The 113,115-nt window shown below is 71.0% G+C and carries 103 protein-coding genes and 1 pseudogene (1 of these 104 only partly in view); 62 read left to right on the top strand and 42 right to left on the bottom strand.

All coding sequences use genetic code 11. From position 1 onward, the window contains the following. Together lpdA and sucB are read left to right on the top strand one after the other, a co-directional pair. A protein-coding gene (gene lpdA / locus ACWC0C_RS20495) for a dihydrolipoyl dehydrogenase (protein ID WP_449198283.1) crosses the window boundary here: on the top strand, positions 1–430 show its 3' end. Its footprint begins 959 nt before the window's first position; 430 of the gene's 1,389 nt are visible here — the last part of the coding sequence; the start codon falls outside the window, past its left edge; it ends in the stop codon at positions 428–430. A gap of 60 nt (positions 431–490) precedes the next feature. After that, positions 491–2,296, top strand: coding sequence for a 2-oxoglutarate dehydrogenase, E2 component, dihydrolipoamide succinyltransferase (sucB, locus tag ACWC0C_RS20490; RefSeq protein ID WP_450865172.1), 1,806 nt, complete (start codon positions 491–493; stop codon positions 2,294–2,296). Between the two features lie 85 nt (positions 2,297–2,381). Here the strand turns inward: sucB and ACWC0C_RS20485 are convergent, their stop codons facing one another. From ACWC0C_RS20485 to ACWC0C_RS20460, 6 genes are all read right to left on the bottom strand, one after another. Then, positions 2,382–3,032 (bottom strand): contact-dependent growth inhibition system immunity protein, encoded by a 651-nt coding sequence (locus ACWC0C_RS20485; protein WP_450865171.1) that lies wholly within the window; start codon positions 3,030–3,032, stop codon positions 2,382–2,384. A 16-nt stretch (positions 3,033–3,048) separates the two neighbouring features. Further along, positions 3,049–3,348 (bottom strand): RNase A-like domain-containing protein, encoded by a 300-nt coding sequence (locus tag ACWC0C_RS20480; protein WP_449198280.1) that lies wholly within the window; start codon positions 3,346–3,348, stop codon positions 3,049–3,051. A 59-nt stretch (positions 3,349–3,407) separates the two neighbouring features. After that, complete coding sequence (locus tag ACWC0C_RS20475) at positions 3,408–3,974, bottom strand: hypothetical protein (RefSeq protein WP_450865170.1); 567 nt, start codon at positions 3,972–3,974, stop codon at positions 3,408–3,410. Positions 3,975–3,991: 17 nt separating this feature from the next. Next, positions 3,992–5,737: an RNase A-like domain-containing protein gene (locus tag ACWC0C_RS20470; protein WP_450865169.1), complete on the bottom strand. Its 1,746-nt coding sequence runs from the start codon at positions 5,735–5,737 to the stop codon at positions 3,992–3,994. Beyond that, the gene (locus tag ACWC0C_RS20465; protein ID WP_449198277.1) at positions 5,737–6,051 is read right to left on the bottom strand and encodes a WXG100 family type VII secretion target; all 315 of its coding nucleotides are present in this window, start codon (positions 6,049–6,051) and stop codon (positions 5,737–5,739) included. Before ACWC0C_RS20465 ends, ACWC0C_RS20470 begins: the two co-directional genes overlap by 1 nt. 76 nt (positions 6,052–6,127) lie before the next feature. After that, positions 6,128–6,517, bottom strand: a complete 390-nt coding sequence (locus tag ACWC0C_RS20460; RefSeq protein WP_450865168.1) for a WXG100 family type VII secretion target — start codon at positions 6,515–6,517, stop codon at positions 6,128–6,130. 277 nt (positions 6,518–6,794) lie between these two features. On the opposite strand from ACWC0C_RS20460, the gene ACWC0C_RS20455 reads away from it, so the two are divergent. The 4 genes from ACWC0C_RS20455 (at position 6,795) to ACWC0C_RS20440 (ending at position 12,070) form a co-directional block, all read left to right on the top strand. Further along, entirely contained in the window at positions 6,795–7,418 is a 624-nt protein-coding gene (locus ACWC0C_RS20455) for a GntR family transcriptional regulator (RefSeq protein WP_449198275.1), read from the top strand. Positions 7,419–7,710: 292 nt separating this feature from the next. After that, the gene (gene aceE / locus ACWC0C_RS20450) at positions 7,711–10,413 is read left to right on the top strand and encodes a pyruvate dehydrogenase (acetyl-transferring), homodimeric type (RefSeq protein ID WP_450865167.1); all 2,703 of its coding nucleotides are present in this window, start codon (positions 7,711–7,713) and stop codon (positions 10,411–10,413) included. A gap of 75 nt (positions 10,414–10,488) precedes the next feature. Continuing rightward, a complete protein-coding gene (locus ACWC0C_RS20445) occupies positions 10,489–11,478 on the top strand; it encodes a helix-turn-helix transcriptional regulator (protein WP_450865166.1) in 990 nt (329 codons plus the stop codon). 73 nt (positions 11,479–11,551) lie between these two features. Continuing rightward, a complete protein-coding gene (locus ACWC0C_RS20440; RefSeq protein WP_449198354.1) occupies positions 11,552–12,070 on the top strand; it encodes a DUF4240 domain-containing protein in 519 nt (172 codons plus the stop codon). A 353-nt stretch (positions 12,071–12,423) separates the two neighbouring features. On the opposite strand, the gene ACWC0C_RS20435 is transcribed toward ACWC0C_RS20440, so the two are convergent. Further along, a complete protein-coding gene (locus ACWC0C_RS20435) occupies positions 12,424–13,230 on the bottom strand; it encodes a peptidoglycan recognition protein family protein (protein ID WP_449198272.1) in 807 nt (268 codons plus the stop codon). 616 nt (positions 13,231–13,846) lie between these two features. On the opposite strand from ACWC0C_RS20435, the gene ACWC0C_RS20430 reads away from it, so the two are divergent. Continuing rightward, entirely contained in the window at positions 13,847–15,031 is a 1,185-nt protein-coding gene (locus ACWC0C_RS20430; RefSeq protein ID WP_449198271.1) for a MarP family serine protease, read from the top strand. A gap of 3 nt (positions 15,032–15,034) precedes the next feature. On the opposite strand, the gene ACWC0C_RS20425 is transcribed toward ACWC0C_RS20430, so the two are convergent. Further along, complete coding sequence (locus tag ACWC0C_RS20425; protein ID WP_449198270.1) at positions 15,035–15,514, bottom strand: N-acetyltransferase family protein; 480 nt, start codon at positions 15,512–15,514, stop codon at positions 15,035–15,037. A gap of 65 nt (positions 15,515–15,579) precedes the next feature. Between ACWC0C_RS20425 and ACWC0C_RS20420 the strand changes: the two genes are divergently transcribed. Continuing rightward, complete coding sequence (locus ACWC0C_RS20420; protein ID WP_449198269.1) at positions 15,580–16,473, top strand: TIGR01777 family oxidoreductase; 894 nt, start codon at positions 15,580–15,582, stop codon at positions 16,471–16,473. 193 nt (positions 16,474–16,666) lie between these two features. Beyond that, positions 16,667–18,031 (top strand): NAD(P)/FAD-dependent oxidoreductase, encoded by a 1,365-nt coding sequence (locus ACWC0C_RS20415; RefSeq protein ID WP_450865165.1) that lies wholly within the window; start codon positions 16,667–16,669, stop codon positions 18,029–18,031. A gap of 17 nt (positions 18,032–18,048) precedes the next feature. Here ACWC0C_RS20415 and ACWC0C_RS20410 read toward each other — a convergent pair whose 3' ends face one another. Continuing rightward, on the bottom strand, positions 18,049–19,518 hold the full coding sequence (locus ACWC0C_RS20410; RefSeq protein WP_449198267.1) for a regulator: 1,470 nt from the start codon (positions 19,516–19,518) through the stop codon (positions 18,049–18,051). A gap of 238 nt (positions 19,519–19,756) precedes the next feature. Between ACWC0C_RS20410 and lipB the strand changes: the two genes are divergently transcribed. The 4 genes from lipB to ACWC0C_RS20390 all read left to right on the top strand — a co-directional run bounded on the left by lipB (position 19,757) and on the right by ACWC0C_RS20390 (position 22,764). Beyond that, a complete protein-coding gene (gene lipB / locus ACWC0C_RS20405; RefSeq protein WP_449198266.1) occupies positions 19,757–20,557 on the top strand; it encodes a lipoyl(octanoyl) transferase LipB in 801 nt (266 codons plus the stop codon). A gap of 77 nt (positions 20,558–20,634) precedes the next feature. Beyond that, entirely contained in the window at positions 20,635–21,600 is a 966-nt protein-coding gene (gene lipA, locus ACWC0C_RS20400; RefSeq protein ID WP_450865164.1) for a lipoyl synthase, read from the top strand. A gap of 216 nt (positions 21,601–21,816) precedes the next feature. After that, positions 21,817–22,014, top strand: a complete 198-nt coding sequence (locus tag ACWC0C_RS20395; RefSeq protein ID WP_069781302.1) for an SCO2195 family GlnR-regulated protein — start codon at positions 21,817–21,819, stop codon at positions 22,012–22,014. A 60-nt stretch (positions 22,015–22,074) separates the two neighbouring features. Continuing rightward, positions 22,075–22,764, top strand: coding sequence for a DUF4191 domain-containing protein (locus ACWC0C_RS20390; protein WP_450865163.1), 690 nt, complete (start codon positions 22,075–22,077; stop codon positions 22,762–22,764). A gap of 22 nt (positions 22,765–22,786) precedes the next feature. Here ACWC0C_RS20390 and ACWC0C_RS20385 read toward each other — a convergent pair whose 3' ends face one another. Continuing rightward, positions 22,787–23,287: a flavin reductase family protein gene (locus ACWC0C_RS20385; RefSeq protein WP_449198264.1), complete on the bottom strand. Its 501-nt coding sequence runs from the start codon at positions 23,285–23,287 to the stop codon at positions 22,787–22,789. A gap of 78 nt (positions 23,288–23,365) precedes the next feature. Further along, positions 23,366–23,836 carry an RDD family protein gene (locus ACWC0C_RS20380; RefSeq protein WP_450865162.1) on the bottom strand — a complete coding sequence of 157 codons (471 nt, stop codon included), beginning with the start codon at positions 23,834–23,836 and terminating at the stop codon, positions 23,366–23,368. A 210-nt stretch (positions 23,837–24,046) separates the two neighbouring features. On the opposite strand from ACWC0C_RS20380, the gene glnA (ACWC0C_RS20375) reads away from it, so the two are divergent. Further along, positions 24,047–25,456, top strand: a complete 1,410-nt coding sequence (gene glnA, locus ACWC0C_RS20375; protein WP_449198262.1) for a type I glutamate--ammonia ligase — start codon at positions 24,047–24,049, stop codon at positions 25,454–25,456. Positions 25,457–25,649: 193 nt separating this feature from the next. On the opposite strand, the gene ACWC0C_RS20370 is transcribed toward glnA (ACWC0C_RS20375), so the two are convergent. The 4 genes from ACWC0C_RS20370 to ACWC0C_RS20355 all read right to left on the bottom strand — a co-directional run bounded on the left by ACWC0C_RS20370 (position 25,650) and on the right by ACWC0C_RS20355 (position 29,523). Further along, the gene (locus ACWC0C_RS20370; RefSeq protein WP_450865161.1) at positions 25,650–26,192 is read right to left on the bottom strand and encodes an RICIN domain-containing protein; all 543 of its coding nucleotides are present in this window, start codon (positions 26,190–26,192) and stop codon (positions 25,650–25,652) included. A gap of 112 nt (positions 26,193–26,304) precedes the next feature. Further along, positions 26,305–27,540: a CynX/NimT family MFS transporter gene (locus ACWC0C_RS20365; RefSeq protein ID WP_450865160.1), complete on the bottom strand. Its 1,236-nt coding sequence runs from the start codon at positions 27,538–27,540 to the stop codon at positions 26,305–26,307. A gap of 87 nt (positions 27,541–27,627) precedes the next feature. Next, on the bottom strand, positions 27,628–28,776 hold the full coding sequence (locus ACWC0C_RS20360; protein ID WP_450865159.1) for a hypothetical protein: 1,149 nt from the start codon (positions 28,774–28,776) through the stop codon (positions 27,628–27,630). Between the two features lie 156 nt (positions 28,777–28,932). After that, the gene (locus tag ACWC0C_RS20355) at positions 28,933–29,523 is read right to left on the bottom strand and encodes a cysteine hydrolase family protein (RefSeq protein ID WP_450865158.1); all 591 of its coding nucleotides are present in this window, start codon (positions 29,521–29,523) and stop codon (positions 28,933–28,935) included. A 136-nt stretch (positions 29,524–29,659) separates the two neighbouring features. Between ACWC0C_RS20355 and ACWC0C_RS20350 the strand changes: the two genes are divergently transcribed. The 5 genes from ACWC0C_RS20350 (at position 29,660) to pspAB (ending at position 33,327) form a co-directional block, all read left to right on the top strand. After that, positions 29,660–30,652, top strand: a complete 993-nt coding sequence (locus ACWC0C_RS20350) for a GlxA family transcriptional regulator (RefSeq protein ID WP_450865157.1) — start codon at positions 29,660–29,662, stop codon at positions 30,650–30,652. A gap of 72 nt (positions 30,653–30,724) precedes the next feature. Further along, on the top strand, positions 30,725–31,315 hold the full coding sequence (locus ACWC0C_RS20345; RefSeq protein ID WP_450865156.1) for a cysteine hydrolase family protein: 591 nt from the start codon (positions 30,725–30,727) through the stop codon (positions 31,313–31,315). A gap of 115 nt (positions 31,316–31,430) precedes the next feature. Next, complete coding sequence (locus ACWC0C_RS20340) at positions 31,431–31,685, top strand: SCO2583/SCO2584 N-terminal domain-containing protein (protein WP_449198255.1); 255 nt, start codon at positions 31,431–31,433, stop codon at positions 31,683–31,685. Between the two features lie 133 nt (positions 31,686–31,818). Then, positions 31,819–32,739 carry a zinc metalloprotease HtpX gene (gene htpX / locus ACWC0C_RS20335; RefSeq protein WP_450865155.1) on the top strand — a complete coding sequence of 307 codons (921 nt, stop codon included), beginning with the start codon at positions 31,819–31,821 and terminating at the stop codon, positions 32,737–32,739. A 3-nt stretch (positions 32,740–32,742) separates the two neighbouring features. After that, positions 32,743–33,327 (top strand): PspA-associated protein PspAB, encoded by a 585-nt coding sequence (gene pspAB / locus ACWC0C_RS20330; RefSeq protein ID WP_449198253.1) that lies wholly within the window; start codon positions 32,743–32,745, stop codon positions 33,325–33,327. A 16-nt stretch (positions 33,328–33,343) separates the two neighbouring features. Here pspAB and ACWC0C_RS20325 read toward each other — a convergent pair whose 3' ends face one another. The 3 genes from ACWC0C_RS20325 to ACWC0C_RS20315 all read right to left on the bottom strand — a co-directional run bounded on the left by ACWC0C_RS20325 (position 33,344) and on the right by ACWC0C_RS20315 (position 35,503). Next, positions 33,344–33,622, bottom strand: a complete 279-nt coding sequence (locus tag ACWC0C_RS20325) for a hypothetical protein (protein WP_450865154.1) — start codon at positions 33,620–33,622, stop codon at positions 33,344–33,346. Positions 33,623–34,019: 397 nt separating this feature from the next. Further along, positions 34,020–34,334 carry a hypothetical protein gene (locus tag ACWC0C_RS20320; protein ID WP_449198251.1) on the bottom strand — a complete coding sequence of 105 codons (315 nt, stop codon included), beginning with the start codon at positions 34,332–34,334 and terminating at the stop codon, positions 34,020–34,022. Positions 34,335–34,561: 227 nt separating this feature from the next. After that, complete coding sequence (locus ACWC0C_RS20315) at positions 34,562–35,503, bottom strand: SGNH/GDSL hydrolase family protein (protein ID WP_450865153.1); 942 nt, start codon at positions 35,501–35,503, stop codon at positions 34,562–34,564. A gap of 192 nt (positions 35,504–35,695) precedes the next feature. On the opposite strand from ACWC0C_RS20315, the gene ACWC0C_RS20310 reads away from it, so the two are divergent. The 10 genes from ACWC0C_RS20310 (at position 35,696) to ACWC0C_RS20265 (ending at position 47,114) form a co-directional block, all read left to right on the top strand. Beyond that, complete coding sequence (locus ACWC0C_RS20310; protein ID WP_450865152.1) at positions 35,696–36,943, top strand: PucR family transcriptional regulator; 1,248 nt, start codon at positions 35,696–35,698, stop codon at positions 36,941–36,943. After that, positions 36,903–37,271: an arsenate reductase family protein gene (locus ACWC0C_RS20305; RefSeq protein WP_450865151.1), complete on the top strand. Its 369-nt coding sequence runs from the start codon at positions 36,903–36,905 to the stop codon at positions 37,269–37,271. Before ACWC0C_RS20310 ends, ACWC0C_RS20305 begins: the two co-directional genes overlap by 41 nt. A 120-nt stretch (positions 37,272–37,391) precedes the next feature. After that, a complete protein-coding gene (locus tag ACWC0C_RS20300; RefSeq protein WP_450865150.1) occupies positions 37,392–38,144 on the top strand; it encodes a hypothetical protein in 753 nt (250 codons plus the stop codon). A 492-nt stretch (positions 38,145–38,636) separates the two neighbouring features. Then, positions 38,637–39,668, top strand: a complete 1,032-nt coding sequence (gene glnII / locus ACWC0C_RS20295; protein ID WP_449198246.1) for a glutamine synthetase — start codon at positions 38,637–38,639, stop codon at positions 39,666–39,668. Positions 39,669–39,736: 68 nt separating this feature from the next. Next, positions 39,737–41,572, top strand: coding sequence for a hypothetical protein (locus ACWC0C_RS20290; protein WP_450865149.1), 1,836 nt, complete (start codon positions 39,737–39,739; stop codon positions 41,570–41,572). A gap of 280 nt (positions 41,573–41,852) precedes the next feature. Beyond that, entirely contained in the window at positions 41,853–42,392 is a 540-nt protein-coding gene (locus ACWC0C_RS20285; RefSeq protein ID WP_449198244.1) for a winged helix-turn-helix domain-containing protein, read from the top strand. 68 nt (positions 42,393–42,460) lie between these two features. Then, a complete protein-coding gene (locus ACWC0C_RS20280; RefSeq protein ID WP_450865148.1) occupies positions 42,461–43,513 on the top strand; it encodes an NAD-dependent epimerase/dehydratase family protein in 1,053 nt (350 codons plus the stop codon). 31 nt (positions 43,514–43,544) lie between these two features. Next, positions 43,545–44,804 (top strand): sensor histidine kinase, encoded by a 1,260-nt coding sequence (locus ACWC0C_RS20275; RefSeq protein WP_450865147.1) that lies wholly within the window; start codon positions 43,545–43,547, stop codon positions 44,802–44,804. Next, positions 44,789–45,442, top strand: coding sequence for a LuxR C-terminal-related transcriptional regulator (locus tag ACWC0C_RS20270; protein WP_450865146.1), 654 nt, complete (start codon positions 44,789–44,791; stop codon positions 45,440–45,442). The genes ACWC0C_RS20275 and ACWC0C_RS20270 overlap by 16 nt, the downstream gene beginning before the upstream one ends. 136 nt (positions 45,443–45,578) lie before the next feature. Further along, entirely contained in the window at positions 45,579–47,114 is a 1,536-nt protein-coding gene (locus ACWC0C_RS20265; protein WP_449198240.1) for a DUF1996 domain-containing protein, read from the top strand. A 69-nt stretch (positions 47,115–47,183) separates the two neighbouring features. On the opposite strand, the gene ACWC0C_RS20260 is transcribed toward ACWC0C_RS20265, so the two are convergent. Next, positions 47,184–47,597, bottom strand: coding sequence for a hypothetical protein (locus tag ACWC0C_RS20260; RefSeq protein ID WP_449198239.1), 414 nt, complete (start codon positions 47,595–47,597; stop codon positions 47,184–47,186). Positions 47,598–47,693: 96 nt separating this feature from the next. On the opposite strand from ACWC0C_RS20260, the gene ACWC0C_RS20255 reads away from it, so the two are divergent. The 5 genes from ACWC0C_RS20255 (at position 47,694) to ACWC0C_RS20235 (ending at position 52,917) form a co-directional block, all read left to right on the top strand. Beyond that, entirely contained in the window at positions 47,694–48,212 is a 519-nt protein-coding gene (locus ACWC0C_RS20255) for a tetratricopeptide repeat protein (protein WP_450865145.1), read from the top strand. A gap of 50 nt (positions 48,213–48,262) precedes the next feature. Beyond that, positions 48,263–50,182 (top strand): hypothetical protein, encoded by a 1,920-nt coding sequence (locus ACWC0C_RS20250; RefSeq protein WP_450865144.1) that lies wholly within the window; start codon positions 48,263–48,265, stop codon positions 50,180–50,182. A gap of 78 nt (positions 50,183–50,260) precedes the next feature. Continuing rightward, positions 50,261–51,139, top strand: a complete 879-nt coding sequence (locus ACWC0C_RS20245; RefSeq protein WP_450865143.1) for a metal-dependent hydrolase — start codon at positions 50,261–50,263, stop codon at positions 51,137–51,139. After that, positions 51,139–52,164 (top strand): PDR/VanB family oxidoreductase, encoded by a 1,026-nt coding sequence (locus ACWC0C_RS20240; protein WP_450865142.1) that lies wholly within the window; start codon positions 51,139–51,141, stop codon positions 52,162–52,164. Before ACWC0C_RS20245 ends, ACWC0C_RS20240 begins: the two co-directional genes overlap by 1 nt. Positions 52,165–52,200: 36 nt before the next feature. Continuing rightward, positions 52,201–52,917: a TetR/AcrR family transcriptional regulator gene (locus ACWC0C_RS20235; protein ID WP_450865141.1), complete on the top strand. Its 717-nt coding sequence runs from the start codon at positions 52,201–52,203 to the stop codon at positions 52,915–52,917. Position 52,918: 1 nt separating this feature from the next. Here ACWC0C_RS20235 and ACWC0C_RS20230 read toward each other — a convergent pair whose 3' ends face one another. Together ACWC0C_RS20230 and pulA are read right to left on the bottom strand one after the other, a co-directional pair. Next, complete coding sequence (locus ACWC0C_RS20230) at positions 52,919–53,284, bottom strand: 5-carboxymethyl-2-hydroxymuconate Delta-isomerase (protein ID WP_450865140.1); 366 nt, start codon at positions 53,282–53,284, stop codon at positions 52,919–52,921. Between the two features lie 32 nt (positions 53,285–53,316). Beyond that, positions 53,317–58,689 carry a pullulanase-type alpha-1,6-glucosidase gene (gene pulA, locus ACWC0C_RS20225; RefSeq protein WP_450865139.1) on the bottom strand — a complete coding sequence of 1,791 codons (5,373 nt, stop codon included), beginning with the start codon at positions 58,687–58,689 and terminating at the stop codon, positions 53,317–53,319. Between the two features lie 151 nt (positions 58,690–58,840). Between pulA and ACWC0C_RS20220 the strand changes: the two genes are divergently transcribed. Further along, complete coding sequence (locus ACWC0C_RS20220) at positions 58,841–59,239, top strand: hypothetical protein (protein WP_450865138.1); 399 nt, start codon at positions 58,841–58,843, stop codon at positions 59,237–59,239. 37 nt (positions 59,240–59,276) lie between these two features. Here the strand turns inward: ACWC0C_RS20220 and ACWC0C_RS20215 are convergent, their stop codons facing one another. Beyond that, complete coding sequence (locus ACWC0C_RS20215) at positions 59,277–60,659, bottom strand: alpha-amylase (RefSeq protein ID WP_450865137.1); 1,383 nt, start codon at positions 60,657–60,659, stop codon at positions 59,277–59,279. 477 nt (positions 60,660–61,136) lie between these two features. Here ACWC0C_RS20215 and ACWC0C_RS20210 point away from each other — a divergent pair, with 477 nt between their 5' ends. From ACWC0C_RS20210 to ACWC0C_RS20185, 6 genes are all read left to right on the top strand, one after another. Next, a complete protein-coding gene (locus tag ACWC0C_RS20210) occupies positions 61,137–62,426 on the top strand; it encodes an extracellular solute-binding protein (protein ID WP_450865136.1) in 1,290 nt (429 codons plus the stop codon). A 144-nt stretch (positions 62,427–62,570) separates the two neighbouring features. Continuing rightward, positions 62,571–63,569, top strand: a complete 999-nt coding sequence (locus tag ACWC0C_RS20205) for a carbohydrate ABC transporter permease (RefSeq protein WP_449198229.1) — start codon at positions 62,571–62,573, stop codon at positions 63,567–63,569. A 12-nt stretch (positions 63,570–63,581) separates the two neighbouring features. Next, positions 63,582–64,490, top strand: coding sequence for a sugar ABC transporter permease (locus ACWC0C_RS20200; RefSeq protein WP_450865135.1), 909 nt, complete (start codon positions 63,582–63,584; stop codon positions 64,488–64,490). Between the two features lie 62 nt (positions 64,491–64,552). Continuing rightward, positions 64,553–66,217: a glycoside hydrolase family 13 protein gene (locus tag ACWC0C_RS20195; protein ID WP_450865134.1), complete on the top strand. Its 1,665-nt coding sequence runs from the start codon at positions 64,553–64,555 to the stop codon at positions 66,215–66,217. 25 nt (positions 66,218–66,242) lie between these two features. Further along, positions 66,243–67,277, top strand: coding sequence for a LacI family DNA-binding transcriptional regulator (locus ACWC0C_RS20190; RefSeq protein ID WP_449198226.1), 1,035 nt, complete (start codon positions 66,243–66,245; stop codon positions 67,275–67,277). 92 nt (positions 67,278–67,369) lie between these two features. Then, on the top strand, positions 67,370–68,251 hold the full coding sequence (locus tag ACWC0C_RS20185; protein ID WP_450865133.1) for a phosphatase PAP2 family protein: 882 nt from the start codon (positions 67,370–67,372) through the stop codon (positions 68,249–68,251). Here the strand turns inward: ACWC0C_RS20185 and ACWC0C_RS20180 are convergent. After that, a complete protein-coding gene (locus ACWC0C_RS20180; protein ID WP_450865132.1) occupies positions 68,233–71,247 on the bottom strand; it encodes a bifunctional [glutamine synthetase] adenylyltransferase/[glutamine synthetase]-adenylyl-L-tyrosine phosphorylase in 3,015 nt (1,004 codons plus the stop codon). The two genes, ACWC0C_RS20185 and ACWC0C_RS20180, sit on opposite strands and share 19 nt — an antisense overlap. Positions 71,248–71,901: 654 nt before the next feature. Between ACWC0C_RS20180 and ACWC0C_RS20175 the strand changes: the two genes are divergently transcribed. The 4 genes from ACWC0C_RS20175 to ACWC0C_RS20160 are packed head-to-tail and all read left to right on the top strand — an operon-like array spanning position 71,902 to position 75,387. After that, entirely contained in the window at positions 71,902–72,789 is an 888-nt protein-coding gene (locus tag ACWC0C_RS20175) for an alkaline phosphatase family protein (protein ID WP_450865131.1), read from the top strand. A 1-nt stretch (position 72,790) separates the two neighbouring features. Further along, complete coding sequence (locus ACWC0C_RS20170) at positions 72,791–74,050, top strand: MFS transporter (RefSeq protein ID WP_450865130.1); 1,260 nt, start codon at positions 72,791–72,793, stop codon at positions 74,048–74,050. Next, complete coding sequence (locus ACWC0C_RS20165) at positions 74,047–75,066, top strand: TolB family protein (protein WP_450865129.1); 1,020 nt, start codon at positions 74,047–74,049, stop codon at positions 75,064–75,066. Before ACWC0C_RS20170 ends, ACWC0C_RS20165 begins: the two co-directional genes overlap by 4 nt. Before the next feature lie 54 nt (positions 75,067–75,120). Continuing rightward, positions 75,121–75,387 (top strand): hypothetical protein, encoded by a 267-nt coding sequence (locus tag ACWC0C_RS20160; protein ID WP_450865128.1) that lies wholly within the window; start codon positions 75,121–75,123, stop codon positions 75,385–75,387. 13 nt (positions 75,388–75,400) lie between these two features. On the opposite strand, the gene ACWC0C_RS20155 is transcribed toward ACWC0C_RS20160, so the two are convergent. Together ACWC0C_RS20155 and ACWC0C_RS20150 are read right to left on the bottom strand one after the other, a co-directional pair. Further along, positions 75,401–75,568, bottom strand: a complete 168-nt coding sequence (locus ACWC0C_RS20155) for a hypothetical protein (RefSeq protein WP_449198219.1) — start codon at positions 75,566–75,568, stop codon at positions 75,401–75,403. Between the two features lie 268 nt (positions 75,569–75,836). Further along, positions 75,837–76,079 carry a hypothetical protein gene (locus tag ACWC0C_RS20150; RefSeq protein WP_450865127.1) on the bottom strand — a complete coding sequence of 81 codons (243 nt, stop codon included), beginning with the start codon at positions 76,077–76,079 and terminating at the stop codon, positions 75,837–75,839. A 140-nt stretch (positions 76,080–76,219) separates the two neighbouring features. Here ACWC0C_RS20150 and ACWC0C_RS20145 point away from each other — a divergent pair, with 140 nt between their 5' ends. After that, positions 76,220–77,632, top strand: coding sequence for a DUF2079 domain-containing protein (locus ACWC0C_RS20145; RefSeq protein WP_450865126.1), 1,413 nt, complete (start codon positions 76,220–76,222; stop codon positions 77,630–77,632). A gap of 91 nt (positions 77,633–77,723) precedes the next feature. Here the strand turns inward: ACWC0C_RS20145 and glnA (ACWC0C_RS20140) are convergent, their stop codons facing one another. After that, the gene (gene glnA / locus ACWC0C_RS20140) at positions 77,724–79,085 is read right to left on the bottom strand and encodes a type I glutamate--ammonia ligase (RefSeq protein WP_449198216.1); all 1,362 of its coding nucleotides are present in this window, start codon (positions 79,083–79,085) and stop codon (positions 77,724–77,726) included. Positions 79,086–79,389: 304 nt separating this feature from the next. Here glnA (ACWC0C_RS20140) and ACWC0C_RS20135 point away from each other — a divergent pair, with 304 nt between their 5' ends. Continuing rightward, positions 79,390–80,580 (top strand): globin domain-containing protein, encoded by a 1,191-nt coding sequence (locus ACWC0C_RS20135; protein WP_450865125.1) that lies wholly within the window; start codon positions 79,390–79,392, stop codon positions 80,578–80,580. A gap of 4 nt (positions 80,581–80,584) precedes the next feature. On the opposite strand, the gene ACWC0C_RS20130 is transcribed toward ACWC0C_RS20135, so the two are convergent. Continuing rightward, positions 80,585–81,406, bottom strand: a complete 822-nt coding sequence (locus ACWC0C_RS20130) for a hypothetical protein (protein ID WP_450865124.1) — start codon at positions 81,404–81,406, stop codon at positions 80,585–80,587. A 46-nt stretch (positions 81,407–81,452) separates the two neighbouring features. Next, on the bottom strand, positions 81,453–81,908 hold the full coding sequence (locus ACWC0C_RS20125) for an RrF2 family transcriptional regulator (RefSeq protein ID WP_450865123.1): 456 nt from the start codon (positions 81,906–81,908) through the stop codon (positions 81,453–81,455). 174 nt (positions 81,909–82,082) lie between these two features. Between ACWC0C_RS20125 and ACWC0C_RS20120 the strand changes: the two genes are divergently transcribed. The 3 genes from ACWC0C_RS20120 to ACWC0C_RS20110 all read left to right on the top strand — a co-directional run bounded on the left by ACWC0C_RS20120 (position 82,083) and on the right by ACWC0C_RS20110 (position 85,560). Beyond that, a complete protein-coding gene (locus ACWC0C_RS20120; protein ID WP_450865122.1) occupies positions 82,083–82,751 on the top strand; it encodes a DUF3105 domain-containing protein in 669 nt (222 codons plus the stop codon). Then, positions 82,748–83,383 (top strand): DUF305 domain-containing protein, encoded by a 636-nt coding sequence (locus tag ACWC0C_RS20115; RefSeq protein WP_450865121.1) that lies wholly within the window; start codon positions 82,748–82,750, stop codon positions 83,381–83,383. The genes ACWC0C_RS20120 and ACWC0C_RS20115 overlap by 4 nt, the downstream gene beginning before the upstream one ends. A 233-nt stretch (positions 83,384–83,616) precedes the next feature. Then, the gene (locus tag ACWC0C_RS20110; protein WP_450865120.1) at positions 83,617–85,560 is read left to right on the top strand and encodes a S53 family peptidase; all 1,944 of its coding nucleotides are present in this window, start codon (positions 83,617–83,619) and stop codon (positions 85,558–85,560) included. 106 nt (positions 85,561–85,666) lie between these two features. Here the strand turns inward: ACWC0C_RS20110 and ACWC0C_RS20105 are convergent, their stop codons facing one another. The 4 genes from ACWC0C_RS20105 to ACWC0C_RS20090 all read right to left on the bottom strand — a co-directional run bounded on the left by ACWC0C_RS20105 (position 85,667) and on the right by ACWC0C_RS20090 (position 90,518). Further along, positions 85,667–86,890: an MFS transporter gene (locus ACWC0C_RS20105; protein WP_450865119.1), complete on the bottom strand. Its 1,224-nt coding sequence runs from the start codon at positions 86,888–86,890 to the stop codon at positions 85,667–85,669. A 91-nt stretch (positions 86,891–86,981) separates the two neighbouring features. Continuing rightward, positions 86,982–87,950 carry an endonuclease/exonuclease/phosphatase family protein gene (locus ACWC0C_RS20100; protein ID WP_450865227.1) on the bottom strand — a complete coding sequence of 323 codons (969 nt, stop codon included), beginning with the start codon at positions 87,948–87,950 and terminating at the stop codon, positions 86,982–86,984. A gap of 268 nt (positions 87,951–88,218) precedes the next feature. Further along, positions 88,219–88,848, bottom strand: coding sequence for a TetR/AcrR family transcriptional regulator (locus ACWC0C_RS20095; protein WP_450865118.1), 630 nt, complete (start codon positions 88,846–88,848; stop codon positions 88,219–88,221). An 83-nt stretch (positions 88,849–88,931) separates the two neighbouring features. Then, positions 88,932–90,518, bottom strand: coding sequence for an MFS transporter (locus ACWC0C_RS20090; RefSeq protein ID WP_449198207.1), 1,587 nt, complete (start codon positions 90,516–90,518; stop codon positions 88,932–88,934). Positions 90,519–90,746: 228 nt separating this feature from the next. Here ACWC0C_RS20090 and panB point away from each other — a divergent pair, with 228 nt between their 5' ends. The 3 genes from panB (at position 90,747) to ACWC0C_RS20075 (ending at position 93,608) form a co-directional block, all read left to right on the top strand. Further along, positions 90,747–91,613, top strand: a complete 867-nt coding sequence (gene panB, locus ACWC0C_RS20085) for a 3-methyl-2-oxobutanoate hydroxymethyltransferase (protein ID WP_450865117.1) — start codon at positions 90,747–90,749, stop codon at positions 91,611–91,613. Between the two features lie 163 nt (positions 91,614–91,776). Beyond that, the gene (locus tag ACWC0C_RS20080; RefSeq protein ID WP_449198205.1) at positions 91,777–92,802 is read left to right on the top strand and encodes an ATP-binding cassette domain-containing protein; all 1,026 of its coding nucleotides are present in this window, start codon (positions 91,777–91,779) and stop codon (positions 92,800–92,802) included. Next, the gene (locus ACWC0C_RS20075; RefSeq protein ID WP_450865116.1) at positions 92,799–93,608 is read left to right on the top strand and encodes an ABC transporter permease; all 810 of its coding nucleotides are present in this window, start codon (positions 92,799–92,801) and stop codon (positions 93,606–93,608) included. Before ACWC0C_RS20080 ends, ACWC0C_RS20075 begins: the two co-directional genes overlap by 4 nt. A gap of 26 nt (positions 93,609–93,634) precedes the next feature. Here ACWC0C_RS20075 and ACWC0C_RS20070 read toward each other — a convergent pair whose 3' ends face one another. After that, entirely contained in the window at positions 93,635–96,889 is a 3,255-nt protein-coding gene (locus tag ACWC0C_RS20070; protein ID WP_450865226.1) for a BTAD domain-containing putative transcriptional regulator, read from the bottom strand. Positions 96,890–96,985: 96 nt separating this feature from the next. Then, positions 96,986–97,468 (bottom strand): DUF6578 domain-containing protein, encoded by a 483-nt coding sequence (locus ACWC0C_RS20065; protein ID WP_449198203.1) that lies wholly within the window; start codon positions 97,466–97,468, stop codon positions 96,986–96,988. Positions 97,469–97,590: 122 nt separating this feature from the next. On the opposite strand from ACWC0C_RS20065, the gene ACWC0C_RS20060 reads away from it, so the two are divergent. After that, a complete protein-coding gene (locus ACWC0C_RS20060; RefSeq protein ID WP_449198202.1) occupies positions 97,591–98,391 on the top strand; it encodes a site-2 protease family protein in 801 nt (266 codons plus the stop codon). On the opposite strand, the gene ACWC0C_RS20055 is transcribed toward ACWC0C_RS20060, so the two are convergent. From ACWC0C_RS20055 to ACWC0C_RS20045, 3 genes are all read right to left on the bottom strand, one after another. After that, entirely contained in the window at positions 98,381–98,599 is a 219-nt protein-coding gene (locus ACWC0C_RS20055) for a hypothetical protein (RefSeq protein WP_450865115.1), read from the bottom strand. The genes ACWC0C_RS20060 and ACWC0C_RS20055 overlap by 11 nt on opposite strands. A gap of 85 nt (positions 98,600–98,684) precedes the next feature. After that, positions 98,685–99,398 (bottom strand): NADPH-dependent F420 reductase, encoded by a 714-nt coding sequence (gene npdG / locus ACWC0C_RS20050; RefSeq protein WP_449200143.1) that lies wholly within the window; start codon positions 99,396–99,398, stop codon positions 98,685–98,687. A gap of 37 nt (positions 99,399–99,435) precedes the next feature. Beyond that, a complete protein-coding gene (locus ACWC0C_RS20045; RefSeq protein WP_450865114.1) occupies positions 99,436–100,533 on the bottom strand; it encodes a sialidase family protein in 1,098 nt (365 codons plus the stop codon). 801 nt (positions 100,534–101,334) lie between these two features. Here ACWC0C_RS20045 and ACWC0C_RS20040 point away from each other — a divergent pair. Beyond that, entirely contained in the window at positions 101,335–101,931 is a 597-nt protein-coding gene (locus tag ACWC0C_RS20040; protein ID WP_449200145.1) for a hypothetical protein, read from the top strand. Between the two features lie 181 nt (positions 101,932–102,112). Continuing rightward, a pseudogene (locus tag ACWC0C_RS20035) lies at positions 102,113–103,536 on the top strand (MFS transporter). On the opposite strand, the gene ACWC0C_RS20030 reads toward ACWC0C_RS20035, so the two are convergent. Beyond that, complete coding sequence (locus ACWC0C_RS20030) at positions 103,537–103,770, bottom strand: hypothetical protein (protein ID WP_449200147.1); 234 nt, start codon at positions 103,768–103,770, stop codon at positions 103,537–103,539. 58 nt (positions 103,771–103,828) lie between these two features. Between ACWC0C_RS20030 and map the strand changes: the two genes are divergently transcribed. Next, the gene (map, locus tag ACWC0C_RS20025; RefSeq protein ID WP_449200148.1) at positions 103,829–104,686 is read left to right on the top strand and encodes a type I methionyl aminopeptidase; all 858 of its coding nucleotides are present in this window, start codon (positions 103,829–103,831) and stop codon (positions 104,684–104,686) included. A gap of 110 nt (positions 104,687–104,796) precedes the next feature. Next, on the top strand, positions 104,797–105,444 hold the full coding sequence (locus tag ACWC0C_RS20020) for a biliverdin-producing heme oxygenase (RefSeq protein ID WP_450865113.1): 648 nt from the start codon (positions 104,797–104,799) through the stop codon (positions 105,442–105,444). A gap of 11 nt (positions 105,445–105,455) precedes the next feature. Here ACWC0C_RS20020 and ACWC0C_RS20015 read toward each other — a convergent pair whose 3' ends face one another. Beyond that, on the bottom strand, positions 105,456–106,100 hold the full coding sequence (locus ACWC0C_RS20015) for a PhzF family phenazine biosynthesis protein (RefSeq protein ID WP_449200150.1): 645 nt from the start codon (positions 106,098–106,100) through the stop codon (positions 105,456–105,458). Positions 106,101–106,247: 147 nt separating this feature from the next. On the opposite strand from ACWC0C_RS20015, the gene efeO reads away from it, so the two are divergent. Genes efeO through ACWC0C_RS19995 form a run of 4 tightly spaced genes read left to right on the top strand, consistent with a single transcriptional unit; the run spans position 106,248 to position 110,465 of the window. Next, on the top strand, positions 106,248–107,384 hold the full coding sequence (gene efeO / locus ACWC0C_RS20010; protein WP_450865112.1) for an iron uptake system protein EfeO: 1,137 nt from the start codon (positions 106,248–106,250) through the stop codon (positions 107,382–107,384). Positions 107,385–107,386: 2 nt separating this feature from the next. Next, positions 107,387–108,637: an iron uptake transporter deferrochelatase/peroxidase subunit gene (gene efeB, locus ACWC0C_RS20005; protein WP_450865111.1), complete on the top strand. Its 1,251-nt coding sequence runs from the start codon at positions 107,387–107,389 to the stop codon at positions 108,635–108,637. A gap of 3 nt (positions 108,638–108,640) precedes the next feature. After that, positions 108,641–109,513, top strand: a complete 873-nt coding sequence (efeU, locus tag ACWC0C_RS20000; RefSeq protein WP_449200153.1) for an iron uptake transporter permease EfeU — start codon at positions 108,641–108,643, stop codon at positions 109,511–109,513. Continuing rightward, complete coding sequence (locus tag ACWC0C_RS19995; protein ID WP_450865110.1) at positions 109,473–110,465, top strand: hypothetical protein; 993 nt, start codon at positions 109,473–109,475, stop codon at positions 110,463–110,465. Before efeU ends, ACWC0C_RS19995 begins: the two co-directional genes overlap by 41 nt. Before the next feature lie 91 nt (positions 110,466–110,556). Here ACWC0C_RS19995 and ACWC0C_RS19990 read toward each other — a convergent pair whose 3' ends face one another. From ACWC0C_RS19990 to ACWC0C_RS19980, 3 genes are all read right to left on the bottom strand, one after another. After that, on the bottom strand, positions 110,557–111,288 hold the full coding sequence (locus ACWC0C_RS19990) for a bifunctional DNA primase/polymerase (RefSeq protein WP_449200155.1): 732 nt from the start codon (positions 111,286–111,288) through the stop codon (positions 110,557–110,559). Between the two features lie 63 nt (positions 111,289–111,351). Then, positions 111,352–111,981 (bottom strand): TetR/AcrR family transcriptional regulator, encoded by a 630-nt coding sequence (locus tag ACWC0C_RS19985; protein WP_450865109.1) that lies wholly within the window; start codon positions 111,979–111,981, stop codon positions 111,352–111,354. A 25-nt stretch (positions 111,982–112,006) separates the two neighbouring features. Next, the gene (locus ACWC0C_RS19980; RefSeq protein WP_450865108.1) at positions 112,007–112,996 is read right to left on the bottom strand and encodes a small ribosomal subunit Rsm22 family protein; all 990 of its coding nucleotides are present in this window, start codon (positions 112,994–112,996) and stop codon (positions 112,007–112,009) included. Positions 112,997–113,115: the final 119 nt, after the last annotated feature.

Here is a 113,115-nt window from a genome sequence, read left to right as displayed (position 1 = left end):
GGGCATCCTGGTGGCGGAGCGTCTGGCCGGTCTGAAGACCGTCCCGATCGACTACGACGGTGTCCCGCGGGTGACGTACTGCCACCCCGAGGTCGCCTCCGTGGGTATCACCGAGGCCAAGGCCAAGGAGATCTACGGCGCGGACAAGGTCGTCGCTCTGAAGTACAACCTGGCGGGCAACGGCAAGAGCAAGATCCTGAACACCGCGGGCGAGATCAAGCTCGTCCAGGTGAAGGACGGTGCCGTGGTCGGCGTCCACATGGTCGGCGACCGCATGGGCGAGCAGGTCGGCGAGGCCCAGCTGATCTACAACTGGGAGGCGCTGCCGGCCGAGGTCGCCCAGCTCATCCACGCCCACCCGACGCAGAACGAGGCGATGGGCGAGGCGCACCTGGCGCTGGCCGGCAAGCCGCTGCACTCCCACGACTGAGCCTTCGGTCACGGGCGCGACGACACAGACTTCCGCAATTCGTAAGGAGCAACCGAAACCATGGCGGTTTCCGTAACCCTTCCGGCGCTCGGTGAGAGCGTCACCGAGGGCACTGTCACCCGCTGGCTGAAGGCCGAGGGCGAGCGCGTCGAGGCCGACGAGCCGCTGCTCGAGGTCTCGACGGACAAGGTCGACACCGAGATTCCCTCCCCCGCCGCCGGTGTGCTGGCCTCCATCAAGGTCGCCGAGGACGAGACCGTCGAGGTCGGCGCCGAGCTGGCCGTCATCGACGACGGCACCGGTGCCCCCGCGGCCGCCCCGGCCCCCGCCGCTGCCGAGGCTCCGGCCCCGGCCGCCCCGGTGGCCGAGGCTCCGGCCCCCGCCCCGGCCCCCGAGGCCCCGGCCGCCCCCGCCGCCGCCCCGGCCGGTGGCGCCCAGGGCACGGACGTGGTCCTGCCCGCGCTCGGTGAGTCCGTCACCGAGGGCACCGTCACCCGCTGGCTGAAGTCGGTCGGCGACTCCGTCGAGGCCGACGAGCCGCTGCTCGAGGTCTCCACGGACAAGGTCGACACCGAGATCCCGGCGCCCGCCTCCGGCGTGCTGCTCGAGATCGTGGTGAACGAGGACGAGACCGCCGAGGTCGGCGCCAAGCTCGCCGTCATCGGCGCCCCGGGTGCTGTGACCGCCGGGGGCCCTGCCGCCGCTCCGGCTCCGGCCGCCCCGGCGCCCGCCGCCGCTGCCCCGGCTCCCGCGGCTCCGGCTGCCCCGGCCGCGCCCGCCGCCCCGGCTCCGGCCCCCGCCGCTCCGGCCGCGCCCGCCGCTGCCGCCCCGGCCCCGGTCCAGCCCGCGGCTCCGGCGCCCGCCCCGGCTCCGGCTCCGGTCACCCCGGTCACCGCGCCGACCCACCCGACCGCCACCCAGGCGACCGACGAGGGTGCCTACGTCACCCCGCTGGTGCGCAAGCTCGCCGCCGAGAACGGCGTCGACCTGGCCTCCGTCAAGGGCACCGGCGTCGGCGGCCGTATCCGCAAGCAGGACGTCATCGCCGCCGCCGAGGCCGCGAAGGCCGCCGCCGCCGCTCCGGCTCCGGCCGCTGCCGCCGCTCCGGCCGCCGCGAAGAAGGCCCCGGCGCTGGAGGTCTCCCCCCTCCGTGGCCAGACCGTCAAGATGCCCCGCATCCGCAAGGTCATCGGCGACAACATGGTCAAGGCGCTGCACGAGCAGGCCCAGCTGTCGTCGGTCGTCGAGGTCGACGTCACGCGCCTGATGCGGCTGCGCGCCCAGGCCAAGGACTCCTTCGCCGCGCGCGAGGGCGTCAAGCTCTCCCCGATGCCGTTCTTCGTGAAGGCGGCGGCCCAGGCGCTGAAGGCCCACCCGGTCATCAACGCCAAGATCAACGAGGCCGAGGGCACGATCACCTACTTCGACTCCGAGAACATCGGGATCGCGGTGGACTCCGAGAAGGGCCTGATGACCCCGGTCATCAAGCACGCGGGCGACCTGAACATCGCCGGCATCGCGAAGGCCACGGCGGAGCTGGCGGGCAAGGTCCGCGCCAACAAGATCACCCCGGACGAGCTGTCCGGCGCGACCTTCACCATCTCCAACACCGGTTCGCGCGGCGCGCTGTTCGACACGATCATCGTGCCGCCGGGCCAGGTCGCGATCCTCGGCATCGGTGCCACGGTCAAGCGTCCGGCCGTCATCGAGACCGCGGAGGGCACGGTCATCGGCGTCCGCGACATGACCTACCTGACCCTCTCCTACGACCACCGCCTGGTCGACGGCGCCGACGCGGCCCGTTACCTGACGGCGGTCAAGGCGATCCTGGAGGCGGGCGAGTTCGAGGTCGAGCTGGGCCTCTGATCTCCCTGATCAGGCAGTACGACGGAGCCCCCGTCCGGAGTTCTCCTCCGGGTGGGGGCTCTGTTCGTGCGAGCGGGGCGCGCCACTATGCGAGGCGTGCCGCCACCAGCGCGAGCCAGCCGCTCACGGCGAGCCGGTCCGGGACCTCGACCTCCATGCCCAGCTCGGCGGCGCCGACGGCGTACTCGCTCTCGTCGAGCCCGAGGGCCAGCAGTTCCCGGATCTCCCCCACGAGGCGCGCGACGAGCTGCCGGTCGGTCGTCGCGGCGTAGTCGTCCACCGCCGCGTCGTGCCCGTCGAACTCGTCGGGCATGTCCTGCGAGAACCAGCCGCCGAGGAACTGCCCCAGCTCGGGGAACCTGGCATGCCACTCCCAGTGCGTGTCCGGCTTCGCCGGGGCCGGGACCTGCCCCTCCTCGACGCTGCGCCGGATGTGGTCGGCGAGCAGCGTCAGCCAGTGAAGGATCTCCGCGTCGGCCAGGCCCACGTCCGCGAGGGCGTAGAACTCGCCGAGCCGGACCCTCAGCCGCCCCGGCGGGGTGCGCGCGTACTCCCGCAGCTGGCTCTCGGCGGCGGCGAGTGCCCAGGGGCGGGTGTGCCAGGTGTGCCGGAGGTACGCGGTGAGGGCCGCGCTCGGCTTGTCCTCGGTGTCGTCGGCGGGCTGGCCGACGTAGGCGCGCAGGACCTGGTCCAGCTCGCCGTATCCGCGGTCGTGTTCTAGGGGGGTCAGTGCCACGGTCGGACCACTGCCTTCACAGGTAGACGGGGAAGCTGGCGTGCACGACGAACCCGTGCGCGGCGGACGGCTCGCGGCGCAGCACGACCCGGGCGGCCCGTACGTCGACGGCTCCGCGCCCGGCCAGCATCATGGCCTGCAGCAGCACCTTGCCGACGGGCTCCTCCCGGGACGGCCAGGCCGCCTCGATCGTCAGCCGCGCCCGGGTGGACTGGGCCAGCCAGCGGTGGATGACCTGTTCGTTGCGGGTGACCACCTGCTGGGTCGCCCACTGGGCGGTTTCCCGGTCGGGGTAGGTGGCGGTGCGGGTGCGCACGGGGCTTCTCCATGGTGGGCGGTACGGAGGATCGGGGCGGCATGGCGGATCTCATCACATCAGCGGAATGACCAGACCATCCCGACTTCCGTCTCCGAGACGAGCACCAGGCCGAAGTCGTAGGTGCGCACGGAAAAGGAATGCCAACCAGAAACCCGCTGGTAGTAGTCGCGACTGGCACTGTCACGGCCAGTGTTCGCGTAGAAGTGCGAGCCTTCGGAGAAGCGCGACAGGATGACGCGGGCGTTCGCTTCCAGGGCCTCCCTGCGCTCCTCGAAATCCGGTTCTTTCGTGACATCGATCCAGGGCGTGGAAAGGGCCACGAGGAACCGTACCGCCTGAGAACGCGGAATCTCATACAGATAGGGCTTCCAGGCGTCCGGCGGCGTCGCGACAGCCCCCCTGGGCCCGACGAAGGGGTAGGACGGTTCGTCGAGCCTTTCGAGTTCGCCCTCCCATAGGTCCACCGTGCGCCAGCCGCGGGCGTCGCGGGTGTCACCGTGCATCAGGGTGGCCAGGTCGAGCAGCCAGTTCTCGTGCTTCCTGCTCGTCACCTTGGCAATGGTCGCCCGACGCTCGTACATACCGAGTGCCTCGGCCCATGACCGTTCATCCAGCTCAGCCATCACTGTCTCCTCATACATCATTGAGGCATGGACGTATAAACGACGAACGGCGGATCCAGATTCGGTTCGTATTTGAGCACGGTCGAGACTCCATGGGCGTCCTTCGGCGGCGTCGGGTGATCATTCACCACTTGCGCCGTACGGCCGGTCACGACCGGAAGCGCGTGGTTCCCGGTGTCGACCGACCCCACCGTGAATTCCTCTGTGTCGCCCGGCTTCGGAGGGGCTTTAAGCCACTTGTCGATCTCTGTCGAATTAGATCGGATATTGTACTGCGTATAATTCTGGGCCGATTCCAGGTCAGTGAAGGACGAAGCAGCAGGAATCTGGGGCACACCTGCCCCGGTCGCCTGGTCCCGCAACCGCTGCGTCAACTGCATGTCCGTCAGCCCCACATGCTTGTCGATGCTGTGCCCCCCGTACAGTTCCTCCTCGGTCGCAAGATCGAGGGAGTACTTGTACGGAATCGGACTCTCCGGCCGCTGCCAGCTGTGTTCCTTCTTGAAGTCGTTGAGGGAGCGCGCCCCATACCCCTCCGCGCGGGCCTCCTCCGCCACGAACGTGGGCACGCTGAGCAGTGCCTCGTCCAGCTCGGCCTCCAGCGCCCCCAGCTTGGTGGCGGCGTCGCTGAAGGCCTGGTGGTACTTCTCGACCGCCGCGTTCGCGGCCCCCTCGTCCATGTGCGAGCGGAACTTCAGGACGATCTCGCCGAACGTCACGACCGCCCCGATCGGCGTCAGCTCGAACGGGTCGAGGTCGTCGGCCAGGTCCTTGGCCGTGGCTATCGCCGCGTCTTTGCCCAGCCGGGTGGTGGTCTCCCTGGTCGTGACCGCCACCCCGGCCAACTTGTCGAGCTCGTTCTGCACAGCGGCCGCGGTCTCCATGAGGATGTCGATGATGGGACGCCGCTTCGCGGGCACGACCTTGCGGTCCGTGTTCCAGCTACGCCCCATGGAGGCCCGCTGCATCTGTTTGTCGTAAGTCCTGCCCCATTCGGTGGTGCCCCAGATGGTCTGGCAGAAGGCCTTCATGGCGCCCTGCCACTCGTCGTTGCCCTTGTTGTTGCTGATGAACTTGATGGCACCGTTGAAGTCGTCGGACGCGCTCTTGGCGGCCTTCTGGGCCGCACCCCAGGCGGTGGCCATGTCCTTGAACTCCTCGTCACGGCACCCAGGCGTGATCTCGTGCATCTTGCCGAGCCTGAGGCCGTGCTCGATGGCAGGCCGGATCACATCGGCGAGGAAGTCCGGGATCTCGCCGAGGATACCGGCGATCTCCGAGGAGTCCGCGTCCTTGCCGGTACCGGACCACTTGATGTCGTTGACCGGGCCGTACTTGGGCGGCTTCTCGATGACGACGGGCGGCGTCCTCGCGACGGGCGGCGGGCCGTACATCCTGCGCGCCTGCCAGTCGACCTGGACGTACTTGTTCGCCGTGTCCGTCAGACCGACGGCGACACCGCCCACGCTGACCACACTCTTCGCCCAGAGCTCCAGGAACTTCTCGTTCACCGTCTTGTACGCCGCCGCGAAGGCGTCCGCGCCCCAGCCCGCGCCCGCCGACTGGCTGTACTTGTTCAGCACCTCGACCAGCGCCGTGGCGCCCTTGTCGTAGTCGAACTGTCCGTCGCGCACCACGAGGGCGGTGTAGTACAGGTGAGCTGGCTGTACGTCGAATCCGCCGCCGCTCGTCTTGGGCGAGCGCGTCCGGGCCTCGGCCCGCTCCTTGCCGCGCTCTTCGTCGGTGGGCCGCCGCTCGGCCATCAGGCGGCACCCCATCCCCGCAGCACCGCGCGGTGCGCGGCCGCGTACCCGCGATGACCACTGGTCACGACCTCGTGCAGCCACTTGTGGGCCGCCTGCAGATCCCTCGCCGAGGTGTCCCATTTATCGAGTTCGCGCAGGAACACCTCGCGGGTCTCGCCCTGCCAGGAGGCGACGACCGGCGCCAGGCGCGCGTAGAGATCCTCGAGTTGTCCGTCGAGCTGCTTGAGGATGTCGTCGAGCTCGGCGGTCAGATGTTCCAACGTGCCGAAGGAGACGGCTATGTAGTCGTCTTCGGCGCTGCCGGCCTGCATACCGCGTTCCCCGTTCCGGACGGGGGCACCCCGGCGCCGCCGCCCTGTATCACGTCGTTCGCTGACTGAGCTGGTGTCACAGCTGGTCGAGGCCGCTCCGCGGGCGCGTCGGCGGCACCTCGGCGGGCGTGGACAGCTTGTCCGCCTCGGCCTGGACGTCGACGTGGACGGCACGCATGCGCGCCAGTACCTCGAGCTCCGTCTCGGTGAACCCGTCCCGGCTCAGCCGCACGGCCTCTTCGAGGTTCTTCATGACCTCGCGGATCCGGACGGCGTCCTTGGCGACGGAGCGGTGGAGCTTGCGGTACTCGACTGCCGCGGGGCCCTGCCAGCCCTCCTCGATCTCGTCGACGAGTCCGTCCATACGCCTCACCTGCCGGGTCAGGTGCTCCTGCATCCGGTGGAGGTCGTCGGCCAGCTTGGTCAGGTCCTCGCCCTTGACCGCCAGGTCCTTCTTCGGCCCCACTACCGCCCCCGTCCGCTCGGCTTCCGCCGCCTGCCACGTCTTCCGCCCAACCTAATAGAAGCCGGGTTCGAGAGGTTCTCGATTTCACCGGGTGGGTCGCCGCGCGCGATCGGCTACAAACGCCCCACAGACACCTGGAGGCAGCACACACCGAGCTCTCAGGCGCGCGAACACCATGTGCGCCTCGTCTCACCTGCACCAAAGCACGCCCGCGTGCCCTCCCGGCGGAGCATGACGGCCTTATTGTCTAAACGTCAGCCCTCCCGAAGGAGCCCCCATGACCGCGCCCGTCGTCCACTCGCTGCGCGAACAGATCCGCGAGCACATCGTGGAAGGAATCGTCAGCGGGCGCTGGCAGCCGGGCGAGCGGATCGTGGAGCGCCGGATCGCCACCGAGCTGGAGGTCAGCCAGACCCCCGTCCGCGAGGCCCTGCGCGAGCTGGAGTCCCTGCGCCTGATCGAGTCCGCGCCGAACAAGGGCGTCCGGGTACGGAACCTGACCGCGGCCGACCTGGAGGAGAGCTACCCCGTCCGGGCCGGCCTGGAAGCCATCGCCGCGGAGCTGGCGGCGGACCGTCTCGCGGAGGACTGCTCGGCCCTGGAGCCGCACGTCCTGGCCCTGTACGAGGCCGACCGCGAGGCCGACGGCACCGCCCAGGTCCGCCACACGGTCGGTTTCCATCGCGAACTCGTGCGCGCCGCGCAGAACTCGGTGCTGCTGCACACCTGGGAAGGGCTCGGCATCGAGGTCTTCACGGCGCTGTCCATCCGCTGGCTGGGCACGGTCCAGCAGTCGTACGCGGAGGAGCACGAGGAACTGGTGGCCGCCTTCAAGAGGCGGGACCCCCGCATCGCCGAGATCGTGAAGGCACACGTCCTGGGGTGCGCCCCGCGCGCTTGATCAGCGCTTGATCAGCGCTTGATTTCAGTCGAGCACACCCCCGCTCAAACGCCGCCCCACCTGCGAAAACAAGGCGCTCCAGCGTCACCCGGTGCCATCTCTCAAGGCACCCCGTGCCTACTTTCGCGGTTTCAAGACCTTTTCGCCCTCAACCCTTTGATCGATCATCGATCAGGGAGTTACAGTCGCCGACGGACTTCCACCGAAGTCCAGCCCTGTCCTGCCAAAGACCAAGGGCAACCCCAACCCCTTACCGATGAGGGAACCCCCTTCGACTGAGGAAGGCGGCGACATGACCGACCCCAACGCCATCCAGCCGAGCGCGCTCGACCAGCTCCCCGACCGCGACCCGGAGGAGACCGCCGAATGGCAGGCCTCCCTCGACGCCGTCGCCAGGGAGGCCGGGCCGCACCGCGCCGCGTACCTGATGCGGCGCACGCTGGAGCGCGCCGAGGCGGGCGGCATCGCGCTGCCGAAGCTCCTCGAGACCGACTACGTCAACACCATCCCCACCTCCGCCGAGCCGGGCCTGCCCGGTGACCCGGAGATGGAGGCCCGCATCACCGCGTGGAACCGCTGGAACGCGGCCGCGATGGTGACCCGCGGCAGCAAGTACGGCGTCGGCGGGCACATCGCCACCTTCGCCTCCGCGGCCTGGCTGTACGAGACCGGCTTCAACCACTTCTTCAAGGGCAAGGAGGGCGATGGTTCCGGCGACCAGCTGTACATCCAGGGCCACGCCTCCCCCGGCATCTACGCCCGCGCCTTCCTCGACGGCCGCCTGAACGAGCACCACCTGGACAACTTCCGCCAGGAGGCCGGCGGCAACGGCCTGCCCTCGTACCCGCACCCGCGCCGGCTGCCCTGGCTGTGGGAGTTCCCGACGGTGTCGATGGGCCTCGGCCCGCTCTCCGCCATCTACCAGGCGCGCTTCAACCGCTACCTCACCAACCGCGGCATCAAGGACGTCTCCGCCTCGCACGTGTGGGCGTTCCTGGGCGACGGCGAGATGGACGAGCCGGAGTCGACGGCGGCCCTCGCGCTCGCCGCCCGTGAGGAGCTGGACAACCTCACCTTCGTCATCAACTGCAACCTGCAGCGCCTCGACGGCCCGGTCCGCGCCAACTTCAAGATCGTGCAGGAGCTGGAGGCCCAGTTCCGCGGCGCCGGCTGGAACGTCGTCAAGACGCTGTGGGGCTCGGCCTGGGACGAGCTGTTCCAGCTCGACACCACCGGCGCGCTCGTACGCCGCCTGCGCGAGGTACCGGACGCGCAGATCCAGACGTACCAGACCCGCGACGCCGCCTACATCCGCGCCGACTTCTTCGGCAAGGACCCGGCGCTCGCCGAGATGGCGAAGCTGCTGAGCGACGACAAGATCCTGGAGTGCTTCCACCTCTCGCGCGGCGGTCACGAGGCCCGCAAGGTCTATGCCGCGTACAAGGCCGCCGTCGAGCACAAGGGCGCGCCGACCGTGATCCTGGCCCAGACGGTCAAGGGCCACACCCTCGGCGAGGGCTTCGCGTCGAAGAACGCCAACCACCAGATGAAGAAGCTGACGGTGGACGAGTTCAAGACGATGCGTGACCTGCTCGGCCTGCCGATCAAGGACAGCGACTTCGTCGACGGCGTGGTGCCCTACGGCCACCCGGGCGCCGACTCCCCCGAGGTCCGCTACCTCCAGGAGCGCCGCGCGGCCCTCGGCGGCCCCGCCCCGGCCCGCCGTACGCACGCCCTGGCCCCGCTCCCGGCCCCCGCCGAGAAGGCCTTCGCCTCCTTCGACAAGGGCTCCGGCTCGCAGAACGTGGCCACCACCATGGCCTTCGTCCGCCTCATCAAGGACCTGGTCCGCGACAAGGAGACGGGCAAGCGCTGGGTGCCCATCGTCCCCGACGAGGCGCGCACCTTCGGCATGGAGTCGCTGTTCCCGTCCCTCGGGATCTACTCCCCCAAGGGCCAGACGTACGAGCCGGTCGACCGCGACCAGCTGATGTACTACAAGGAGGCCAAGAACGGCCAGATCCTCAACGAGGGGATCACCGAGGCCGGTTCGATGGCCGACTTCATCGCCGCGTCGACCGCGTACGCGACGCACGGCGAGGCGATGATCCCCTTCTACATCTTCTACTCGATGTTCGGCTGGCAGCGCACGGCCGACCAGATGTGGCAGCTCGGCGACCAGCTCGGCCGCGGCTTCCTCGTCGGCGCGACGGCCGGCCGTACGACCCTGACGGGCGAGGGCCTGCAGCACGCCGACGGCCACTCGCCGGTCATCGCCGCGACCAACCCGGCGGCGCTGACGTACGACCCGGCCTTCGCCTACGAGGTCGCGGTGATCGTCCGTGAGGGTCTGCGCCGGATGTACGGCGAGGCCAAGCCGGGCGAGGACCAGAACGTCTTCTACTACCTGACGGTCTACAACGAGCCGCTACCGCAGCCCGCGAAGCCGCAGGGCCTCGGCATCGACGAGGGCATCGTCAAGGGCCTGTACCGCTTCAACACGGTGGAGTCGGCGGGCCTGTCCCCGGCCGCCAACGCCCCGCGCATCCAGCTGCTGGGCTCCGGTACGGCCATCCACTGGACCCTTCAGGCCCAGAAGCTGCTCGCCGAGGAGTGGGGTGTGGCCGCCGACGTGTGGTCCGCGACCTCCTGGTCCGAGCTGCGCCGGGACGCGATGGAGGCGGACGCCGCCCTCCTGCGCGGCGAGGAGCGGGTGCCGTACGTCCGCCAGGCGCTGCAGGGTGCCGAGGGCCCGGTGCTGGCCGTCTCCGACTACATGCGCCAGGTGCCGGACCAGATCGCGCAGTGGGTCGAGCAGGACTACTCCTCGCTGGGCGCCGACGGCTTCGGCCTGTCGGACACCCGTGAGGCCGCCCGCCGCCACTTCGGCGTCGACGCCCAGTCGATCGTCGTCGCGGCCCTGGCCCAGCTCGCCAAGCGCGGCGAGGTGAAGGCCACGGCGGTCAAGGAGGCCCGGGAGAAGTACGGGCTGTAGTCACCGGGGTTCTGTGAAGGGGTACGGCTGCTGCCGTACCCCTTCCTTGTCGGTGGCCCCCGGCATCATGAAGTCATGCGTGCGGCCCGGCTCATCAAGATGGTGCTCCTCCTGCAGTCCCGGCCGTCCATGACCGCCGCCGAACTCGCGCGGGAACTGGAGGTGTCCGAGCGGACGGTCACACGGGACGCGCAGGCGCTGTCGGAGGCGGGGGTGCCGGTGTACGCGGACCGGGGGCGGGCCGGCGGGTACCGGCTGGTCGGCGGATACCGGACGCGGCTGACGGGGCTGGCCAGGAGCGAGGCGGAGGCGCTGTTCCTGAGCGGGGTGCCGGGGGCGCTCCGGGAGATGGGCCTGGAGGATGCCCACTGCGCCGCCCGGCTGAAGGTTTCCGCGGCGCTGTTGCCGGCCCTCCGCGATGCCCCGGACAGCGCGGCCCGGCGGTTCCATCTGGACGCGCCGGCCTGGTTCCGGGAGCCGGAGACGCCCGCGCTGCTGCCGGTCGTGGCGCAGGCGGTGTGGGACGACCGCCGCGTCACCGCCCGGTACCGGCGGGGCGAGGCCGAGGTGGAGCGGCTGCTGGAGCCGTACGGGCTCGTGCTGAAGGCGGGTGTCTGGTACCTGTGCGCGCGGGTGGCGGACGGGGGTTCCTTCCGGACCTACCGGATCGACCGGTTCAGCGCCGTGGATCCGCTGGAGGAACGGTTCGCCCGTGATCCGGACTTCGATCTGCCCGGCCACTGGGCCGAGCAGTCCGAGGGGTTCGCGCGCTCGATCCTGCGCGCCGAGGTCGTCGTACGGCTCTCCCCGGAGGGTGTGCGCAGGCTGCGGTACGCCGTCGATCCGCTGTCGGCGCGTGTGGCGCTCGGCGCGGCGGGCGAGCCGGACGGGGCGGGCTGGGTGACGGTGACACTGCCCGTGGAGTCCGAGGAGGTCGCGCACACCCAGCTGACGGCGCTCGGGCCGGAGGCGGAGGTGCTGGCCCCGCGGAGCCTGCGCGAGCGGTTCGCGGGGGACGCGGCCCGGCTGGCCGCGCTGTACGGCGGTGGCGCGGGCTCCGGGTGACCGGTAACGATCCGCCGTACTCCGGCCTACTCCACGTGCGTCCCACCGGTGGAGGCCCGATGCTGGTGCCGTGATGGACGAGACGGAGTTCTGGGAGCTGATCGACGCCACCCGCGAGGCCGCCGAGGGCGACCCCGAGGAACAGGCCGACGTGCTCGTGGACCGGCTGCTCCAGCTGGACCCCGACCTGGTCCTGGACTTCGCCCGTCATTTCGAGGCCCGCTACAACCGCGCCTACCGCTGGGACCTGTGGGGCGCCGCCTCGGTGCTGCTGGACGGGGCCAGCGACGACGCGTTCGACTTCTTCCGGTGCTGGCTGATCGGCCAGGGCCGGGAGGTCTACGAGGGCGCGCTGCACGATCCGGACTCGCTGGCGGAGCTTCTGGGCGAGTTCGACGAGGAGATCGACGGCGACGGCGAGGAGCTGGGCTATGCGGCGGACGAGGCCTATGAGCAGCTGACCGGCACCGTCGCGCCCGACCTGGGCATCGCCCCGGCGCCCGCCGAGCCGGAGGGCACCCCGGTGGACTTCGAGAACGACCGCGCGCTCGCCGAACGGTTTCCGCAGCTGTGGGACCGCTTCCGCGAGTAACCGGCCCCGGCTCGGCCGGCCGTGCGCCTGCGGGTGCTGTCGGACGGCAGGTGGGCCTGGGGCCGGTCGGCCCGCACCGCGTGGTGCGGCGGTGCGGCGTTGGCCTGGTCGAGGGCGGACGCGGTGACCGCGGCCGGGCCGAGGACGACGGTCGCGACCGCGCAGACCACCGCCCAGGGGCCGCGCGCGGTCCGCGTCCACCGCGCCGGCCCGGTGGTCTTGTCCGTGCCCCGGTCCGTGGTCCCGTCCGTGGTCTCGGCACGCGTACGACTGCTCTTCATGATCCCCACCTCCGGTCGGCCTGTGATGTGCACGACCGTAGGACGCGGGGCTCGGAGCGGGCTGCGTGGCACCTAGGGGGTTCCTGTGCGCCGCGCCGGGGTGGTCCGGCCCTGGAGGCGCGCGGCCTTCTCCCTGATCTCGGGGAGGCGGGCGGTGAGGGCGGCGCCGGGGCAGTCGGTCATGTAGCCGTCGTTGTGGCCGGCCAGGGCGGGCAGGACGACGGTGCTGCCGGCCTTGTAGCGGCTGAGGCTGTTGCTGGAGACCAGGCGGACGCTGCCGCGCGGGTCGACGTCGGCGAGGCCGAGCTTCCAGGCGGTCAGGGCGGCGATCGCGTCGGTCATGGCCCGCGGCACGGAGACCCCTTCGGTGAAGGTGCCGAGCGCGGCGATGCCGACGGTGCGGTGGTTGAAGCCCTGGGCGTGGGCGCCGGTGACGGGCCGGTCGACACCTCCGGCCCGGCCTTCGTAGATGGTGCCGCAGCGGTCGACGAGGAAGTTGTAGCCGATGTCGTCCCAGTTCCGGACGCCGGTCTGGCCGGCGTACAGGTAGCGGATGATCCGCGGCGCGTCGGCGCAGTCGTAATCGCCGGGCGAGTCGGTGTGGTGGATGAAGACGGCGACCGCCTTGTCGTCGTAGCGCGGGGGCGGCTGGCCGCTCCCGGCGGTACCCAGCCAGACGGAGCGGGGCACGATGTGCGGCCGGGCGGCGCGGTGGGCGGCCGGGGTGCGGGCCGGGGTGGGCCGGTCGGGGCGGGCCACGGCGGTGCGCTCGGCGCCGCTGGCGCACAGGGCGAGCGTGAGGACGCCCACCAGAACGGGCAGACAGACGAGCAGCACCGGCAGGAGGCCGGGCATCCGTCGCCCGATCCGGCTCCGCATCCCCGGGCTCCCCGGTGTCCCCGGCTTCCTCGGGTCCTCCGGCGGCTCCGGAACGTGCGGCGTCCCCGGCGTGTCCAGGGCCTTCGGGTCCTGTGGGGCCTGCGGTGTCTCCGACGGGCCCGGGGTCCCCGGCGGCTCGGTCTCGGGCGTCCCCGGCGTCCGCGAGGTCCCACAGGTCTCCGGCAACTCCGGGGTGCTCGGAGTCTGCGGCGTCTCGCGAGGTGTCGCCTCTTTCGTGCGTCTGAGGAGTCCCGAAAGTCCCGGGAGTCCTGCGAGTCCTGGGAGGCCCGCGAGTCCTGCGAGTCTCCGTCTTCCCGACGTCTGCCGGTTCCGGGAGGGCTCCGGCATCCCAGCGGTCCCCGGTATCCCCGATCTCTGCGGCGTTCCGGGCGTCTCCAGTGTTCTTCGGACGTGCATGATCCCACTCTCGGGCGGCCGGGCCGCGCCCGCGATGTGCGCTCTGCCACCTGGCGGAACCATCGTCCCGGTCCGGGACGTTTCTGGGGGTACACACATACGGGGTCGGTACTGCGTTCGGTGCCCGGTCCCGTGTGCGGGTGACTGATCACCGGGCCCGTCCCGTCCGTACTGAGGGGTCCGAGAGAAAGGCGGCTCCGTGGACCTGCTCGACCTGGTGCTTGTGCTGGTGATCCTCGTCTACGCGGCGTCCGGTTACCGGCGGGGGCTGGTGGCCGGCTGTGTCTCGCTGGCCGGGTTCGTCGGCGGCGCCGTCGTCGGCGTGTGGGTGCTGCCCTGGGTGACCGGCCTGGTCGAGCGCGGTACGGCACAGGCGACGGCGCTCGCGGTGGCCACGGTGCTGGTGCCGGCCGCGCTGGGGCACGAGCTGGCGGGCCGGCTGGCGCTGCGGCTGCGCGGGGAGCTGGACCGGGGTCCGCTGCGGGTGCTGGACGGGATGGGGGGCGCGGCGGCGAACTCGGTCGCGGTGCTGATCGTGGCCTGGGTGGCGGCGAGCGTACTGGGTGCGGCCCCGTCGCAGACGCTGAGCGGGGCGATACGGAACTCGACGCTGCTGGGCGCGGTGCAGGACGCGATGCCGGACACCACTCCCGCGTGGTTCTCGCGGGCCACGTCGGCGCTGACCGAGGCGGGTTTTCCGCAGGTCTTCAACCCGTTCGAGAACGAGTCGACGGCCCAGGTGGCCCGGCCCTCCGGTGACAGCGTCACACCGGCCGCGACGAGCGCCGCGAGGCTGAGCACGGTGAAGATCGAGGGCGTTGCGGGCAACGAGGGCCGGGAGGGCAGCGGTTTCGTCTACTCCGCACAGCACGTGATGACCAACGCGCACGTGGTGGCGGGCATCGACTACCCGAGCGTGCGGGTGGGCGGGGTCGGGCGGTCGTACGAGGCCCGGGTGGTGCTCTTCGACCCCGACCGGGACGTGGCGGTGCTCTATGTGCCCGGGCTGCGCGCCCCCGTGCTGCGCTTCGACACGAGCGCGGTGCGCGGCGACTCGGCGGTGGTCGCGGGCTATCCGCAGGACGGCGGCCTGAACCTGCAGGCGGCGACGGTGGCGACCCGGGTGCGGGCGACCGGGCAGAACATCTACAACGACGGCGCGGTCACCCGCGACATCTACGCGATCCGTTCCACGGTCCGGCCGGGCAACTCCGGCGGCCCGCTGCTGACCCCGGACGGCAAGGTGTTCGGGGTGGTCTTCGCGCGCTCCACCTCGAACGCCGAGACGGGGTATGCGCTGACGGCGGACGAGGTGGCGGGCGACGCACAGCGCGCGGCCACGGCGACGGTGCGGGTGGACACGGGCCAGCTGGTCAGCTCGTGACGGTCACAGGCGCCGGCCCATGAGCACGTCGTCCACGTAGGCGCCGGCGATCAGGAACTCCTCCGGCTGCACTCCCTCGACGGCGAACCCCTCGGACTCGTACAGGGCGCGGGCCGGGGCGTTGTGCCCGAGCACGCGCAGGGTGAGGCGCCGCGCACCGCGCCCGCGCGCCTCCTCGACGGCGGCGCGGATCAGCGCGCGCCCCACGCCCTGCCCGCGCGCTTCGTCGGCCACGGCGAGGCCCTGGATCTGCAGCACGTGCGCGTTGGAGGCGAGCGGGGTCGGGCGGGCGATGCGGATGTAGCCGACGACCCGCCCGCCGGCCTCGGCGACCAGGTAGTCCTGCGGGAGGTGGCGCTCGTCGAAGAACGGCTCCTGCGGCGGGGGCGACACGGCGTGCAGGGTGGACCAGGTGGCTCGGTCGAGGACGGCCAGTTCCGCTTCGTCGGCGGACACGGCGATGCGTATGTACGGCTCCGGCATGACGATCACCCTACGGCGGCCCGCCGGAGCAGCTCACGGGGTTTTCGCGCGGGCATGCTGGGGCCATGGAGCGTATGCGAATCGCCGTGGCCGGCGCGTCCGGGCTCATCGGCAGTGCCCTGGTGCGGTCCCTGACCGCGGACGGGCACCAGGTCGTACGACTGGTGCGCCGGGCGGCTGCGGGGCCTGACGAAGTCTGCTGGGATCCCGGAGGGCAGTACGTCGACGCGGCCGGGCTGCTCGGCTGTGCCGCGGTGGTCAATCTGGCCGGGGCCGGGATCGGCGACCGGCGCTGGACGCCGGCGTACAAGCGGCTGCTGCGGGACAGCCGGGTGCTGGGCACGGCCGCGCTGGCGGAGGCGGTGGCCGCGCTGCCCGAGCCGCCACGGGTCTTCGTCAGCGGCAGCGCGATCGGCGTCTACGGCGACACCGGCGACCGGGTGGTGGACGAGCAGGCACCGCCGGGCGACGGCTTTCTGCCCTCGCTGTGCGTGGAGTGGGAGGAGGCGGCGGCGCCCGCGCAGGAGGCGGGCGTGCGGACGGTGTTCCCGCGCACGGGGCTGGTGGTGGCCCGGGGCGGCGGGGCCTGGGGACGGCTGTTCCCGCTGTTCCGGGCGGGGCTCGGGGGGCGGCTGGGCGACGGGCGGCAGTACTGGTCGTACATCGCGCTGCACGACGAGGTCGCCGCGATCCGGCATCTCATCGAGCACGACACCCTGTCCGGGCCGTTCAATCTGACGGCCCCCGAGCCGCTGACGAACCGTGAGATCACGGCGGCGATGGCCCGCGTGCTGCACCGCCCGGCCCCGTTCGCGGTGCCGGCGCCGGTGCTGCGGGCGGTGCTCGGGGAGATGGCCGGGGATGTGCTGGGCAGTCAACGGGTGGTGCCGAAGCGGTTGTTGGAGTCGGGGTTCCGGTTCGCGTTCCCGGGTATCGACGAGTCCATCCGGGCGGCCTGACGTAGACGAGGGATGCCCTGCGACTGCCCTGCGACCTCTTGTGAACGTATGCGACCTCCATGCGACCGTGCCCTGTTGATGCGCGACTGTTTGTGACCGATCGCAGACCTAACCTCGACCCGAACTCGGGTATCCCCGGGGCCAGTTGGGGGCATGACGTCTCCACCGGCCGCGCAACCACAGGAGGGGCCTCGTGCTTGAGCCCGCGTACCAGGTGGACGTCGTCATCGTGGGAGCCGGAATCGCCGGCCTCTCGGCGGCTCATCGGCTGACCAGCGCAGGAATCTCGACCGCAGTCCTCGAGGCCGCCCCCTACGTCGGCGGCCGCATGTCGACGGAGAAGGTCGACGGATTCCGGCTCGACCGCATCGGACAGCTGCTGTCCACGTCCTACCCCGAACTCCGTACGTCCCCGGGCCTGGACGCCCTGGTCCTGCGCACCTTCGCGCCCGGCGTCCTGCTGCACCGCGACGGACGCACCCAGCGCGCGGGCGCACCGGCGGCCGGGGGGAGCGCACGGGGCGCACTCCATGTGGTGCGCGCCCTCGCAAGCGCCCCCAGGGGACCGGCGGCCGCCCCCGGCCGGGTCGGCGCGCCGGTGGGCGGGGCGGTCGACCAGGCCCGGCTCGGCGCCGCCCTGGGCCGGATCGCCGCCACCCCGATCGAGCGCATCCTGGCCCGCCCCGAGATGCCCGCCGACCAGGCCCTCGCCCAGCGCGGGCTGCCACCGCGCACGATCGACGGCTTCCTGCGCCCGTTGCTCGCCACCCTGCTCTGCGACCCCGGGCTGGCCACCTCCAGCCGGTGCGCCGACCTCGCGCTGCGCACCTTCGCGAGCGGGCGGCTGTGTGTGCCGGAGGGCGGCGCGGACGTGCTGCCGGAGCTGCTGGCTCGGGCGCTGCCGCCCGGCACCGTGCGCACCGGGGTGCGGGTCACCTCGGTGTCCACGACCGCCGTGACCACCGCCGAGCACGGCGAGATCCGCTGCCGGGCGGTACTGCTGGCGACGGACGCGCGGGCCGCGGCGGAGCTGCTGCCAGGCCTGCGGGTGCCGGACTTCCACCCGGTGACCGTGGTCCACCACACCACCGACGATCCCGCGGCGGCCCTGACCACCGGCACCTCGCTGCTGCTGGACGCCGACCGGGGCGGGCCGGTGGCGCACACGGCGGTACTCAGCAACGTGGATCCGAGCCGGGCGCCGGTCGGCCGGGTGCTGATCTCCTCGACGGTGCTGGGCACACCGCCCGAGGGGGTCGACACCGCGGTCCGCATCCACCTCTCCCGGCTCTACGGCACCTCGACGCGCCGCTGGGAGACGCTGGCCGTGCACCACACGCCGGAGGCGATCCCGGCGATGCGCCCACCCCACGACCTGCGCCGCCCGGTCCGACTCCTGGCCGGCCTGTACGTCTGCGGCGACCACCGCGACACCAGCACGGTCCAGGGCGCGCTGCACTCGGCACACCGGGCGGCGGGGGCGATCCTGGCCGACCTGGGCGCGGCGGGTTCGTTGAATCGCGCAGAACCGGCGCCTACTTTGCCCAGGGCGGCGTAACCCGCAACGGCGAGTAGCTAACCCAACGCCGCCACCTTCTCCCGATACCCCCGCACCGGTGCCGCATCCCGATACGGCTCCAGTCGGCGTTCGAAGTCCCGCACGTACTCCACGGCGCGAGCGCTCCGCATCTCCGCGGCCTGGCCGGCGGCCTCCGCGGCCAGCGCGCACGCCTGGTCGAGTTCGCCGAGGCCGAGGCGGGCCGTGGCGAGGACGACGCGGCAGAAGAGGCGGCTGCGGGCGTAGGAGGGGGCGCGCAGCTGGAGCGAGCGCTCGGCGTGCTGCGCGGCCGCCCGGAACTGCTGCAGATCCCGGTGGCAGTGCCCGAACTCGTCGGCGAGCTGCGCCTCGTCGAAGAACTTGGCCCAGTACGGCACCTCGTCCCCCGGCCGGGCCGCCTCCAGGGCGCGCTCGGCCCGTACGAGCGCCGCCGTGCACGCCCGCACCTCGCCGAGCACGCCGTGCGCCCGTGCCTCGGAGGCGTGCAGCAGCGCCTGCACGACCGGCGGGCCGCCGGTCCCCGCGCCCTGCTGGGCGACCCGGGCCAGCTGTACGGCCTCCCGGCCGTGGCCGAGATAGACGGCCTGGCGGCTCATGGTGACCAGGACGAAGGAGCCGTACGCCCGGTCGCCGGCCGCCTGGGCGAGCCGCAGGGCCTGCACGAAGTAGCGCTGGGCGAGTCCGTGCGCGGCGATGTCGTACGAGGTCCAGCCCGCGAGCCGGGTGAGGTCGGCGGCCGCGGCGAACAGCTTGCGGCCGGTCTGCTCGTCGTAGCTGCCGCGGAGCATCGGCTCGCACTCGTGCTCCAGATAACGCACCAGGGCCTGCCGGGCGTGGCCGCCGCCGTACCGGTCGTCGAGGGTGCGGAACAGCTCGCCGACCGAGCGCAGCGCGTTGATGTCGCCGCCCGTGACCTTGTGGCCGGGGACGCGCTCGGCGTGCCCGCGCGCCCGGGACGGGACCGCCGGCACCGGCCGGATCTGGGGCTTGGCCGGGGCCGGGCGGCCCTGTGCGGGCACCCGGGGTGCCGGTTCGCGGGCCACCTTGTCGTCGGGCTTGCCGATCAGCCAGTCCCGGCTGGGCACCACGAGCCCCGCCGGGGTGAACGCGATCTTGCGCAGCTCGGCGTGGCTGCCGGAGTCCTTGCGCCACAGCCCGCCGACGATGTCGACGGCCTCCTCCGGGGTGCCCGCGAACTCCAGCCCCGCGTACACCGGAGCGCACGCGTCCAGGCCGAGATCCTGGGCCGTGAGCCGGCGTCCGAGGCGGCGCGTGAAGACCTCGGCGATGAGGGCGGGCGTCGTCCCGCGCGGCTGCTGTCCGCGCAGCCAGCGGGTGACCGAGGTCTTGTCGTATCTGAGGTCCAGCCCGTGCTCCAGACCGAGCTGGTCGACGCGACGGGCCAGACCCGCGTTGGAGAACCCCGCCTCTGCGATGAGCGCGGCGAGCTGGCGGTTGGGGGTGCGCTGCGCGGGTCGGTCCGTCATCTGCGGTGCGGTCTCCTGCCTTCGGGCCTCTGAAGTGCCCGGTTTGCCGTTGAGCAGCCCTTATGGCCACGCGAACGGCGCGAATGTAGCGGAGAGTGAGCAGGCGATCGCACATTCCGCCCGGCATTCATCCGATCGTGTGAGGAACATCCGCAGGGCTGACGTACGCCGGTCGGACGTACAGTGGCGTGGGCGCGTTACGTGCCTGACACACCCGTCGCTGAGGGAGGCGCTTGCCGTGAGTGAGTTGCGGTTCGTCCGTATGGGGTTCGGTGCGGATGCCGTCGAATACCAGAAGGCCTGGGACGAGCAGCGCCGGGTGCACGCGGCGCGGTTCGCCGACGAGGTCCCGGACACCGTGATCCTCCTGGAGCACCCCCCGGTGTACACGGCCGGCCGCCGCACCGAGGACAGCGAGCGCCCGCTGGACGGCACCCCAGTCGTCGACGTGGACCGCGGCGGCAAGATCACCTGGCACGGCCCGGGCCAGCTGGTGGGCTACCCGATCCAGAAGCTGCCCCGCCCCGTGGACGTCGTCGCGCATCTGCGCCGCCTCGAGGACGCGATGATCCGGGTGTGCGCCGAGTTCGGCATCGAGACCTCCCGGGTCGAGGGCCGCGCCGGGGTCTGGGTCCTCGGCGACCCGATCGAGCAGCGTCCCGCGCTCGGCGGACTCACTCTCGACTTCGACGCGCGCACCGACGACGAGGAGTTCGACCACCGCCTCGTCGGACCCGAGTACGCGCCCTCGCGGGCGGGCCGCCGCCACGAGGACCGCAAGATCTGTTCCATGGGCATCCGCGTCGCGAAGGGTGTCACGATGCACGGCTTCGCCCTGAACGTGAACCCGGACACCTCGAGTTTCGACAAGATCATCCCGTGCGGCATCCGCGACGCGGGCGTCACCTCCCTCTCGCACGAACTCGGCCGCGAGGTCACCATCGACGAGGTGCTGCCGATCGCCGAGAAGCACTTGCAGGACATCCTCGGGAACGCGGACCTGAAGCCGCGGGTGATCGAGAAGACGCCGGCGGCATAGAACAACCGCCTCCAGGCCACCAAATCAACGGGCGTACCCTGGGGAACGCCGAAGAATCAATCGCTAGGGAGCCGGTCGTGTCCGCAGTCGCACCCGACGGACGCAAGATGCTGCGCCTGGAGGTCCGCAACAGCCAGACCCCCATCGAGCGCAAGCCCGAGTGGATCAAGACCCGGGCGAAAATGGGCCCCGAGTACACGAAGATGCAGAACCTCGTGAAGAGCGAGGGCCTACACACGGTCTGCCAGGAAGCGGGCTGCCCGAACATCTACGAGTGCTGGGAGGACCGCGAGGCGACCTTCCTCATCGGCGGCGACCAGTGCACCCGGCGCTGTGACTTCTGCCAGATCGACACCGGCAAGCCCGAGGCGCTGGACCGCGACGAGCCGCGCCGCGTCGGCGAGTCCGTGGTGACGATGGACCTGAACTACGCCACCATCACCGGCGTCGCCCGCGACGACCTGGAGGACGGCGGCGCCTGGCTGTACGCGGAGACCGTGCGCCAGATCCACGCCCAGACCGCCGAGCGCGAGGCCGGGCGGACGAAGGTGGAGCTGCTCGCCCCGGACTTCAACGCCGTGCCCGAGCAGCTCGAAGAGGTCTTCTCTTCCCGTCCCGAGGTCTTCGCGCACAACGTCGAGACCGTGCCCCGGATCTTCAAGCGGATCCGCCCCGGCTTCCGCTACGAGCGCTCCCTGAAGGTCATCACCGAGGCCCGCGACTACGGCCTGGTGACCAAGTCCAACCTGATCCTCGGCATGGGCGAGACCCGCGAGGAGGTCAGCGAGGCGCTCAAGCAGCTGCACGACGCCGGCTGCGAGCTGGTCACCATCACCCAGTACCTGCGCCCCTCCGTCCGGCACCACCCGGTCGAGCGCTGGGTGAAGCCGCACGAGTTCGTGGAGCTGAAGGAGGAGGCCGAGCAGATCGGCTTCTCCGGCGTGATGTCGGGTCCGCTGGTGCGGTCCTCCTACCGCGCCGGGCGCCTGTACCAGATGGCGATCGAGAAGCGTGGGTCGTACATCGCGGCCCAGGCCGTGTGAATTCGCGCACAAGCAGCTACTGGCCAGTAATGGCCGAGTCGACGCGGTCCTGACCGTCCTCGCTGATGAGGGCGGCATCAGGGCCGCGTCAGCGTTTCAACGCTCTGTATCAAGGCTTCATTGGTGTTTGACCGGTCGGACACGCCCTGGTAACACCAATCAGTGACTCTGGTATCACGCCTCGTACACCACCCGATCCGAGGGGGGACCTCGATCATGCAGGCCGCGCCCGTACGCGCCACCGCCATCCCGTCCTTCACCGACGCTCTCCGCGCCGTCGAGTCCCTGCTCATGAGCGGCGGTCAGCGCACCGCCCGGCGCAACGCGTGGACCTCCGTGCTGGAGGACCGGCGGCGGGCCAAGGACCGGGTCGAGGCGCAGCGCGTCCTCGAGCAGGCCGCCGACCGCTCCTGAGTCCCACCGCACCGGGCACTGCCGTCGTCCGCACTCGCGGGGCCACGTAGACTTCGTGGCATGGCGAGGAAGGAAACCGCGGCGGACGCCGCGAACGCAGGGCGACTGAAGCAGATCGCTCTCACGTACAAGATGACCCGCAAGGCCGACAAGAAGATCGGTCTTGTACTCGCGGCCGTCGGCATCGGCACCCTCGGTGTCTTCCTCGCGATCGGCTTCTTGCTCGGCCACCCCGTTTACCTGGGGATCTTCGGCCTGCTGGTAGCCCTGCTGGCGACGGCGATCGTCTTCGGCCGCCGTGCCGAGCGCGCCGCCTTCGGCCAGATGGAGGGCCAGCCGGGCGCCGCGGCCGCCGTGCTGGACAACATCGGCCGGGGCTGGACGACGACTCCGGCGGTGGCGATGAACCGCAACCAGGACGTGGTGCACCGGGCGGTCGGGAAGGCCGGCATCGTGCTGGTCGCCGAGGGCAACCCGAACCGGGCCAAGGGCCTGCTGGCCGCCGAGAAGAAGAAGATGAACCGCATCGTCGCGGACGTGCCGGTGCACGACGTGATCGTCGGCAACGGCGAGGGCCTGGTCGAGCTGAAGAAGCTGCGCACGACGCTGCTGAAGTTCCCGCGGGTGCTCACCGGCCCCCAGGTGACGGCCACCAACGACCGGCTGCGGGCCATGGGCGACCTGATGAGCAACATGCCGGTGCCGAAGGGGCCCATGCCCAAGGGCATGCGGATGCCGAAGGGCCGCTGAGCCCCGTGGCGGCGGCCGCCGGTCAGTTCAGCCTCCGGAACTCCCGCTCGCAGTAGACCATCGGCGACCCCTCGCCCAGCCGTACTCCCGTTACCCGGCCGATCAGGATCGTGTGATCCCCGGCCGGGTAACGCGCGTATGCGGCACAGTCCAGCTGTACGGGCGCCTGCCGCACCGCCGGCAGCCCGGCGGGGCTTGGCTGGAGCAGGGCGTCGGAGAACTTGTCCGCGCCCTTGGTGGCGAACAGCAGGGCGAGCGGCTGGTGCTCCGGGGCGAGCACGCTCACCGCGAAGTGGTCACATACGGCAAAGACCGCCGCCGAGTCGGCCGCGTCCGCGAGGCACACCAGGACCAGCGGGGGCTCCAGGGAGACGGAGCAGAAGGAGCTGGCCGTGAAGCCGCGCGGGGTGCCGTCCGCACAGCGGGCGGTCACCACCACCACGCCCGACGGAAAGCGGGCCATGGCGTCCCGGAACTCCTCGGGCGTCACCTCGGCCGCGATCACATCCTGAGCATCGGTCATACCGCGTACGATGCCGTCGGCCGTTTGACCGGGCAACCGGATGGCGGCATCCGGGCCACGCCCGCAGCTCGCCTGCGGTCAGACCCGTACCTCTACGGTCTTCGCCAGCCGGTCGTGCAGCCCGCGGCCGTCCCGGTCCCAGATCAGTGCCGGAACCGCGAGGCACAACAGGACCGTGCGCAGCAGCGACCGCAGTGGATTGACCGTGCCGGTCTCCAGGGCGACCACCCGAATGCCGAAAAGCCGCTTGCCCGGGGTGAAGCCGATCGTGCCCACGGTCAGCACGCTCATGACGAAGAAGACGCCGAGCGCCCAGTTGCTCGTGGTCGGGGCGTTGTGGCCGTCCGTGATCAAGCCGTATGCGATCAGGACACTCAGGCCCCAGTCCACCGCCAGCGCGCCGAGCCGCCGGCCCGACCGGGCGACGGAGTTCGGGCCCTCTTCCGGGAGGCCGAGCTGCTCACCCCGGTAGCCGAAGTCCGCACCGGCCTCTTCCATGGCCGCGCGGGGCCCGGAGAGCCACGATCCGAGTGCTTGCCTGTTGTCCACCCGTCAAAGGTACTGCGCCCGGTTTCACGCGCTGTGCCGAGGGGTGTGTCGGGGCTACGGTGGACACGTGGCCGGTTAACTTCTGCGAAACAAACGGGTCACGCCCGAGAAATCACCCGTCCCTAGGGTCGAGACCAGCGTGTGCCACCGCACTGGCCGCACGAACGATCTACCACCCCGGCGAGGACGGTCGGGAGTAGGAGGAGCTGGATGTTCCAGAACGCCGACGAGGCCAAGAAGTTCATCGCGGACGAGGACGTCAAGTTCGTCGACGTCCGCTTCTGCGACCTGCCGGGCGTCATGCAGCACTTCACGGTGCCCGTTGAGGCGTTCGACCCGGACGAGGAGCTGGCCTTCGACGGATCGTCGATCCGTGGTTTCCAGGCCATCCACGAGTCCGACATGGCGCTGCGCGCCGACCTGTCCACGGCCCGTGTGGACCCGTTCCGCCGGGACAAGACGCTCAACATCAACTTCTTCATCCACGACCCGATCACGGGCGAGCAGTACTCCCGTGACCCGCGCAACGTGGCGAAGAAGGCCGAGGCGTACCTCGCGTCGACCGGTATCGCGGACACCGCGTACTTCGGTCCCGAGGCCGAGTTCTACGTCTTCGACAGCGTGCGTTTCGCCACCTCGGCGAACGAGTCCTTCTACCACATCGACTCCGAGGCGGGCGCCTGGAACACCGGTGCCCTCGAGGACAACCGTGGTTACAAGGTCCGCTACAAGGGTGGCTACTTCCCGGTCCCGCCGGTCGACCACTTCGCCGACCTGCGTGCCGAGATCTCCCTGGAGCTGGAGCAGGCCGGCCTGAAGGTCGAGCGCCAGCACCACGAGGTCGGCACCGCCGGCCAGGCCGAGATCAACTACAAGTTCAACACGCTGCTGGCCGCCGCCGACGACCTGCAGCTCTTCAAGTACATCGTGAAGAACGTGGCCTGGCGCAACGGCAAGACCGCGACCTTCATGCCGAAGCCGATCTTCGGTGACAACGGCTCGGGCATGCACGTGCACCAGTCGCTGTGGAGCAACGGCGACCCGCTGTTCTACGACGAGGCCGGTTACGCGGGCCTGTCGGACACCGCCCGCTACTACATCGGCGGCATCCTCAAGCACGCCCCGTCGCTGCTGGCCTTCACCAACCCGACGGTGAACTCGTACCACCGTCTGGTGCCGGGCTTCGAGGCGCCGATCAACCTGGTGTACTCGCAGCGCAACCGCTCCGCGGCCATGCGTATCCCGATCACCGGCTCCAACCCGAAGGCCAAGCGCGTCGAGTTCCGCGCGCCCGACTCCTCCGGCAACCCGTACCTCGCCTTCTCGGCCCTGCTCCTCGCGGGTCTGGACGGCATCAAGAACAAGATCGAGCCGGCCGAGCCGATCGACAAGGACCTGTACGAGCTGGCTCCGGAGGAGCACGCGAACGTGGCCCAGGTCCCGACCTCGCTGCCGGCCGTCCTCGACTCGCTCGAGGCCGACCACGAGTTCCTCCTCCAGGGCGACGTCTTCACGCCGGACCTGATCGAGACGTGGATCGACTTCAAGCGCACCAACGAGATCGCGCCGCTGCAGCTGCGTCCGCACCCGCACGAGTTCGAGCTCTACTTCGACGTGTGATATCGCCCCAGGTCAGAGCGGGCAACCGCTCCCCTGGGCCGCCTGTGGGCCGACGGCCGGCCCTCCCGCGCGGGGAGGGCCGGCCGTCGGCTTTTCGGCCCCGGACCTGGCGCCGTCACACAGGAGAAGACCCCCTCTGATCTGCGGAGACGCAGATCAGAGGGGGTCTTTTCAGGGCGTTTAGGGCGTTGCCTCAGCCCACCCGCATCCAGTGCTGGTCGGCGTGTCCGTTGCAGTCCCACAGGACAGCCGACGCACCGTCGTTGGTCGCTCCCCGGTAGATGCCGAGGCACTTGTTGCCGGTGTTGTTCGCCCAGGCCGCGTGGCTTCGAATCGCCGAGTAGCGGGGGTCGCTCGACACCGTGTCGACGTACCACTGCTGGTCGGGGTTGCCATTGCAGTCCCAGGCAACGATGGAGGTGCCGTTACTCGTGGCACCCTGCCACGTCCCGAGACACTGACCGTAGCCGTTCTTGATCTCGTAGTAGGAGCCGCCGCCATCGGCGCCCTTATAGCCCGCCACGTGCCACTGCTGGTCCGGGTTGTGGTTGCAGCCCCACTGGATCGCGAGGTTCTGGTATTCCATGCGCATGTCAACAGCGAGGCAGCGGTTGCTCTGCTGATTGACGAACTCGTTGGTCGACGTGGCCGAAGCCGTGCCCGCGGCTGAAACGGCCAGTCCGGCGGTCAGCGTGAGCACCGACGCGGCCGTCGTAACGGCCTTGAGAATCTTCATGAGTCCCCCATGATGTGCAATACGTCAACGATCGGCGCGCCAGGGTCGGTTGCGGAGGCGCGCTTGAAGCCGATCGTACTCGACTCAAGATCAACTAGACGACCAAGCCTCTTCACGGAGAGCAACGGGGCCTCGTGGTTTTCCCGCGCGCCCGCCCCGCGGTGGGGCGCACGAAGGCCGGGCGGCCGGCGAGCAGGCCGAAGGCCGTTTCCGGGACCAGCAGGGCGATCAGCAGGAGCAGGGGGACCGTCCAGCTCCCGGTGAGGCCGTGGGCCAGGCCGATCAGCAACGGGCCGAGCCCTGCCACCAGGTAGCCGCCGGTCTGCGCCATGCCGGACAGCCGGGCGGCGACCGGTGCGCTCGGCGAGCGCAGGCTCAGCAGGGTGAAGGCGAGCGGGAAGGCGCTGCCGGTCGCGAGTCCGAGGAAGGCGATCCAGAGCCATGCGGCCTGCGGGGCGAGGAGGACGCCGAGCAGGGCCACCGCCTTGGTGACGGCGATGCCGGTGATCAGCGGCCGTTGGCTGGGCAGCCGCGCCGCGAGCACGGGGACGGCGAAGCCCAGGGGAATGCTGATGATCTGGATGACCGAGACCATCATCCCGGCCTCCGTCGGGTCGAATCCGTCGTCGTGCATGATTTCCGGCAGCCATGCCATCAGCGCGTAGAACATCAGCGACACCATGCCGAGGAAGCCCGCGACCGCCCAGGCGAGCGGCGAGCGCAGCAGCGAGTCGCCCTGCTCCGTGGGGACGCGTGCCACGCGGGGGTGTGCTCGGCGCCCGTGTGCCGCGAGCGGTCCCCATGCCAGTGCGGCGATGAGGGAGGGGATCGCCCACACGGCGAGTGCGGTGCGCCAGCCGGCTGCGTCGTGGAGCGGGACGGCGAGTCCGGCGGCCACGGCTCCGCTGCACGCCATCAGCATCATCGCGAGGCCGGTGAGGGATCCCACCCGGCCTGCGAAGTGGCGTTTGATGACCACGGGCAGGAGTACGTTGCCGACGGCGATCCCCGCGCCGGCCAGCACGGTGCCGGTGAAGAGCAGCACGGTGGAGGGAAAGGCCCGCAGCAGGATTCCCGTCGTGAGCAGGGTGAGCGCGCCCACGATGGTGGTTTCGGTGCCGATGCGGTGGGCCATCGGCGGGGCGAGTGAGGCGAAGCCACCGAGGCACAGCACGGGCAGGGTGGCCAGGCAGCTGACTTCGATGCCGCTGAGCTGGAACGTCACCTGGAGGTCGCCCATCATGGGCGAGATACCGGTGATCGCCGCGCGGAGATTCAGTGCGAGGAGCATGAGGCCGGTCAGCGCCCACAGTCTTGCCGCACGGTTGACGAAGGATGAGAGTTTCATGTTCCCCCCGGAGAAATGCCGAAGGCTTCCCCGCCGAGGGGAAGCCTTCGCTTGCACGAGCCGTCCGGCGCACCGGACGAGCGGCGTTCAGACGACTGCCGCCGTGGCCGCCGACCTGTTGTGGAACGGGCAGACGATCTGGTTGACCTGACCCTTGGTCAGGGCGCCGGCGGTGCCCGCGGTGGTGCCGCCGTTGCCGAGGAGCTGGAGGATCTCGGTGGAGAGGAGGTCCTGCCGGCCCTTGAGGGCGTCGGCGGTGGTCTGGTCCGTGGCGAACACCATCTCGGCGGCGATGTTGTCCTGCACGATCCGTGCGAGGTTGTCCAGCGCGACGTGGACGGGGTCACCGGCGGGCTGGGCCGTCATCAGGTCGATCAGGTGGGTGTCGGCCTTGGCCTGGTTCAGGAAGTTCTTGATGATGATGCTGTTCTGGTTCAGCTCGTAGGTGGTCCAGATGGACAGCACCACCACGTAGAGGTTGCTCCAGGCGTCGTCGCCGACCTGCTTCTTCCAGCGCGTCAGGAGGTTGCCGACGCCCTGGATCTGCACCTTGGAGGACCAGTACATATTGGTGCGGATGCTCGGGTAGACCGCGCCGGAGAAGTCCTCGAAGGACTTCATGTCGAATTCCCGGCTGTGCAGGGTGTCCGCGATGTAGTCGTGCGCGTGGTCGAGGATGAACGCGCAGGAGTCGTGCAGGTCGGCGGGGAGGCGGGCCTCCTCCAGCTGCCGGCGGGCGGTGTCCAGGGTGGCGGAGAAGGCCTGGAGCGGGGTGGTCCAGCCGGTGTCCTTCGGCCCGGTGAACGCGACCGTCGCGAGGTCGTGCGGGTCGATGTACTTGGCCTGCGACGGCGGGATGTTCCTGGGGTCCAGGTAGGGCGCGCAGATGGAGAAGATGCCCAGCGGGGTGTGCGCGATGGACTTGGCCAGCTCGAAGATCTCGTCGACGGGCTGGATCTGTTCCACGACCTTGCCGTTGTCGACGAGGTAGTAGGTGCCGCCCCGCATGTCGTTGTTGACGATGATGACGGGGCCGAGGTGGTTGATCACGTTGGCGCGCAGGGCGTCGTAGTTGGTGCGCATGCCGGTGTCGACGGCGCGGATGCTGTCACGGGCGGCCTGCTGCCGGTCGGCGTCGCTGTCGGCGTGGGCGGTGCCCGTGGTGGTCAGATTGGTCAGGGCCGCGGTGGCGCCGACAGCGGCGGCGGCGCCCAGAACGGTTCTTCGAGTAGGCACTTTCTGGTTCCCCCCCTGGGAAAACGCGCAGCCCCCAGCTGCGCGCACGGAATTCGGAATTATCAATTCCGGAGCTTTCGGCTCCGCATTCCGAAGCTTTCGGCTCCGCATTCCGGAGTTCTCAGCTCCGCATTCCGGAGTTTTCGGGTCCGCCGGTCAGGTCAGCGACGCGGCGGACGGGACGACGACGCCGTACAGGTCCGCGATCGTCGCGAGCGCGCTGTGGTGGAGCTGCTCGGCGGACACCTCCGCCACGTCGGTCTTCAGGGACCGGGTCGCGGTGGCCTCGGCCACCACCGTCGGCCGGTTGCCGCGCAGGAACGCGCCCTGGGCGGTGAAGGTGATGCACATGTGGGTCATGAAGCCGGCCAGGACGAGGTCGGCGTGCCCGGCCTCGTCGACCAGCTCACCCAGGTTCGTGCCGTGGAAGGCGTTGGGCGCCTGCTTCGTGACCACCGGCTCGCCGTCGATCGGCGCCACCTTCTTGTGGATCTGGCCGACTTCGGCGTTCAGGTCGTACGGGCTGCCCTCGCCGCCGTCGTGCTGGACGTGGATGACCTTGGCGCCCGCCGCACGGGCCTTGGCCAGCAGGTCGGCCGCGTGGTCGAGGGCGGCCTCCCAGCCCTCCAGCTCCATGACGCCCTGGGTGTAGGTGTTCTGGACATCGATCAGGATCAGCGTCGCCTGCGCGAGCGACGCCGGGGTCTGGTCGAGGGAGCTGAGGTCACGCAGGGTTTTCGAAGGCACTGCTGTCCCTTTCCGGGCTGTTCATCGGGAATTTCGGGCCACTCGCGGTGGCCGAAAATCACGCTACGATCCGCCCTATATCGCGGCAATGACACGAAGTTTGCAGATACGGACATGCCGCGTGGGGGGAATGAGAATGAGCAATATTGAGCGTTTTGTCGTCATCATGCTTTTCGACGGCGTGGACCTGGTCGACGTCACCGGGCCGCCGGAGGTGTTCGCCCTCCTGGAACGGGAGATGGAGGGCAGGACGGGCTACCACGTTGTGCTGGCGGCCCGGACGATGGACCCGGTCACCACGTCCGCCAGGGTCCGCGTCCTGCCCGACGTGACCTTCGAGGAGATCGCGCGCCGGCGCATCGACACCCTGATCGTGCCCGGTTCCGTCGAGGTCGACGCCGAGCGCCGCGTGCACGCCCTCGCCGATCCCGCCGTGGTCGCCTGGGTGAAGACGCTCGCCGCCCGGACCCGGCGGCTCGCCTCCGTCTGCGTCGGCGCGCATCTTCTCGCCGCGGCCGGTCTGCTGGACGGGAAGCGTGCCACCACCCACTGGTCGACCGCGTCACAGCTCGCCGCGGACCATCCGTCGGTCGAGGTCGACGCGGATCCGATCTTCATCCGCGACGGCGGCGTGTGGACCGGTGCGGGCATCACCGCCTGCCTGGATCTGTCGCTCGCCCTCGTGGCCGAGGACTTCGGCGAACCCGCCGCCATGGGTGTCGCCCGTCAGCTGGTGATGTACCTCAAACGCCCCGGCGGCCAGAGCCAGTTCAGCGTTCCGACCCGGATCGGCTCGACCACCCGGCGCATGGACGACGTGCGCCACTTCATCACGCAGAACATCGCGGGCCGCCTCACCATCGCCGACGTGGCCGCCCGCGCCCACGTCAGCGAGCGCCACCTCACCAGGATGTTCAAGGACCAGCTCGGCACGACCCCGGCGTCCTATATCGAGTCCACCCGCGTGGAAGTGGCACGGAACCGGCTCGAGACCACGGACGACACCCTGGAACGCGTGGCCACCGTCTCCGGCTTCAACACCGTCGACACCCTGATCCGTGCGTTCCGGCGCAAGCTCAACACGACGCCCACGGAGTACCGCAGCCGGTTCCGTTACTCCGCCGGCTGAAGGAGCCGGATGTCCGGATCTGCAAGTTGCATGACATTGCCGCCATGCCGGGTCCTTCCTAGCGTGGTGGCCATGGCTACGACGACTCTGCGTGACCTCAACGGCTTCGATCAGACCCCGGCCTCGCTGGCCGACTCGACCCTGATCCTCATCGACTACCAGAACACCTACACCCGCGGCGTCATGGAACTGGCGGGCTGGCGGGCCGCGCTCGACGCGGGCGCCGAGCTGCTGGCCCGGGCCCGGAACGCGGGCGCGACGATCGTCCACGTCGTCAACGACGGCGGCGCGGGCACGCCGTACGACATCCGGGAGGAGATCGGCCGTATCCACCCGAGGGTCGCACCGGCCGAGGGTGAGGCGGTGGTCGTCAAGCAGGTGCCGAACGCGTTCCACGACACGGATCTGGCCGCGCACGTGGACGCGGCCGGGCACAAGGACCTGGTGATCGCGGGTTTCATGACCCACATGTGCATCGTCTTCACCGCCCAGGGCGCCTTCCTGCGCGGCAACCGGCCCACCGTCGTCGCCGACGCCTGCGCGACCCGGCCGCTGCAGGGCACGGTCGCCGAGGTGTCCGCCGAGCAGCTCCACCACGGCGCGCTCGCGACGATCGAGGACCTGTACGGCGTCGTCGTCCCCTCGGCCGCGTCCCTCGGCTGACGTGCCGGTGCCGGTGTCGGCCCCGGTCTGAGGGCAACCTTTCCCGCTTCCCAGACTTCCTACCTTCGGGGGATCATCCCTCCTGAACCTGCCGGACGAGAGAGGTTGAACGGGGATGTCGGAAAAGGACGACTGGGAGCGGGAGTTCGATCATCGGTGGGCGAGTTCCGCCGAGCACAAGGAGCCCTCGGCGCGGGCCCGGATGCTGGCCGCGCGCTGGAAGGAGAACCCGCCGAACCCGGCGCCCTTCCGCGCGGACCCCGATCCGGTGCCGCGCCGGTCCTCGTGGGCGTCGACGGCCGTGGTCGTCGGCGCGGTGATCGTGGTCATGGTGCTGATCGGGTTCGTGCAGTTCCGCTCTTCGTACTAGCGGCCGGCGGCTACCGGCGGCCACGCTCACAGGTACGTTTTGCTCCTCCTAGGGCCGTTCGGAACCACTTCATGGGATCCGGCAGGTGCACACTGGACAGCGGGACGAGTGCCTGACTGCGGGGTGATGCAAGATGCAGAGCCGCTTCCGGAGCGATCGACGGCTGACCGTGCGCATGGGTCTCACGATGTTCCTGCTCGGTCTGCTGTACGTGGGCTTCGTCGCAGCGCTGATCACGCTGCTGAAGTCCTGGGTGCTGGTCGTCGTGGTGGTCGGGGCGATGTTCGTGGCGCAGTTCTGGTTCTCCGACCGGATCGCCATGTTCGCGATGCACGGCCGGGTCGTGGAGCGCGAGGAGTATCCCGAGCTGCACGCGGTGGTCGACCGGCTGTGCGGACTCGCGGACATGCCCAAACCGGTGGTCGCGGTGTCCGAGATGGACATGCCGAACGCGTTCGCGACCGGCCGGAATCCCGACCACGCCGTGGTCTGTGTGACCACGGGGCTGCTACGGCGGCTGGAGCCGGCCGAGCTGGAGGGCGTGCTGGCGCACGAGCTGTCGCACGTGGCGCACAAGGACGTCGCCGTGATCACGGTCGCGTCCTTCCTCGGTGTGCTGGCGGGCCTGATCGTGCGGTTCGCCTTCTACTCGCAGGTCTTCGGCGGGGGCCGCAGGGACCAGAACACCGCCGCCGTGTTCGCCGCGATCATGGGCGTCTCCGCGGCGGTGTACGCGATCAGCTTCCTGCTGATCCGGGCGCTGTCGCGGTACCGGGAGCTGGCGGCCGACCGGGCGGCGGCGCACCTCACCGGCCGCCCGTCGGCGCTGGCCTCGGCGCTCACCAAGGTCTCCGGGGACATCGCCCGGATCCCGACCAAGGACCTGCGCACCGCCCAGGCCTTCAACGCCTTCTACTTCACCCCGGCGACCGGCAAGGAGCCCGGCATCGAGCGGATCTTCTCCACGCATCCGACCCTGGAGCAGCGGCTGGAGCAGCTGGGCCGGATCTCGGCGGAGCTGGGCGAGGCCGCGACCCCGGGGAAGGCGGGCTGACCCTTGGGGCTGCTGGACATCCTGCTGGGCCGTACGAAACCGGTCGCGCCCGATCTCGACCAGCTCTTCGCGCTGCCCTCGGCAGCCGTGACCCTTGAGGCCGCGGCCGGTTTCACACCGACCGGGACCGGTGCGGTGTGCTTCGCCTCGGTGGAGGGCGCGGCGTTCGAGCAGACCCACCGGGAGGTGCAGGCGCTGCTGGACGCGGACACCGACCGCAGTGGTCCACCGGTGGAGCTGCACCGGGACGACTACGGCTACTCCTGGCTGGTCTCCGCGCGCGGCCCCGAGCAGCTGCCGGAGCTGGTCACCGATCTGCACGCGGTGAACAGCGCCATGGAGGTCAACGGCTTCGGCCCGCAGCTGCTGTGCTCGCTGGCGGGCTTCACGGCCGACGACGGCCGCAAGCTGGCGCTGGTCTACCTCTACAAGCGGGGCACCTTCTACCCCTTCGCTCCGCTGCCCGGTGCCGCCGAGCGGCGGGACAACGCGCTGGAGCTCCAGGTGAAGGCGGCGCTCGCGAACGATCTGCGGATCGAGCAGGACCTGAGCCGCTGGTTCCCGGTGTGGGGCGCCCCCGGTCTGTGACCGGGGACGCCGTGGCTCACCTACTCTTCTCGCGCTCCTGCCGACGGACCTCGAAGGGGCGCTCACGGCGGTAACGCCGCTCCCACTTGGCCTGCCGGTCCCGGCGCTCGCGGTAGGCGCGGTAGTTCTCCGGCGGGGGCGGGGTGCCCGGGCCGGCGGGTGGTGTGGTGCCGGGTGAACCACGTCCGTGCGTCGCGTACAGATACAGCAGCGCGACGGCGGCGAGCCACCACAGATGGTTTCCGATTCCGACGATCACCAGGACGACGGTCCCGGACGCGACGATTCCACGCATGACGGACCTCCTCCGTGAGGTGAGGGTGGCTGGGGTGGAGTGTGTCGGCTTCGTGCCGTTTGTTCAGAGTAGGGAGACCGCCACGGCACTCGCATCCCGTTTTCCGCTCGCCACGGGGCCGTTGTGAGTGAATGCCCCCATGAGCGAACTCACCGGTTATCGCCCGCCGTCTACGCACCCGAGGCTTGGGAAGTGCCGTTCGGGGACGGCGGGGGGGCGGTTCAGCGAGATCATCCGTACGCCGCACAGCCGGCAGACCTCGCCCGCGCTGGAGGCGTTCCGGGCCTACGGGGGCAGGGCGGTGCGGTGGAGGCCGCGTCGGCCCAGGGCCTGTCCGGCGGGTGAGGGGCGCCGGGTGCTCCGGGGAGTGCGGGCACCCGGCGTCGTGGAGAAGGCGTCAGCGGCTGTAGCGCATGAACGCCCGGACCATGTGGCAGGTCGTGGCGGACGGCGGGCGCATGCCGATCTCCTCCGCCGTGCTGCGGATCTTCTCGTCGCGAGCCTGAGCCGGGAGGTAGATCCCCGAGTCGAGCAGGGCTATGGCGAGGCGCATGGCCTTCAGGCGGCGGTTGTGGCTGACGTACCACTCGCGCGGCCGCCCGGCGGGCAACGGCCGCTTCACCATGGGCTCGTAGGGCGAGTCGAACAGCACGGGGTGCTGGGCGGTGGACTGGGTGGGCAACGGCTTCGGCTTCAGGGCGGCAGCGGGCACGGGCATCCTCCTGTCGCGGTCAGGGCACCGACCGGACAGTCCGGCGATGCCCTCGAACACTGCTTCCAGTCTACTGCCGGGCACTGACAATCGGTGGCCCGCAGCGGCCGACAAAGCCCCAGGTGGAGAAGGGAATTGTCGCCGCGTCACACAAGGTCCCAGCGATGCGCGTGAGGCGGCTGAATTCGAACAACGCCCTGCGGGCCACACGGTGGATCAACGGCACATCAGCGGCTGAGCGCGCTCAGCACGGCATCCGCCATGGCGCGTTCCCCCGTCGGGTACGGATGGAGCGGCAGCGTCGGCGAGGTCGGGAACAGCCCCGAGATCCAGGGGGTGGAGGAACAGCTGTCATGGCCCCGGGTCGGGGTGAGCGTGTCCACGTACGTGGCGTCGCCGGCCTCGGCGGTGGCGGCGACCGTGTCGTTCAGCTCGCCCAGGACGGAGCGCAGGAAAACCAGGTCCCCGGTCGTGACCGGCAGCTTGCCGAGGCACTGCCCGGGGGCGTCGGGCAGCACCGCCGGATAGCCGACGACCAGGACCCTCGCCCGCGGGGCGCGCGCGTGGATCAGCTTCAGATCGCTGCCGAGTTCCGCCCCGGCGGAGTCCAGCCGCGCGCTGAGCTTGTCCTTGTAGAAGTCGCGGCACGGCGTACCGAGCGGATCGGTCACGGAGAGCGCGGAGCAGATGGCGGCGACATCGCCGAATCCGAAGTCGGACGTGCCGAGGTTGTCGCCCGCGACGGTGAGCGTGACCAGGCTGGTGTCCGGTGTGACGGCGTCGAGCTGGGGGCCGTTGACCACGATGGCACCGGCGTCGGTCTGGGGCGTGGTGAGTGCGCCGACCTTGGCGCCGGCGCAGGTGACGTCCCGGTACGCGCTCGGGGCAAGGGACTGGGCGACGAGCCGGCCGTAGTCGTGGTCGGAGCGCATGCACAGGCCCGCGGACTGGGCGGGGATGCCGGCTCCCGCGGCGTAGGAGTCCCCGAGCGCCACGTAGGCGCCGCCGGCCGGGTCGGCGCCGCTTAGGGCCGAGGCCTGTGCGGGGGCGGCGGCGAGGGCGGTGGCCACGAGCACACCGGCGGCGGCGGACGTCCAGGTCATGGCCTTGCGTGTACGGCGGGTCTGCCGGGCGGCGCTGTGGGGGCTCGTCAGTGCGGCTCTGGGCACGGTTGCTCCTGGGGAGGTGTGACGGCGGGATCACGACGGAAACGCAGGTCCGATACCGGCCGGTAACGTTGCCGACATCGTCGTGTCCCTCGACCCGGCGGGCCATGTGCCCGCACACCGTGGCGAGTTGGCCCGGTTGTGCCCGTGCACAACCTCCCCGCGTGCCGCGCGCCGCTCGGTAACCTGCCGGTCATGAGCCGCACACCGCCGCCTCCCGCCGCGATCGCGCCGGTCGCGGCCGCACTGCTGGGTCGCGCGCAGGACCTGGGCCTGCGCATGGCCCGCCGCATCCGCACCGAGGTCGGCTACTACGGCGGCCAGGGTCCCGTCACGTTCGAGGAGCTGACCGCCTCCTGCCGACGCAACACCGAGCTGGTCTTCGGGCAGTTGGCCCACGGCTGCAGGGCCGGCATGGAACCGGCCCAGGAGACGGGCCGCAAGGCGGCACGCGAGGGCGCGCCGCTCGGGGAACTGCTGCACGCCTACCGCGTGGGCTCCGAGTTCCTGTGGTCCGAGCTGGCGGCCGAGGCCCGTGCCGCGGACGCCGTCACCGCCGACACCATCGTGGCGCTGGCCGCATGGTGGGTGAACGAAGGTCTGGCGGCGGCGGCCAGCGACGCCTACCGGGAGACGGCCTCGGACCTCCTGCTCCAGCGCGACCGTGAGCGCTCCGTGCTGGTCGAGGCCCTGTTCACGGGCGTACTGACCGACCACACCACCCTCTGGGAAGCCGCCGACGCGCTCGGCCTGCCGGCCGAAGGGCCCTTCGTCGTGGTGGCGGCCGCCGTCCCCGCGCCGGGACGAGAGGGACTGCCCGGCATCGAATCCCGCCTGCTGGCCGAGCGGGTCCGCTCGGCCTGGCGGCTGCTGCCCGACCTCCAGATCGGCGTCCTGGCGACCCGGAACACGGACGGCGAGGAGGCCGCCCTGCGGGTCCTCGGCGGATCAGCCGCATCCCGGGTGGGCCTCAGCCCCGCGTACCGCGCCCTGCGGGACACTCCCAGAGCCCTGCGGCTGGCCCGCCTCGCGCTGGCCCGGGTACCGAGGGAGGGGTCAGGTCTCGTCCGGTTCGACGACGGTCCCCTCGCCCTGCTGGTGGCCGCGGCGCCTCAGGAGGCCGCCCGGATCGCGAAGGCGGTCCTGGCAGGCGTGCTGGAGCTGCCGCCGGAGGAACGCGGCCGGCTGCTGGAGACCTTGGAGCAGTGGTATGCGGCCGGGGGTTCCGCGGCCGGTGCGGCACGGCGGCTCTACTGCCACCGCAACACCGTCCGCTACCGGCTGCGCCGGCTGGAGGAACTCACCGGCCGCTCGCTGCGCGACCCCCGCGCGGTCGCCGACCTCTCGCTGGCGCTGCATGCGCTGCGCCTGGTGCCGCCCGGTGCCGAGTACGGTGTGCCGCATGGAAATCTGGATCAATCCGGCCTGCTCCAAGTGCCGTAGCGCGATCAGCCTGCTCGATGCCGAGGGGGCCGAGTACACCGTCCGCCGCTATCTGGAGGACGTGCCGAGCGAGGACGAGATCAGGGCCGTACTCGACCGGCTCGGACTTGAGCCGTGGGACATCACCCGGACCCAGGAGGCGGACGCCAAGGAGCTGGGGCTCAAGGACTGGGCGCGGGACGAGGAGTCGCGCGAGCGGTGGATCACGGCCCTCTCCGAGCACCCCAGGCTCATCCAGCGGCCGATCATCACCGCCGACGACGGTACGGGGCTGGTGGCCCGCTCCGAGGAGGCGGTACGGGACGCCCTGTCGCACAACAAGAGCTGAGCGGCCGCTCAACTCCACTGTGACGCAGGCCACTTCACTGACTCCCGCAACCGCTGAGTAGCCCCGTTCGGTATCTCGTACATAGCGGCGTACGCTCCCCTACCTCTTCAGGAGGCGCGCATGCCGCGCAGGAGAAGTCTCGGTACGAAGAAGAAGATCGCGCTGCTCGTCAGTGCCGCGGCGGTGGCGGGCGGCGGGGCCTTCGCGCTGGCCACGACGTCCAACGCGGCCCAGCCGGCGCAGGGCGCGAAGACCCTGTCCGCGGCGGACGGCTCGACCGTCTGCCAGGGGCTGGCCACGGCCCACGGCAACAACGACCGGTTCATCGCGGACCAGAAGGCGCACCCGGACGCGCAGTCGGCGGCCCGGATCGCCAATCGCGAGGCGGTCATCAAACAGATCGAGGTCCAGCAGAAGGCGGCCGGTTGCACGGTTGGGGAGTCGGCTCAGGGCTCCCAGACCGGACAGCAGGCGCAGAACGGACAGCAGGGCGCCGGACAACAGGGCGCCGGACAGCAGGCCGGACAGCAGGGCGCCGGGCAGCAGGCGGCGGGGCAGCAGAGCGCGCAGCCCTCGCAGTCCGCCGCCACGGGGAACGGCGGCGGTGGCGCCGCCGCGGCCTCCGGCCAGCAGGTCTGCAACGGCTCCACGGTCACGCTCTCCGGCGAGGCCGGCGCCCCGGCCGCCTCCAGCAACCAGTTCCCCGCCGGGACCACCCTGAAGGTCACCAACCTGGACAACAACAAGTCCACCACGGTGAAGGTCACCTCGGTCTCCGGCAGCTGCGTGCTGCTCAACAACGCGGCCTTCGAACAGGTCAGGGAGCCGGGCAAGTTCCTCATCCGCCACGCCAGGATCGAGAAGGTGGGGTGACGCTCGGGGACCGGACAGAGCGCCGGTGAGGCGGCCGGGCAGGGCGGCGGTGCCGCTTGCGGCAGCAGCACCGCCGCCCGGGCCGCGGCAGCATCGGCAGGGCGCGCGGCGGATACGCCGCCTTGGCCCCGGTGACGCACCGGACCGGGTCCAGGAGGAACAGGCGGCGCATCCAGGAGCGCGTCCCGCCAGGCCGTCGGGCCGGCGACCGCACGGGGGTGGCGGTCGCCGGCCGGGACGCCCGGTTCGGTGACGCCCTGAAGGGGCGCGGTGCCGCCCATACCCCGCCGGGCGGCACCTCACAACGTGAGCCGTCACACAGAAGGGCCAGGTAACACGGGGTTCACATACGGGCAATGGCCGGGAAATGGCCTGTTGACAGGCTGCGCGGCAGATCGACACGGCGCCCCGGTGCCGTAGCGCCGCAGCAACCCGCAGCACCCGCAGCACCCGCACCGAGTGCGCCCGACCACCCCCGAAGGAAGTGGCCCCGTGACCTTCAAGGCCGAGTACATCTGGATCGACGGCACCGCGCCGACGGCCAAGCTCCGTTCCAAGACGAAGATCATCACGGGTGCCCCCGCCGGTCTCGACGCGCTGCCGATCTGGGGCTTCGACGGCTCCTCCACCAACCAGGCCGAGGGCCACTCCTCCGACCGCGTGCTGAAGCCGGTCTTCACCTGCCCGGACCCGATCCGCGGCGGCGACGACATCCTCGTCCTGTGCGAGGTCCTGGACATCGACTTCACCCCGCACTCCTCCAACACGCGTGCCGCGCTGGCCGAGGTCGCCGAGCGGTTCGCCGCCCAGGAGCCGATCTTCGGCATCGAGCAGGAGTACACCTTCTTCGACGGCGCCCGTCCGCTCGGCTTCCCCGAGGGCGGCTTCCCGGCCCCGCAGGGCGGCTACTACTGCGGTGTCGGCGCCGACGAGATCTTCGGCCGCGAGATCGTCGAGGCCCACCTGGACAACTGCCTGAAGGCGGGTCTGGCCATCTCCGGCATCAACGCCGAGGTCATGCCCGGCCAGTGGGAGTTCCAGGTCGGCCCGGTCTCGCCGCTGGAGGTCTCCGACCACCTGTGGGTGGCCCGCTGGCTGCTGTACCGCACCGCCGAGGACTTCGGCGTCTCCGCGACCCTCGACCCGAAGCCGGTCAAGGGCGACTGGAACGGCGCGGGCGCGCACACCAACTTCTCCACCAAGGCGATGCGCGAAGGCTACGACGCCATCATCACCGCCTGCGAGTCCCTCGGCGAGGGCTCCAAGCCGCTGGACCACGTCAAGAACTACGGCGCCGGCATCGACGACCGCCTGACCGGTCTGCACGAGACCGCCCCGTGGGACCAGTACTCCTACGGCGTCTCCAACCGCGGTGCCTCGGTCCGTATCCCGTGGCAGGTCGAGAAGGACGGCAAGGGCTACATCGAGGACCGCCGCCCGAACGCCAACGTCGACCCGTACGTGGTGACCCGCCTGCTGGTGGACACCTGCTGCTCCGCGCTGGAGAAGGCCGGCCAGGTCTGATCCGTCCCGCTTCCCGGAGGGGGCGCCCGCTGTCTCGGCGGGCGCCCCTTCCGCATATCGTGCGGCCCATGGAGACCGACTGGGGGAAGCTCACGCACGCGTACGGCCCGGCCGACGACATCCCCGGTCTGCTGCGTGCGATGGAGTCCGAGGACGCGGACGTACGCGAAGGGGCCTCGCACGACCTGTTCTCGGCGCTGTGCCACCAGGGGGACGTCTACGACGCCTCCGCCCCCGCCGTCGCCCACCTCGCCCGGCTCGCCCTCCACGGGCCCGGTCACCGGCGGGAGCTGATCTGGCTGATCGGCGCCATCGCGGGCGGACGCAGCAAGCCCGCCGAACGCGCCGCGGCACAGCGGGCCGTGGCCGAAGCGCTGCCGGGGCTGCTGCACCTCGCGCACGACGCCGACGCGGAGATCCGGGCCGCCATGGTGCTGCTGATCGCGAGCCTCGGCCATCCGTACGCGCTGCCCCTGCTCCCGTTGCTGCGCGCCCGCCTCGACGCGGAACCCGATGCGGAGATGCGCGAGCACGTGGTGACCGCGCTCGCGCTGCTGGAGGCGGGCGACGGCGGCTGGCGGCACGGCCTGCTGGGCGACCCCGAGCCCCGGGTGCGGCTCGCCGCCGCCGAGGACCTGCTGCGCACCGCCGAAGTGCCGCTGCCCGGCGAGCTGGTGGACGTCTGCGCGCGGGCGTACGCGGCCGACCCGCACGAACGGGACACCGGTTACTGGCCGGAGCCGTACCGCCCCTTCACCGACCGGCTCCTGGAGGACGACGCGGAGGCGGCGCTGCGGGCCCTCGCGCAGGGGGTGCCGCTCGCCCACGGCATCACCGAGAAGTGGCGGGACCGTGAGGCGGACGTCCTGCCCTGGGTGCTGGCGGAGCCGGTCGGCGCGGCCTGGGAGTTGTACCGGCTGGCCCGGCTGGCCTGCGCGCTGCCCGCGGAGTCCCGCGGGCGGGTGCGGGAGCGCGCGCTGCCCTTCCTGGACTCGGCGGACTTGGACGTGCGGGCGGCGGCGCTCACCGTACTGGCCCGCGCCGGTACGGCCTGGGGGTGCCCCCACGCCCTTAAGGCAGTGGGGGAGGTGCCGGAGGTCGTACGGCTGGTCGAGGGGGCGCCCGGTCTGGACGGCACCGTGCGCGCCGGCACCGCGGTGGCCGAGGAGTTCGGGACGGCGGCACTGCCCGTGGCCCGGGCCGTCGCCGGGCGGCTGGACGCGGCCCCGCCGCGGCTGGTCGGGATGCTGGCGCGGTATCCGGAGGTGGCCGCGGAGGCCGTGGCCGGACTCGCCGCCCTGGTGCACACCGGTTCGCACGCGGCGATCGATGTACTCGGCGCCCTCGGCCCGGCCGCCGGTGCCGTCGGCGCGGCGGCGCTGCGGAAGGCGGCGGCCGGAAGCGGCACGTCGGTGTCGATGGCCGCCGCGCTGGCGTACCACCGGGTGACCGGCGATCCGCAGCCCGCGCTCGCCCTCCTCGGCCGCGAACTCCCCGGCACGACCCCGGAGTGGATGTCCTGGGCGGGTGAACTCGGGCCCGCCGCCCTGCCGTTGCTGCCGCTCGTCGAGCAACGGCTCACGGAGGGACGTACGGTCGGCGGCCGGGGCCGGGCGGCCCTTGGCGTGTGGCGGATCACGGGCCGGACCGAGGACACGGTGGAGCCCCTCGCCCGATGGCTGGTAGGGCAGGGCTCCTGGTCCGGATCCGGCCTGCCCCCGGCCCTGCCCGCACTCACCGCGATCGGCCTGCTCCCCCGGTTCGCCGTGGACCCGCTGCGCGCGGTCGCCGAGTCGCACCGGCGGGTCTCCTGCGACCTGTTCGTCGAGGGCGGCCCCCACCCGGACTACCTCCTGCGTTCCGCCGTACGGGAACTGCTGGACTCCGCGGCGGTGCTCGACTGACGATTCCTGTCCGGATACCGAGACATCATCTCGCGTGGGGCTCCTGTCCGGCGCCGGTGTCTGCTTCAATGGGCACATGGCCAGCTTCCAGAAGTACACCGCGACGGGTCGCCATGACCTCGAGCCCTTCTGGCCTTCCCGTCAGCACCACGACTTCGACCGGGTGTGTTGCCGCGCGGTGAACGCGCGGGCCCTCTAAAGCCGTAACCCGGCCTTCGGCCAGCGCGGAACGACGTACGTCCATCCCGACGAACTTCTCGCGCGAAAGAGCTGACCCCTCATGGCGACCACTCCTCTTCTGTCCTCCGTCCCCGTCACCTCTCCCGCCCGGCACCGGCTGCGCGCCGTCGACCCCGACGAGGTGATCGACGTCGCGGAGTTCCTGCCGCCGGGCGCCACCTGGCTGCCCGCGCCGCAGCACACCCTGCCCACGCTGCCGGGGCAGCCGCCGATGGTCGGCTACCTCGTCCTCATCCCGGCCGACCGACCGCACGTCGTGGACACCGACCGCCCCGGCGACACCGGCGACGCCCTCGTCCGTATCGACCCCGTGCGGCGCACCGCCGACGTCGACGGCCGTGAACTCGACCTCACCTACCTGGAGTTCGAGCTGCTGGCCCACCTGGTGGCCCATCCGCACCGGGTGCACACCCGCGACCAGCTGGTCACCACGGTGTGGGGCTACGGCCACGTCGGGGACGGCCGTACCGTCGACGTGCACATCGCCCGGCTGCGCCGCAAGCTGGGCGCCGAGCACCGGCAGACGATCCAGACGGTGCGCCGGGTGGGCTACAAGTACACGCCGCCGACGGCGCGCTGACCCTCCCCCGGCTCTGCCCTCGGCAGAGTCCCGTACCGCCACACGCCCCGACCGGGCACGATCACGGCATGAGACTTCTTGTGCTGGGTGGTACGGAGTTCGTGGGGCGGGCCGTCGTCGAGGCGGCGCTGGGGCGGGGCTGGGAGGTGACCGTCTTCCACCGGGGGCGGCACCGGCCCCCGCCCGGGGTGCGGTCGTTGCACGGCGACCGCACCGCCCCGGACGGCCTGGCCGCCCTCGCCGCCGACCCGGGCGGCTGGGACGCCGTGGTCGACACCTGGTCGGCGGAGCCGCGTGCGGTGCTCGCCGCGGGACGGCTGCTGCGGGGCCGTGCCGCGCGGTACGTATACGTCTCCAGCCGGTCGGTGTACGCCTGGCCCTGGCCTTCGCTGGGCGGGGACGCCGAGCTCGGGCCGCTGGTCAAGGGTGCCTCCGCCGAGGCGGAGCAGATCGCGTACCCCCAGGACAAGCGGGGCGGCGAGCTGGCCGCGCAGGAGACGTTCGGCGAGGAGGACTCGCTGGCGGTGCGGGCCGGGCTGATCCTCGGCCCGTACGAGAACGTGGGCCGGCTGCCCTGGTGGCTGACCCGGATCGCCCGCGGCGGCCCGGTGCTGGCCCCGGGGCCGCGCGAGCTGCCGGTGCAGTTCATCGACGTCCGCGACCTGGCCGGCTGGCTGCTCGGAGCGGTGGAACAGTCACTGGGCGGGGCCTGTGACCTGGTCGGCCCGCCGGGCCACAGCACCATGGGCGAGCTGCTCGACCAGTGCGTCCGGGTCACCGGCGCGGACGCGGAGCTGCGCTGGACGGACCCGGAGGTGATCCTGGCCGCCGGGATCGAACCGTGGACCGAGCTGCCGGTGTGGGCGCCGCCGGACAGCGAGCTGTACGACTGCGCGCACCGCGCCGATGTGTCACGGGCGCTGGCCACGGGGCTGGTGTGCCGACCGGCCGCGGAGACGGTCGAGGACACCTGGCGCTGGCTGACGGAGATCGGCGGCGAGGCGCCGATGCGGCCTGACCGGACGGCCCCGGGCGTCGATCCGGAGGTGGAGGCGAAGGTGCTGGCCGGGGCCGGGGGTGTACCTGGCGCCACCCCCCAGGAGGGGGCCTCGGGCCAGTGACCCCCGCCCCGGGGTCGGCGAGACTTGCCGCATGAGCAGCGAAGACAAGAGCGGCCGCACCCGGGAGGCCCTGCTGGCCGCCGTGCGCGGGCTGGTGCTGGCAGTGACCGTACTGCCTTTCGGCATAGTGTTCCTGGTGCTGGTCCCGCTGTCCCTCGCCTTCATCCCACTGGGCGTCGGACTCGTGACGACTCCGGCCGTGCTGACGGGAGTTCGCGCGCTGGCGGACGTGCGCCGCAGGCTGGCGGGCGAGTGGTGCGGGGTGCGGATCAGGGCGGCGTACCGGCCGATCCCCCGTGGCACCAACCCGTGGACCCGCACCTTCACGATGCTGGGCGACCCGCAGACCTGGCGGGACGTGCGCTGGCTGCCGGTGGACGTCACGGCCGGTTTCGTCACCGCGCTACTCCCGGCCGTGCTGGTGTTCTTCCCCGTCGAGGGTCTGATGCTGCCCTTCGGGCTGTGGCGGCCGTACACGCAGGGCGGCACCTACTGGTACGCGTTCGTCCCGGTCACCGGAGAGCTGAGCGCCATCGGCGCAGCCGTCCTCGCCCTCGTCCTCCTCGGCGTCGCCCGGCGCTACACCCCGGCTCTGATGACCGCGCACTTCCGGCTCACCCGGGCGGTGCTCGACAACGGCAAGGGCGAACTCGCCGAGCGCGTCCGGGTGCTGACCGAGACCCGGCGGGACGCCGTGGACACCTCCGCCGCCGAACTGCGCCGCATCGAGCGGGACCTGCACGACGGGGCGCAGGCCCGGCTGGTCGCCATGGGCATGGACCTCGGCACCATCGAGATGCTGGTGGAACAGGACCCGGCCCAGGCCAAGCGGCTGCTCGCCCAGGCCCGCCGGAACTCCGCCGACGCCCTGGAGGAGCTGCGCGACCTGGTGCGCGGCATCCATCCGCCGGTCCTCGCCGAACGCGGACTCGGCGACGCCGTACGGGCGCTGGCGCTGCGGCTGCCGCTGCCCACGGAGGTGACCGTCGAGCTGCCGGGCCGGGCGGACGCACCGGTGGAGTCGGCGGCCTACTTCGCGGTCAGCGAGGTGCTCACCAACGCCGTCAAGCACTCCGGTGCCGACCGGGTCTGGGTCGACGTGGACCACGCCGACGGGCGGCTGCGGATCACGGTCACCGACAACGGCAGGGGCGGCGCGGTGATCGGCGCCGGGTCGGGTCTCGCCGGGGTCGAGCGCCGGCTCGGTACATTCGACGGCGTCCTGGCCGTCAGCAGCCCCGTCGGCGGCCCCACCCTGGTGACCATGGAGATCCCGTGCGCGTTGTCCTAGCCGAAGACCTCTTCCTGCTGCGCGACGGGCTGGTGCGGATGCTGGAGGCGTTCGGCTTCGAGATCGCGGCCGCCGTCGAGTCCGGCCCCGAACTCACCCTGGCGCTTGCCGAGTTGGACCCGGACGTGGCGGTGGTCGACGTACGGCTGCCGCCCACGCACACCGACGAGGGCCTGCAGTGCGCGCTCGCGGCCCGGCGGGCGCGGCCCGGGCTGCCGGTGCTGGTGCTCTCCCAGCACGTGGAGCAGCTGTACGCGCGTGAGCTGCTCGCGGACGGCACCGGCGGGATCGGCTATCTGCTGAAGGACCGGGTGTTCGACGCCGAGCAGTTCATCGACGCCGTACGACGGGTCGCGGCCGGCGGTACGGCGATGGACCCGCAGGTCATCCAGCAGCTGCTGTCGCGGCGGGCGGCGGAGGACCGGCCGCTCGCGGGTCTCACCCCGCGCGAGCTGGAGGTGCTGGAGCTGATGGCGCAGGGCCGGTCGAACGCGGGTATCGCGGCCCAGCTGGTGGTGACGGAACGGGCCATCGCCAAGCACACCTCCAACATCTTCACCAAGCTGGGCCTGGAGGTGTCGGACGACGACAACCGGCGCGTCCTGGCGGTCATCGCCTATCTCGACCGGGACCGCTGACCTGCCAACTCGCCTGTTTCTGCGAGGAATTTGTGAGACCGGTGAACACCTCTGGGGCGGCGTCCGTATGGAAGGACGCCGCTTCACTCCTGTCGGGCGCCTCGATGCTGCCCCGCAAGGAAGTCAGAGGAGTTCCATGGGACGCAACACACGAAAACGCCGTACGCCGCTGGCCACCAAGGCCATAGCCGCATCGGCGGCCCTAGCGCTCGGTGGGGGCGGGCTGATCTGGGCGAACTTCTATGCCTCTGCGCACGAATCGAACCATCAGACGTGGGGAGGCAACCAGACGAAGGCCGCGACGGCGCAGGTCGCGACGATCTCGTGCCCGGACGTCGGCCAGAAGCTGACGAACGTGCCCTGGCGGGCCCGCCAGGGCGTGGCGACGGAGCTGGCGAACCTCGACCGGCAGATCACCGAGGCCTACAACCGGCTCGCCTCGACCCGGGACGCGCAGTCCAAGGATCCGAGCTTCGTGCAGAACGCGATCGTCGGGCCGCTGAAGGACAAGCGGGCTGCGACGATCGACCGGATCCGGATCGACATCCAGCGCGCCGGCGGGTCGGTCAACGGCTGGCTGTCCCAGCTCGCCGCCTGTACGACGCAGACCGCCAACCAGACCACCGCTGGGGGGAACAACGGTGGCCAGCAGCAGAACAACGGCGGTCAGCAACAGAACAACGGTGGCCAGCAGCAAGGCGGTCAGCAGCAAGGCGGCCAGCAACAGGGCAACAACGGTGGCCAGGGCGGTGACGGCCCGGCCGCGGCGGACTTCGTGGACATCACGAAGGTCGCCCCGAACGTCCAGGGCAAGCCGCGGAACCTGCAGAACGCCTCGACCGGCACGTTCATCACGCGCTGCGGCGTGAACGCCAACCAGAACCACAACAGCGACAACGTGATCGTCGCGCCCGGCGTGACCAACGGTGCCCACCACGTGCACGACTACGTCGGCAACCAGAAGGTCAACGCGTTCTCCAGCAACCAGACCTTCCTGCAGGGCGGCACCAGCTGCCAGAACCGGAACGACCTGTCGGCGTACTACTGGCCGGTCATCCGCGAGCAGGACGGCACCCAGGAGAAGGACGCGAACGCGGACGGCGGGGGCAAGGACCTCAACGTCGGCAAGATCCTGGTCCCCCAGCAGGCCCAGATCAAGTACGTGGGCAGCCCGGCGAGCAAGGTCGTCGCGATGCCGCAGTTCCTGCGGATCATCACCGGTGACGCCAAGGCCTTCGTCAACGGCACGGCCAACGCCAACGCGCACTGGAGCTGCACCGGCTTCGAGAACAAGGTGCAGCTGACCACGCAGTACCCGATCTGTCCGCAGGGCAGCAACGTGGTGCGCTCGTTCGCCTTCCAGAGCTGCTGGGACGGCGTGAACATCGACAGCGCCAACCACCGCACGCACGTGGCCTTCGCGGACCCCGCGAGCGGCGCCTGCCCGAACGGGTTCAAGGCGATCCCGCAGCTGACGATGCGCCTCGTGTACAACGTGCCGCAGCCCGTCGTCCAGGCGGACGGCACGGTGAAGAACGCCTACGCGGTGGACGGCTTCCCGGAGGAGTTGCACAAGCCGATCACCGACCACGACGACTTCATCAGCGTCACGACCGGCGGTCTGGCCAACAGGATCGCCAACTGCATCAACAACGGTCAGCGGTGCGCGTGATCACCTGACGCGGGCCACAAGCGAGGCCGGTGACGGAACCCCCTCCCGTCACCGGCCTTTCCGTGTGCTTCAGCCACTGTGCATGGAGTGGGAGGAGTGGTTCGTACCCATCTCCACATCCCCGCCGAGCGTGCCGCGCAGCGCCTTGACGACCCCGTTGTCGCCGACGGCGACCCACTTGCGGCCGACGAGGTAGTAACCGCCGTAGTCCTTGGCGTCGTTGATCCACTCGCGCTGGCCGCGGTCGGTGGCGAAGGTGGCGAGGATGAACTTCCCGTCGGTGTTGGTGCAGATGGCCTGCCGGATCTCGTCGGCGTCGGTCTGCATGTTCGGCTTGCACTTCACCTCGGCGGCCAGGCTCTCCAGGCTGCCGGTCGCGGTGGGCGGGACCGCCTTGGTGTCACCGCTCGAACCGCAGCCGCCCAGCGCCAGCACGGCCGCGGCGGCGCCCGTCACGGCGAGCATCGGTCGGGTCACCCTCATGTGTTCCTCCGGTCCTGTGGGCCAAGCATGCCTCAGCTCCTTCGGATACGGCTCCCGGCCGCCGTTCGCTCAAATCCGGCGCCGGAGGGGGCACGGGTGTGCGAAGGTGACGCGGTGAACCAGAACTGGGAAGACCGTGTGGCCGCCGCCTGGGCCACCTTCGACGAGTATCCGGAAGAGCGCGCGCACGAGTTCCGCGCGGTGATCGACGCGCTGGTCGCCGAGCTGCCGCAGGACAGCCCGCTGGGCCCCTTCGAGCAGGCCTGCGCCTGGGACTCGACCGGGCACTCGGACAAGGCGGTGCCGCTGTACCGGGAGGCGCTCGCGCGGGGGCTCGGCGGTTACCGGGGGCGGCGCGCCAGGATCCAGCTGTCCAGTTCGCTCCGGAACACCGGACGGGCGGAGGAGGGCGTCAAGCTGCTCACGCCCGAACTGGACGCCCCCTCGGACGAGCTGGACGACGCGGTACGGGCCATGCTCGCCCTGTGCCTGTCCAGCCTCGGCCGCGACCGCGAGGGCCTGTCCCTCGTCCTCGGCGCCCTGGCACCCCACCTGCCCCGCTACCAGCGGTCGGTGGCCAACTACGCGCGGCTGCTGGTCGAGCCGGAGGAGTGAAACCACCCATCCGGGGGTGACCAACCCCCGGCTCGCTCGTTTCCCATGACGTGCAGTCACAGGATGTAGCCCAGCGTCACGCACCCGCCTCCACCGAGAACACCGGACCGGTCGACGTCGAGCAGGCCGAGGCCGCGCTCGTCGAGCACTATCCCCGGCTGGTCCGGATCGCCTACCTGGTGCTGCCACCGGGCCTCGGCCGCAGTCGCCGGGTGCTGACCGCACACGCCCTCGCCCAGCGCGCCCTGCCCGGCGGCGGCAAGCGGCAGTCCGTACTGCCGGCCCAGGTCTCGGGCGGGGAGGACGATCCGGGCTACGTGTTCCTGCGCGAGCGCGTCCTGCGTACGGCCCTGGAGGCGGCCCGGCCGCGCAAGGGCCTGCCGGGGCTCGCCCAGCTGCCGCCGCTGCTGCCCCAGGTGTGGGGCCTCAGGCTGTTCCCCCGCTCGGGCGGCGCCGACGAACTCGCCCTGGACCAGCGACTGTCCGCCCTGTCGGGCCCGGCCCGCGCCGCCTATGTGCTGCGCGGCCTGGAGAAGCTGTCCGACACCGAGATCCGCGAGCTGCTCACGGCCGCCGGGGTCGAGGACCCGGGCGCAGCGGTGGCCTCGGCGAACGGCGTGCCCACCCAGCCGGAGCTGCTGTCCTCCCCCGAGTTCGACCCCTGTCTGCTCCAGGCCCGGCCCACCGATCTGATGCGCCGCCGCCAGCACACCAAGGCCGCCCTCGCCGCCGCCGCGGCGCTCGCGGTGTGCGGGGCGCTGGTCGCCATGCCGAGCAACGGCTGGGGCCCGGACGGTGCCGCCGCCCCCGCCTCCGCCGGGAACCCGGCCACCGAGGCCGCCCTCGACCCCGGCCGGCTGATCCGGGTCTCCCCCACCGACTGGGAGTCCGCCGCCCGCACCGACTTCTCGATGTGGCCCGCGCGCGGCCCGCTCACCGGCGACACGGCCCTGCTGCGCCGCGCCCTCGCCGTGTGGGCCCGCCCCGGCGCGACGGTCCATGTCTCCGCGACCGCCGGCACCGACACCGGCGGCCCGGCCGGCCCGCCCCAGCTGCTGTACGCGGGCCAGGTCGACAGCGCCCGCGTGGTGATCTTCTACGACGGCCTGCGGGTCGTCCGTTACGCCGAGCCGGTCGACGGCACCCAGGGCGCCGCCCTCGACCTCGCCCGTGCCGACGGTGCGACCAGCGCCGAGGCGGGCGCACTGCTGCTGGGCCGCTCGGACGGCAATGTGCAGTATCTGACCGCGCCCTGGGTGAGGAAGGCGGCCTCGCGGGACCTGATGAAGCCGGACTCGGCCGCGACCCCACTGAAGATCACCAACGGCATCACCGCCCCGCTGGCCAGCCCCGCGCTGCGGCCCGGCAAGTGCACCTCCTGGACGGTGCTCCAGCTGACCGGCGCCACGGGCACCGAACTCAGCACCGATCTGGGCGAGTTGGTACCGGCCCACCTCACCGCCGGCCGGCCCGGCTCGACCGGTGAGGTGTCCGACGCCGCCGGGCGGCAGGCCTGGGCGCCGTTCGCCTGCTCGCTGGCGGCGGAGCGCTCCGTCGGGGTGCGCAGCGTCAACGCCTGGGCGTACGCCGACCAGCCGCTGCCCGACGGCACCGGGGCGGCCGAGTGGGTGTGCACCAGGGCCGAGACCTGGCGCGGCGACGGTACGGGCGCGCTGGCCCAGTTCCGGACGCCGGGCGGGCGGGTGGGCGCGGTGGTCGCCAAGGGCACGGACGCGCGCTCCTGCGGGCCGCGTGATCCGCATGTGCTCGCCGGGGTGCTGTGGAAGTCCGCCGCCGGACACTGGTATCTGCTGGCCGCCGGCAGCGAGGACACGGCGTCGATCCAGGCCGGGGGCGGGGTCAACGCCGCCGGGCAGGGGCAGTTCCTGGTGGCCCGGGCCAAGCAGGGGGCGCACGCCTCTCTGAAGGGCACGCTGACGGACGGGCGGGCGATCAGCGGGCTGCGGTAGGGGCTGTTATTGACAGCAGTGTAAACAAGGTGCGTCCGAGGGGTTCCCAGCCCGCTTACCCGTCAGTACATTGACGCCATGTCTAACACGCAGGCCCGGGTGCCGCTCAAGGCACGCAAGGTGTCCTTCTCCTGGGACGGCACGCCGTTGCACTGGGTGCCGGGGGATCCGTTCACCACGCACACCATCAACGTGCTGCACCTGCTGCTGCCCGCCGGTGAGCGGTGGTTCGTGCACGTGTACAAGCAGGTGCTGCCGTACATCCGCGACGAGCGGCTCCGCGAGGACGTCATCGGGTTCATCGGCCAGGAGGCGATGCACTCCCAGGCCCATGACGAGGTGCTGCCGCACCTGCGCGAGCTGGGGCTCGATCCGACGCCGTACACCGCCCAGGTCGACTGGTTCTTCGAGAAGCTGCTCGGCGACCGCACGCTGCCGCCGGGCAGGGCGCGCAGGTGGTGGCTGATGGAGCGGGTCGCGCTCATCGCGGCCATCGAGCACTACACCGCGTTCCTCGGCAACTGGGTGCTCAACGCCGGGGAACTCGACCGGCGCGGCGCCGACCCGACCATGCTGGACCTGCTGCGCTGGCACGGCGCGGAGGAGGTCGAGCACCGCTCGGTCGCCTTCGAGCTGTTCATGCACGTCGACGGGAGCTACCGCCGGCGGGTGCGGACCTGGGCCACGGCCTTCTCGGCGCTGGTGTTCCTGTGGCAGCGCGGGGCGCGGTTCTTCATGGAGAACGACCCGACCCTCATCGACGGCAAGGCCGGTTTCAAGGACTTCTACGACCGCGGCAGGCGGGGTCTGCTCCCCGCGCCCGGCGACATGCTCAGGTCCATCCCCCGCTATCTCAGCCGCGACTACCACCCCTCGCAGGAGGGCGACACCGAGCAGGCCGTCGCCTACCTGGCCTCCTCCCCCGCGGCCACGGCGGCGGAGAAGAGGGCCGCCTGATGCCGAAGCTGCGTACCGTCGCGCTCGTCGCGGGCGCCGCCCTGCTGACCCGGCGGGCCCTGCGCCGCCGTATCCAGGTCTCGCCGCTGTGGCCGATGCCCGCGCTGGAGGAGCCCATCTCGGGCCGGCCGCGCTCGCGGGCGCTGCGGCTGCTGGTGACCTCGCGCGAGACGGTGGCCGACGGGGTCGTCCGACTGCGGCTCGAGGGGCGGGACTTGCCGCGCTGGGAGCCCGGCGCTCATCTCGACCTCGTGCTGCCGTCTGGACTCGTCCGGCAGTACTCGTTGTGCGGCGACCCCGAGGACACCTCCTCGTACACCGTGGCGACCCGGCTGGTCGAGAACGGGCGGGGCGGCTCGCGCGAGGTGCACGAGCAGCTGACGGAGGGCATGGAAGTGGAGGTGCGAGGGCCGCGGAACCGCTTCCCGCTGGTCGAGGCACCGTCGTATCTCTTCGTCGCCGGTGGGATCGGGATCACCCCGCTGCTGGCGATGCTGCGGACGCTCCCGGAGAGCGCCGAGTGGCGGTTGCTGTACGCGGGGCGCGACAGGGCCTCGATGCCGTTCCTGGAGGACGTCGAGAAGCTGGGCCGCGACGGCCGGGTGACCGTCGTGGAGGGAAGGCCCGATCTCGACGCCCTCGAGGTGAGCGAGGGGGCTGCCGTCTACTGCTGCGGCCCCGAGGGGCTCATGGGGGCCGTCGCGGCACGCTTCCCGGACGTCCGCCTGGAACGGTTCGCGCCACGTACGTCATCCGACGGCAACACGGAGTTCGAGGTCGAACTCCGGCGTAGCGGACGCACGTTGACCGTGCCGGCCGACTCCACCGTGCTGGCCGCCGTACGCCGGGAACTGCCGGGCACCGTCTACTCCTGCGAGCAGGGGTTCTGCGGGACCTGTCAACAGCGGGTGCTGGAAGGGGAGATCGACCACCGGGACGAGCTGCTGACGGACGGGGAGCGCGCCGACACGATGCTGATCTGCGTGTCGCGGGCCCGGAGTGATCGCCTGGTGCTCGACATGTGAACGCCTGCGGCCGGATCCGATCGGTAAGGTGTTCGCATGAGTACCGAGGTTCGCCGCAGGATGGGCGTGGAAGAGCGGCGGCAGCAGCTGATCGGTGTCGCCCTCGACCTGTTCAGCAAGCGCTCGCCGGACGAGGTCTCCATCGACGAGATAGCCACGGCGGCGGGCATCTCACGCCCGCTCGTGTACCACTACTTCCCCGGCAAACTCAGCCTGTACGAGGCCGCGTTGAAGCGCGCCTCGGAGGACCTCGCGGGCCGCTTCACCGAGCCGCACGAGGGCCCGCTCGGCGCCCGGCTGCTGCGCGTGATGGGCCGCTACTTCGACTTCGTGGACGAACACGGGCCGGGTTTCTCGGCGTTGATGCGCGGCGGCCCGGCGGTCTCCGCGGACGGAGTCCGCTCAAAGGACCACGCCTTTGCGACCAACGCCCTCATCGACTCCGTACGGCAGGCGGCGTACGAACAGATCCTGTCGCACCTCGGGGTCACGGACGCGCCCCCGCGGCTGGAGCTGGTCGTCCGCTCCTGGATCTCGCTCGCCGAGTCCACGGCCCTGATCTGGCTGGACGGCCGGCGCATCCCGCGCGCCGAACTGGAGGTCCAGCTGGTGCACGACTTCGCCGCACTGGCCGCCGTCAGCGCCGCCTACGACGAGGACATGGCGACCCTGCTGAAGACGATGGTCGAGGACGAGCCGGCCGACGGCCCCTTCGCGGAGCTCGCCGGCCGGCTGCTGTCCCTCGCGCCCTGAGCTACCGGTCGAACTTCCGGTAGGACGGGTCGAGGTCGCGGACCTCGGCGGAGGCGTGCAGGGTGGCCCCGTCCTCCGCGGTCAGGTACGTCCGGAGCAGCTCCAGGGCCGTCTCCGTGAGCCGCGCCTTCGTCTCCTCGCTGCGTCCGGCGAGGAGCCCGATCGTCACGTGCACGATGGCGTGCCCGCGCGCCCCGGGATCCTCGTACCCGAACACGGTGTACGCGCTCGGCCGGAACTGCGTCTTGCAGGCCTCCGGCTTCGCCGCCGCGATCTCCACGGTCGCCTCGTGCAGCGCCCGGGCGAAGCCCTCCCGGTCGAAGGCGTTCTCCACGATGTCCGAGTAGTCGATGGTGATCTGCGGCATGCGCACTCCTGTTCTACGGCTGTGCCCTCACCCTAGTTCGAGGCCCGCGTGAACACCGCCACGGTCCGTGCCGGGACGGTGAACGTGCCCGTGTCGGCCGCGTAGGAAGAGGCCTTCACCACCGGGTCGGCGCCGGAGGCCTGCACCGGGTGCAGCCGGTAGTGCGCCCCGGCGAGAGGGCCGATCTTCTGCTCCTGCCGCTCGGGGGTGGCGTTGAAGACGACGACCAGGTCACCCAGGCTCATGGTGATCACGCCCGGCGTCTCGTCCTTGCCGGACAGCGGGAAGGACAGCCCGTCCTGCACCTGCGCGGCCGTACCGAGCGAGAACGCCTGCTCGGTCGTCCGGATCCTCAGCAGGTCCCGGTAGGCGGCGGAGCTGCCGGTGATCTCCGGGCAGCCGACCTTGACGCCCGTGAGCAGCGGCTTGGCGTAGTCCCACTTGGACTGGTTGTCGGCCGCCATGGGCAGCCCGCGCCCGAAGCCGTTGCCGTCGGCGCAGTTCCAGTGGATGGCGTTGAACCAGTCCCCGCTGTCGAACGAGTTGCGGTCCAGGGACTTGGAGCGCAGCAGGTCGGTGCCCGCCTGGGACAGGGACGGCCCCTGCGACAGCGCCGCCGTCGCCATCGCGAGGACCTGCATCCGGGCCCGGTCGGACGCGGAGGTGTCCTTCGGGAGCTTGTACGTCAGGGCGTCGAAGAGGGACTCGTTGTCGTGCGCGTCGACGTAGGCGAGGGCGTCACCCGGCGCGTCCGCATAACCGGCGGGCGAGCCGTTGTAGTCGACCTCCGCTCCGGTGACCTCCTTGCCGTCGGTGTCCGTGAAGTGGTACTTCGCGAGGTTTCCGGTCAGGCCGACCTTGATCAGGTCCTGGTAGTGCAGCAGCCGGGCCTTCTGCTCGGCCGGCGTGCCGTTCGCCGCCGAGCCGTTGGGGTCGGTGTACAGCCCGGACGCGAAACCCTGGACACCGGGGTCGGAGTCGAAGGGGCCGCCGCCGCGCACCGCGTCCCGGGCGCGGTCGGAGAAGGTGGCGATGCCGGTGCCGGCCATGTTCGCCTGCGTGGCCTGGACGAACCGGGCGTCGTTCGCGACCTCGCCGAAGTTCCAGCCCTCGCCGTACAGGATGATCTTCTTGCCGTCGACGCCGTCCTTCTGCGGGGTCAGCGCGTCCAGGGCCTTCCTGACCGCCAGGATGTTGGCCTTCGGGTGGTGGCCCATGAGGTCGAAGCGGAACCCGTCGACCTTGTACTCCTTCGCCCAGGTGACGATCGAGTCCACGACCAGCTTGCCCATCATCGCGTTCTCCGGCGCGGTGTTGGCACAGCAGGTGCTGTTGGCCACCGAGCCGTCGGCGAGCAGCCGCTGGTAGTAGCCCGGCACGATCTGGTCCAGCACGCTGGTGTCCGCCTGGCCACTGGCCGCCGTGTGGTTGTAGACAACGTCCATGACGACCCTGAGGCCGTCCTCGTTCAGCGCCTGCACCATCCTGCGGAACTGCACCGTACGGGCGGTGCCGTCCGGGTCGGTGGCGTACGAGCCCTCGGGGACCGTGTAGTGGTACGGGTCGTAGCCCCAGTTGTAGCCGTCCTTCGCGGCGATCTTCGCCACGCACGCCTGCTGCTGGTCGGAGTCGGCCGGGTAGGAGGCGAGATCGCAGTCGGTCCTCGCCTGGTCGGCCCTCTTCTCGGGGACGGTCGCGAAGTCGAACGCGGGCAGCAGGTGCACGTACGACGTCCCGGACTTCGCCAGCTCCTTGAGGTGCCTGGAGCCGTCGCTGTTCTGGTCGGTGAAGGCCAGATAGGTGCCCTGGTCCTTCGCCGGTACGGTCTTGTCGGCGACCGAGAAGTCCCGGATGTGCAGCTCCTGGATCTGCGCGTCCTTCAGCGGTACGGCCCTCGGCTTGTGCAGGGCCGACCAGCCGCTCGGCGCGAGGGACCTGTCGTCCAGGTCGACGACGAGGCTGCGCTCGGAGTTCGCGGTGAGGGCGACCGAGTAGGGGTCGGTGACCTTGTTGGTGACCATCTTGCGGACGCTGGGCGCCCAGACCTTCACGACGTACCGGTAGGGCCTGCCCTTCCAGGACGCCGGGCCGGTCACGGACCAGACGCCGGTCGTGTCGTCGCGGTGCATGGCGTGGGCCGAGCCGTCCAGCTCCATTGAGACGCTCTGCGCGGTCGGCGCCCACACGGAGAGGGTCGGCTTCCCGTCGTGGAAGACCGGGCCGAGCGCGGTCTTGGTGGCAGCGGGGTAGAGGTCGTCCAGCACGCCCGCGATCTGCACACCGGTCGCGGCCAGCACGGCACCGTCGGCGGCACGCTGCGAGGCGACGAGCTGGCCCTTGAGGGCCGCGGGCACCCGGTCCCGGTCGCGCGGGTCGACGGACCAGGCGGTGTAGTCCTTCAGGTGCGGGAACTTCGCCTTCTGGGCGTCGGTCAGGGTCGTCTTGCTCAGCCGGATCCAGCGCTCGTCGTCGCTGGTCAGCGCACCGTCCTTGACCGCGATCGAGCCATCGAGCGAGTACAGCAGCTGAGTGGAGGCGGCGCCGTCCACACCGTTCCAGGCGACGGTGTCCCGGTCGATCCAGATCGCCTTGGACGTGGTCAGGTCGAGGGCGGCCGCACTGCCCGACGGCTGCGGCAGCAGGTACTTCTCCTGGCCGTTCAACAGCCACACCTCGTAGCCGTTGGACTTGAGGTCCAGCGACTGGTCGGCGGGGAGATCCTTGTCGTCGCCCTTGTGGATGATGTAGCTGAGGCTGGTGGCACCCTCGGTGAGCGGCACCTCGAAGACCGCGCCATAGGCATCAGTCTTCACCGGCTCCAGCGGGTTCGACCAGTCGGTGGGATGCGCGGCACCCGTCCAGACGTGCAGGCCCCAGCCGTCGTAGTTCCCGTCCGCGCGGTGGTAGTGGATGACCGCCTTGGTCTTGTCCTGCGCGGGATGGCCGGGATTCTGGGTCAGTACGTCCGGCTTGCCCTGCTCGACCCAGACCTCACCCGTCTTGGTGACGTCGATGCTCCGGTCGGCGGAGACGTCCTTGGTGCCGTTCTTGTCGATGACCAGGAAGCCGACGTTGGAGGCGCCGGGCTTGAGCTTGACCCAGGCGAAGGCGCCGTAGGCGTCCCGGCCGGTGAACGGGTGGCTGGCGGGCCAGTTCGTGGCCTCGCCGTCGGCGATGTCACCCCAGGCGTACAGGCCCCAGTTGTCGTAGTCGCCGTCGGTGCGCTTGTAGTGGACGATCGCGTAGTCCCGGGAGGAGGCCTTGGGGACCTCGGGCGCGGACGGGGTGCCGGAGGTGCTGCTCGCCGTGGCGCTCGCGGTGTGCCCGGCCGAGTCGATCACGACCGCCTTGTAGCGCAGGGCGGTCCCGGCCGGTACGTCCTTGCCGATGGCCTGGGTGACCTTGTAGGGGGCGTGGTCGGCGGAGCCGAGCACCTGCCACTTGGCGTCGCCGACCTGGGCGGCGACGACGACGCGGTTCAGCTGGCCGCCGTCGACATCGGCCGTCACGTCCACGGTCCCGGTGGCTCCGGCGGCCGGGGCCTTGAGCGTGATCGTCGGCTTGGTGGCCGGCTCGGCGAGGGCGCCGGTGGCCTTGAGGACGACGGCGGAACCGGCCGGGACGGTGACGGTGAGCTTGCGGTCGGCGTCGGACTTCACCGCGTCGGAGGTCCCGTAGACGCCCTGGTACGTCATGTCGGCCGAGCCGGTTGAGAATGTCGCGGACTTCTCGCCGTCGGCGTTGTTGAAGGCGACGACGTACTCGGCGCCCGTCTTGGCGTCCGTACGGGTGAAGGCGTAGACACCGGCGCCGTCGGCCGCGTAGCGCTCGGTCTGGACGCCGTCGGTCAGGCCCGGGTTGGCCGTGCGGAGCCTGGAGAGCCGGGCGATCTCCTGGTAGAGCGGGGCGCTCGTGTCGTAGGAGTCGCTGGCGTGGGTGCGGTCGGTGCCGATCTCGTCGTCGTCCAGGTAGTCGGCGACCTTGGAGGCGAACATGGTCTGGCGGGCGTCCTTGTCGCCGCCGGAGCCGGTGAAGCCCTGCTCGTCGCCGTAGTAGACGACCGGGTTGCCACGGCTGAGGAACATCAGCTCGTTCGCGAGCTTGTCCTTCCTCAGGATCTCGGCGTCGGTGGCCTTCGGGTTGTCCTGCTTGAGGAAGTACCCGATGCGGCCCATGTCGTGGTTGCCGAGGAAGGTGACCTGCTCGTACGCGTTGGCCTTGTCGGTCGTGTACTTGTAGTCGTCACCGAAGACGCCCGCGAGCCGCTGCGCGCTGCCGCCCTGGGAGGCGTAGGCGCGGGCCGCGTCCTGGAAGGGGAAGTCGAGAGTGGCGTCGAGGCGGCCCTGGGTGACGTACGGCGAGGTGATCGAGGTGTCGGCGGAGTAGACCTCGCCGAACATGAAGAAGTTCTTCCGTCCGCGCGCCGCCGCGTACGTGTCCAGCGCGGTCGCCCACTGCGTCCAGAACGGCAGGTCGACGTGCTTGACGGTGTCGATCCGGAAGCCGTCGACGGCGAAGTCCCTCACCCACCGCTCGTAGATCTTCTCCATGCCGTGCACGACCTCGGGGCGCTCGGTCCACAGGTCGTCCAGGCCGGAGAAGTCGCCGTAGGTCGTGGACTCTCCGGCGTACGTCGAGTCGCCCCGGTTGTGGTACATCGTCGGGTCGTTGAGCCAGGCCGGGACCTTGGAGCCACTCGTGACCTTCGGGGTGTACGGGAAGGAGGCGCCGGAGACGGCCGGGAACTTCTTGGTGCCGTCGGCGTAGTCGGCGTCGTCGAAGGGCCTGCCGTCCTTGGTCAGGTAGGGGAAGGCGCCCTTGGAGAGGTAGTCGGAGGAGTTCTCCGCATAGTCGACGACATCGGCGGTGTGGTTGGTGATGACGTCGAAGAAGACCTTCATGCCCTTGGCGTGGGCCTTGGAGATGAGGGTCTTCAGGTCCTTGTTGGTGCCGAAGTGCGGGTCGACCTGGGTGAAGTCGGTGATCCAGTAGCCGTGGTAGCCGGCGGAGGCGTTGGAGCCGGTGCCCTGCACGGGCCTGTTCTTGAAGATCGGGGCCATCCAGATGGCGGTGGTGCCGAGCCCCTTGATGTAGTCGAGCCGTTTGGCCAGGCCCTTGAGGTCGCCGCCCTGGTAGAAGCCCTTGTCGGTGGGGTCGTAGCCGGTGCTGAGGCGGGAGCCGGTCAGGCCGCCCCTGTCGTTGGACGTGTCACCGTTGGCGAAACGATCCGGCATGACGAAGTAGAACTGCTCGCGGGTGTCGTCGTGCCGGGCGGGCTGGGCGGCGAGGGCCGCGTCCGACGGGGGTGCGGGCGGGCTGACTGCGTGTGCCGCCAGTGGCTGGATCAGTGCGGCGGCGAGGGCTGTGGCGGTGACGGCCGCGGCCCGTCTCGCTCTGGGTATCACGCGGTAACTCCTAGCGAATGCGGCTCTCTTGGGTCCGGCCCGCGTGACCGTATCCCCAACAAAAGCTTTACAGCAAGAGTCTTGAAACTCATAGCAAGAAGTTTCAACGTCAACCTTGACGTGCTGTTCTCAACTGCCGCACGCTCACCGGTTGTCGAACCCGCTCACGGGTGCCATCGCCCTGCCGGCGCCCCCCGCGCGGGCGGACACCACCGCCAAGGGCGATGTCATCGCGAACCTTTGGGAATGGAACTGGGACTCCGTCGCCTCCGAGTGCACCCAGGAGTCCCTGAAGCAGTCCTCGTCCTACTGGTGGGACGTCTACCAGCCGTACTCCTACAGCCTGAACAGCCGCTTCGGCAGCCAGGCGAAGTTCAGCGCCATGATCACCGCCTGCAACAAGATTCACGCCCGAGCCCGCCGGACGGGCGGCTCGGTCACCAACAGCACGCGCAGGCGCCCATCGGCGCCGAGTCCCGGGCAGCCCCGGAGGCGGTTGCGTGAAGCCCAGCCCGCCATCCGAGGCGGCAACGGGAATCGCGGCCGATGAACGGCAGCGAGAGTCGTCAATGCAACGTGCAGAACAACTAGCAGCTCGACTTCCCCGCATAAATCGCCAGCGCTGTATTGGCGCCCAAGGTGGCGGTGAACTGTCCACTGGAGTTCACCGTCACCGTCGTGTTGTTCTGCACGTTGCAGTACGTGCCCGCCGGGAGGGACGTCTGGTAGGTGCGGCTCAGGCTGCTCGACTCGTGGTTGATCGCCACGAACCCCTTGCTCCCCCGCCCGAACGCGATCGCGTTGTTGCCGTTGTCCCACCAGTTGGTGACCGACTGGCCGCGGGTCGCGTTGCGGAAGGCGACCATGCGGATGATCTCCGGCCAGGCGTGCTGGCACTTCCAGCCGTCCTGCCAGCAGGCGTTGACCTGGCCGTTGTCGGGCGGGCCCGCGTTGGTGTCCGTCCACTCGTAGCCGGAGTTGATGTCCGGGGCGCCGTACGGCCAGGCGAGCATGAAGACGTTGGCCAGGGTGTAGTTGGCGCCGTCCTTGTAGTTGAGGGTGCTGCCGTTGCGCTCGGTGTCGTGGTTGTCCACGAAGACGCCGGCCACCGAGCTGCCGAGGTAGCCCCAGCCCTCGCCGAAGTTGGTCAGGTAGGCCAGCTTCTCGTTGTTGAAGACGCGCTTGAGGTCGTAGGCGTAGCGGAACTCCTGGACGTCTCCGTTGCCGGTGTACTCGGAGGGCTGGACGGCCTCGTTCGCGCCGTAGATGACCTCCTGCTTCCAGTAGACGGAAGGGTTGGTCAGGCGGGACTTGATGTTGGCCAGGTCCTCGGCGGGGATGTGCTTGGCCGCGTCGATGCGGAAGCCGTCGGCGCCCAGGGAGAGCAGGTCGTTCATGTAGCCGGCGATCGTCTTGCGGACGTACTCCTCGCCGGTGTCCAGGTCGGCCAGGCCGACGAGTTCGCAGTGCTGGACGTTCCAGCGGTCCTGGTAGTTGGTGACCTGGGAGGTGCAGTCGTCGAAGTCGGGGTACGAGTACAGGCCCGGGTAGTCGTACTTCGTATACGTCGAGCCGCCGGTGCCGGTGCCGCTGCCCGCCGACATGTGGTTGACGACGGTGTCGACGACGACCTTCAGGCCGGCCGCGTGGCAGGTGTCGATCATGTTCTTGAAGGCGGTGCGGTCACCGAGGCGGCCCGCGATCTTGTACGACACCGGCTGGTACGAGGTCCACCACTGCGAGCCCTGTATGTGCTCGGCGGGCGGGGAGACCTGGACATAGCCGTAGCCGGCGGGGCCGAGGGTGGTGGTGCACTCCTTGGCGACCGAGGCGTAGTTCCACTCGAAGAGGACGGCGGTGACGTCCTTGGTACCGGGCGGGGAGGCCTCGGCGACACCGGTGGGGACGGTGAGGGGGACCGCCAGGCCGGCCGCGAGGGCGAGCGTGGCGGCCAGGGTCTTTCTGGCCATGTGTGCTCCTGCACTTCGTTGTGCGTGTGGGGGGCGATTGACCGATCAACGACCAACGGGTGGCGTGAACCTAACCGTTACGCCAATGTTTCAGCAAGATGCGGAAAGAAATGCCAACAGGTGGCTTCGCGGGGCCAGTTCGCACTCCGGGTGGCGCCGGCCCGGGCCCTCCGCCGTGGCGGGCAGGTGCTCGGCGGCCATCTGCAAGAGAGTGGGGTCTCCCGGGAGACCGGTTACGTCCCGGTGGAGCGGGTGGCGGGGTGCGGGTGTGCCCCTATCGCCGCAGCCCGGAGGACATGCGGGGGTAACGGGGACGTCACGCTTGCCGGATCTTGCGGAAATTTCCTTGCAACATCTTTCGCAAGGACTTGCAGCCTTGCTACGTTCCTCCCGCGCCCGGCGGCCGTCGATTGGGACAGACGGCACCCGCGGTCCTCCCAAGGGATGATCCGGGCAACCACTCTTCTAGGAGTTCATATGCGACGTGGCATATCGATCGCCGCCGCGGTCACCGTGGTCGCCCTGGCCGCCACCGCCTGCGGCGGCTCGGACGGCAAGACCGACAGCAAGCCGAAGGCCGCCAAGGACGTGTCGGGCACGATCACGTACTGGGACACCTCGGACGCGGCGACCGAGGCCCCGACGTACAAGGCCCTGATCAAGCAGTTCGAGGCCAAGTACCCGAAGATCAAGGTGAACTACCAGAGCGTCCCGTTCACCGACGTCGAGCAGAAGTTCAAGTCGGCCGCCAAGAGCGGCAAGGGTGCCCCGGACGTGGTCCGCACCGACGTGGGTCTCATGGCCGAGTACGCCTCGCTGGGCTACATCGCCCCGCTCGACGGCACCCCCGCCCTGCAGAACACCTCCGACTTCAACGCGGGCCCGATGAACACCGCCAAGTTCAACGGCAAGACCTACGGCGTCCCGTCGGTCACCGACACCCTCGGCCTGCTGTACAACAAGGACCTGTTCAAGAAGGCCGGCATCGCCAAGCCGCCGGCCACCTGGGACGAGTTCATCGCCGACGCCAAGACCATCAAGAAGAAGACCGGCGCGTCCGGCACCTACGTCAACCCGGACTCGTACTTCCTGCTCCCGCTGCTGTACAGCAACGGCGCCGACATGGCCGACACCTCGTCGAAGAAGATCACCATCAGCGACAGCAGCGCCGTCACCGCGCTGACCACCGCGAAGAAGATCTACGACGAGGCGTCGATGAAGGTCGACTTCGCGAACGCCTACCAGAACATGCAGACCGCCTTCAAGGACGGCAAGGTCGCCATGCTGGTCCAGGGCCCGTGGTCCGTCAGCGACGACCTGACCGGCTCGGCGTTCAAGGGCAAGGAGGCCAACCTCGGGTACGCGCCCGTCCCGGCCGGCGCCGGCGGCAAGGCCCAGGCCCCGACCGGCGGTCACAACCTCGCCGTCTACCAGGGTTCGGGCAACCTGGACGCCAGCTACCTGTTCACGCAGTTCATGACGTCCACCGAGAGCCAGATCACCATCGCGCAGAAGACCGGCACCCTGCCGACCCGCAAGTCGGCCTACACCTCCGCGGTCACCTCCGACGCCAAGATCGCCGGCTTCAAGCCGATCCTGGAGCAGACCGCCCGTCCGCGCGTCGCGCTCCCCCAGGTCGGCTCGCTCTTCACGCCGCTGCAGCAGAACTACGTGAAGATCCTGCAGGGCGACGCGTCGGTCAAGTCCGGCCTGGACGCCACCGCGAAGCAGTTCCAGTCGCTCCTGCCCGGCTACTCCATCGGCTGACCTGAACGGTCGGTAGCCACACCGTAACCGAAGGACACGCAGCCCCGGGGAACGTTCTCCCCGCTGCCGCCCCGACCGGGGCTCCCCGGGGCTGCGGAACCACCAGACCTCCGCCGCGAACGAGCCGATAAAGAGTCGATGAGGATGACCACCGCAGCGAGCACGGCACAGACCGACAAGACAGCGCGGGACGACAGGTCCACGCGCCCCGCACGCGTTTCGCGCCTCAGGCAGTCCTGGGACAAGTACTGGTACGCCTGGGCGATGGTGACCCCGGTCGCCGTCGTGATCGCCGTGCTGGTCCTGTATCCGCTGGGGTACGGCTTCTACCAGTCGCTGACCAACGCCAACGAGTCGAACGTCGCCACCACCATCGGCGCCTTCCACCGGCCGGCGACCTACGACTTCGTCGGCCTCGACAACTACTGGCACGTCCTGTCGGGCGCGGACGGCGACTTCTACCCCCGCCTGGTGTGGACGGTCGTGTGGACGGTCTCCTGCGTCGCGCTGCAGGTCGGCATCGGCATGGGCCTCGCCGTGCTGCTGAACCGCAAGATGCGGTTGCGCGGCTTCTACCGGGCGATGCTGATCCTGCCCTGGGCGGTCCCGTCGTTCATCGGCGTCTTCGCCTGGCGGCTGATGCTGAACTCCCAGTTCGGCGTGTTCAACGAGATCATCACCGCGGTCGGCCTGCCCGCACAGAACTGGCTGGGCACCCCGCTCGCCCAGAAGATCGCCGTGATCATGGTGAACGTCTGGATCGGCATTCCCTTCAACATGGTCGCCGTGCTCGGCGGCCTGCAGTCGATCCCCAAGGAGCTGTACGAGGCCGCCGAGATGGACGGTGCCTCGCCCTGGCAGCGGTTCGTCAACGTCACGCTGCCCGGTCTGCGCCCGGTGTCCAACACCGTGGTCCTGCTGGGCTGCATCTGGACGTTCAACATGTTCAACGTCATCTACCTGCTGCTGGGCAACAACACCACCGGCGACACCGACATCCTCGTCACCTTCGCCTTCCGCAAGGCCTTCACCGGCATCTCGGACTACTCGGGAGCGGCGACCTACGGGATCATCATCCTCGCCCTCCTGCTGGCCTTCTCGACGTTCTACCGCCGCAGCACCCTGAAGTCCGAGCAGGCGTAAGGAGCACCCGCCATGACCGCAGCGACCCACGAGACCCCCGCGACCGCTCCCGCCGCCACCCGTTCCCCGGCCGCCCCCGCCCGCAAGGTGCGCGGACGTGAGGAGCGCGGCCCCGCGGCGTCGATCGCCCTGCACGCCACCCTGATCCTGGCCACGGTCATCGCGGCCTTCCCGGTGGTGTGGATCCTGTTCATCTCGCTCGGCCCGAAGAACGCCTGGCAGCAGCCGAGCGAGGTGCTCAAGGACCTCAGCTTCCACAACTACACTGACGTACTGGCCCATTCGGACCTGCCGAAGTGGTTCCTGAACACCGTCATCGTGGCCGGCGGCACCACCGCCCTCGGTGTCTTCCTCGCGGCGACCGCCGGGTACGCGGTGTCCCGGATGAAGTTCCCCGGCAGCAGGCAGCTGATGTGGACGTTCCTGGTCACCCAGATGTTCCCCAGTATCGTGCTGATCGTGCCGCTGTATCTGCTTCTGTCCGAGTTGGACCTGCTCGACAACTACCTCGGTCTGATCCTGGCGTACGCGACCACGGCGGTGCCCTTCTGCGCCTGGATGATGAAGGGCTACTTCGACACCATCCCCAAGGAGATAGACGAGGCGGGCCGGGTGGACGGCCTCACCCCGTTCGGCACCTTCTGGCGGCTGATCGTGCCGCTGGCCAAGCCGGGCCTGGCGGTGACCGCGTTCTACAGCTTCCTCACCGCCTGGGGCGAGGTCGCGTACGCCACCCAGTTCATGCAGTCCGACCACTACACGCTCGCCGTCGGCATCCGCACCTTCGCACAGGACCAGCGGCCCGACTGGGCGTGGACCTCGGCCACCGCGATCATCATCACCATTCCGGCGGCCCTCGTGTTCATGCTCGTGCAGCGCAGCCTGGTCTCCGGGCTGACCGCCGGCGGGACCAAGTCCTGACCGCCCGGCCCGGCACCCCGCAAGCTTCTCTGTCGTTCCCCTCGCATCCTTTAAGGGAATCCATGACCCAGCACGTCACCGACGCAGTCCCCACCGACGCCTCCTCCGCCGCCTCCGGGCGCCGGGAGTGGTGGCGCGACGCGGTCATCTACCAGGTCTACCCACGCAGTTTCGCCGACGGCGACGGCGACGGCATGGGCGACCTGCCCGGCATCCGCTCCCGGCTGCCGTACCTGAAGCGGCTGGGCGTGGACGCCGTGTGGCTGTCCCCCTTCTACGCCTCCCCGCAGGCCGACGCGGGCTACGACGTCGCCGACTACCGGGCCGTCGACCCGATGTTCGGCACCCTGACCGACGCCGACGACCTGGTGCGCGACGCCCATGCGCTGGGTCTGAAGGTGATCGTCGACGTGGTGCCCAACCACTGCTCCGACCAGCACGAGTGGTTCAAGCAGGCGCTGCGCGAAGGGCCCGGTTCGCCGCTGAGGGAGCGGTTCCACTTCCGGCCGGGCAAGGGCGTGCACGGCGAACTGCCGCCGAACGACTGGGAGTCGATCTTCGGCGGTCCGGCCTGGACCCGGGTCACCGAGCCGGACGGTACCCCCGGCGCGTGGTACCTGCACCTGTTCGCCCCGGAGCAGCCCGACTTCAACTGGGACCACCCGGCCGTGCACGACGAGTTCCGCTCCATCCTGCGGTTCTGGCTGGACCTCGGCGTCGACGGCTTCCGCATCGACGTGGCGCACGGTCTGGTCAAGGCGGCCGGGCTGCCGGACATCGGCCGGGACGAGCAGGTCAAGCTGCTCGGCACCGAGGCCGTGCCGTACTTCGACCAGGACGGCGTGCACGAGATCTACCGGGGCTGGCGGCGCATTCTGGACGAGTACGACGACGAGCGCATCGCGGTGGCCGAGGCGTGGACGCCGACCGTGGAGCGCAGCGCGCTGTACATCCGGCCGGACGAGCTCCACCAGGCCTTCAACTTCTCCTACCTGACCACCGGCTGGAACGCGGCGGACCTGCGCGACGTCGTCGACCGCTCGCTCGGCGCCATGAACGCGGTGCACGCGCCGGCGACCTGGGTGCTGTCCAACCACGACGTGGTCCGGCACTCCACGCGCCTCGCGGAAGGCGACAAGGAGCGTGGTCTGCGCCGGGCCCGGGCGGCGACCCTGCTGATGCTGGCGCTGCCCGGCTCGGCGTACCTCTACCAGGGCGAGGAACTGGGCCTGCCCGAGGTCGTCGACCTGCCCGACGAGGTGCGTCAGGACCCGGCGTTCTTCCGCAGCTCGGGCCAGGACGGCACCCGCGACGGCTGCCGGGTGCCGCTGCCGTGGTCGGGCGAGGCGCCGCCGTTCGGCTTCGGTCCCGTCGAGGGCGGCCCGAGCTGGCTGCCGCAGCCCGCGGACTGGAAGGGCCTGACCGTCGCGGCCCAGGAGGGCGATCCCACCTCGACCCTGGAGTTCTACCGCAGCGCGCTCACCGTGCGCCGCGAACACCCGGCCCTCGGCGCCGGCCGCCAGGTGACCTGGCTGGACACCCCGGAGGGCGTGCTGGCCTTCCGCCGTGACACCGCTGACGGCTCGTTCGTCTGCACGGTCAACCTCACCGCCACCCCGGTCTCCGTGGCCACTCCCGGCACGCTGCTGCTCGCCAGCGCCGATGTCGAGCCGGGCCCGGCACACACCGCGATCCCCGCGGATTGCGCCGTCTGGTGGGCAGCCTGAGATGCGACCGGTACAGTCCAATCCTGTGACCACACGGCTTGCCGACATCGCTGCGCAGGCGGGGGTGAGCGAAGCGACCGTCAGCCGGGTCCTCAACGGGAAGCCGGGCGTCGCCGCCACCACCCGTCAGTCCGTGCTCGCCGCGCTGGACGTCCTGGGCTATGAGCGCCCGGTGCGGCTGCGGCAGCGCAGCGAGGGCCTGGTCGGCCTGATCACGCCGGAGCTGGAGAACCCGATATTCCCGGCCCTGGCCCAGGTCATCGGCCAGGCTCTGACCCGCCAGGGCTATACGCCGGTGCTCGCCACGCAGACCCCGGGCGGGTCGACCGAGGACGAGCTGACCGAGATGCTGGTGGATCGCGGGGTCGCGGGGATCATCTATGTCTCCGGGCTGCACGCGGACACCACCGCCGACATGCAGCGCTATGAGCGGCTGCGGGCCCAGGGTGTGCCGTTCGTGCTGGTGGACGGGTTCTCGCCGAAGGTGCAGGCGCCGTTCATCTCCCCCGACGACCGGGCCGCGATGACGCTCGCGGTGACCCATCTGGTGTCGCTCGGGCACACCCGGATCGGGCTCGCTCTCGGGCCGAAACGGTTCGTGCCGGTGCAGCGCAAGATCGAGGGCTTCGTACGGGCCATGCAGGACCAGCTGGGGCTCGCCGCCGAGGCCGTCGAGACCGAGCTGGTCCAGCACTCGCTCTACACCCTGGAGGGTGGTCAGGCGGCCGCGACGGCGCTGATCGAGCGGAACTGCACGGCCGTGGTGTGCGCCAGCGACATGATGGCGCTCGGTGCCATACGGGCGGCCCGGCAGCGGGGTCTGGAGGTGCCCCGCGACGTGTCGGTGGTCGGCTTCGACGACTCCCCGCTGATCGCCTTCACCGACCCGCCGCTGACCACGGTCCGCAAGCCGGTGCCGGCGATGGGACAGGCCGCGGTGCGCACGTTGCTGGAGGAGATCGGCGGGACGCCCGCGCCGCACAGCGAGTTCGTGTTCATGCCGGAGCTGGTGGTGCGCGGTTCGACCGCTTCGGCGCCGAATGTCCTCCGTGCGTCGTAGAAGGTACGTGTGCGTATGTCGTAGAAGGTGCGTCGTGGACCCGACCTTGGGATGATCGGGCGAAGGACCCTTTTCTGGCAGACTTGACGCCTATGAGTGACTCGACCGTGACAGAGCCGGAAGGTCGCGAGGAAGTGGCCGTTCCACAGGCCGTCACGGGCGAGTACGGCAGAGGGGGTGCCCTGGCCCGGCTCAGGCGGCCGCGGCGGCCCCGGCTGTGGTTCGAGATCCTTCTGATCGCGGTGAGTTACTGGACGTACTCACTGATCCGCAACGCCGTCCCGGAGCAGAAGGGCAAGGCGCTGCGCAACGCCGACTGGATCCGGGGCGTCGAGCACGATCTGGGCATCGCCGTCGAGCGGTCCGTCAATCACGCCGTGAACTCGGTGAATTGGCTGATCATCGGCATGAACTACTACTACGCCACACTGCACTTCATCGTCACGATCGGGGTGCTGGTGTGGCTGTACCGGTGGCATCCGGGGCGTTACGCGGCGGCGCGACTGGCGCTGTTCGCGACCACGGGTGTGGCCCTGCTCGGTTACTATCTGTTTCCGCTCGCGCCGCCCCGGTTGATGCGCGACGGGCACTTCGTGGACACGGTCATGGTGCACCACACGTGGGGCTCGATGGCCTCCGGCGATCTGAAGCACATGTCGAACCAGTACGCGGCGATGCCCTCGATGCACATCGGCTGGTCGCTGTGGTGCGGGCTGACGATCTTCGCGCTGGCGTCCGTGCCGTGGGTGCGGGTGCTGGGCCTGCTCTACCCGGCGACCACCCTGCTGGTCATCGTCGCCACGGCCAACCATTTCTGGCTGGACGCGGTGGGCGGCGTGCTGTGCCTGGCCTTCGGTTTCACGGTGGCCCGGATGTGGTACGGGGCGGTGCCGGCCCGGCTGCCGCGGGTGGTACCGGCCCGTCCGGCCGAGCCCGAGCCCGAGCCCGAGCCGGCTCAGGTTCCGTCGCCGTAGAACAGCTCCTCCACCACCGCACGCGCCCTGCGGGTGGTACGGCGGTACGCGTCCAGCATGTCTCCGGCGTGCCCGCCGCCGTATCCCAGGTAGCGGCCCACGGCGGCCAGCTCGCGGGGCTCGGTGGGGAAGGTGTCCCCGGCCCGGCCGCGCACCAGCATCACCGCGTTGCGCACCCGGGTGGCCAGCACCCAGGCCTCGTCCAGGATCTCCGCCTCCTCGGCGGTCAGCAGCCCGGCCGCGCGGGCGGCGGCCAGCGCCTCGCGGGTGCGGGTGGTGCGCAGGCCCGGCTGGTCCCAGCCGTGCCGGAGCTGGAACAGCTGGACGGTCCACTCCACGTCCGACAGGCCGCCCGGGCCGAGCTTGGTGTGCAGCTTGGGGTCGGCGCCGCGCGGGAGGCGCTCGGACTCCATCCGGGCCTTCAGACGGCGGATCTCGCGTACGGCGTCCTCCGCCAGTCCGTGCCGCGGGTAGCGCAGGGGGTCGATCAGCTCCATGAAGCGCCGGCCCAGGTCCTCGTCGCCGGCCACGTGCTCCGCCCGCAGCAGCGCCTGGGACTCCCAGACCAGGGACCAGCGGCGGTAGTACGCCTCGTACGACTTCAGGGTGCGTACCAGCGGGCCCGACTTGCCCTCCGGGCGCAGGCCGGCGTCGATGAGCAGCGGCGGGTCGGCGCTGGGCAGCTGGAGCAGGCGGCGCATCTCGGCGACGACCTTGTTCGCGGCGGCGGCCGCCTCGTGCTCGTCGACGCCGTCCTGCGGTTCGTGCACGAAGACGACGTCCGCGTCGGAGCCGTAGCCCAGCTCGTGGCCGCCGAAACGGCCCATCCCTATGATCGCGAAACGGGTGGGGAGCGTGTCGCCCCAGCCGTCCCGGACCACCGCGCGCAGGGTGCCGGCGAGGGTGGCCGCGGTGAGGTCGGAGACCGCCGCGCCGACCCGGTCCACCAGGGCGCCCTGGTCGGCCTCGGCGGGGCTGGTCTCGGTGCCGTAGGAGCCGACGATGTCGCCCGCGGCGGTGCGGAACAGCTCGCGGCGGCGCACCCCGCGGGCCGCGGTGACGCCCTGCTCGGCGTTCTCGGCACGGCCCACGGCGGCCAGGATCTCCTGCTCCAGGTGGCCGCGCCCGCGGGGCGCGAGTCCCCCGCCGCTCGCGCCGGTGCCGTCGCCGTCGCCCAGCAGGGCCACCGCCTCGGGGGCGCGCATGAGGAGGTCGGGGGCGAGGCGGCCCGCCGACAGGACGCGGGCCAGGTTCTCGGCCGCCGCGCCCTCGTCGCGCAGGAGGCGCAGGTACCAGGGGGTCTTGCCGAGGGCGTCCGAGACCTTGCGGAAGTTCAGCAGGCCCGCGTCCGGGTCGGCGGAGTCGGCGAACCAGCCCAGCAGGACGGGGAGCAGGGTGCGCTGGATGGCCGCCTTGCGGGTCACTCCGGAGGCCAGGGCCTCCAGGTGGCGCAGGGCGGCCGCCGGGTCGGCGTAGCCGAGGGCGACCAGGCGCTCGCGGGCCGCCTCGGGGCTCAGGCGGGCCTCGCCGGGGGCGAGTTGGGCGACCGCGTCGAGGAGGGGGCGGTAGAAGAGCTTCTCGTGGAGGCGTCGTACGACGCCGGTGTGCCGCTTCCACTCCCGGATCAGCTCGGCCGCCGGGTCGGTGCGCAGGCCGAGCGAGCGGCCGAGGCGGCGCTGGTCCTCCTCGGCCACCGGGACGAGGTGGGTGCGGCGCAGGCGGTAGAGCTGGATGCGGTGCTCCATCGAGCGCAGGAAGCGGTACGCCTCGTCCAGGCGGGCGGCGTCCTCACGGCCTACGTAGCCCCCGGCGGCCAGGGCCTGGAGGGCGTCGAGGGTGGTGCCGCTGCGCAGGGCCGGGTCGGTACGGCCGTGCACCAACTGCAGGAGCTGGACGGCGAATTCGACGTCGCGGAGGCCGCCGGGGCCGAGTTTTAGCTCGCGCTCGATCTCGGACGCGGGGATGTTCTCGACGACGCGGCGGCGCATTTTCTGGACGTCCGGTACGAAGTTGTCGCGCTCGGCCGCCTTCCAGACCATGGGTTCGAGCGCGTCGACGTACGCCTGGCCGAGGGCGGTGTCGCCGGCCACCGGGCGGGCCTTGAGGAGGGCCTGGAACTCCCAGGTCTTCGCCCAGCGTTGGTAGTAGGCGAGGTGGGAGGAGAGGGTGCGGACCAGGGGGCCGTTGCGGCCCTCGGGGCGGAGGTTGGCGTCGACCGGCCAGATGGAGCCCTCGACGGTGGTCTCCGAGCAGATCCGCATGAGGTGGGAGGCGAGGCGGGTGGCGCAGGTGAGTGCCTTGGCCTCGGTGGTGCCCTCGGCAGCTTCGGCTACGAAGATCACGTCCACGTCGGAGACGTAGTTCAGCTCGTGGCCGCCGCACTTGCCCATCGCGATCACCGCGAGGCGGCAGGCGGCGGTGTCCTCGGGGGCCTGCGCCTGCGCTATGGCCAGGGCCGCGCGGAGGGTGGCGGTGGCGAGGTCGGCGAGTTCGGCGGCCGTCTCGGCGACGTCGGTGGTGCCGCAGACGTCGCGGGCGGCGATGGAGAGCAGACAGCGGCGGTAGGCGATGCGGAGGGAGACGGGGTCGGTGGCCTGCGCCAGGCCGCGCTCGAACTCCGTGAGGCCCGGGTGCAGGTCCTGCGGCTCGTAGGTGACCAGGGCGTGCCAGTCGCTGGGGTGGCGGGCCAGGTGGTCGGTGAGGGCGGCGGAGGCGCCGAGGACGCCGAGGAGGCGGTCGCGGAGGGGCTTGGCCGCGATGAGGGTGTCCAGCAGTTCGCGGTGGGCGGTGGGGCTGTTCTGGGACTCCAGGAGACGGACCAGGCCGTGCAGGGCGAGGTCGGGGTCGGCGGTGGCGCCGAGGGCCTCCAGGAGGACGGGGTCGTCGCGGACGGGGGCGAGTTCCGGGCCGTCGAGGAGGCGTTCTGCTGCGGAGGGGTCGGTGAAGCCGTGTCGGAGCAGACGGGTGAAGGTGCTGCTTCTGCGCCCCGGCGTCATGTCCGTGGCCTCCCCTTGCGTACGTCTCGGATCGGAACCGTCCTGGCCAGAGCCTAACCGGAGGGGGCGGGCCGGGGGGGCTCCGGGCACGAGAGCCTGCGGCGCCTTGGCGGGTCTCGGGGGGTCTCGGGGGGTCTCGGGGGGTCTCGGGGGGTCTCGGGGGGTCTCGGGGGCTGGCGGGGTATGGGGGCGGGTGCCTGCGGCGGCTCGCGGGGCGTGCCGGCGCGCTGCGCGTCCGGCGGTGCGGAGTGCCTGCGGCGGCCCGTGCAGGTGCGTGGGGGCTGGTGTCGCGCCTGCCGTGGTGTGTGGGTCGGTGCCGCGCCGGGTGGTGTCCGTCCTCGGTCCGGCGCCCTGTATCCCGTGGGGCGCGCGGCGTTTTCGCCGGCCGCTGCGGGCGGACACCACCCGCCACGTCCCCTTCCCGCCGTCTGCGGCTGCGGCCACGCCGCTCGACCCCCCACTGCAGCGCCGCCGGGTGCCGGGTGCGGTGGGGCGACTACCGTGGTGTGTGCGGTTGCGGGCACCTCGGACGGTGGTAGTAGTTCATCCGATCTTCACCCTTGAGGTTGGCTCGCGTGGGGTTCGGGAATGTTGGCGTGTGCATGCTCTGTCCGCACCGCCAGCCCCGTTTCGCCCCCCACCCCGGAGGTTGATGTGTCCGGCAGTTCCGTGTACCGCCGTGCCCGTACCGTCGTGGCGTCCGCAGCGGCCCTCGCCGCGGCCGCGGTCGGGCTGTGGGCCGGGATCGGTGAAGAGTCCGCGCACGCCGCGGGCGCCGTGCCGAGTCCGGACCACGTGGTCGTCGTGGTCTTCGAGAACCACGCCTACAGCCAGGTCATCGGCTCCTCCCGCGCCCCGTACATCAACTCGCTGAGGTCCGGAGGTGCCAGCCTCACGCAGTCGTACGCCGAGACCCACCCGAGCCAGCCGAACTACTACGCGATGTTCTCCGGCGACACCCAGGGCATCACGGACGACAGCTGTGTCACGCCCGGTTTCTCCTCGGAGCCCAACCTGGCGTCCGAGGTGATCGACGCCGGCCGTACCTGGGCCAGCTACAACGAGGATCTGCCCAGCCAGGGTGACACCACGTGCAGCAGCGGCGACTACGCCCAGAAGCACAACCCGTGGTTCGGGTTCAGCAACGTGCCGGCGGACAGCGCCATGACGTTCGACCAGTTCCCGACGGACTACTCGACGCTGCCCCAGATGTCGTACGTGGTCCCCAACCTGTGCAGCGACATGCACGACTGCTCGGTGTCCACCGGTGACACCTGGCTGAAGAACAACCTGGGCGCCTACGCGAGTTGGGCCAAGACCCACAACAGCCTGCTCGTCGTCACGTTCGACGAGGACAACCGGCTGAGCGGGAACCGGATTCCGACCGTGCTGTACGGGCAGCCCGTGGTCGCGGGGTCGTCCAGCTCCACCACCTACAACCACTACGACCTGCTGCGCACCCTGGAGGACCTGCAGGGGCTGAGCACGCACGCGGGCAACGCGGGCTCCGCCAAGGACATCACCGGTATCTGGGCGTCCTGACGTGTACGTCGCGGACAGCCGCGCGAGTACGCCGGCGTCCGCGGAGGGTGCCGTCCGGCCACCGGCCGGGCGGCGCCGCGCCGCGCTCGCCCCGACCGTGCTCGCGCTCGGAACGGTCAGTCTGGTGACGGACGTGTCGTCCGAGATGGTCACCGCCGTGCTGCCCTTGTACCTGGTCACCGGGCTCGGCCTGTCCCCTCTGGGGTTCGGGCTGCTCGACGGCGTCTACAACGGGTTCTCGGCGGTCGTACGGCTCGTGGGCGGGCATCTCGCGGACCGGGGCGGCGGACGGCACAAGTGGGTCGCCGGGTTCGGGTACGCCCTCTCCGCCGTGTGCAAGCCGTTGCTGCTCGTCGCTCATTCGCTGACCCCGATCGGGCTGGTTCTCGCCGCCGACCGCACCGGGAAGGGGCTGCGGACCGCTCCGCGCGATGCCCTCATCTCGTTGTCGAGTACGGCCGAGTCCCGGGGGCGTGCCTTCGGGGTGCACCGGGCCATGGACACCGCCGGGGCGCTGCTCGGGCCACTGGTGGCGTTCCTGATCCTGCGGGCGGCGGTCGACGGGTACGACGCGGTGTTCACCGTCAGCTTCTGCGTCGCGGTGCTCGGCGTCCTGGTACTGGTCCTGTTCGTGCCGGGCGGGCGAGGGAAGGCCGTTTCGGACGAGCGGCCCACCCTGCGGGGTGCGGTGGGGCTGTTGCGGCGGCGCGGGCTGCGGCGGATCGCGGTGTGCGCCCTGCTGCTGGGCCTTGCGACGGTCAGTGACTCGTTCGTGTACCTGCTGCTCCAGCGCCGGCTCGGCGTGCCGGACCGCCTGTTCCCCTTGCTGCCGCTCGGTACGGCCGCCTCGTTCCTGCTGCTCGCGGTGCCGCTCGGGCGGCTCGCGGACCGCGTGGGCCGGTGGGCGGTCTTCGTGGCCGGCCACGGCGCCCTGCTCGTCGCGTACGCGCTGCTGCTCACGGCCTGGCGGGGTTCGCCGCTGCCGTACGTCGTCCTCGCCCTGCACGGCGCCTTCTACGCGGCCACCGACGGCGTGCTGATGGCGGCGGCCTCGGACGGGGTGCCGGAGGCGCTGCGCTCGTCCGGGCTGGCCCTCGTGCAGACCGGGCAGGCGCTGGCCCGGTTCGCGTGCAGTCTCTTGTTCGGCGCGGCCTGGACGGTGTGGGGCGATCGGGCGGCGCTCACGGGCGCGGCGGTGGCGCTGGTCGGCTGTGTGGTGTTCTCCGTCGTCGTTCGCCCGAAGGGGGCTGTGCCCGCATGACCGTACGCGGCCGCATCCTGATCCTGGTCTCCGCCGTCGCCGTGCTCGCAGCGGTGGGGCTCGCCTCCGTGCTGCACGCCTCGGCACGTGCCGACCGCCGTGATCACACCCAGGCGGGCGGTCCGCGGGTCACGGCGGGGACGGTGACGCTGGCCGGGCACGGGTCGATGGTGTTCCGGAACATGGCCTGGGGCCCGCATCGGGACGAGGTCGTCAGCGTGCCGGCCGGGGACCCGTCGGGGCCGCGTACCGCCTCCGGCGTCAAGTGCCTGCGCTTCTACGCCGCTTCGGGCACCGGTGTCTGCCTGCAGGCGGTGCACGGCCCGGTCTCGGACACGTACCGCGCGCTCATTCTGGACACTCGTCTGCGGACCGAGCATCGCTATGACGTCCCGGGCATTCCGTCGCGTGCCCGCGTCTCGCCGACGGGGCACTTCGCCGCCTGGACCGCGTTCGTGGGCGGTGACTCGTACGCCGGTACGAACTTCTCCACGCGTACGACGCTCGTGGACGTCCGCAGTGGCGAGCTGGTCCCGTCGCTGGAGGACTTCCGGATCGTCAAGGACGGGCATCCGTACCGGGCGGCGGACGCCAACTTCTGGGGCGTCACGTTCGCGGCGGACGACCGCACCTTCTACGCGACCTTCGCGACCAAGGGCCGTACCTATCTGGTGCGGGGCGACCTGCGCGCCCGTACGGTCACCACGCTGCACACGAACGTGGAGTGCCCGTCCCTGTCCCCCGACGGCACCCGGATCGCCTACAAGAAGCGGGTCAAGGGGCTGCCCAAGGATGCCCCTTGGCGTCTGTACGTCCTGGACCTGCGGACCATGCGGGAGACCGCGCTGGCCGAGTCGAGGAGCGTGGACGACCAGGCGGTCTGGCGGGACGCCCGGACGATCGTGTACGCGCTGCCGGGTGACTACGGCGCCGACCTGTACCAGGTCCCGGCGGACGGCTCGGGGGCGTCGCGACGGATCAGTACGGCCGCGGTGTCGCCGGCGTACGTCGGATAGCCACACCACCGTCAGCCGCGTGACCTGGGCCGATCCAAGGTCGTTGACCAGGCTATGAAGAAGATCACCGCTCTCGCCGCGCTCACCGCGGCCGGCCTCGCGCTCGCCGGCCCGGCCCACGCCGACGGCCATGGCAGCCGCAGCCGCATCAACATCGCCGGCCGGACCCTGAACGGGAACAAACTCTGCGAACAGGCCCTCGGGCTCGTCCCCCTGGCCGCACCATGGACCGGCCAGTCGGTGTACGACGCCTGCAACGGCCGCGACCACGCCGATCACCCGCGGTCCCAGCAGCCCAGCACCACATCCGAGTGGCAGTGAACCGTCGTTTCGCTCAGCTCTCGCGCTCTTCCTCGCCCTTCGGCGGGAGTCCGTTGACCGGCTTGCCCTGAATTCTGCGGACCAGCATCACCAGCAACGCATACAGACACACCAGCCCGAAGCTCGCGAAGCCCGCAATCACCTGGACCACTTCGAAGTTGAGGCCGGCTATCGCGCTCACCGCCGGACTGCCCTTCCGCGCATGTCACAAGGGTCACCCCGGCGCGCCGCGGATGCCAACTCCAGGGCGGGGAACCACGGCGTCACCGGCCCGACCACCGCGTGCGCCGCGCCGGGCGCAGAGCGTCACCGGCACAGCTGGTGTGGTCGGCAGGGCGGCCAGGGAGGGGGATCCTGCCCCTGTTCCTGACCGCCCAGGGGGTGGGTGGGTGGACTTCTTCCATGTGTGGTTGTGCGATCGGCGGGCAGGAACTACCGCCGGTTGTCCGTCAGTTGCAGAAGTTGAGGATGGCGAGGATGCCGTCGCCGCACGCGTTTTCGTCCCCGCCACCGCCGTGGCCGTAGGCTGGGGCGGCAGCCTTTGTGGCGACGTGTGTGGCGGCGGGCGTCGCGGCCACGGCGGATGTGGCAGTTGCCAGCCCCGCCGCACAAGCGATGCCCACGGCGGCACTCACCGCGAGTGCGCGCGGGATCCGGGAAACAGCCTTCATGGCGTGAGGTGTAGTGATCATGCCCTCACCATGCACACCCTCCCGCACCGCCGCTCGTCGAGCGCATCCGAGCGGGTGAGGCACCCCCTGGGCCGGGACCGAGTGCGTTTGAGCAGTGGTGACGGAGTCGTGATCCTGTAGGGGTGCCCGTCATATCCGACATGCCCCCAGACGTCCGACGCGCCGTGCCCGTCCGCCGTAGGCGCCCGGGGGATCCGGTGCTGTGGGCGATCGTCGCCACGGTATTCGCCGTGTACATCACCATGTCCGTGGCCCGGTACCTGACCGGCAACCCCGCCTCCTGGGACATGGGCATCTTCACGGAGGCTGTGGCCCACTACGCCAGGGGGCAGGCACCCGTGGTGCCGATCAAGGGCATGAACGTGCTGGGAGATCATTTCTCGCCCGTCGTCGCGGTGCTCGCCCCGTTCTTCCGCGTCTTCCCGTCCCCCGTGACGCTGCTCGTCGCCCAGGCCGCGCTGGCCGCCGTGTCCGTCGTGCCCGTGCACCGCGCGGCGGACGAACTGCTGACGCGGGGCGAGGCCCGGCTGATCGCCGCTGCCTACGGCCTGTCGTGGGGCCTGTCCAACATGGTCTGGTCGGACTTCCACGAGGTCGCGTTCGCGGTGCCGCTGCTGGCCTGCTCCCTGTCCGCGCTGGCCCGCCGGCGGGCGTGGCCCGCTGTGTGGTGGGCCGCCCCTCTGGTGTGGGTGAAAGAGGACCAAGGCTGGACACTCGCCGCGATCGGCCTGATCATCGCCCTCGCCTACCGGCGGCGGCTCGCCGGCGCGGTCCTCGCCGCTTGGGGAACCGGCTGGTCGCTCCTCGCCACCTGCGTCCTCATACCGGCGGTGAACCCCACGCATGCCTACCCGTACTGGAAGGACAGCCCACAACACCACCTCGGTGTCCTCGCGTCCGGCTGGGAGACGAAGGGACCGCTGTTTGCCCTGCTCCTGCTTCCCACGGCCGGCCTCGCCCTGCGCTCCCCGCTGGTGCTCGCCGCCGTGCCGGCCCTGGGGCTGCGTCTGATCGCGTCGAACTCGGCGTACTGGGGTACCGGCTGGCATTACAACGGGACGGCGATGCCGATCCTCTTCGTCGCCGCGGTCGACGGGCTGCACCGGTTGCGGGCCGCGGGCCGGCCGTCGTGGGCACGGGGCTTGTCACCCTGGCTTGCCGCGCACGGTCCGGCGCTGATGGTGGCCGTGGCCGCGACGATGGTGTTCCAGTCGCCGCTCAACCAGTTGTGGCAGCCGGGCACCTACCGCACACCCCCGCACATCCAGGCGGCGGCACGCGCCGAGCGGATGATCCCGTCAGGCCGGTCGGTGGCCGCGACCATGGGCCAGTTGGCGTCGCTCGGGGCCCGTGACGAGGTGTGCTGGCTGCGCTGCCCGGCACCACCCGAGTGGATCCTGCTGGACCAGGGGACGGGGACGTGGTGGCAGTGGCAGGTCGAGCCGTCCGCGGCGGCCGGCTACTACCCGCACACGGCCTATCGGACGGTGTTCCACGCGGACGGGGTGTGGCTGCTCAAGCGACCAGGCCCCGCAGCGTCTCCCGCCGAGTAGCCACCACCACGGCGACCGCCGCCGAATCGAGTCCGGGGCCGACGGTCCGTGACCGTCGACCCCGGGGTCTGAAGGGGCGCGCCCCTCCGGACTACAGCACCGGCAGGTTCTTGCGCAGCTCGAAGGCCGTGACCTCGCTGCGGTACTCCTCCCACTCCGACTTCTTGTTGCGCAGGAAGAAATCGAAGACGTGCTCACCGAGGGTCTCGGCGACCAGGTCGCTGCGCTCCATCAGGGTGAGGGCCTCGCCGAGGTTCTGCGGGAGAGGCTCGATGCCCATCGCGCGGCGCTCGGCGTCGGAGAGGGCCCAGACGTCGTCCTCGGCGCCCGGCGGGAGCTCGTAGCCCTCCTCGATGCCCTTCAGGCCGGCGGCCAGGAGGACGGCGTAGGCCAGGTACGGGTTCGCGCCGGAGTCCAGGGAGCGGACCTCCACGCGGGCGGAGCCGGTCTTGCCGGGCTTGTACATCGGGACGCGGACCAGGGCGCTGCGGTTGTTGTGGCCCCAGCAGATGTAGGAGGGGGCCTCGCCGCCGGCGCCGGCGGTGCGCTCGGAGCCGCCCCAGATGCGCTTGTAGGAGTTGACCCACTGGTTGGTGACGGCCGCGATCTCCGCCGCGTGCTTGAGCAGGCCCGCGATGAAGGAGCGGCCGACCTTGGAGAGCTGGTACTCGGCGCCCGACTCGTAGAACGCGTTGCGGTCGCCCTCGAAGAGGGAGAGGTGGGTGTGCATGCCGGAGCCCGGGTGCTCGGAGAAGGGCTTCGGCATGAAGGTCGCCTGTACGCCCTGCTCCAGCGCGACCTGCTTCATGACCAGGCGGAACGTCATGATGTTGTCCGCCGTGGAGAGCGCGTCGGCGTAGCGCAGGTCGATCTCCTGCTGGCCCGGGGCGCCCTCGTGGTGGGAGAACTCGACCGAGATGCCCATCGACTCCAGCATGGTGATCGCCTGGCGGCGGAAGTCCATGCCGACGTTGGTCGGGGTGTGGTCGAAGTAGCCCGAGTTGTCGGCCGGGGTGGGGCGGGAGCCGTCCAGCGGGCGGTCCTTCAGCAGGAAGAACTCGATCTCGGGGTGGGTGTAGAAGGTGAAGCCCAGGTCGGAGGTGCGGGCCAGGGCGCGCTTCAGTACGTACCTCGGGTCGGCGAAGGACGGCGAGCCGTCCGGCATGAGGATGTCGCAGAACATGCGGGCCGTGCCGGGGGTCTCCGCGCGCCAGGGCAGGACCTGGAAGGTGGACGGGTCCGGCTTGGCGATCATGTCGGACTCGTAGACCCGGGCGAAGCCCTCGATGGCCGAGCCGTCGAAGCCGATGCCCTCGTCGAAGGCCTGCTCCAGCTCGGCGGGGGCCACGGCGACGGACTTGAGGAAGCCCAGCACGTCCGTGAACCACAGGCGTACGAACCGGATGTCGCGCTCCTCCAGTGTCCGGAGCACGAACTCCTGCTGCTTGTCCATCTTCCGCTACCCCATCCTTGCTGGTCAGGCCGCCTGTCCCCCGTTCCACCGAGGCGGTCGGGCACCTGAGCATCCCACCACAACACCATTTCATGCGCGTTGCGGACCTTGATCGCTGATGCGTCCTCGGCCTGAACGCCTCTCGTACGGCAGGTGTACCGCTGTGTCGCCCATCTTGCCTGCTCGGAGCGACATCCGTAATGCCCGATCCGCTTCCGGCGTGAGCGACACCACGCCCCTTTAATTTGCATCTCAGATGCAAGTTTTCATACGGTGCCGATCAGTTGAGCCGTGAGGAGTCCCGATGCTGTCCGAGTCGTCCGCCGCCACCGTCCGCGCCACCCTTCCCGCCGTCGGCGCCGCCATCGGCGAGATCACCGAGCGCTTCTACGCCCGCCTCTTCGCCGCCCACCCCGAACTGCTGCGCAACCTGTTCAACCGCGGCAACCAGGCCTCCGGCGCCCAGAAGCAGGCCCTCGCCGGGTCCATCGCCGCCTTCGCCACGCACCTGCTCCGGCACCCGGACCAGCGGCCCGACGCGATGCTCGGCCGTATCGCCCACAAGCACGCCTCGCTCGGCGTCGCACCCGAGCAGTACGAGGTCGTCCACGAGCACCTCTTCGCCGCCATCGCCGAGGTCCTCGGCGATGCCGTCACGCCCGAGGTCGCGGCCGCCTGGGACGAGGTCTACCGGCTGATGGCGAACGCGCTCATCGCCATTGAGAAGCGGCTGTACGAGGAGAGCGGCAGCACCCGGCGGCGGCCGTGGGAGGTCGTCGAGCGGGTCGAGGAGACCGCGGAGGTCGCCACCTTCCGGCTGCGCCCGGCCGACGGCGGCCCGGTGCGCGGCTTCCGCGCTGGCCAGTACGTCTCCGTCCAGGTCGAGCTGCCCGACGGGGCCCGGCAGATACGGCAGTACAGCCTGTCCGGCGCGCCGGGCGAGACGGTGCGCCGGTTCAGCGTCAAGCGGGTGCACGGCGGCACGGCCCCCGACGGCGAGGTCTCGAACCACCTCCACGCGCGCGTGCGCGTAGGCGACGTCCTGGAGCTGTCCGAGCCGTACGGCGACCTGGTCCTGGACGCCGACGCCGGCACCCCCCTGCTGCTCGCCTCGGCCGGCATCGGTGTGACCCCGATGATCGCGATGCTGGCCGATCTCGCGGCGGGCGGCCACCACGGCCCGGTCACCGTTCTGCACGGCGACCGCTCCCCCGCCGACCACGCCCTGCGCACCGAGCACGAGGCGTACGCGGACAAGCTCCCCGACGCGTCCGTGCACTTCTTCTACGAGCGCCACGCCGGGCCCGACTCCGCCACCGGCCTGGTCGACCTGGCCGACATCGCGGTGGCCGAGGGCACGCGCGCGTACCTGTGCGGACCGCTGCCGTTCATGCGCGCGGTGCGGGCCCAGCTGATCGAGAAGGGCGTGGCCCCGGCCGACATCCACTACGAGGTGTTCGGCCCGGACCTGTGGCTGGCGGGGCGGGCCGCCTGACCGCTCAGCCGCGGTGGTGCGCTTCGTCCTCCTTCCGCACCTTCTCCATGAGCGGCCGGAGCCTGTCGTTCAGGCCCCCGAAGTCGCCGGCGTGACCGTCCGACCACTGGGCCATGCCGACCACCAGCAGGTTGTCGTCCGCGGCGAAGGCCTGCGACACCGCGCTGTCCGCCGGCAGCGTCTTGAGACCGGATCCAGCGGGCGGCACCAGCACCGGCACCTCATAGTCCGTGTCGTTCATGGTCAAGATGGTGGTCAGGCGGATGACGTCGGCCTGGTCCTTCATACCGAACGCGACGATCGTGTACTGGTTGTCCGACGCATCCTTGTACAGGGCCCCGATCACGCCCTGACAGCCCTTGCTCTCCTTGATCAGCGCGGTCAGGTTCGGGCCGATCGCGCCCGTGCAGCGCCGGCCACCTGTCTGGTAGACCTTGGTGTAGCCGCCGACGTGTGCCGGGAACGCCTCGTCCAGGGTGAGCATCGAGGCCGGCGCCGTGGACGGCTCGGCCGAGCGCTCCGGCTCCGTCGCCTTCGCCGGCCGCCGCGAGGAGGAGGCCGGCGCATGGCCCGCCGCCTTGTCCGCCGTCTCGTGCCGCGTCCCGTGTCCCGCGCTCAGCCAGAATCCCACCCCGGCCACCACGGCCACGGCACCGGCGACGGCCGTCGCCACCATGAGCCCTCGGCGTCGCGGACGCTTCGTGGCGACCTCGGCCCCGGCCTCGCGCTCGGCCGCGCTCGGCTCGTGGATCCCCCTGCTCTCCTCGAACTCCCTGACGAACTCGTGCCACCGTTCGTCATCCGTCCCGCGGTTCCCCTCCGTCACGCGCGCACCTTAACGCCCACTGATGAACGCGGCGCGACGAAAGCCGTCAACCGGTTTGCGGGCCCCGGGAGATACCCAGCAGGAGCGGGCCTGTCGGGTCGGCGACGATCTCGTCCACGGTGACCGGGTCCAGCGCGGCGAAGAACGCCTCCTGGGCCCGGCGCAGGGCCCCGCGCAGCCGGCAGCCGGTGTTCAGCGGGCAGGGGGCCGTACCCGTCGTCCCCTCGCAGTCGACCACGTCGCCGTCGCCCTCGAAGGTGCGCACCACCGCGCCGACCGACGCCCTACGGCCCTCGGTGCTGAGGGCGAGGCCGCCGCCCCGGCCGCGCCGGGCGTCGACGAGGCCCAGGTGCTGGAGTTCGGCGACGACCTTCGCGGCGTGCGTGTACGGCACGTCCATGTCCGCCGCGACCTGGCGGGTGGTGGGGGTGGCGTCGTCGGCTGCGACGGCCAGGCGCATCAGGACGCGCAGGGCCAGGTCGGTGGAGCGCAGGAGCCGCATACCGCGAGCGTAGGTAATCCGCATCCCCGGTTCAAATTATCCCGTGGCCCCGCTTTCCCCGCTCCCCGGTCGTTCCTTTGCCGTGCCCTCCCTACGGAAGCCGCCCCCTGCCCCATTACGATCAGCGGGCCCCACCCTTCCCGTTGCCGGCCCTTTTCCCCAGAAGGACACCTCATGGGTTCCGCCAAGAACAGCAACGCGGCACGCAAGGCGCGCATAGAGGAGATGCGCCGCGCCGAGCGTTCGCGCGAGCGCCGCAACCGCCTGCTCACCATCGCCGCGAGCGTGGTGATCGTCGCCGGCCTGGTGGTCGGCGGTGTGGTCCTCGTGCACTCCCAGTCCGGCAAGAAGGACACCGCGAGCGACTCCAAGAGCTCCGGTGACTCCGGACACTGGGTCGCCGGCAAGGACGGCGTGCAGACCTGGTCCGGCAAGCTGGCGCGGACCCACGTGACGAGCAAGGTGTCGTACCCGATGCACCCGCCGGTCGGCGGCAACCACAACCCGGTCTGGCTCAACTGCAACGGCGACGTCTACACCAAGCCGGTGCAGGACGAGAACGCCGTGCACGCGCTGGAGCACGGCGCGGTCTGGGTGACGTACACCGGCAAGGCGAACAAGGCCGACATCGACGCGCTCGCGGCCAAGGTGAAGAAGACGCCGTTCTCGCTGATGAGCCCGTACGAGAACCAGGCCGCCCCGCTGATCCTGTCGGCGTGGGGCCACCAGGTGAGCGTCAAGAGCGCGAGCGACCCCGAGGTGGACAAGTTCTTCGCCACCTATGTCCAGGGCAAGCAGACGCCCGAGCCGGGCGCCCCCTGCACCGGCGGGGTCATGAAGTGAGGCGTCGGCACGTCGGATGGATCGCGGGCGCCGCGGCGGCGGTGCTCGTCGCGGCCGGCGCGATCACGTACGCGGTCGCCGAGGACTCCGGCGGCGGCTCGGCGACGACGACGCCGGGCGCGGAGTCGGCGGACGCCGGGTTCGCGCGGGACATGGCCGTACACCACCAGCAGGCCGTCGAGATGTCGTACATCGTCCGGGACCGCACCAAGAACGAGGAGGTGCGGCGACTCGCCTACGACATCGCGCAGACGCAGGCCAACCAGCGCGGCATGCTGCTCGGCTGGCTGGATCTGTGGGCACTGCCGAAGGTGTCGGCCAAGCCGCCGATGGCCTGGATGGGCATGGGTGACATGCCCGAGCGCGGGGACGGTTCGCTGATGCCGGGCATGGCGACGAACACGGAGCTGAAGAAGCTCCAGTCGCTGAGCGGCAAGCAGGCCGAGATCCTGTATCTGCAGCTGATGACGGACCATCACAAGGGCGGCATCCACATGGCCGAGGGATGCGTGGCCAAGTGCACCGTCGGCGTGGAGAAGCGGCTCGCGCAGGGGATGGTCGACGCGCAGCAGTCGGAGCTTCAGGTGATGGCGGGGATACTCAAGGAGCGGGGAGCGAAACCGCGTTCATGAACAGCGGGCAAGTCGTTTCGTAACACAGCTGTAAGGATAAACGTCGCAAATCGCCCCACCTGGCGGCTACTTGAGCTTTTCTTGACCTTTACCTTCCCCTGGCATGAACGGTTCATCGACAGAGTGGCCCCCATCGTGTGATCCATACGGCCGGCCGAACCGCCGCGGGCCGGCGCGCGGATGCATGACGTACCGACCACTACATGCATGCGAACCGCATCGCAGGGGGTTCTATGAGATCCAACCGCGCCAAGCTGCGCGCCATGAGCATGGCAGCGACACTGCCCATGGTCGCCGGCGCGCTGGCGCTGGGCATACCCGCGGCACACGCCGCGGACAGCCCCGCCCGTGAGGCACTGAAGGGCACCAAGCCGCTGTGGGCCACGGCCAAGGCGGACAAGGGCGCGACCTCGGACAGCGCCCAGGTGAACGCCCGGGTCTACCTGGCCGGCAAGAACGCGGCGGGCCTCGCGGCCTACGCCAAGGCCGTGTCCGACCCCAGCTCGCCGCTCTACGGCAAGTACCTGAGCGCCAAGAAGGCGCAGGCCCAGTTCGGGGCCACCAAGGCGCAGGTGGCCGCCGTCAAGTCCTGGCTGACGTCGGCCGGCCTGAAGGTCACCGGGGTCACCTCGCACTACGTCGCCGTCTCCGGTGACGTGGCCGCCGCCGAGAAGGCCTTCGGCACCCAGCTGCACAACTACGCCAAGGGCTCGGCGACCTACCGCGCCCCGGCGCAGACGGCCTCCGTGCCGGACAGCCTGAAGGGCGCCGTCCTGACCGTCACCGGCCTGGACAACGCCCCGCACAAGTCCAACCACGACGACCAGCTGCCGCCGCCGGACGCCGTGTTCAAGAACGCCGGGCCGTTCTCGTCGTACTACGGCTCGAACATCGCAACGACCCTGCCGGACGCGTACGGCGGTAAGATCCCGTACGCGATCAAGGGGTACACCGGCAAGCAGCTGCGCGCCGCCTACGGCGCCGGCGACTACACCGGCAAGGGCGTCCGCATCGCCATCACCGACGCCTACGCCTCGCCGACCATCGCCTTCGACGCGGGCAAGTACGCGCTGAAGAACGGCGACGCGGCCTGGAAGACCGGCCAGCTGCACCAGGTGCTGCCGAACAACTACACCAAGACCAAGGAGTGCGGCGCGGCCGGCTGGTACGGCGAGGAGACCCTCGACGTGGAAGCCGCACACGCCGTCGCCCCCGACGCCGACATCACCTACGTCGGTGCGGCCTCCTGCTACGACGCCGACCTGCTGGACTCCCTCAGCAAGGTGGTCGACAACCACCTCGCCGACATCGTCTCCAACTCCTGGGGCGACATCGAGGCCAACCAGACGCCGGACCTCGCGGCCGCCTACGACCAGGTCTTCCAGCTGGGCGCGGTGCAGGGCATCGGCTTCTACTTCTCCTCCGGTGACGACGGCGACCAGGCCGCCAAGTCCGGTACGAAGCAGGTCGACACCCCGGCCAACTCGGCGTGGGTGACGGCGGTCGGCGGCACCTCGCTGGCCGTCGGCAAGGGCGACAAGTACCAGTGGGAGACCGGCTGGGGCACCGAGAAGGCGACCCTGTCGGCCGACGGCAAGAGCTGGACGAACTTCCCCGGCGCGTTCACCTCGGGCGCGGGCGGCGGCACCAGCAAGACCGTGCCGCAGCCGTACTACCAGAAGGGCATCGTCCCGAACGCGCTGGCCACGGCCAACAACGCCGCCGGCAACCGCGTCGTCCCGGACATCGCGGCCATCGCCGACCCGAACACCGGCTTCCTGGTCGGCCAGACCCAGACCTTCCCGGACGGCTCGCAGCAGTACAGCGAGTACCGCATCGGCGGCACCTCGCTCGCCGCTCCGGTGATCGCGGCGGTCCAGGCGCTGGCCCAGGAGGCGCACGGCGGCAAGGCGATCGGCTTCGCCAACCCGACGATCTACGCCAAGTACGGCAAGCAGGGCGTCTTCCACGACGTCACGGACAACCCGACCGGCTCCGGCCTGGCGGTCGCCCGCGTGGACTTCGCCAACGGCTTCGACGCGAAGGGCGGCCTGCTGTACTCGGCACGCAGCCTGGGCAAGGACAGCTCGCTGTCGGCGGTCAAGGGCTACGACGACGTGACGGGTGTCGGTTCGCCGGCGGGTGGTTACGTGCAGTCGTACGCGAAGAAGCACTGACGCGCTGACGCGCTGACGCTCCGTTGAGGGGCGAGGGGCGTGAGGTCCTGGTGACCTCACGCCCCCTTTGCGTTGTGCGTCACGCGGACTCGCTCAGGTGGGCAAGTCAGCGGTGCAGCGCCCCCGCCCCCTCCGGCACGTGGGCCGCGACCAGCCTCTCCCGTGCCGCGGACGGAATCACCCGGCGTCGGTCGACCGCGTACGCCACCCCCGCGACGCCCAGCCCCAGCGCCGCCAGCAGCGCGCCGGCCAGTGCCGGGGACGTCGTACCGAAGCCCGCCGCGAGGGCCAGGCCGCCGGTCCAGGCGCCGCCGGCGTTGGCCAGGTTGAAGGCCGCCTGGTTGGCGGAGGAGGCCAGGGAGGGGGCCGCCGACGCCTTCTCCATCACCATCAGCTGGAGCGGTGAGCCGGTGATGAACGCCGCCATGCCCAGCAGGGTCACTGCCAGGGCCGCGCTCCACTCCGCCCGCATCAGCAGCGGGAAGAGGAGCAGGACGAGCCCCAGGGAGGCCAGGCCGCCGAACAGCGTGCCCCGCAGTGAGTGGTCCGCCAGGCGCCCGCCGAGCAGGTTGCCGGCCGTGGCGCCCACGCCGAACAGCGCGAGCAGCGGCGTCACGTTCGACTCGGCGTAGCCCGCCGCGTCCGTCAGCATCGGGGTGACGTAGCTGTAGGCCGCGAAGAGCGCGCCGAAGCCCGCCACCGTCGTACCGAGGGCCAGCCAGACCGGCAGGGAGCGCAGGGCGGCCAGTTCGCCGCGCAGCCCGGCAGAGGAGGCGGCGTGCGCCCGGTCGTGGGGGATCAGGAGGGCGAGGGAGGCGATCGCCGCCACGCCGATCACGCTCACGCCCAGGAAGGTGGCCCGCCAGCCCAGGTGCTGGCCGATGAGCGTGGCTACCGGGACACCCGCGACGTTGGCCACGGTCAGGCCGAGGAACATCAGGGAGACGGAGCGGGCCTTGCGCTCCGGCGGGACCATCGCCGTGGCGACGACCGCGCCCACGCCGAAGAAGGCGCCGTGCGGCAGGCCGCTGAGGAAGCGGGCGGCGAGCAGGGAGCCGTTGCCGGGGGCGAAGGCCGACAGTGCGTTGCCCGCCACGAACATCGCCATCAGGGCGATCAGGACCGTACGGCGGGACATGCGGGCCGTGAGCGCGGCCAGCAGGGGGGCGCCGATCACCACGCCCAGCGCGTACGCCGAGACCAGGTGCCCGGCGGCGGGGATCGAGATGTGCAGGTCGTCCGCGACGTCGGGCAGCAGGCCCATCATCACGAACTCGGTCGTACCTATTCCGAATGCGCCGACGGCCAGAGCGAGCAGGGCCAGGGGCATGAAGGGCCTTTGCCTTTCAGAGAGAGCGGGTTCCGTACCTGTCTATGTTCAGCTACGGAACAAAGTCTCTCAGACCCAGTATTCCCCTCGGTTACGACGACGTGTCCAGCTTCACACGAGCGGCCACCGGCAAGTGGTCGCTGCCGGTGCGCGGCAGCGTCCAGGAGCTCTCCGGCTCGGCGCCCCTGACCATGATCTGGTCGATCCGCGCCATCGGGAACGACGCCGGCCAGCTGAACCCGAAGCCGCTGCCGGCCGCGCCCTGCGTGGAGCGCATCTGGGAGGTGACGGCGTTGAGCGAACGGTCGTTCATCGTGCCGTTCAGATCGCCGAGCAGGACGACCTGTTTCAGGGGCTCGTCGGCGATGGCCTCGCCGAGCGCGTCGGCGCTCTTGTCGCGCTGCCGGGCGGTGAACCCGGCCTCCATCTTCACCCGCACCGAGGGCATGTGGGCGACGTACACCGCGAGCGGCCCCTTGGGGGTGGTCACGGTGGCCCGCATCGCCCGCTTCCAGCCGAGCTTGATGTCGACGGCCTGGACGTCGCTCATCGGGTACTTGCTCCACAGGCCGACCGTGCCGACGACCGCGTGGTACTTGTACGTCGGCGCGAGCGCCTCCTCGTAGACGGCCACGGCGGTGCCGGGGACCTCCTCCAGCGCCAGGATGTCGGCACCGGAGGCGGCCACGTCGCGGGCGGTCCCGGCCGGGTCGGGATTCTCGGCGTTGACGTTGTGGGTGGCCACCATCAGGTCCCCGCCCGAGCCCGACTTGTCGGTGAGCAGCCCGCCGAAGAGATTCAGCCACACGATCGCCGGGAGGAGCACGGCGATCAGCGCGGTCGCCGACTTCCGGATCAGGCCGAGGAGGATGAGCACCGGAACGGCGAGCCCCAGCCAGGGCAGAAACGTCTCGGTGAGGCTGCCGAGGTTGCCCACCCGGTTCGGGATGCGCGAGTGCAGCAGCATCACCAGGGCCAGGATCAGGGCGAGCGCGGCCAGGACGATGCCGCGGCGCCAGATGTGCGGATCACCGCGCCAGCCGGCGAAGAGGCGGTGCATCAGGCGCCGAAGCCGGGATCCCGGTCGCTCGGGCCCCGAGCCGCCGTCCGCCGTCTCCGTCATGTACGCCTGCTGCGCCATACCGTCTGCCTCACTGCCTGCCGTGCACACCGTCGTTCCCCCGTGCTCTTCCGACCCTAGGGGATGATCGGCTACGTTCCCGCCGTCCCATGACGGCCGTACGGAAGACGAGGACGAACAAGGCGGTGCGGGGAGTTCCGTTCACCCCCGGGACGCCCGGGGTTGTGACGAAACGCGCACATTGATGCTACGAGGCTGTCGAGCTGACGGGCCGTAGGCCTTCCAGGGCCGCGTCGACGATCCGTTCCGCCAGGTCCTCGGGCAGGTCGGCGTCGGGGCGCATGATGGTGCGCACGAGCATCGGGCCGACGATCATGTCGATGGCCAGGTCCGGGTCGACGTCCGGCCGCACTTCGCCGTTCTCGCGCGCCCGGCGCAGCGCCGCCATGGCGAGGGCGCGGCGGGGCGCGACGACGGCTTTGTGGTACTCCGACCAGATCCTGGGGCTGGACTTCATCTGCGCGTACACGTTGTGCAGCAGCGCCGACGAACGGCTGGCGAGGCCGCGTTGGCGCAGATGCTCCAGCAGCGCGACGAGGTCGTCGCGCAGGGAGGTGCCGGGGAGTTCGGGGTCGGGGGGTTCGGCGGCGCGTACGACGTCGACGAACAGCTCCTCCTTGCCGCTCCAGCGGCGGTAGATGGTGGCCTTGCCGACCCCGGCCGTGCGTGCGACGCGCTCGATGGAGAGTTCGGCGAGCGGTACGCCGTCCTCCAGGAGCTTCATCACGCCTTCCACGATGGCGCGTTCCACGGCCTCGCTGCGGGGGCGTCCCCGCACGGGCCCGTCCGGTCGCGGCCGGCTCTCGGCAAGGCTCACTTCTTGTCCGTCCTCTCGCGTGCTACGGGAATTGTCCCGCAGCGACCTCCTCCCCCCGTTCAACCCGCGGTCCGCGTCAGTCGTCAGTCCGCGGCCGCGACCAACTCCGTTTCCTTCTCGCCCTGCTGAGCGGCCGGCGGCCTGCCCGGCAGGAACAGGGCCGTCACCACGGCGCCGATCAGCGCGACACCCACCCCGCACAGCGCGGTGACGTGCATGGCGTGCAGGAACGCGTCGTTGGCGGGGCTGACCAGGGCCTTGCCCTGCGGGCCGAGCTTGCCGGCGACGCCGAGGGTGGCCTCGATGGACTCGGCGGCCGTGTCGCGCAGGCCGGGCGGCAGCATGCCGAGCTTGCCCTCGATGCCGTTGCGGTACGACGTGGCGAGCACCGAGCCGAGGACGGCGATGCCGAGGGCGCCGCCGACCTGGCGGAAGGTGTTGCTGAGCGCGGAGGCGGAGCCGGCCTTCTCGCGCGGCAGCGCCTGCATGATGACGACCGAGGTCGGCGTCATGATGTGCGCCATGCCGGTGCCCATGAGGAAGAAGACGACCTCGAGCAGCCAGATCGGGGTGTCGGCCTCGAAGCCGGCGAACGCGGCCAGTGTGGCGGCGATCAGGACCAGGCCGGCGGTGGTGGTGGCCTTGTTGCCGAACCGCTCGACGACCAGCCGGGCGCGCGGCGCGAAGATCAACTGTGCGGCGGCCAGTGGCAGCAGCAGCAGACCGGACTGCAGCGGTGAGTAGCCACGCACGCTCTGGGTGTAGAACACGCTGAAGAACGTGACGCCCATCAGCGCGAAGAAGACCAGCGCGATGGCGCTCATGGCGGCCGAGAAGACCTTGTTCTTGAAGTAGGTGACGTCGAGCGACGGGTGGTCGCTGCGCTTCTCGAAGACGACGAAACCGGCCAGGACGACGAGGCCGGCGATGATGGTCGCCAGCACCTTGGGGTCGGTGAAGTCGGCCAGCTCGCCGCCCTTGATGATGCCGTAGACCAGCAGCACGAGGCCGACGACGGACAGCACGACGCCGACGGGGTCGAGGCGGCCCGGCTTGGGGTCCCTGGAGTCGGGCACCAGCCAGGTCATCAGGATCAGCGCGATGATCACGATGGGCACGTTGATGAAGAAGACCGAGCCCCACCAGAAGTGGTCGAGCAGCGCACCGCCGGTGATCGGCCCGATGGCGATGGCGAGTCCCACACCGCCCGCCCAGATACCGATGGCCTTCGGCTGCTCCTCGCGCTCGAAGACGTTCATCAGGACGGCCAGGGTGGCGGGCATGACGAAGGCGGCACCGAGGGCCATCAGGGCGCGGTAGGCGATCAGCTGGCCCGGCGAGCCGGACTCGGCGGCGAGCGCGGAGCCGATGCCGAACACGGCGATGCCGCCGAGCAGCACCTTCTTGCGGCCGAGGCGGTCGCCGATGAGGCCGGCGGTGAACAGCAGGCCGGCGAAGACGAGGGTGTAGGCGTTGATCGCCCACTCGATCTGGCCCTGGGTGGCGCCGAGGCCGGTCGGCGCGGGGCTGGAAATGGTCTTGATCGCGACGTTCAGGATCGAGTTGTCGAGCACCACGATGAGCAGGCTCAGCATCAGTACGCCGAGGATCGCCCAGCGGCGCCGGTGCACCGCTTCCGGTATCCGGGAGGCAGGGACGGGACTTGTCATGTAGTCGAGCGTACGGCCATTCCGATACGGAACGGTCTCGTATCTTATTTCTTTACCAAGGGCTTACACAGCTCGCTCAGGGATCGCTTGCTTCCGGCAAGAGCGCGGATCGGCCATGGGCGGGGATCACAGGGGACCCCCCTGGTCCTGACTGGCACGAGGTGCCACCATGGAGACGATCCGGGGACGCCGTCAGGGCGCCTCGAGATGACTGAAGGAGCCGTTGCCATGACGCAGCTTTCGGCTGCCCACACGAAGCCTTCCGACGGCAGCAAGGCGCTGTACGGGGGGAAGGGCACCCGTCGCATCACCGTCCGCGACATCGCCCTCGCCAAGGAGCGGGGCGAGAAGTGGCCCATGCTCACCGCCTACGACGCGATGACCGCGTCCGTCTTCGACGAGACCGGGATCCCGGTGATCCTGGTCGGCGACTCGGCGGGCAACTGTCACCTCGGGTACGAGTCGACCGTGCCCGTCACCCTCGACGAGATGACGATGCTGTCGGCGGCCGCGGTCCGCGGCACGCAGCGCGCCCTGATCGTCGGCGACCTCCCCTTCGGCTCCTACCAGGAGGGCCCGGTGCAGGCGCTGCGCTCGGCGACCCGGCTGGTGAAGGAGGCCGGGGTCGGCGCGGTCAAGCTGGAGGGCGGCGAGCGCTCGCACGAACAGATCCAGCTCCTGGTCGAGTCGGGCATCCCGGTCATGGCCCACATCGGCCTGACCCCGCAGTCCGTGAACGCCATGGGCTACCGCGTGCAGGGCCGGGGCGAGGAAGCGGCCCAGCAGCTCCTGCGCGACGCGAAGTCCGTCCAGGACGCGGGTGCGTTCGCGGTCGTCCTCGAACTGGTTCCGGCGGAGCTGGCGGCCGAGGTGACGCGGGTGCTGCACATTCCCACCGTCGGTATCGGCGCCGGTGCGGAGACGGATGCGCAGGTGTTGGTGTGGACCGACATGCTGGGGCTGACCTCCGGTCGCGTCCCGAAGTTCGTCAAGCAGTACGCCGACCTGCGTGCGGTCATGGGTGACGCGGCCAAGGCGTTCGCGGAGGATGTGATCGGCGGGACGTTCCCGCTGGAGGAGCACTCCGTTCACTAGACCACTGCGGCAACACCCTCGGACAGCCCGCCGATCATCCCCCGTCGGCGGGCTGTCCCCTTGTGGGGGGGCACTCTCCCTGGGGGCTCCGCCCCCAGGGGTGTCGGCGCGGTGTCGGTCGGCTGTCGGTGGTTTGTCGGCAGGCGCTGGCACCGTCTTCCCCATGACGCGAATCGATGACAACCCCGTCGGCGTAAGCCACGCAGTGACGGTGCGGGGACTGGTCAAGCACTACGGCGAGACCAAGGCGCTGGACGGTGTCGACCTGGACGTACGCGAGGGCACCGTGATGGGTGTGCTCGGTCCGAACGGCGCCGGTAAGACCACCCTCGTACGGATCCTGTCCACCCTGATCACCCCCGACGCCGGACAGGCCACCGTGGCCGGCTACGACGTCGTACGGCAGCCGCGGCAGCTGCGCCGGGTCATAGGGCTCACCGGGCAGTACGCCTCCGTCGACGAGAAGCTGCCCGGCTGGGAGAACCTGTACATGATCGGCCGGCTGCTGGACCTGTCCCGCAAGGACGCCCGCGCCCGCGCCGACGAACTGCTGGAGCGGTTCTCCCTGACGGAGGCGGCCAAGCGGCCCGCGAGCACGTACTCCGGCGGTATGCGGCGGCGGCTCGACCTCGCCGCCTCCATGATCGGCCGGCCGGCCGTGCTCTACCTCGACGAGCCGACCACCGGGCTCGACCCCCGTACCCGCAACGAGGTCTGGGACGAGGTGAAGGCGATGGTCGGCGACGGCGTCACCGTGCTGCTGACCACCCAGTACATGGAGGAGGCCGAACAGCTCGCCTCCGAGCTGACCGTGGTGGACCGCGGCAAGGTCATCGCCACCGGCGGGATCGAGGAGCTGAAGTCCCGCGTCGGCGGGCGGACGCTCCGGGTCCGCCCGGTCGACCCCCTGCAGCTGCGCCCGCTCGCCGCGATGCTGGACGAGCTGGGCATCACCGGGCTCGCGACCACCACCGTGGACACCGAGTCCGGGACCCTGCTGGTGCCGATCCTCAGCGACGAACAGCTGACGGCCGTGGTCGGCGCGGTGACCGCGCGCGGCATCACGATCTCCTCCATCACCACCGAACTTCCCAGCCTGGACGAGGTGTTCCTGTCCCTCACCGGCCATCGCGCCAGTGCCCCGCAGGACGTCACGCCCGCAGACACCCGCGAGGAGGTCGCCGTATGAGCGCCACCGCAGTCACTTCGACCGATGTCCGGATCCCGCTGCGCGGACATCTGCGGCACACCGGCGCGCTTATCCGCCGTAATCTGCTCTGGATCCGCCAGGACCCGGAGTCGATGTTCGACGCGCTGTTCATGCCGATCGTCTTCACCCTGCTGTTCGTGTACGTCTTCGGCGGGTCCATCGGGCAGGCGCTCGGCGGCGGCCAGGGCGACTACGTGCAGTACGTCATCCCGGGCATGATCGCGATGATGAGCATGACCCTGTCGCAGGGCGTCGGCACCGGGTTCAGCCAGGACTTCAACAGCGGGGTCATGGACCGCTTCCGGACGCTGCCGATCGGGCGCGGGTCCGTGCTGTTCGCGAAGATCGCCGTCGAGCTGGTGCGGATGCTGTTCGCCACGGTCATCCTGATGGTCGTCGCCGTTCTGGTGGGGTTCCACATCCACCACTGGGCCGGCCTGTTCGCGACCGTGGGCCTGTCCGCGCTGTTCGCCTCCTCGATCATGTGGGTGTTCCTCACCCTCGGCGTGATGCTGAAGAGCGCGCAGTCGGTGCAGGGCGTGGGCTTCCTGGTGCTGTTCCCGCTGCAGTTCGGCTCCTCGATCTTCGCCCCGACCAAGTCGATGCCCGGCTGGCTGCGGAGCTTCACCGACTACAACCCGCTGTCCACGCTCGCCGACGCGGCCCGCGGGCTGATGGTCGGCGGCCCGGTGGCCCACGACGTGTGGGTGACGGTCATCTGGTCGGTGGCGATCACGGCGGTCATGGGGCCGATCGCGATCCACAAGTTCCGCACGAAGAGCTGACGTTCCCCCATCCCGACCGGGGCGGCTCAGACCAGGGCGGTGGCCTCCGCGAGGGAGAGGCCACCGCCCTCGGCGTACGCGGCCCGGTAGGCCGGCTCGTCCAGGGACTCCCGGATCCGGTCCTCGGCCATGTCGCGGCACCGGCGCTCGACGCCGGAGAGGATGTGCCCGGACGGCAGCAGGGCGTGGCTGGCGCCCAGGCAGCGCGCGGCGTCGGCGGCACGGCTGCCGCCGTCGAGGCGGGCGAGGGCCATCGCCGCGGCGTAGAGGCACACGGAGTCCAGGTGCGGGGCCACTGCCTTCGCGAGCGGGTCCTGCGCGAGGCGCAACGCCCGCCGGGTCCGGTCCAGGGCGTCCTCGGCACGCCCGTCGAGGGCGTCCAGCCAGGCCTCCTGGGTGAGAATCATGGAGTCGAAGACGACGAAGTGCGCGATCCTGAACTCCTCGCGCAGCAGGCGCAGTTGCTCCCGGGCCTCGGCGGTGCGGCCGGTCAGTCCCAGCCAGCAGGCGAGGAACAGCCGGGCGGCGGGCATCGCCTCGTTGTGGGAGCCCTCCTGGCTCGCGATGACCTCCCGGAGCAGTTGCTCGCCGCGCTCCATGTTCCCCACCTCCATGAGCACGCTGCCGAGGCGGGCGCGCAGGATCGCCAACTGCCCGCGGGCGCCGAGGCGTTCGGCGTGTTCGATGGCGGCCCGGTAGTCGGCGGCGGCCTCCTGGTAGGCGCCCTGGCGTTCATGGGCCTCGCCACGGGCGGACAGCGCCTCGGCGATACCCCAGGCGTCGCCGAGGCGGCGGAAGATCTCCAGGGCCTCCTCGGCGTCGCGGGTGGCGTTGCCGGCCCAGGCGGCGCGGTTGGCGAGGAGATTGGCGCGCAACTGCAGGGCGCCGGCCAGTTCCCACTCGAAGCCGGGCGTCTTCCGGCAGGTCCGCACGCAGGCGTCGATGACCTCCCGCATCCGGCCCGCACCGCCGGTCAGCATCACGGCGAAGAACCACAGCAGGCCGGGCGTACGGCAGGCCTGCGGCAGCCCCGGTTCGTAGACCCGGGTGATGGCGTGCAGTTTGGCCTGCGCGGCGGGGGTCTGCCAGGTGTCCAGGTCATGGTCCATGCAGGCGAGATGTGCGAGGTGGACGCCGCGCCGGGCCTCGGCGAGGATCTCGCCGGTGTACGGGGGCGGGGCGTCGGTGCAGCGCTGCCACACCGGCTGGGCGGGCCGGACGGGTTCGGCGAAGGGGTCGGGGCCGAGCGCCATGGCCTCCTCGCACCAGGCGCGGGTCTCGATGCGCTGGTCCCGCATCTGCCAGAAGACGACCAGGGACAGCACGAGGCACAGCGCCTCCTGCTCGTCCCGCGCGGCGACGGCGTGCCGCAGCGCGGTGCGCAGGTTCTCGTACTCCAGCTGGAACCGGTCGATGGCGGTGCGCTGTTCGGGGCCGCGCAGCAACGGGTCGGTGGTGCGGGCGAGTTCGCGGTAGTACGTCAGGTGGGCGCGTTCGGCGTCGGTGCGGCGGCCGGCCTCGTCGAGCCGTTCACCGGCGTACTCGGCGACGGTCTCCAGGAGCCGGTAGCGCATCCCGCCCTCGGCCGCGGGAGCGGCGACCACCAGGGACTTGTCGACCAGGGAGCCGAGGGCGTCCAGGGCGACGGGGCCGCACACGGCCTCGGCGGCGGCCAGGTCGCAGCCGCCGGCGAAGACGGACAGCCGGGCGAGGACGTCCCGTTCGTCCGCGTCCAGCAGCTCCCAGGACCAGTCCACGACCGCGCGGAGGGTCTGCTGGCGGGGCAGTACGGTACGGCTGCCCGAAGTCAGCAGCCGGAAGCGGTCGTCGAGCCGGTCGGCTATCTGGCGCGGGGTCAGCATCCGCAGCCGGGCGGCGGCCAGCTCGATCGCGAGGGGCAGTCCGTCGAGCCGCCGGCAGATCTCGGCGCAGGCCCCGGGATCGTCCTCGACCCGGAATCCGGGCCGGGCCGCCGCGCCCCGGTCGGCGAACAACCGTAGCGCGACCGGCTCCGGCAGCGGCTCCACCGGGCGCAGCAACTCCCCCGGCACGCCGAGGGGTTCGCGGCTGGTGGCGAGGACGGTCAGCCCCGGACAGCGGGCCAGCAGGCGCTCGGCGAGCCGGGCGGCCGCCTCGATGACATGCTCGCAGTTGTCCAGGACGATCAGCATCCGGCGCCGGGCGCAGTGCTCCACGATCCGTTCGAGGGGGTCGTCGTACCGGTCGGCGACCGCCCGCATGGTCTCGGCGCCGGCGCCGTGCAGGAGGGTGTCGCGGGCGCCGATCGCGGTGAGCACGGCCTGCGGTACGGCCTCCGGGTCGTCCACGGGCGCCAGTTCGGCCAGCCACACTCCGTCCCGGACGGTGTGCCGTACGGCCTCGGCGGCCTCCTGGGACAGCCTGGTCTTCCCGGCGCCGCCGGGCCCGAGCAAGGTGACGAGGCGGGCGGCGGTGAGATCGGCGCCGATGGCCTCGATGTCGGCTTCCCGGCCGACGAAGGAGGTGAGCCGGGCGGGCAGATTGCCGAGGACGGGGCTCTCGGGCTCCCGGGGGTCTTCCGTCAGCAACTCGGCGTGCAGGGCGCGCAGTTCGGGGCCGGGGTCGGAACCGAGCCGGTCCGCGAGCAGCCGTCGTACGTCCTCGTAGGCGGCCAGCGCCTGGGCGGGGCGGCCGGCGTCGCGCAGGGCGCGCAGCCGCAGCGCCTGCAGGGGCTCGTCCAGCGGGTGGCTGTCGCACAGGGCGGTCAGCTCGGGCAGGGACTGCTCGGCGTGTCCGAGGGCGAGGGCGGCGGCGTGCCGGGCGCGCAGGGCGTCGAGGCGGCGGGTCTCCCAGCGGGCCGCCTCGGCGGTGTGGTCGGGCAGGTCGGCGAGCGCCGGGCCGCGCCACAGGGCGAGCGCGTCGTCCAGGACGGCGGCGGCCTTGGCCGGGTCGCCGTCGGCGAGGGCCCGCCGGCCGTCGCCGGCCAGCCGTTCGAACCGGGTGAGATCGACGTCGTCGGGCGCGGCGGTGAGCCGGTAGCCGCCGTCGGCGGAGGCGACGGCGTCCGCGCCGAGGGTACGGCGCAGCCGTCCGACGAGCGCCTGGAGCGCCCCCGCGGCGTCGCCGGGCGGGTCGGCGCCCCACACCTCGTCGACGAGCACGCCCACGGGCACGGTCCGCCCGGCCCGGAGCGCGAGCACGCCCAGCAGGGCACGCAACCGCGCCCCGCCGACCGGGACGGCCGTGCCGTCGGGGCGGAGTACCTGGGTGGTGCCGAGGAGCCGGTAGCGCACGGGGACCATTGTCGCCGGTGCCTCAGGTGCCATCAGGGCCGCTCGCCGGGTCTCACCGGGGATGTGGCGCGATAACGTCGCAAAAATTCGAACATATTGCCCATATCAGTCCTCAAGCTCGTCCGGGAGGTACGGGGCCCGAAGGACGTGCGCGGTGTCCGGGGCGTCCAGGGTGACGAGGACACCGCAGGTGCGGCGGACCCTCCCCATGCCGTCCACCGTGCCGCGGTCCACCTCCCCGAACCACTTCGGGCAACTGTCCACGGGCTCCAGCGTGACGGTCCCGGGTACTGGTTCGAGGCAGCGCCCCATGCCCCGGACGACGGTCCCGCCCTCCGGCGCCACGGCTTCGAACCCGGGGTCGGGCAGGAGGTAGCCGTACTCCTCGTGGACCAGGTCGACGGCGTGGACCCGGCCGGGGGTCGCACGGTCCGGGCCGCCGTGGTTCTCCACCCACGCCTCGGCGTACCCGGCGTTCTCCCGCCGGTCCTGCTCGGGGTAGGCGACCAGCTTCCACGCCACCTCGTCGCCCACCGCGAACGGCGTGCCACAGCAGCCCATCTGCCAGTCCTCGTAGAACACCCTCATCCGTGGCATCCCTCCAGGGTCCAGGAACCGGACGGCCGGCGCGAGACGTTTCCGGGACGGGCCCGCGGCCGGTACGGTCGCAGTCCGCGACCGTCCGCCGCCTTCCGTACAGGAGCCCGCCGATGACCACCGCCACCACCCGCCGCGGCGACCGCCGGGTCAGCCCCGTGTTCGTCGGGATCCTGGCCGTGACGGCGGTGACGGGCTGGGCCACCTGGACGGGATATGCGTCGCAGCCGGGCATAGCGGTGTTCCTGTTCGTGACCGCGGCCTGGATCGTCTCCCTGTGCCTGCACGAGTACGCACACGCGCGCACGGCCCTGCACAGCGGCGACATCACGGTCGGCGCGAAGGGCTACCTCACGCTGAACCCGCTGAAGTACACCCACGCGCTGCTGAGCATCGTGCTCCCGGTGCTCTTCGTGATCATGGGCGGGATCGGTCTGCCCGGCGGCGCGGTGTTCATCGAGCGCCGCCGGATCCGGGGCCGCTGGAGGCACAGCCTGATCTCGGCGGCGGGCCCGCTGACGAACGCGCTGTTCGCGGCCGTGTGCACCGCACCTTTTTGGCTGCACGCGCTGGACGGCGTCCCCGCCGACTTCCAGTACGCGCTGGCGTTCCTTGCCATGCTCCAGGTGACGGCGGCGATCCTGAACTTCCTGCCGGTGCCGGGCCTGGACGGCTACGGCGTCATCGAGCCGTGGCTGTCGTACAAGGTGAAGCGCCAGGTGGAGCCGTTCGCGCAGTTCGGCCTGCTGTTCGTGTTCGCGCTGCTGTGGGTGCCCTCGGTCAACCACGTGTTCTTCGACCTGATCGACGCCCTCATGCGCGACCTGGGCGTGGGCGACTTCCCGCGCTACTGCGGCCAGGAGCTGTACCGCTTCTGGCAGGGCACCCCCGAGATCTGCCAGATCAACCCGTGACGGACTTGCCCTGCCCGGCGGCGGCCCGGCCGCGCTTGACGTAGTACCAGGTCATGTTGGACGTCAGGCCCGCCAGCAGCACCCAGACGATCCCCAGCCAGCTGCCCTGGGCGAAGGAGACGACGGCGGCGGCCACAGAGAGGACGCAGACGACGAGGACATAGAGGGCGAGTCGCCGGGCCGGGCCGGGTGGGGGCAAGGGGGACATGACTGGGGGACTCCTGTCGGATCCTGGCGGATCTCGTCGGGGACACTGCTCGGAACTGCTTCGCCGACCAGTGTCCCCCATGGGGTCATACGTCCGTGACGCGGAGCCCGGCGTGTGCCTTGTAGCGGCGGTTGACGGAGATCAGGTTCGCGACCAGCGACTCGACCTGGTGGGCGCCTCGCAGCCGCCCGGCGAAGACGCCGCGCATCCCGGGGATGCGCCCGGCGAGGGCCTGCACGATCTCCACGTCGGCGCGCTCCTCGCCGAGCACCATCACATCGGTGTCGATCTGCTCGATCCCGGGGTCCTGGAGCAGCACGGCCGACAGATGGTGGAAGGCGGCGGTGACGCGGGAGTCCGGCAGCAGGGCGGCGGCCTGCTCGGCGGCGCTGCCCTCCTCGGGCTTGAGGGCGTAGGCGCCCTTCTTGTCGAAGCCGAGCGGGTTGACGCAGTCCACGACGAGCTTGCCGGCGAGTTCGTCGCGCAACGACTTCAGCGTGTCGCCGTGCCCCTCCCACGGTACGGCGACGATCACGATGTCGCTGCGGCGCGCGGTCTCGGCGTTGTCGGCGCCCTCGACACCGTGGCCGAGCTCCCCGGCCGCGGCCTGGGCGCGCTCGGCGGCCCGGGAGCCGATGATCACCTTCTGGCCGGCCCTGGCGAGCCGGTAGGCGAGGCCCTTGCCCTGCGGTCCGGTGCCGCCGAGCACGCCGACGACGTACCCGGAGACGTCGGGCAGGTCCCAGGGGTCCTTGGCGGGGGCCTTGCCAGGGGTCTGTGCGCTGTCGGAAGAGGTCATGGGGTGACTCTACGTCCGTGGCGGGTACGGCACCGGATCAGGTGAGCCGCGCGACCGGGACCCGGCGGAAGGTGATGGTCTCGTAGGCGCTGAAGTCGCCGGTCTCGTAGAGGAGTCCGACGGTGTCGCGGTCGACGCGGACCAGGTCGGAGTAGGCGGCGGGCAGTTCGTCGACGGTGAACGCGGTACGCCAGGTGGTGCCGCCGTCCGCGGAGGCGCGGATCGTCATCCGGGCGCGGCGGGCGGGGTCGGCCGGGCCGGAGTAGAGCAGCAGGTCCGGGTCGCGGAGCTGGAGGACGGAGGCCTCGCAGACGGGTGCGGTGAGCCCGGCCTGCGGCCGGAACGGCCTGGCCAGGGTCCTTCCGCCGTCCGCCGAGTGGGTGTCGGCCCGGTTCCCGGGCGAGGGCGAGTCGTTGCGGGTGTTGAAGTAGACGCGGCCGTCGGGGAGTTCGGCGCCGGTGGTCTCGTTCACGTTGACGTACCCGTCGATGTACCCGTCGGTGTTCTCGTCGGTGTTCTCGTCCAGACAACCGAGGTACCAGGACTCTCCCCGGTCGTCGCTGAGCAGGCAGTGGCCGCTGTTGTACCGCGGCTCGGCGCCGGTGTCGCCGCCGGTGGGCGGCAGGGTGTGGTTGGCGGGGACGAGGACGCGGCCCGAGCTGAGCTGGAGGGCGTGGCCGGGCGTCGTGGCGTACCAGCGCCAGCCGGGCTTCTTCACCTGCGCGGTGATCTCCCTGGGCGCGGACCAGCTGACCCCGTCGTCGTCGCTGTGCTGCACCCACACCCGCCGCCCGTCGGCGTCCTCGACCCGGCCGCGCAGGATGGCGTCCTCGGTGGCGGTGGCGGCGGCCCGGATGTGCACGAGCAGGATCCGACCGGTGTCGAGGACGACGGGGGCGGGATTGCCGGCGAGGTCCTCGCCATTACGCGCGGCGACCTGGAGCGGACCCCAGGTACGCCCGCCGTCCGTGGACCGCTTGAGCACGATGTCGATATCCCCATGATCGGCAGCGGAACCGGCCCGCCCCTCACAGAAGGCGAGAAGAGTGCGGTCCCCGGTACCCACGACCGCCGGAATCCGAAAACTGGCATAGCCCTCATGTCCGGCGCGGAAGGGGACGGTGATGTCGGTCATCGGGGGGCTCCTCGGATCGGGCGGGGCTTGGGCGGGATCGGATCGGGGGCTCGGGTGGGGATTGGACGGGGATCGAGCGGGGGTGGGGCGGCGTTGGACGGGGATCGGCTGGGGCGGGCTCGGAGGGGCAATGGAAGGGGATCGGCTCGGGCATCGGCTCGCGCTGGGATCGGACAGGGCTCGGGCGGGGATCGGGCGGGGATCGGGCGGCATTGGGAGGCGTTGGACGGGGATCGACTGGGGCGGGCTCGGAGGGGCAACGGAAGGGGATCGGCCCGGGCATCGACTTGATCCGGGCCCGGACAGGCATCGGACGGAAATCGGCTCGGGCGGGTATCGGCTCTGGGATCGGATCGGGCCGGGATCGGACGGGAATCGGATCGGGGGCTCGGACGGCACTGGACGGGGATCAGCTCGGGCGGGATCGGACGGGCGTCGGCTCGAGCCGGGATCGGACAGGCATAGGACGGGATCGGATCGGGGGGATCGGAGGGGCAGTGGAAGGGGATCGGCTCGGGCATCGACTTGATCCGGGCCCGAACGGGCACCGGACGGAAATCGGCTCGGACGGGCATCGGCTCTGGGATCGGACTGGCCTCGGCTCGGGACAGCTCGGACGGAAATCGGCTCGGACGGGCATCGGCTCGGGCTGGGACGGGGATCGGACGGGGGGACCGACTCGGGCGGGGCCGGTTCGTACGGGGACCGGTTTCGTACGGGGACCGGTGTATGTCCCCGGGGCGGGCGAATTCCGGGTGAACTTCGCGTCACGAGTGACCGGTTGCGGCAGGATGCGGGCGTATGGACGCCGTACGGGTCGCGTTGCTTCGGGAAGTGCTCGCCGGGACCGAGTGGCTGGGGGCCACCCGGAGATTCGCGGGGGTGTTGCGCGGGTCGGTGGTGGCGCACGGAGGCGGGCTGCTGCTGGTGGGCACGCCGGAGTACGAGCCGTGGCATCTGGCCGCGCACCTGGTGGACGAGGCGGCATGGTCCGGGACGCCCGAGCTGGCCCCGACGCTCGTACGACATCACGCGCGCCCCTCCGACCCGCCCCACCTGGCCGTCGGACCGGGCCGGATCGAGGCGGCGCGGCGCGGTGAGACCCTGCTGGTCGTGGCGCCCGAGGAGCCGGCGCCGCTGCTGGAGCGGGTCCACTCGGCTCGGCGGACCGGGGTGACGGTGCTGGCGTTGGGCTCCGGCGGGGGCGAACTCGCCGCGATGGCGCATGACACGCTGGCCGTGCCGGAGGGGGCGGAGCTGGACCTGGACACGGTCCAGCACCTGGTCAGCGCGGCGGCCGGGGAGAACGGGGGCTCTTTGAGGGTGCGGCGGGGCTTCCGTGACCGTCTGTCGAGGCTGGCGGAAGCGCTGACGGCACCACCGCCGGCCCCCTGGTGACCTGTCTTCCCACCCGCCGCCGCGGCCGGTACGTGTGACTTGCCCTCCCACCCGACCGCCGCAGCCGGTATGTGCGACCTGCCCTCCCAGCCGACCGCCGCAGCCGGCACGTGCGACCTGCCCACCCACCCGCCGCAGCCGGTATGTGTGACTTGCCCTCCCGCCCCCCGCCGCAGGCGGTATGCCGACCGAGGCGGGTGGGTGGGTGGGAAACGGGGGGCTGGGGGCGGAGCCCCCAGTGGGGACCTGGAAATACAGTTGCCCGCTGGTCCCGCCCGGCCCGAGCATCCCTGAAGTGACCCCCGCTCTCCTCCCCGACCTCTCCCCCTGGAAGGCCTCCGCAGACTTCCGCCGCCTCTGGAAGTCCGGCCTGATCAGCAACTTCGGCAGCTTCCTCACCTTCGTCGCGCTCCCGGTCCAGCTGAAGGACCTCACCGGATCCGCCGCAGCGGTCGGCGCGATCGGCGCCGTAGAGCTGCTGCCGCTCATCGTCTGCGGCCTGTACGGCGGCGCCCTCGCCGACGCGCTCGACAAGCGGAAGCTCATCGTGTGGACGGAGGCCGGTCAGGGTGTGCTGAGTGCGGCCCTGCTGCTCAACGCCCTGCTCCCGCACCCGGCGGTCTGGCCGCTGTACGCCGTGGCCGCCCTCTCCTCCGCCCTGGTCTCGGTCCAGCGCCCGGCGCTCGACTCCCTGTGGCCCCGGATCGTCGCCCACGACGACATGCCCGCCGCGGCCTCGCTGAACTCACTGCGCTGGACCGTCGGCGGAGTCGCGGGCCCGGCGGTCGCGGGCGTGGTCGTCGCCTACGCGGGCCTCGGCTGGGCGTACGCCGCCGACCTGCTGACCTTCGTGGTCTCGCTGGCGTACATCGCCCGTATCGCCCCCTCCCCCGCCTCCCACGAGGCGTCGAAGCCCTCGCTGAACGCCATCCTGGAAGGCGCCCGCTACGCCTGGGGCCGCAAGGAACTCCTCGGCACCTACGTCGTCGACCTCGCCGCGATGTTCCTGGCCATGCCGATGGCCGTGCTGCCGTTCCTCGCCGACGAGCTGCACGCCGACTGGGCGCTCGGCCATGGGGGTCCCCCCACGCCCTTAAGGCAGTGGGGGAGTACGCCACCGTCCCGGCCGGAGCGATGCTGGTGAGTCTGACCGGCGGCTGGGCCTCGCGGATCCACCGGCACGGGCTGATGGTGGTGCTGTCGGCCGCGGGCTGGGGCCTGGCGGTCGCGGCGGCCGGCGTGTGCGGGAACGTGTGGCTGGTCCTCGTCTTCCTGACCGTCGGCGGCGGCTTCGACATGGTCAGCGGGATCTTCCGGGCCGCCATGTGGAACCAGACGATCCCGGACGAGCTGCGCGGCCGGCTCGCCGGGATCGAGCTGCTGTCCTACTCGGTCGGCCCGCAGCTCGGCCAGGTCCGGGCGGGCGGCCTGGCCGCCTGGGCGGGCGTACGGACCTCCGTCGTCTCCGGCGGACTGCTGTGCGCGGGGGCCATGGGCCTGCTCGCGCTCTGTCTGCCGGGACTCATGACGTACGACGCCCGGACCAGCGAGCACGCGGTCCGCATGCGCGAGCGACGCGCCGTGGCGACCGAGACGGTCGGCTGATCACTTGTCGTCGGCGTCCTCACGCTGAGCCTTGTCGTGCCAGCGCGGGTCGTTCTCCCACTGGAGGTTGCGCTCGGCGGCGGTCTCCATCGCCCGCTGGGCCTCCTCCGGGGAGGCGTACGGCCCGAAGCGGTCCTTGGCCGGGCACTCCGGGCCCTCCTCGACCTTCTTGTGCTCCAGGCAGTAGTACCACTCGCCCGGCTTGCCCACGGTGCGCTTCTTGAACAGGGGCATGAACAGCTCCTCTCGCCAACGACATGTTCCCCCAAGTCCGCTCGATAGACTCGCTGGCATGTCTGGCCAGTCGCTGCTCGTACCAGGGGAGCTGTCCCCCACCCGTTCGGTACCCGGAAACATCCGCCGCCCCGAGTATGTCGGCAAGCCCGCGCCGGCGCCGTACACCGGGCCGGAGGTGCAGACCCCGGAGGTCATCGAGGCGATGCGGATCGCCGGCCGTATCGCCGCGCAGGCGATGGCGGAGGCCGCGAGGATCATCGCGCCCGGGGTCACCACGGACCAGTTGGACAAGGTGGCCCACGATTACATGTGCGACCACGGGGCCTACCCGTCCACGCTCGGCTACCGCGGCTTCCCGAAGTCCCTGTGCACCAGCGTCAACGAGGTCATCTGCCACGGCATCCCGGACTCGACGGTGCTCAGGGACGGCGACATCGTCAACCTGGACGTGACGGCGTACATCGGCGGCGTGCACGGCGACAACAACGCCACCTACCTGGTCGGGGACGTGGACGAGGAGTCCCGGCTGCTGGTGGAGCGGACCCGGGAGTCCCTGACCCGCGCGATCAAGGCGGTCAAGCCGGGCCGGCAGATCAATGTCATCGGCCGGGTCATCGAGTCGTACGCCAAGCGGTTCGGCTACGGCGTGGTGCGGGACTTCACCGGGCACGGCATCAACTCGTCCTTCCACTCGGGCCTGATCATCCCGCACTACGACAGCCCGCACGCGACGACGGTCATGCAGCCGGGCATGACGTTCACGATCGAGCCGATGCTGACGCTGGGCACCCATGAGTACGACATGTGGGACGACGGCTGGACGGTCGTGACGAAGGACCGCAGGCGCACGGCCCAGTTCGAGCACACGCTGGTGGTGACGGAGACCGGGGCGGAGATCCTGACCCTGCCGTAGCGCTGCGCCCGCCTCGGCCACGACCGCACAGCCCGCCCTCTGCGAGGGCGGGCTTTTTCTTGTAGGCTTTTACCGACATGGTGTCGGCAAGATGCGCAGAGGACGGCCTCATGGACAGCTTCTCGACCCTCATCCGCACCGCGTCCCACGAAGAGCACGTGGAGGCGGAGTCGTCGGCGTTCATGAGCGATCTGCTCGGCGGCAGGCTGGGCGTGGCCGCCTACGCGCGCTACACCGAGCAGCTGTGGTTCGTGTACGAGGCCCTGGAGAGCGGCGCCGGGCGGCTGACGGCGGACCCGGTGGCGGGGCCGTTCATCCGGCCCGAGCTGTTCCGGCTGGCCGCGCTGGAGCGGGACCTGGCGCATCTGCGGGGCGCCGGGTGGCGAGCGAGCCTGTCCGCACTGCCCGCGGCCCGGGCGTACGCGGACCGGATCCGCGAGTGCGCCGCGCACTGGCCCGGCGGTTACGTCGCCCACCACTACACCCGCTATCTGGGCGACCTGTCCGGCGGCCAGATCATCCGGGACCGGGCGGAGAAGACCTGGGGCTTCGCGAAGAAGGGCGACGGCGTCCGGTTCTACGTCTTCGAGGGCGTCTCCAACCCGGCCTCGTTCAAGCGGAGTTACCGGGAGCTGCTGGACGTGATGGCCGTGGACGAGCTGGAGAAGCAGCGGATGGTCGCCGAGTGCAAGGCCGCGTTCGCACTGAACACCGGGCTGTTCCGGGCCCTTGGCGAGGAGTTCCGGCTGAGCGCCTAGGACGACAGGCCCTAGCGTTCGAGGAAGACCCGGCCGCCGACCTCCACCCACCCGTCCGGCTGTGGCGCGGTCAGGATCTGGGAGCCCATGCCCTGGGTGATGTTCAGGGCCCGGCCCAGCTGGTCGGTGAGGAGGATCGCCGCCGCGCCGGTGGCCTCGTCCTCGTCGATGCCGTCGTTCCGGCCGGGGAAGGCGCGGGCCCGGATCCGGCCGGCCGCCTCGTCCTCCCAGGCCCAGGCGTAGATCCACTCCCCCGGCGGTGGCACGTCCAGGGCATCGACCTCGGCCGCCGTGCCGTACCGGCGCAGGGTGCGCGGCGGGGCCCACTCCGCGCGCGCCTCGATCCAGCTGAACTCGCCGTCCAGCCGGGCGCCGACCACTCCGGCGGGGGTGACCAGTTCGGGCACATCGAGCAGCCAGGCGGTGCCGACGCAGGGGTGGCCGGCGAAGGGCAGGCGCAGGGTGGGCGTGTAGATGTCGATCACTCCGCGCTCGGGGTCGTCCACGAACACGGTCTCGCTGAAGCCGAGTTTGGCCGCCAGCGCCTGCCGGTCGCTCCGCTCGGGCAGCCGCGAGCCGTCGCGGACGACGCCGAGTTCGTTCCCGTAGCCGCCGTTCGGGCCGCAGAAGACGCGGAGCACGTCGTAATCAGTCACGGGGGAATTGAAACATCGCCGCGGCCGCGAGCGCGTACCAGGCGGAGGTGCCGTTGAGATCTGAATCACGACCCCGAGGGGTATGAGTGAGGTAAGGCTCAGGTAAGTTAGGGCAGCCTCACCACACCAGATCCGCCAGGAGCCTGCATGCGAGCCGTCCGACTGACCGTCACCGCCGCCACGACCGTGGCCGCTCTGACCGCCCTTACGGCCTGCACCGCGAAGAGCGATGCCAAGGACGGCGACGCCATCCAGGTCACCGCGGCCGACGCCAAGTGCGGCACCTCCGCCACCTCGGTCCCGGCCGGCCAGGTCACGCTGAAGATCGAGAACAAGGGCTCCAAGGCCACCGAGGTCGAAATCCTGTTCCCGGACGACCGGATCGTCTCCGAGAAGGAGAACATCGGGCCCGGCACCAAGTACACGCTGACCGCCGAGGTGAAGGCCGGGTCGTACGAGATCGCCTGCCGCCCGGGCATGAAGGGGCGCGGCGTCCGGCAGAAGCTCACCGTCACCGGTGGCGGCGGCACCGCCAAGCGCGACCCGAAGCTCGACGAGGCCGTCGCCGAGTACCGCCAGTACGCCCAGGACCAGGCCGACGAGACGCTGCCGCGGGTCGAGACCTTCGTGAAGGCGGTCAAGGCCGGCGACCTGGACGCCGCGAAGAAGGCCTACGGCATCTCCCGCCTCGGCTGGGAGCGCACCGAGCCGGTCGCCGAGTCCTTCGGTGACATCGACCCGAAGGTCGACGTCCGCGAGGACGGCCTGGAGGACGGCCAGAAGTGGACCGGCTGGCACCGGCTGGAGAAGGCCCTCTGGCAGGACAAGGAGACCGGCGCCGAGGAGAAGGCCCTCGCCGACCGGCTGGTCACCGACCTGAAGGACTGGCAGAAGCGGGTCGGCAAGGCCGAGATCACCCCGTCCTCCATGGCCAACGGCGCCAAGGAGCTGCTGGACGAGGTCGCCACCGGCAAGGTCACCGGCGAGGAGGACCGCTACGCGCACACCGACCTCGTCGACTTCAAGGGCAATGTCGAGGGCGCCCAGAAGGCGTACGAGCTGCTGAAGCCGGTCGCCGCGAAGAACGACCCGGCGCTGACCAGGGAACTGGACAAGCAGTTCACCTCGCTGGACGCGCTGCTCGACAAGTACCGCACGGACAAGGCGTCGTACGACTTCGTCTCCTACGACAAGGTCACCAAGGACCAGCGCAAGGAGCTGTCGGACGCGGTGAACGCGCTCGCCGAGCCGCTGTCCAAGCTCGCCGCCGCGGTGGTGAAGTGAACATGACCGAGACCAACTCCAGCAGTCCGTCGCGTCGGGCGCTGATCGGCTGGGGCGGTGCCGGGCTCGCGCTCGGGGCCGCGGCGGCCGGCGGGGCCGTGGCGATGACCAGGGCGGGCAACGACGTGGACCCGGCGGCCGCCGAGGCGGGCGGCGCGGTGCAGTTCCACGGCGCCCACCAGGCCGGCATCGCCACCCCGGTGCAGGACCGGCTGCACTTCGCCGCGTTCGACGTGAAGACCGACGACCGCGAAGAGTTCGTCCAGCTGCTCAAGGACTGGACGGCGGCGGCCCGGCGGATGAGCGCGGGCAAGCCGGTCGGCGAGGGCGCCTTCGGCGGGCTCGCCGAGGCCCCGCCGGACGACACCGGCGAGGCGCTCGGGCTCAAGCCGTCCCGGCTGACCCTGACGATCGGCTTCGGGCCGTCCCTGTTCGACAGGTTCGGGCTGGCGGACCGGCGGCCCGAGGCCCTGGTCGACCTGCCCAAGTTCCCCGGCGACAACCTGGACAAGGTCCGCACCGGCGGCGACCTGTGCGTCCAGGCCTGCGCCGACGACCCGCAGGTCGCCGTGCACGCCATCCGCAACCTGGCCCGGATCGGCTTCGGCAAGGTCGCCATCCGCTGGTCGCAGCTGGGCTTCGGCAAGACCTCCTCGACCACGCCGGACGCGCAGACGCCCCGCAACCTCATGGGCTTCAAGGACGGCACCCGCAACATCGCGGGCACCGAGACCGACCGGCTGAAGAAGTTCGTGTGGGTCGGCGAGGGGGACGGCCCGGCCTGGATGACCGGCGGGTCGTACCTGGTCGCCCGGCGCATCCGGATGAACATCGAGACCTGGGACCGTACGTCGCTGCAGGAGCAGGAGGACGTGTTCGGCCGGGACAAGCGCGAGGGCGCGCCGGTCGGCAAGGCCAAGGAGCGCGACGAACCGTTCCTGAAGGCGATGAAGCCCGACGCGCACGTCCGGCTCGCCCACCCCGACGCCAACGACGGGATCACGATCCTGCGCCGGGGCTACTCCTTCACCGACGGCACCGACGGCCTCGGCCGCCTGGACGCAGGCCTGTTCTTCCTCGCCTACCAGCGGGACGTGCGCAAGGGGTTCATCCCGCTGCAGCGCAGGCTGTCGGCGCACGACGCGCTCAACGAGTACATCCAGCACGTGGGTTCCGCGGTCTTCGCCGTGCCGCCCGGCGTCCGTGACGCGGACGACTGGTGGGGCCGCACGCTGTTCGCCAAGGAGGCGTAGCCCGTGTTCTCCAACTACCTGATCGGCCTGCGCGAGGGTCTGGAGGCGTCGCTCGTCGTCTGCATCCTGATCGCCTACCTCGTCAAGACCGGCCGCCGGGACGCGCTGAAGCCGATCTGGATCGGCATCGGCATCGCGATCGCCATCGCGATGGGCTTCGGCTGCGTGCTCGAGTTCGGCTCCCAGGAACTGACGTTCCGGGCGGCGGAGGCGCTCGGCGGCTCGCTGTCCCTCGTCGCCGTGGGCCTGGTGACGTGGATGGTGTTCTGGATGCGGCGCACCGCCCGGCACCTGAAGTCGGAGCTGCACGGCAGGCTGGACGCGGCCCTCGCCCTGGGCACGGGCGCGCTGGTCGCCACCGCCTTCCTCGCCGTCGGCCGGGAGGGCCTGGAGACCGCGCTGTTCGTGTGGGCGTCGGTGCACGCGGCGAGCGACGGCACCCCGCGCCCGCTGGTCGGCGCGGCCCTCGGCCTCGCCACCGCCGTCCTCCTCGGCTGGCTGTTCTACCGGGGCGCCCTGAGGATCAACCTCGCGAAGTTCTTCACCTGGACCGGCGGCATGCTGGTGGTGGTGGCGGCGGGCGTCCTCGCCTACGGCTTCCACGACCTGCAGGAGGCGAACTGGCTGCCCGGCCTGACGAGCCTCGCCTTCGACATCAGCGACACCATCCCGCCGGACAGCTGGTACGGCACGCTGCTGAAGGGCGTGTTCAACTTCCAGCCCGACCCGACCGTCCTCCAGGTCACGGTGTGGCTGCTGTACCTGATCCCGACGCTCGCGATCTTCTTCGCCCCGGTAGGGTTCGCCTCCGGGAAGGCGAAGGTGAAGGGACCCGATGAGCAGGGATCGCAGCCCGCGCAGGCTCCGCAGGCGTGACCGGAACGCACTCATAGCGGCCTCGCTGACCGCTTTGTCACTGTCGACGAGCGGGTGCGTGGTGGTGCACGGGGAGCGGGAGGTGCTCCCCGCGGCCACCCGCGCCGAGGCCGCCAAGGCGGTCAGCGCGTTCACGACCGCGTACAACAAGGCCGACAAGGCCTACGACAACTCCCTGGACGCGCCGTACCTCACCGGCCCGTTCGGCGACATCACCGCGGCGCGGCTGAAGGCCGGGCACACCAACAGCCCGTCAGGCAACCCGAACCACGTGCCGCTGAAGCTGTCGGACGTGAAGGTCACGATCCCCAAGAAGGCCGGCTGGCCGCGCTGGTTCGTCGCCGACGCACAGGGCAACAAGACGGGCACGGCCCGCTGGTTGATGGTGTTCACCCGAGGTGACCTCGGCGAGCGCTGGCGGGTGGCGTATGTGACCCTCGTGGCGCCGGGCGCCGTACCGGAGTTCAGGACGGACCGGGACGGCTGGGCCGAGGCGGTACCGGCCGACTCCGCACAGTTCGCCGTCGCGCCCGCGAAGCTGAGCGGGGACTACGCGGCCTACCTGAAGAAGGGCGGTCAGACCTTCGCCGACGGCACGTACACCAGCGTCGAACGCACCACGCGGGCCAAGCGGGCCCACAAGCCGGGCCTCGTCACACAGTTCATCGACGGGCCGCTGACGAGCGGCGGCTACGCGCCGCTGGCGCTGCGCACGGCGGACGGCGGGGCGCTGGTGTTCTTCACCACGCACCACTACGAGAAACAGACCGCCGCCCCCGGCACCACGGTCCCGAACCAGGGCAAGGACGTACAGGCACTGACCAGGGGCGAGGTGAAGCAGTCGCTGACGCTGGAGTTCATGTCGGCGGAGGTGGCACTGGACCCGGCGGCCGGCGGCAAGGTCTCGGTGCTGGGCCGGGTTCCGGGCCTGACTTCGGCGCAGGGCGAGTAAAACGCGCCCCAAAGGGGCGCGGGGAACTGCGCGATCCACCACAACGGACCCGCAGCCGTCAGACGGCCAAACCCGGGACCCAGTGGCACGCTCAATGCCGCAGGGGCCAGGCCACACCCTCGGAGCCCGCGGCAGCGAACCGCGCGCACGCGTCCGTGAGCACCTCCAGCAGGCTCAGCGGATCCGGCAACGCATGCTCCGGCCCCCGGGCCCACCGCACCCGCTGATCGTCACCCGGCAGCCGCGCGGGCGGCACGAGCACGTACGACCCCCGGCAGTGCCAGCGCAGCCCGGGATGCTCGTCCATGGTCTCGGGGTGGCAGTCCAGCTCGCACGGCCACCACTCGTCCTCGTCCTCGGGGGTACCGCGGGTGAGGGTGAAGAACAGCATGCGGCCGTCGTCGCTCTCGGCGACGGGCCCCACCTCGACGCCGGCGGAGAGCAGCCGCTCAAGGGCCTCCCGCCCGGCTTCCAGGGGGACGTCGAGCACGTCGTGGACCATGCCGGTCGCGGTGATGAAGTTGGCCTGCGGCTGGTGCCGGGCCCAGCGTTCGATCTGCGCGCGGTCGGTGGTGGACTGCGTCTGCCAGGCGAACGACACCGGGTGCCGGGCCGGGGTGGGACAGCCGACGCGGTCGCAGGAACAGCGGTAGCCGGGGGCGGGGTGCGCGGCGGGGGCGAGCGGCAGGCCCGCCGCGGCGGCGGCGAGCAGCAGGGCCGCACGGCCGTCGTCGTCGACGGCGGCCTCCTTCGGGCGGCGTCCGAGCAGCCACTGGGAGAGTTTGCCCTGCCGGCCGGACCGGCCGCCGAACGTCGCGCTCATCTATCCCCTCGGTCTGGTGGTCGCCTCGCTGCTGTGCGGACAGTGTGCCTTATCGTCCCATCTTCATGTGCTTCGGGGTGGCCGGGATGCGATTCCGTGCAGTGCGTATTCGACCAGTGTGTCCGTGTATTCGTACGAGATCGGTCCCGTGTGCTGCAGCCAGCGCTGCGCGAGCGGTGAGACGAACAGTTCCAGGGCGATACGGGGATCGACGCCGGCCCGTACGTCCCCGGCGTCCTGTGCGGCGCGCAGCCGGTCGACGTACAGCTGGAGCTGGGGTTCGAGGAGTTTGGTGACGAACTCGCGGCCGAGCGGCTCGTTGACCACGCCCTCGGCGGCCAGCGCCCGGGAGGGCACCTCGAAGCGTGGGTCGAGCAGCTGGTCCACCGTGATCCGCAGCACCGCCTTGAGGTCGGCGGCCAGGTCGCCGGTGTCCGGGATGGCGTACGGCTCCTGCCCCGCTTCCTGTGCCGCCTGTGTGGAGAGGTCGAAGAACGCCTCCAGCAGGACGTCCGCCTTGGACGACCACCAGCGGTAGATCGTCTGCTTGCCGACCCCGGCCCGGGCGGCGATCCCCTCGACGGTGGTCTTCGGGTAGCCGACCTCGCCGACCAGGGCGAGGGCGGCGGCGTAGATCGCTCTTCGGGACTTCTCGCTGCGACGGGCGGCGTCGGGGGCCGGCTTGTTGACCATGGGACGACGCTAACAACCACGGCGGCTACGCGGGTGGCTCCTCCGAGGAGTCCTCCGGCGGCCATGGGTCTCCCCACTCGGCGTCCCGGGCCGCCTTGTACAGGTGGCCGTGGCGTTTGGTGACCGTCGTGCGGGCCAGGCGTTCGTCGGCCTCGCACAGGTCCAGGAGCACCTGGCCCTTGCGGATCTGCGGGCGGCGGACCACACGGGAGGGGGCCGGCTCGGCGGGCAGCCGGGTGGCGACGACGTACGAGAACTTCTCGTCCTCGTACGGCAGGGTGCCGCCCTTGACCTGGCGGTGCAGGGAGGAGCGGCTCACCCGGGCGGAGAAGTGGCACCAGTCCTTGCCGGGCTCGATGGGGCAGGCGACGCTGTGCGGGCAGGGGGCGACGACGTGCAGGCCGGCGCGGATCAGGCGGTCGCGGGCCTCGATCACGCGGGCGTAGCCGGCCGGGGTGCCGGCCTCCACGATCACCACGACCTGGGCGGCGGCCGCGGCGGCGTCGACGAGGGCGGCGCGGTCGGGTTCGGAGAGCTCGTTGAGGACGTACGACACCGTGACGAGGTCGGTGTCGTCCAGGGTGAGGTTCGCTCCGATCCGGGCGCGCTGCCAGCGGGCTCGGCGCAGGTCCGGGTTGGCGGCGGCGATCTCCCGGCCGAGGGCGAGGGCGGGCTCGGCCCAGTCCAGCACGGTGACGCTGCGCTCGCCGGGCCAGGTCGCGGTGACGGCCCAGGTGGCGGCGCCGGTGCCGCCGCCCACGTCGACGTGGCTGCGGGGTGTCCAGTCGGGGGCGGTCGCTGCGAACGCCTCCAGCGCGGAGTGGACCGCTTCGAAGGTGGCCGGCATGCGGTAGGCGGCGTAGGCGGCGACGTCGGCGCGGTCGCGGAGGATCGGGGTGTGGGTGGGGGTGTCGCCCCGGTAGTTGGCGATCAGCCGTTCCACGGCTCCGGCGGCCTGGGTGGGCGGGAGTCCGGCGAGCAGCTCCGCGAGGGTGCGTCGGAGGGTGTCGTTCACCTGCCGATTGTATGGCTGGGCGGTGCGGCGGCGATCAGGGCGGCGACGCCGGCGAGGGCGACGGTGGCGGTACGACGCGTGGTGTGGGGGGTGCGTCTGCGAGAGGAACTGCTGCTCAA

This window comes from Streptomyces sp. NPDC001709 (assembly GCF_053596375.1).
Note: the sequence above shows the minus strand (reverse complement) of the source record. Positions and strands in the feature narration are given on the sequence as shown.

Bases quoted from the DNA above. Each gene is read 5' to 3' on its own strand.
- sucB (WP_450865172.1), top strand. From the start codon at position 491: ATGGCGGTTTCCGTAACCCTTCCGGCGCTCGGTGAGAGCGTCACCGAG.
- ACWC0C_RS20475 (WP_450865170.1), bottom strand. From the start codon at position 3,974: ATGGCTGAGCTGGATGAACGGTCATGGGCCGAGGCACTCGGTATGTAC.
- ACWC0C_RS20470 (WP_450865169.1), bottom strand. From the start codon at position 5,737: ATGGCCGAGCGGCGGCCCACCGACGAAGAGCGCGGCAAGGAGCGGGCC.
- ACWC0C_RS20465 (WP_449198277.1), bottom strand. From the start codon at position 6,051: ATGCAGGCCGGCAGCGCCGAAGACGACTACATAGCCGTCTCCTTCGGC.
- ACWC0C_RS20455 (WP_449198275.1), top strand. From the start codon at position 6,795: ATGACCGCGCCCGTCGTCCACTCGCTGCGCGAACAGATCCGCGAGCAC.
- aceE (WP_450865167.1), top strand. From the start codon at position 7,711: ATGACCGACCCCAACGCCATCCAGCCGAGCGCGCTCGACCAGCTCCCC.
- ACWC0C_RS20445 (WP_450865166.1), top strand. From the start codon at position 10,489: ATGCGTGCGGCCCGGCTCATCAAGATGGTGCTCCTCCTGCAGTCCCGG.
- ACWC0C_RS20440 (WP_449198354.1), top strand. From the start codon at position 11,552: ATGGACGAGACGGAGTTCTGGGAGCTGATCGACGCCACCCGCGAGGCC.
- ACWC0C_RS20435 (WP_449198272.1), bottom strand. From the start codon at position 13,230: ATGCGGAGCCGGATCGGGCGACGGATGCCCGGCCTCCTGCCGGTGCTG.
- ACWC0C_RS20425 (WP_449198270.1), bottom strand. From the start codon at position 15,514: ATGCCGGAGCCGTACATACGCATCGCCGTGTCCGCCGACGAAGCGGAA.
- ACWC0C_RS20420 (WP_449198269.1), top strand. From the start codon at position 15,580: ATGGAGCGTATGCGAATCGCCGTGGCCGGCGCGTCCGGGCTCATCGGC.
- ACWC0C_RS20410 (WP_449198267.1), bottom strand. From the start codon at position 19,518: ATGACGGACCGACCCGCGCAGCGCACCCCCAACCGCCAGCTCGCCGCG.
- ACWC0C_RS20395 (WP_069781302.1), top strand. From the start codon at position 21,817: ATGCAGGCCGCGCCCGTACGCGCCACCGCCATCCCGTCCTTCACCGAC.
- ACWC0C_RS20390 (WP_450865163.1), top strand. From the start codon at position 22,075: ATGGCGAGGAAGGAAACCGCGGCGGACGCCGCGAACGCAGGGCGACTG.
- ACWC0C_RS20385 (WP_449198264.1), bottom strand. From the start codon at position 23,287: ATGACCGATGCTCAGGATGTGATCGCGGCCGAGGTGACGCCCGAGGAG.
- glnA (WP_449198262.1), top strand. From the start codon at position 24,047: ATGTTCCAGAACGCCGACGAGGCCAAGAAGTTCATCGCGGACGAGGAC.
- ACWC0C_RS20370 (WP_450865161.1), bottom strand. From the start codon at position 26,192: ATGAAGATTCTCAAGGCCGTTACGACGGCCGCGTCGGTGCTCACGCTG.
- ACWC0C_RS20365 (WP_450865160.1), bottom strand. From the start codon at position 27,540: ATGAAACTCTCATCCTTCGTCAACCGTGCGGCAAGACTGTGGGCGCTG.
- ACWC0C_RS20350 (WP_450865157.1), top strand. From the start codon at position 29,660: ATGAGCAATATTGAGCGTTTTGTCGTCATCATGCTTTTCGACGGCGTG.
- ACWC0C_RS20345 (WP_450865156.1), top strand. From the start codon at position 30,725: ATGGCTACGACGACTCTGCGTGACCTCAACGGCTTCGATCAGACCCCG.
- ACWC0C_RS20340 (WP_449198255.1), top strand. From the start codon at position 31,431: ATGTCGGAAAAGGACGACTGGGAGCGGGAGTTCGATCATCGGTGGGCG.
- htpX (WP_450865155.1), top strand. From the start codon at position 31,819: ATGCAGAGCCGCTTCCGGAGCGATCGACGGCTGACCGTGCGCATGGGT.
- ACWC0C_RS20325 (WP_450865154.1), bottom strand. From the start codon at position 33,622: ATGCGTGGAATCGTCGCGTCCGGGACCGTCGTCCTGGTGATCGTCGGA.
- ACWC0C_RS20310 (WP_450865152.1), top strand. From the start codon at position 35,696: ATGAGCCGCACACCGCCGCCTCCCGCCGCGATCGCGCCGGTCGCGGCC.
- ACWC0C_RS20305 (WP_450865151.1), top strand. From the start codon at position 36,903: ATGGAAATCTGGATCAATCCGGCCTGCTCCAAGTGCCGTAGCGCGATC.
- ACWC0C_RS20300 (WP_450865150.1), top strand. From the start codon at position 37,392: ATGCCGCGCAGGAGAAGTCTCGGTACGAAGAAGAAGATCGCGCTGCTC.
- ACWC0C_RS20290 (WP_450865149.1), top strand. From the start codon at position 39,737: ATGGAGACCGACTGGGGGAAGCTCACGCACGCGTACGGCCCGGCCGAC.
- ACWC0C_RS20285 (WP_449198244.1), top strand. From the start codon at position 41,853: ATGGCGACCACTCCTCTTCTGTCCTCCGTCCCCGTCACCTCTCCCGCC.
- ACWC0C_RS20280 (WP_450865148.1), top strand. From the start codon at position 42,461: ATGAGACTTCTTGTGCTGGGTGGTACGGAGTTCGTGGGGCGGGCCGTC.
- ACWC0C_RS20275 (WP_450865147.1), top strand. From the start codon at position 43,545: ATGAGCAGCGAAGACAAGAGCGGCCGCACCCGGGAGGCCCTGCTGGCC.
- ACWC0C_RS20265 (WP_449198240.1), top strand. From the start codon at position 45,579: ATGGGACGCAACACACGAAAACGCCGTACGCCGCTGGCCACCAAGGCC.
- ACWC0C_RS20260 (WP_449198239.1), bottom strand. From the start codon at position 47,597: ATGAGGGTGACCCGACCGATGCTCGCCGTGACGGGCGCCGCCGCGGCC.
- ACWC0C_RS20245 (WP_450865143.1), top strand. From the start codon at position 50,261: ATGTCTAACACGCAGGCCCGGGTGCCGCTCAAGGCACGCAAGGTGTCC.
- ACWC0C_RS20240 (WP_450865142.1), top strand. From the start codon at position 51,139: ATGCCGAAGCTGCGTACCGTCGCGCTCGTCGCGGGCGCCGCCCTGCTG.
- ACWC0C_RS20235 (WP_450865141.1), top strand. From the start codon at position 52,201: ATGAGTACCGAGGTTCGCCGCAGGATGGGCGTGGAAGAGCGGCGGCAG.
- ACWC0C_RS20230 (WP_450865140.1), bottom strand. From the start codon at position 53,284: ATGCCGCAGATCACCATCGACTACTCGGACATCGTGGAGAACGCCTTC.
- ACWC0C_RS20215 (WP_450865137.1), bottom strand. From the start codon at position 60,659: ATGGCCAGAAAGACCCTGGCCGCCACGCTCGCCCTCGCGGCCGGCCTG.
- ACWC0C_RS20210 (WP_450865136.1), top strand. From the start codon at position 61,137: ATGCGACGTGGCATATCGATCGCCGCCGCGGTCACCGTGGTCGCCCTG.
- ACWC0C_RS20205 (WP_449198229.1), top strand. From the start codon at position 62,571: ATGACCACCGCAGCGAGCACGGCACAGACCGACAAGACAGCGCGGGAC.
- ACWC0C_RS20200 (WP_450865135.1), top strand. From the start codon at position 63,582: ATGACCGCAGCGACCCACGAGACCCCCGCGACCGCTCCCGCCGCCACC.
- ACWC0C_RS20195 (WP_450865134.1), top strand. From the start codon at position 64,553: ATGACCCAGCACGTCACCGACGCAGTCCCCACCGACGCCTCCTCCGCC.
- ACWC0C_RS20185 (WP_450865133.1), top strand. From the start codon at position 67,370: ATGAGTGACTCGACCGTGACAGAGCCGGAAGGTCGCGAGGAAGTGGCC.
- ACWC0C_RS20180 (WP_450865132.1), bottom strand. From the start codon at position 71,247: ATGACGCCGGGGCGCAGAAGCAGCACCTTCACCCGTCTGCTCCGACAC.
- ACWC0C_RS20165 (WP_450865129.1), top strand. From the start codon at position 74,047: ATGACCGTACGCGGCCGCATCCTGATCCTGGTCTCCGCCGTCGCCGTG.
- ACWC0C_RS20160 (WP_450865128.1), top strand. From the start codon at position 75,121: ATGAAGAAGATCACCGCTCTCGCCGCGCTCACCGCGGCCGGCCTCGCG.
- ACWC0C_RS20150 (WP_450865127.1), bottom strand. From the start codon at position 76,079: ATGATCACTACACCTCACGCCATGAAGGCTGTTTCCCGGATCCCGCGC.
- ACWC0C_RS20145 (WP_450865126.1), top strand. From the start codon at position 76,220: ATGCCCCCAGACGTCCGACGCGCCGTGCCCGTCCGCCGTAGGCGCCCG.
- glnA (WP_449198216.1), bottom strand. From the start codon at position 79,085: ATGGACAAGCAGCAGGAGTTCGTGCTCCGGACACTGGAGGAGCGCGAC.
- ACWC0C_RS20135 (WP_450865125.1), top strand. From the start codon at position 79,390: ATGCTGTCCGAGTCGTCCGCCGCCACCGTCCGCGCCACCCTTCCCGCC.
- ACWC0C_RS20125 (WP_450865123.1), bottom strand. From the start codon at position 81,908: ATGCGGCTCCTGCGCTCCACCGACCTGGCCCTGCGCGTCCTGATGCGC.
- ACWC0C_RS20120 (WP_450865122.1), top strand. From the start codon at position 82,083: ATGGGTTCCGCCAAGAACAGCAACGCGGCACGCAAGGCGCGCATAGAG.
- ACWC0C_RS20110 (WP_450865120.1), top strand. From the start codon at position 83,617: ATGAGATCCAACCGCGCCAAGCTGCGCGCCATGAGCATGGCAGCGACA.
- ACWC0C_RS20105 (WP_450865119.1), bottom strand. From the start codon at position 86,890: ATGCCCCTGGCCCTGCTCGCTCTGGCCGTCGGCGCATTCGGAATAGGT.
- ACWC0C_RS20100 (WP_450865227.1), bottom strand. From the start codon at position 87,950: ATGCACCGCCTCTTCGCCGGCTGGCGCGGTGATCCGCACATCTGGCGC.
- ACWC0C_RS20090 (WP_449198207.1), bottom strand. From the start codon at position 90,518: ATGACAAGTCCCGTCCCTGCCTCCCGGATACCGGAAGCGGTGCACCGG.
- panB (WP_450865117.1), top strand. From the start codon at position 90,747: ATGACGCAGCTTTCGGCTGCCCACACGAAGCCTTCCGACGGCAGCAAG.
- ACWC0C_RS20080 (WP_449198205.1), top strand. From the start codon at position 91,777: ATGACGCGAATCGATGACAACCCCGTCGGCGTAAGCCACGCAGTGACG.
- ACWC0C_RS20075 (WP_450865116.1), top strand. From the start codon at position 92,799: ATGAGCGCCACCGCAGTCACTTCGACCGATGTCCGGATCCCGCTGCGC.
- ACWC0C_RS20070 (WP_450865226.1), bottom strand. From the start codon at position 96,889: ATGGTCCCCGTGCGCTACCGGCTCCTCGGCACCACCCAGGTACTCCGC.
- ACWC0C_RS20065 (WP_449198203.1), bottom strand. From the start codon at position 97,468: ATGAGGGTGTTCTACGAGGACTGGCAGATGGGCTGCTGTGGCACGCCG.
- ACWC0C_RS20060 (WP_449198202.1), top strand. From the start codon at position 97,591: ATGACCACCGCCACCACCCGCCGCGGCGACCGCCGGGTCAGCCCCGTG.
- ACWC0C_RS20055 (WP_450865115.1), bottom strand. From the start codon at position 98,599: ATGTCCCCCTTGCCCCCACCCGGCCCGGCCCGGCGACTCGCCCTCTAT.
- npdG (WP_449200143.1), bottom strand. From the start codon at position 99,398: ATGACCTCTTCCGACAGCGCACAGACCCCTGGCAAGGCCCCCGCCAAG.
- ACWC0C_RS20045 (WP_450865114.1), bottom strand. From the start codon at position 100,533: ATGACCGACATCACCGTCCCCTTCCGCGCCGGACATGAGGGCTATGCC.
- ACWC0C_RS20040 (WP_449200145.1), top strand. From the start codon at position 101,335: ATGGACGCCGTACGGGTCGCGTTGCTTCGGGAAGTGCTCGCCGGGACC.
- ACWC0C_RS20030 (WP_449200147.1), bottom strand. From the start codon at position 103,770: ATGCCCCTGTTCAAGAAGCGCACCGTGGGCAAGCCGGGCGAGTGGTAC.
- map (WP_449200148.1), top strand. From the start codon at position 103,829: ATGTCTGGCCAGTCGCTGCTCGTACCAGGGGAGCTGTCCCCCACCCGT.
- ACWC0C_RS20020 (WP_450865113.1), top strand. From the start codon at position 104,797: ATGGACAGCTTCTCGACCCTCATCCGCACCGCGTCCCACGAAGAGCAC.
- efeO (WP_450865112.1), top strand. From the start codon at position 106,248: ATGCGAGCCGTCCGACTGACCGTCACCGCCGCCACGACCGTGGCCGCT.
- efeB (WP_450865111.1), top strand. From the start codon at position 107,387: ATGACCGAGACCAACTCCAGCAGTCCGTCGCGTCGGGCGCTGATCGGC.
- ACWC0C_RS19995 (WP_450865110.1), top strand. From the start codon at position 109,473: ATGAGCAGGGATCGCAGCCCGCGCAGGCTCCGCAGGCGTGACCGGAAC.
- ACWC0C_RS19990 (WP_449200155.1), bottom strand. From the start codon at position 111,288: ATGAGCGCGACGTTCGGCGGCCGGTCCGGCCGGCAGGGCAAACTCTCC.
- ACWC0C_RS19985 (WP_450865109.1), bottom strand. From the start codon at position 111,981: ATGGTCAACAAGCCGGCCCCCGACGCCGCCCGTCGCAGCGAGAAGTCC.